Origin of the sequence: Streptomyces sp. NPDC001903 (assembly GCF_042891345.1) — a bacterium.
Taxonomy (GTDB): Bacteria; Actinomycetota; Actinomycetes; order Streptomycetales; family Streptomycetaceae; genus Streptomyces.
In genome coordinates this window covers 1-115,343 of sequence record NZ_JBIASZ010000018.1, presented here as the reverse complement: position 1 = coordinate 115,343, position 115,343 = coordinate 1, and the positions used below count along the sequence as shown (strand labels likewise).

The following is a 115,343-nucleotide window of genomic DNA, read 5'->3' as shown; positions in this document are numbered from 1 at the left end:
CATCTACTTCCAGGGATGCCAGTCGGATGACGACCGCTACGGCTACAACTACGCGTCACTGACCCTGTGGAAGGACATCTCCAGCGCCCCGGACCGCAACAAGGGCACTCGGAACAACTACTGCGGGTGGGTTGACTACGGCGATCCGGACGACGCGGGCAACTACTACTTCGCGCTGACGGACGTCGGCAACGGCGACTACATAAACATCGGATACGTCAAGGTCGCCTGGTAGTCGCAGGCCAGTTCAAGGGTCGGATCTCCGGCCCGCGAGGGCGCCGCCCGGCAGGGGCGATGCCGGAAAGACGAAAGAGGGATCAAGTGAAGATCGGTTTGAAATCGTGGGCCGGAGCCATGGCCGGTGCCGCGCTGCTGGGTGCGGTGTCGGTGATTCCGGCGCACGCCGGCGTGACGGCGGAGGGTCAGTTCGAATCGTCCATCAACTCGTGGCGGGCGGGTAACGAGTCGCGCCGCTGGTGGGACAACAACGACACCTGGGACTACACGGGTATCTACTTCTCGGGCTGCTACGCGGACGGCGGCGGCGGGTACAACTACGCCGGGCTGCGGCTGTGGAAGGACATCGCCTCCGCTCCGGATCGCTCCAAGGGGACTCGGACGAACTACTGCGGATGGGTGGACTACGGCGACCCGGACGACGCGGGCAACTACTACTTCGCGCTGACGGACGTGTCCCACGGCACGTTCATCTCCGTCGACTACGTGAAGGTCGCCTGGTAGTACGGTTGTTGAACACGTAGTACGAGGGTCCCGGTGGAATCAGCACCGGGACCCTCTCCCGTCCACTGTCCCACAACCAAAGCCATCCCACTGGCGGTGGGATGGCGGATTGTGCGTTCCTCCATGCCTCTGATTTTTGATCATATTTCATTTCGGTACGGCCGGAATGCGCCCGTCTTCAATGATTTCAGTCTCCGGATTGATGCGCGGGCAACGGTCCTCCTCGGCCCGAACGGAGCCGGCAAGTCCACACTGATGGCCATTGCCGCCTCCCACCTGGCCCCTTCGTCCGGATCAGTCAGCTTCAACGGAGGCGCTGCGAAAGGCCGCCATCGGGCCGTCTACCGGGAACGCGTGGCATGGATACCCCAGCAGATCACCCCCATACCCGGCTTGACCGTACGCGAGCAGGTCGCCTACGCGGGATGGCTCAAGGGCATGCCGAAAGACTCTGCATGGAAAGCGTCCGAGGACGCGCTGCGCCGCGTCGACCTCACCCGCCTCGCGCAGCGCAAAAGCCACCAGGTGTCCGGCGGGCAGCTCCGCCGCATGGGCATCGCGGGGGCACTGACCCACCGCAGTGAGCTGATCTTGATGGACGAGCCGACCGCCGGCCTCGACCCCACACAACGCCTGGTCTTCCGCGAGCTCGTTGACGAGCTCGCCGGCAGCGTCCAGGTGATCGTCTCCACGCACCAGACCGAAGACCTCGCCGACCTGTATACGCATGTGGCCGTCCTCGCCCAAGGCAAGATCTGCTTCCAGGGAAGCCCCGCCGAGTTCCATGCCCTGGCACCGTCCGCCCCACGCGGACGTGAACAGGCCGAAGCCGCCTACGTGATGCTCGTCGGACGGGAGATCTGACCGATGCGCGTCGTCACCCTCCTACGGTCCTCCTCCGCCGGGCTCATGCTCGTCTTCCTCGCCGGCTACGTCCTGCTGCTCCTGTCGGATCCGATCACCATGGGCACCGTTCACGGATACGGACCGTCCGTCCTCGGCAATGCCTCCTACACGATCCCCTTCGCCGCGGCCGCGTGCGCGGCGAGCGGAGCGTGGGAAGGCGCACGTCTGCGCCGGGGCAATGTCTTCGGACAGACTCCCTCCCGCAGCCGCCTCGCCATCGCGCTGCCGCTGCTGGCTCCGGTGTGGGCGATGGGCGTTGCCGGGATGCTTGTCGCGGTCGGTGTTGCGGTCTCCGCAGCGGGAACCCTTCCGTCATTCTCCCACCTGGGCATGTTCGTGGTGTACGCACTGCTGATGGCGGCCGCGACACTGGCCGGATACCTCTTGGGCGGCCTTCTTCCGCAGCTTGCGGCCGCACCGTTGGCCATGGTCGCCGGGTTCTGCCTGACCGCGTTCCCCGGGTCCTGGGACACACCGTGGCCCCGCCACCTGGTCGCCGGCGCCTACGACAGCTGCTGCTCGGTCGGATCGGTCATCGACCCGGTGGCCGTGTGGGCGCCGCTCCTGTTCACCGGCGGGATCAGCACCGCATGCCTCCTCGCGATTGCGCAGGTCCGCCGTTGGAAGCCGCTTGCCGCCTTCGTCGCCGCGTCCGTGGTCTCGGTGTTCCTGGTCGTGGACATGGACTATGACCCGGTAACCGACCGGAACCCCGATGCGCTGGTCTGCGACACCGCTGGTGTCCCGGAAGTATGCCTGTGGCCCGAGACACCGGGACGCACCCGGATCGTGTCGACGACCCGCACTTACGGTGGCCGCCTGAAAGGTGCCGGGCTTCCCGTACCCCCTTCTCTCACCCAAAACCGCAACCTCAAGCCCGGGCAAGCCGGGTTCGGAGGCAAAGGCCAGGTTCGAGAACAGGACATCGCCACCAACCTCACCAACACGCTCCTGCCACCCATCCCCGAATGCGCCCGCACCAGCCACAAGTACCCGGCGTTCCCCGCCCGGGGGCCGCTCACCGCATGGCTGACCGCCGTCGCCACCCAAGAGCCACCGGCACCGGTGCAGGGCCGCGTCTCCCCGGACGACGCGAAGCTCGCCCAGAAGGTCCTCACACTGCCCTCCGACCGTCAGCACGCCTGGTACGAGACGAACCGGACGGCGCTCACCGGCTGCGACCAGAAGCCGACCCTGAACCCTGAAGGAGCGGGCCGGTGAACTGGTGGGCCGCATCCCGCAACGTCCCCGCCCTCGCCACCGTCACCGCTGTGACGGCCGGCGCCGGCCTGGCATTCGGACAGAGCCGCATTCCCGTACCCGCGATGGTCGGCGGGGCCGGACACTTCCTTCTCGCCGCACTGATCACCGTCGTCCCCGCCGTGACATGGCTGGCCTTCACCGGCCGCGCCCGAGATGCCACGGAAGACGTCGCCGTACGTGCCGTCCACCGCTTCGACGCCTCCCTCGCCGTCGCCTGTGCAATCGTCGCCCTGAGCATGGCCGTGCTCGGGCACCTCGCGGGCGCCGCTCCCGTGGCCCTGGCCATCGGCCGGAATACCGCCTTCTACCTCGGCCTGGCGCTCCTGCTCAACCCCCTCACCGGCGCCCGGATCGCGGCCCCGGTCCTCACCGCCGTACCCTTGGTCCTCGCCGTCGGAGGATGGAAGAACGGCGGCCGCGGAGCGCAGCCGTGGGCTGTCGTCCTGCACCCCTCGACCAGCATGCCCGCCCTTTTGGCGGGCATGGCGGTGCTTGTTGCCGGGGCGGCGTTCAGCAGCCTCAAGCCTCCGCGCGGCGTCCTCTGAAGAGGCCGGCCCACCGACCACACAGCACACGACGAGACGGGCCGCCCCACTCAACCTGGGGCGGCCCGTCCGCACTCTACGGACTTCCCGGACGGTTGGCGACGGGACATCAGACCTCACCGAAGCGATCGAAGGTCCCACCACGCGGACGTCGGCCTCGAGCCCCTGCGACCAGTCTTGATCACAGCGGCTCTTGACCGCAGCGGCGAGAACCCGGAACGGCTCCACGGCACCAAGGCGACTTGGCGCTCCATACCGTCCTTCTGTCCAGCCGACGCCGTGTCTGTCAACTCGCCTCCCACAGGATCAACGATCAGAGGCTCACGGTTCGACCCGCGCAGCCGTGTCTGGCACGAACCGACTCAACCGATACGTGCCCTGCTCCAGTGGACGTCGACTCAGCGTGTCGATCCGGATGAGCGATTCGTCGATTCGCGCCTCTCGAAGACGGCGCAAGTGCGCGCAACTCTGCCTGGAATCTTGTTCCAAAGACCACTCCCACCGTCCCACGTCCGACGCAGTGCGAGCACCCAACCGCTGGCTCACGGCCTTTTGTCACCGCTTCCTCTTGCCTTGTCCTGGCACCAGCCCAGAGTCGCCGGCCGACGTCAACACGGCAAGAGCATCGTGCCGAGCACCAGGTCCATGACAGTGATCATTTGTCAGACGCAGCCCAACTCCGGCTGCCTTCCAACGCTTCGATCGACTCTGAAACGAGGGCGTGCACGCGGCGTTGAACGACCGCTTCATCCAAGGAGGTGAAAGAGGTGTACGGCAGCAAGCGGCGCAGCCGCTTGGCGGTGTCTCGGACGACGTCCCGCCGGGGCACGGCGGCCCCGTACAGGCGTGGTGTGGTCAGCTCGCGGGCCAAGGCGCGGGCCAGCGGGGGTGTTCCGCCAATGGCACGCCGTTCGAAGATTTGATTGAGGTCGGATTCGGTGAGGTCGTCGAGCAAACCATAGTCCGTGGAACCCTCCCGGGTGACGGCGAGGACGTGGGCTTGCCACCACAGGCGGGCGAGGGTGTGGCGAACCAGACCGGCTCCGATCCAGCGCTTGGGAGCGCGAGTGCCGAACCGCCAGGCCACGACATCGGGGACGAGGCAGGTGGCGAAGTGGGTCCACATGTCGGGCTGGCCTGCCTCGGCAGGGGTGATGTCCATCGTGGCGTGCAGGATCTTGGCAGCCGCACGGTCAAAGAGGATCTTGTTGCGGTCATCGGGTGCTTGGGGATAGCCGGCACCTTGTGCGCAGGCGCGCAGATCCTGAGCGAGACTTTCCAGGTGGGCGACGTCGGCGGGATGGCCGCCGGTGGTGCCGTAGAAAGCGACGGGTGACACACCGGCCCGCTTTTCCAGGTCCTCCACGGACAATGCGTCGTACTCCGTCAAAAGCGCGGCGGCCTCGGCGGGGGTGATGCGGGGGTACAGCAGAGTCATGGCTTTTCCCGTCGGGTGCGTCGCAGCGCGCCTTGAAGGGCGGTGGCGAAGACGGAGGCGTCGGCGTCCCGGCGCGCCGCGACGGTCTCCAGGGACTCGCCTTCGAAAAGGTTGGAGACCAGAATGATCAGGCTTTCGGCCAGGCTTCCGGGCTCTTCGGCGGCGTCGAGCAGCGCGTCACGCCAGGCGGGACGCAGGCATGCCTCCACCAGTTGGCGGGCGACGTCGTCGTACATTGCCTCGATGAGGCGCCGTTGCAGGGGCGTGGGCGCTGCTGCACGGGTGGCTGCGGTGACCAGTTCGGTGTCGGACCGGTTCAGGTACAACCGCACGCCGCCTGCGACCGGTACGGCCGGATCGTCCGGGATGTCGATCGCCCATCGGGCGTCCTCGTCGAATCCGCGCAGACTGAAGTCGATCACTGAGGTCGGGAAGCGTGACGCGACGCCCTCCAGGTGAACCTCGGCCGTGTCCTCCCAGAGGATTTCGCCGGCATGACGGGGACTGAAAGGTCTCGCCCGGTCGAAGTCGGGAGCGTCCTCGGCGAGCACCAGCCGGGTTTTGAGGACGAGCGTCCCCCCGAGGTCGGCACCGGCCAGCCTGGCTTTGACGGTCAATTCGGTCGGCTCGACCACGATGTGGCGGAATGCGGATCCCGCGAGATGGGCAGCCGAGGAATGCCAGTCGACGACCACCAGAAGCACAGTGCCGGCGGGCAGTCGGCAAGCGGCCAGAACCTCGTGATAATTGACGGCCACTCGACGATGCAACGCGAGGTCGGCTTGCGGGTCCCAGTCCGGCAGCAGCTCCGGCAACTCTCTGATGCCCCCGGCGTCCTCGAGTTCCCAAAGGCTGGTCACCACCGCCTCGGCAGGCGGCCGGACGAAGGGCATGACATCGCGGGCCATCAGGGCGCCTCCCCCTGCATGTACTGCGCGCTGATGCGAACCCGGGTGGCTGCTCCATCGACGGGGCGTACCACCACCCGCCAGTCGCGGGGATCCTCGGCCTTGAGCGTGAGATCGGCGCCGGGTCGTATTTCGGCTGCGTCGAGGGTTTCGAAGCGCACCACGTGCGGGCTGGCCGCGCCGGCAGGCGGGTCCGTCTCGGCACCGTTGTCCAACGCCACGGACGAGGTCGCGGTGACAAGGATCGGGCGAGAGTTGCCTACCACGGTGATCTCGGTGACGACGAAGAACTCCTGGTCGATCTCGATGAGCCGGGGCGCGGTGGAGGTTCGCACCAGTGTGTCCGCGCCTCGACCGGTTGGCCGGCTGCCCGCTCTGGGCGGCCGTTGTCCGGCGCCGGATCCCGTGCCGGTGGGCATCAGGGAGGCGAAGTGGTTGGACAAAGCGCCCAGAGGAGGTTGGGTGCCGGCGGCCGCGGCCCGCTCGGGTTCGGCCGAGACGTACGTTTGCATACGGTTGTCGATTGTGCGCAGCGCCGAGCGGACCAGTTTCCTGGCGTTCGCGTCCTCCATGTTCTTGGGTACCCAGGCGTCGTGCGTAGGAGGTTCCGCGGCGGCGAATGCATCGTCCACGCCGACGTGGGTGCGAAAGACCGCGCCGTAGGACACGTCGGGCTCGGGTAGCTGTGGTCCGGGCCGGTACTGCACCACCAGGCCGGCCTGCCGCATGAGGGCGCAGTGGTGCATCGGTCCGTCGGTGGGGCCTGCGATGTCCGTCCAGTGCGGACGCACCGGAGTCATGAAGGCCTCGACGGCGAAGCGGCCGAGGTCGACGGAAGGTGTTCTGCTGCGCACGGGCGAGCCATCGCTGAGCGCGCTGCGGTAGGCGCGGACGAACGGCTGCAGCCTGGCCACTCGATCGGCTTCGGGCAGAGCAAGTTCCCGGCCGTCGATGCTGATCCGACAACGCATGCGGGTGGAGCCATGCGGAGTGTCGATCATGATGGGCCACAGTTCCCAGAGCATGGCGGAGCCTATGAACCAGGCAGCCTCTTGCATCGTGCGGGGCTGTTCAAGCCCGTCCGCCGTCGAGGTCGTGACGGAGCCCAGTCGGGCGCCCACGATCACGATGTCGGTGCCCAACTCGTTGGCAGCGCGCGCCGGCATGCCCAGGGCCTCGGCGACGGCGTCGGCCTCCTCGTCCAGCAGGGGGTCGGGGATGCCGTCGGATGCAATGGCGCCCCACCAGTGGCGTCCGGTGTAGCGCCGCTCCTGGTGGTCGAAGCTGTCTCCCAGGGCGACGGCGATCAGACGGGTCTGGACGCGGTCCTGCCACCGGCATCGGGTACGCACCAAGACGGTACCGGCCGTGCTGGTGGTGAACAGCACACCCTTGCCGAACCCGTAGGTGCCCCCGCTGTGTTCACGGTGGCTGGTGCGACCGATGTCACGGACCAGACCGACGAAGTCCGCGCTGCCGTGGTGGACCCGATCGCCGCGGAGGGGGCCGCCCAGGCCGCCCGTACCGCGGTCGCTGATGGTCAGCAGCACCGTGTCGGGATCCTCCAACACGGTGGCCAGAGGCAACGCCGTGCCGTCGCCGAACGCCGGCAGAAGGAGGTCCTTCCATGGCTGCAGACCGAACGGGCCCGGTTTGGCCAGCGCGATGCCGAAGCCGACCTCATCGGTGTTCAGTCGAGCGTCCCAGGTGTTCTGTGCAGCTTCCCGCACCAATACCTGTAGCGGATCCAGGTCAGGTCGACCCAGCTGCTTGCGGATGCCCTCACCGCTCGAGGCGCCTTCCGGCGCGGACGGCTGTGCCCACCACATTGCATCACTCACGTGGCCGACCGTCCTTGCAGCTGCGCCACGATCTCCTCATGTCCGAGGGCGTCGGGCAATCGGTCGGCCACATCGAGGCTGTAGCGCACGGCCTCGATACCGGCCGGCAACGTGCCGCGCAGACTGGCGTGTGTCAGGGCGGGGAAGCCGGCGTCGACCGGGAGGCCAAGCAGCTGCGGACGTCGATAGCGCACGCCCGCATACAACTCCGCGTCCGCCTCGCTGTATCCGGTCTTGGCCAACTGCTCGATCACACCGCGCGAGTCCTCGGCGGCGTTCACCACCCGCTCCGCGAGCTCCGGCAGGGACGTGCCTGAAGCGTCCTCGACCAACCGGACCAGAATCAGCGTCAGGTGCCCACCGAGCGGGGGCGCCAGCTGGTCCAGGCCGTGAATCTCAACCGTGGACCCGTTCCGGCCCAAGGCCTTGACCTCCCAGCTTCCACCAGGAAGACGGAAGTCGTGCGGCTTGCGGTCCGGTCCGGTCCAGGTGTGCACGGGCCGCAGAAACGCGTCCCCACGCAGCAGATGCTCCAGCACGGTCAGCTCTCCGAAGAGACCCCTTTGCTCCGTGGCCGTCAGCCGTCCACCGCGGCCTGCGAACATCTCACGCCACGCCTCCAGGACCCGTCGACAGGTCTCCGAAGGATCCGCGCCGTCCGCGGCCAAACGCACCAGGATCTCACTGACCACGTCGTCGAACAGATCACCCAGGTCGGTGCGATGACACACCAGATCCGCATAGTGCTGTATTCGGCCGTCAACGACGACGACTTCCTTCTTGAGGCGCACGTGCGCCGACCGCAAATCCTCGCGGACGTCCTCCTTGCGAACGGGCAGCAGCAGATGACGATCCCCACGCGCATCCAGGCCCACCTGCACCGCGCCCGCCTTCACCACGAGCCCGATCGGCGCCATGATCAGGGGGGCGCCGGCCGTCCGCTGCGCCGCCAGAATCGACCACGTCACCCGCAGCTCACGCCGCCAGTCCATGTCGGCGGTGCTCATGCCTCGTCCGCCTCGTCACTGAGGGCGCTGGCCACATCGTCGTACTCCGCGGGGTCGATCGCCTGGTGATCGATACCCACCTGCACGTATCGGTTGGCCACCTTGTCCTTGGAGTTGCCGGGAAAGACGAAGGCGGCACCGATGACGTGTTCGACCGCCTCCAGCGGAAGACGCGTGTCCTGGTTGGCGTCGTCCGGAGGCGAGTCCTTGGCGATCGGGTAGAGCAGCAGCAGCCCCTGGTCCTGGAAGTCGGGGTGGTCATTACGCAATGCCACCAGGCCCTCCTCTGACTTACGACGTGCCTCGGCCGCAGGCACGTCCATGTCGACCACGCGGTGCTCCTTGGTCATCAGCGTCTTGATGTCCGCCTTCTCCCCACCGCCGTCCTTCAGCTTGGATCGGTTGATCGTGCCGACCCGTACCTGCTCGGCGAACTCCACCACGTGCCGGGAATCCGCTGCGGGACCGCCCATCACTGCGACGGTCCAGTTCAGCAGGCTCTGTGGCGACTGCCGATTCTCCTTCTCGATGTACGCGCGGATCAACCTGGGCTCCAGATCAGGCGAGTCCTCGTGTACCCGGTACTTGGCGACGAAGCCCAGGACATGCCGCACGTCCACATCGCGCAGAAGCACCTCGCCGGTGCCTCGATCATGCAGACTCGCACCGTCGCGCAGGGCGTCACCGATCAGCGTGCGGGCCGCTTCCAGATTGTCGGCCAGCCACTGTCGGTCGTTTTCACGGAAGTAGCGCGTCTGCACGCGTCGGCCGCCGTAGGAGGTGTACGCCGTCCTGGCTCGTCCCATCTTCGCCGTCACGTTGAGCACCGGGTGCGTACGAATACGCACCCCCACCTCACTGGGCGGGATGTTCTCCTCCTCGTAGCGCCTCATGTCGAGCCGGATCTCGTGCTCGACCGTCGCCAGATGCCTGAAGTACTCCTTGAGCTGCTTCGTCATCCAGATACGAGGCAGGTCCTCATAACCCGGCCGGAACCCGAACCAGCGGCCCATCTGCAGCAGAGTGTCGTAGGTCTTGGCCGATCGCACGAAGAAGCTGACCACCAACCCCTCGAGCGTCAGTCCTCTCGACAGAGTGTTGCCGCCTACGGCGATGGCCACCACCCTGTCCTTGGAGTAGTCCAACCGGTCCCGGCTGCGATGGTTGTCGAGCACCACCTTCGTCTGTGCCACGACCTCCGCAAGGTGCTCAAGCAGGTCATCGAAGGGAATGAAGCGGTTGCCGAACTGCGCGGCGGGGACCTTGACGCTCTCTTCCTCCCACTGACGACGCAACTGCGCCAGCACCTCTTCATCACTCGCTTCCAGAGCGTCGACCATGTTTCGCCGCATCGCCAACAGCGGCGCCCGATATGCCTCGTGCACGACGGTCTGCATGCTGGGGTGCACGAGCATCGTCGAGTGCTCCTGGTCGCCGCGGCACCGACGTGCCGCGGTCGCCATCCAGAAGTACCGGACCGCCTCGGTCAGCTCCTTCGTCAGAGTCGGTGCAAAGTCCGGTGTGTCGACCCTGCGGTGGGGGCGCAGCAGGTTGACCGTCTTGTTGGGGACGATCCGCACCATGTCGTAACCGTCGAGGTCACTGCCCGTGGCCTCTCCCTCCACCGCCTCCCGCCCAAAGATCTTTTCAGCCCCGAAGTAACCCTCCGGCTGGGGCAGACTCAGGATGAACGTCTCCGGATACAGATCCTCGGCCGACGGGTCGATCAGCACATTGGCGAAGGGCGTGGCCGTGTAGCCCAGGTACGTGCGCTTGTCGAACAGATTGATCAACTGACGTATCTGCGGGTTGATGGTGGCCGTGTCCACGCTCGCCTGGTCGGCCTCATCATCGATGATGAGAACCGGCAGATCGGCGAAACCGCCGGCCTGGCCCGCAGGCCTCAACCAATTGATCAGCCGCTCCAACCGCAGATGGTTCTTCTTCACCACGCACAAGGTCACCCCCGTGCCGCTCTGGTGCAGGTACGCGGCCGCCTTGGTGTTCTGCTCCTCGAAATCGGAGTCCACCGACGTCAGCGTGAACCATCCATCGTCCTTGCGCGCCAGCAACTGCTCGGCCAAGCGCTCCTGGGTCTGGCGGCGTAGACCATTGTGGATGCCGGACAGAACGATGATCAGCCGGTACCCGACGTCGGCGGCCTTGGCGATCACAGCCGTGTAGTTCGTCGTCTTGCCGGACTGCACGTACCCGACGACCAAACCCTTCGTCAGGAACGTCGCCCGAGACGGGTCATTGGTAAAGGCGATGACCTTCGACGAAGCCTCGTTCAGCACCTTCAGGCGATCCTTGGGCCAACGCTCCTGCTGCTCCAGGAACTCCGCATACGGCACCCAGTAGGGGTCGTCGGACAGAGGACCCGGATACCACGGCTTCATCCCCGGCGCGGCAAGAATCTTCGGCGGGTAGCCGACCCTGACGGACTCGGCACGCTTCTGGTACTCCCGGACATAATTGTCGATTTCGTCCTGATCGAAACGCTTCCGGAACTTGAGGACCGTTTGTTCCAGCCCGCTGCGCTGCGCCTGAGCTGCAAAGACGTCGAAGAAGTCATCCACACGGCCGACTGTAGAGCACCCCACTGACACTCACATGCCCCTTGCAACACCACATGATCCCGCCGCCCTGGCAACAGGCACGCCCCTCGGAAATCATGGATCGAGGACTCCAAGGAGGGCTCGACAGAGAGCAAGCTGCGTGATGGGCAGATCTAACGAGTGCGGCGCCGACGAGCAGAACAGTGGCAGAGCGGTCCTGCTGCCCAGCCCTCCGACCAGGCCGTCCACCGTCAGCACACGCCAAGCCAACAGCGCGTCAGAACGCCACGAGGAAGCCGGATCATCTCGGTGCCGGTCTCAATGCGTGTTGACGCACCCAGTACGTCACGGCCCGTCGGGCCACCCCTCCGCCCCGAGCGAGCCAAGGCGAAATGACGACACCACTTTCAGGCGTGACGAGGCACCCAGGGCCAAGCCAGACGAACGGTAGGGGTCCGGCAGCGTGCACGCTGTGTGCAGGGTTCATCCCCGCACGCGCGCGGAGCAGATCCTCGACAGCCTCGTCCGTGGCCGCCGCGAGAGCGTCGTTGGGCCACGGACCCACAGAGCTCGCCGGCCGCTCGAGTTCGGAGCTGCTCCGCGCAGTTCGGCGAGTCTTACACCTGCTCCTGCACCACCAGGGCGTCCTCGGCTCGGAGCGCAGCCGCTCCGGGCCCGACGAGGCAGACCTTCCCGTGGTGCATTTCGTCCAGCACCTGCCGGGCCTGCCCGTACCACTCGATCTCCGTCAGCTCCACGGTGTCATCCGACGGGAACGGCATCCGGTAGACCGTCCCGACGCTCGCCGGCCCGTGGAGGCTCCGGACCACGCACTCGGCCCGCGAGCCGTCCACGGTCTCGACCGAGATGACGAGGAGCCGGTGGCCATCAGCCGCCATGTTCATGAGCCCTTCGAACGAATTCCGATATCTGTTCCGGCGTCAGTTTAGGGACGTCGTATTCCAAGAGGGGGTCGATGTCCGACTGCCCGACCCGACCGGGGACATGGATGCCCATGTCTCCCAAGATGTCACGGGCAACAGCGGAGGGGATCTGCGCCGTCGCGCGAGCCGTGAGTTCCGCAGGACTCAGGCCCACGGGCACTTCCGCCTCCCGCCTGATATAGCCGTGGAAGGTCTCCACCCCGTCGAGTGAGCTGCGCGGGATGACTTGGACGACCGCGTCTCCGAACTCCTGCGCACGGGTGGCGAACACCGTCGCCACACCGGGATCGGTGGAGGTCGGGGTGATGGTCAGGTCTTGGACGCCCGGGCTTCCCTCAAAGCCGTGCGTGGTACCCCGGAACAGGTGCTCGTCCTCAGGGCAGGGTGTCAGCCCCAGCGGATCGGCCCATGTGTGCGGGTTGTATACGTAGGCCACGGGGTTGGCTGCCGGCGCCAGGCCCAGGGGATCGGGTGAGAGATACCGGGCAGTCTCCGGGTCGTATGTCCGGAAGACATTGTGGTGAAGGCCGGATTCAGGGTCGAAGTACTGGCCGGGGAAACGAAGCGGGGTGTATGCCGTCGCGTCCCGGTTCCATGTGGTCTTGCCCCATACCGTGGCCTGGGTACGCCAGGCCGTCTCACCGGCTTCGTCGATCAGTTCGATCGGCGTGCCCACCAGGTCCGTCACGATCGAGAAGAACCGGCTGTCGATCTCGGACTGTGAGGAGTCGGAGTGGATGCGTTCCGTCTGGGTCAGAGGATGTGCGCCCTCATGGGTCCAGGTCAACGTCACCGGGTGCGGCAGGTCCGACGAGACCGTGGTCTGTTCACACAGCACGGGGCCGTCCCAGACGAAGAAGGTCTCCTCCACCACTTCCCCAGATGCGGCGAGGCGTTGCTTGGAGGCGCGTCGGCCCAGCGGGTCGTAGCGGTAGCGCCAGGTCGTGCCGTCCGGCGTGATCAGTGAGGTCAGCCGGTCCTCGGCGTCCCACGTGTACCGCCACGTGTCGGGCTTGCACGACAGACGGGACTTCTGGCGGAGGGTGACCCGGCCCGCCTCGTCGTACTCATAGCGGACCGATCCGGCACGCCGGATCCGCGTACCTTCGTACTCCCGCTCCCCCTGGGCCTGGCCTCCGGGGTGGGAGAGCGGCCATGAGGCCGAGGTCTGATTGCCGACTTCGTCGTAGGCGTACCGCTCGGACCAGCCGTCGGCGTCCACCGATGTGACCCGAGATGCCGCGTCGAGGGTGATGGTGCGGGTTCCGGTCAGGCTGTCGTCGATCCCGATGAGAGCGCCGTCCCCACGGTATGAGTATCCGCGGCGCCGCAGGGTCCGACCGTCGTGGCCGATCACCTGCTGACCGGTGAGACGGCCGCCTTCATCGAACGTACGGGAGAGGTCCGCACCACCGCCCAGAGAACGCGACACGATGCGGCCGACGGCGTCCCGTCGGAAGGCCACCGTTCGCCCCGCGGTCGTAAGGGCGGTCCTGCGGCCGGCCGCATCATGCGTCCACTCGACCCGCTCGCCCGTGGGGGTGCTCCGCCCGGTACGGCGACCCAACTGGTCATAGGTGAAGGTCAGCGTGCGCCCGTCGACCGTCTCCGAGCACAGCCGTCCGGTACGGTCCCTCAGCCGGGTGACCTCTGAGTCCGGACCGGTGATCCGGACCGGCTTGCCCGACACGTCGTACTCGTAGGTCGTCACGGCGCCGGCGGCATCCTTGCGAACGACCCGGCCCAGCTCGTTGTACGCATAGACGATCCGCTCGCCCGTGGCCGTCGTACGGGTCGTGAGACGGCCCGCCGCGTCATACGCGTAGCCGGTGGTCCGCGCGTCGAAGTCCGTCTCGCTTATCACGCGCCCGGCCTGGTCGTACGTGTACGACCAGGTCAGACCCTGCGGATTGGTCACCCCGGTGAGGCGCAGTTCGGCATCGTGGACGAAGGTGTAGCGCGCCCCGTCCGGGCCGGTGCGGGCGGTGAGCAGGTCGAAGTCGCCGTATTCGGATTCGGTGGTGCCGCCGGCCGCATCGGTGAACCGGACGCAGTTGCCCTCGCCGTCGTACGTCCAGATCTCCGAGCCGCCGGCCGGGGTCGTGCGGCGCAGCAGCCGGCCCTCCACGCTCCACTCCATGTGCACGGTGTGGCCGAGGGGATCCGTCACCGCACTTGGGCGGCCGAAGGCGTCGTACTCATAGCGGGTGACGTTGCCCAGCGGGTCGACGGACTCGACGAGAAGTCCCGCGGCATTGCAACGGACCGCCGTCGTGCTCCCCTGCGCGTCGGTCACCGCTGAGAGGTGGCCACGCGCGTCGTAGGCGAAGCGGGAGATCCCTCCCGATGCGCCGGTGACCGAGGTGCGATTTCCCCGCTCGTCGAAACTCTGCCTGACCACGCTGCCGTCTGCATTGACGATCCGCACCGGCCGACCGAGCTCGTTGTACTGGGCCGTCGACTCACGGCCGTCCGGACCCACCACTGACGTGACCCGGCCCGCCTCGTCGTACGCGAGGGTGGTCCGGTGACCCATCGGGTCGGTACGCGACAGCAAGCGGTTGAAACGGTCCCGTTCCGTGCGGATCACCGCACCGGTGGCGTCGGTTTCGGCGATGACCTGCGCCCGCTCGTTCGATTCGTACCTGCGCAGGTGACCCAGTGCGTTCACCGCGCGCGTGACACCCGGCTCATACGTGTAGCGCATGCCGAGATGGCCGTTGGTGCCGGACTGTTCGATGCAGCGGTCGTGCTCGTCGTAGGTGTAGTCGAAGCGGCGGCCGTTGGTGTCGGTCCAGGAGGTGATGCGGCCGTGATCGTCGTAGGCGAAACGCAGCGGCTTCGCAGAGGAGTTGACCACCTCGCCGAGGTGGCCGCTCTCATAGCCGTAGTCGAGGACCTTGGTGCCGTCCGCCAGGGAGAGCGAGGTGATCCGGCCCTGGTCAGTGGTGACACGCACCTGGTATCCGCCGCTGTGGCCGACCGCCGCCGGCATGCCCTCGGTGTCGTACTCGTAGATGATCCAGGCACCGTTACGGTCGTCAAGCTGTGCCAGCGCGCCCTCTTCCGTGTAGCGCCACACCCGGCCCGTCTCAGGATCGGTGACCGTGAACTCGCCCTCAGGCGTGCGGGCCAGTGGCCAGCGACGCCCGTGGCTGGGCAGCACGGGAAGGCCCGGTGCCGGGTGCGGGTACTGGAGCAGGCTGCCGTCCTCGCCTATGCGGACGACACCTTCGGCATCGATCTCCAGCCTCTGGTCGAAGGTGCTGGCCCACGAAGGACCGAACCAGCGGCCGGACCGGTATGAGGACTCGAAGGTCCGGGTGAGGACCAAGGGGAGCGAACCGGGCAACAGAAGGTCTGTCTGCGGAAGGACCATGCGGCCGGTTGCCACGTCGACCGGGTCGTCGATGCACACCTTGTCGCCCGGGGCACGCGCCGGGGCCTCGGGGCCCTCCCGTTCCAGGCCCCGCCGGGCCGGCCCCTTCAGGTCGTCCAGGTGCGAGGCGGCCGAGCCGACCTTCTTCAGGGAGCCGAGCCCCTTGGAGCCGATCAACTCCGGGATCAGCTTGCCGACGCCCTCGGAGGGATCCTTCATGAACTCGTCGAGCATCTGCTTGCCCGCGCCCCACGGGTCGTTGGCCATGGTGACCAGGCCCGCGGCCGTCGAGTTCAGGTGACTCATGTACTCGGCCGGGTGAGTGATGTTGTAGGGGTCCATCGGGTTGAGCGCGCGGGCGAAGTTGAGCGTGCCGGCCGTGCCCTTGAGGACACCGCCGACGAGGTGGGTCGAGGCGAGGTCGAGGTAGTCCAGGCCGTCGCCGAGCTGCTCCGCGTACGAGGGCTTCTTCGGGGCCTTTTCGCGGGCCGTGCGGACCGCCGTACGGGTCGTCTCGGCGACCTCGTTGCGCTGTTTGCGGGCGCTGTCGAGCTTGTCCTGGGCAGCGGTGGCGAGCGCCTCACCAGGGTCGACGAAGTCTTTGGCGTCGACGGGCCTGGGCGGCAGGGGGTCCTTCTTGGCCTCCACCGCCTCCTTGTAGGCGGTGACCTTCTTGTTGTGGGCGCTGCGGGCGTCGGTGGAGACCTTCTGGGCGTGTTCGTAGTCCGCCAGGGCCTCCTTGGCCTGGCCCTGCGCCCATTCGACGGTCTCGGCGAAGCGGCCCATCGCGTCGGCTGCCTTGCCGAAGGCCGCGGCCGCCTCGAACCAGCGGGGCGGTTCCTTGGCCACCGCCTTCTGGAAGGCTTCTGCGGCCTTGCCCTTGAGGCCGTCGGGCTCCCCGATGCCCTTGAGGCCGTTGCCCACCTGCTCGAAGGAGGCCTTGAAGTCGTTCAGGTGCGAGACCTGGGCGCGGATCTTGGAGACGCTGCCGTAGACGAGCTTGTTCGGGTCGTCGGTCTGGCCGAGTTCGAGTTCGGCGACGTCGGCGCCGAGCACGTTGGCGGCCGAGCGGCTCTTGTCGCGGATCCACTCGCCCGCGTCGTCGAGCCCGACCTCCTCGGCCAGGTCGGCCGTCTTGTCGCCGGCCCACTCGATGGCGTCGCCGACCTTCTCGACCGCGTGCTCGGCCTTGTCCTCGATCGAGTCGGGTATGAAGTCCCGCCAGCCCATCAGTTACCGCCCCCGTTGCCCTTCGTCTGCTCCAGCAGGTCCTTCAACGACCCGATCTTCCCCGTGGAGGTCACCGTGTCCTTGGTGTCCGACCAGGTCTTCTTGATGTCCTCGGCGCTCTTGTCGAAGGACTCCTGGCTGTAGTCCGGCTTGTAGACGTCCGCCCGGAACAGGTCCCCCCAGCCCTTCTGCTCGATCTCGTCCTCGGTGGCGTGCGGGTTGCCGTAGCCGGCGTTCACGACGACCTTGAAGGCACCCTGCATGTACTGGTCCTCCTCCCACACCGTGCCCGCGGCGATGCCGAGGTTCCCGGCGAGGGTGGAGGCGTCCTGGATCAGCGAGCGCACGCCCCACTCCCAGCGCTCGCAGAAGTCCTCGAAGTCGGTGGCCAGGCCGGCGTGCCCGGCCTCCATCCCCGTCATCGACAGGTCACTGAACCCCTCGCCCTGCGAGGCGCCCGCCGCGTCGGAGGACTCGCGCAGCTCGGATATGGCCGCGCGCAGACCGTCCCGGATGTTCTTGACGGCCGCCGGAGAGACCTCGAGGTCCCCGTCGCCCGCCATCAGGCCGCGTCCCCGTGATCGACGTCCACCGCGTACGCGTCGGGCACGATCCCCGCGACCGGCGGGAAGAACATCGAACCATTCTCATCTGCCACGTTCACGGCCACCCCCGCCGGACCATCGACCATCGGAACCACCGCATCCACGAGACGGGCGCCCAGGATCGCCAGGTACTCCCACTCCTGGTCGCCGGCGCCGCGCGCCTGTACGAACCGGGCCAATGCCTCTTCGTCCGTGAAGGCGTAGAACCAGCGGATCCCGCCCTGAACGGCGGACATCAGACCACCGCCGGGGCCGTCCGCGAGCGGGGCGAGCAGAACGGCCCGGCGGAACTCCCCCACCAGCCGCGCCGGATCACCCTGCCCATCCCGAACGGCCGCAATCTCCCCCGTCAACTCCATGTTCCTCTTCCCCTAAGCAACGGTCAGCGCCCCAAGGCAACCGTACCTTGACCGCTTGCTCCGCTTTCCGGCGCATATCCGCTACCCGCACAGGCAGCCGGATCCCGACAACGGCTGTCGGAGTTGCGCCCGAGTGGATACGGGCAAGGGTCGGTGAGATCGGACGAGTGCCCCCGGAGCCGACGCCCTGGTTACCGTTGCCGGGTAAACGGATCGAATGCATCGGCCGGCGTGCTGGCGCGCCCCGATGCTCTGCTGCCTCTCCTGGGCAGCAGCCATGAGGGGGCCGTTGCCTTCCTTGCCGAAGTCGCGGACCTCGACGCGACGGACCCGGCGGACCACAGGCTGGCGCGACGCCAGGCCGATACCCTGACCGCTGCCAGCAGGATCGTCACCAGCGCAAACGGCTACTCGGTGAGGTGCCCACGCCGATGCTCGGGCAACAGCGTCAAGTCCACCGGGGACTTCACCGCACCATCCGCACACAGCACCGCGTCCACCAGCGCGAACAGCTCGTCGCGCCGGGCGGTCAGACACCCGCTTCGGGCTCTGGCTCGGCCCTTAGGTACCGGCCCCAGATCTGGGCCTTGCGATAGGGACCGGCCCCGTCGCAGTCGTACTGCGGCGCGTCAAAGCTCACCCAGTACACCAGCTCGCCACTGAGCGACCGGGCATGTTCATTGGGTTCGGGTGCACCCATGGCATCGATCGTTCCGGCAAACTCGACCCGCCAAGGACCGTCCCATTCCCGGTCGCGAACGACCGTGACCCGGCTGCCCGGTGCGAGCGCACCCGTCGGCCGTGCATGGCTCAAGGGACGACCGAGGATGTGCTCCATCGCTTGGCGGTCGTCCACGTCCGGAGGAACAGGGCCGGAACTGTCTGTCATGCCGCCCACCCTGCCCGCACCACTTCAGGAGCGCCAGAAGATAAAGAACAAGTTCAGCGCGTGTCCGCAAAGTCCCGCCGGCCCCGCGGGCGCACGGCGCTACTTCGCGGACACCCCCTAGGAGAGGGGGGTCCGGCGCCGGGGCGGAGGTACAGCCCGCAAGAGCTCCCACAGGGGGCGCGAGCCGGCGGCCCACTCGGCGAGCACCCCGCGGTCTACGAGGTGCAGGTGCTGGGACTCGGCGAAGTCCACGGCGTTGCTCGTGATGCGGCCGTTGGTGAGCATCACCAGGACGTCGCCGTTGTGGACCTGGCGGCCGGTGCCGTTGAGGACGTGGAGATCAGGGGTACCGACCGGCCTCCCGGACCAGCCGGCCTTGCGGTGCTTGCACTGGATCACCCAGCGCCGCCCGTACGGATCGGTGGCCTTCACATCCGCGCCGTTGTCACCGCGGCCACCGACCCGCTGTGCGTCGGCGCACCCGTCCCGGTGCATGAGGTCGCGCACCGCGAACTCGAACTGCGTGTGGTGCAGACGGTCCAGCTGCTCCACCGCGTAGCGCAGGCCCTGTGCGCGAACCTGCTCCCATCGCGCTGCTTCCCCGCGCCGCCACATCCAGACCCCGCACGTCCCGGCCGCCGCCAGGACGGCGAGGACCACGACCCACGGGTGGTCCGCCAGCCACCTCAGCGCGGCGGCCGCCAGGCTGAGAAAGACCGCGGCCGCGAAAGCAGCCAGGAGCACCTGCTCCATGTGCTGGTTCTTGCGCCGACGGGGCCGCCGAGCAGCGCGCCGGACCGGACGACGACGCGCACTCATCGGCCACTCCGCACAGGCGAGGAGTCCACCGTGTTCCGCCGAAGGGGTGCGCGAAGGAGGTTCGCCAAGGTCACTGGCCCGCCTGGGAGATACCGCTGACGAGCTGACCGAGGAAGCCTGCCATGCCCTGGCCGACGTCGGTGGGGGCAAGCATGATGCCCAGCGCCAGGACGATGACCACGGTCATCTTCTCGTCGAACCGGCTCCGGGCCTCGGTACGGCGGCGCAGCCGCAGCACAACGATGACCACTAGAAGTACCGCCACGTTGATCGTCAGCAAGCGCCCAGCCCCCCGCCAGAACCGGGGCAGCGGACGACAACCCCGGCTTCTTGTGTAGCGCGAGGTCAGCGGCGAAGTGACCAGAATGCCGGGGATTGGCGGCAATGCAACGCGCTGGCCGAATTCAGCGGGCGCTGCCCGCTGATCTTGTGGCCTTGAAACCCGTATGCGGTGTACGCCTGCGGCTTATGGTCGTGGCCATGGAGCCAACTTCACCGAGCCTGATACCTACCTGTCTCCACAGGCCAGGGCAGCAGGCACTCCTGTTCCTCCTGGGGTGCGCGTTTGCGCTGTTGGCCGGTGGGATGCTGACCAGCGGGTCGGTCGCCGGAGACCCCTTCGGCATAGTGCTCTACGTCGTCATGGGCGCAGGCAGTCTCTGGATTGTGTTTCGCAGCTGGGTCATGGGAGTGGAGATCAACTCCACGGGCCTGACCGAACGTGGCCTGGGACGATCGAAGGCCGTTCCGTGGTGCGCGATCGACACGGTCATCACCGGTGCCGGTCCCGGCATGGCCCCGTCGCAGGCTCCCGGCTTGGTCCTCAAGAACGGTAAGCAGGTAGGACTCGGCGCCCTCGCCTCGTTCTCCAGCCGTATCGTCGACCGCGACTTCGCCCTGATCAAGTCCCTACACGCCACTCACGTCACCGACTGCCCCAAGTGCGCGTGAGTACTCCGGCAGGGTCGCCGGCACCTCGTCGCTGTCACGTGTGAGCACGGAGGCTGCCCGGCCGCAGCTGCACTGTGTTCGGCAACCAGCCCTGAGCCGGTACGGGTCGGAAGCCGGTCTGCTGTGATTGTCCAGGAACCATCGTCCGGGGAGAGGCTCATGACCGGGCGCCAGGGGTCGACCGGAGAGATCCGGGTCGAGGAGGACGAGGTGCTCGAAGCCGAGCTCGTCGACGACGCCCTGCTGCCCGACACCGTCACGCCCGCAGCAGCGCCTCGCCCCCTGCTCGACCGGCACACCATCCTCCACGCAGCCAGCGCAGGAACTTCGCCGAATGGTGCGAGGCCATGGGCCGGGTGGCGCGGCCCTGCATGACGGCGACGTACGTGGAGTGGGTCGCCGGCCTGATCGCCCGCGAGATGGCTCCGAACACGATCCGGACGTACATGTCGGGCGTCCATATATGGATGCCGGAGGACCAGCGGCCGGGGACGACCGAGGCGCGCGGAATGCCGGCCGAGTACCGCAAGGAATGGGGCAAGCGGAACCGTCTCCGCAAGGCCCCGGCCATCACCGAGCCGATGCTGCGCGCCATGGTCGACACCTGCGACCTGCGCACATCGGCCCGGCAGCGGGACCGGTGAGCGCCGCTGGTGGGCCGCGGCGCCCTCAACCGCCGTATCGAGCTGGCCGACCTGGACATCGACGACGTCGAGGGCGAGGACACCGGGGTCAACCTCTGGATCGCCTATTCGAAGACCGACCAAGAGGGAAAGGGAGAAAGCACGTTCATCCCGGCCGACCTGGCCGACTCTCCCCTCTACGACCCGATGTCGGCCGTACGGGACTGGCTGAGCTGCCTCCACGGGATGGGCATCCACGAAGGCCCGCTTATGCGCGCCCTCACCTCAAAGGCCGCCTCCAGAACCGGACGGCCACGACTACCCGCGGCAAATACGTCACGGGCGATGCCCTCAAGGACTGGATCCGCCACCGCGCACACCTGGCCCGGCTGCCCGGCTGGCACCTGATCACCTCGCACGGCCTGCACCGAGGCGGCGCCCAGGAAATCGCGGACGCCGGCGGCGACCCCACCCACCAGGGCCGCTGGAAGCCCGACTCGGCGACGGTAAAACGCGAATACCTGGACCGCCCCCAGTCCCGCTCCCAAAACCCCTGGCACCAGGTCCAGGCCGCCCGCCGCAGCGCCCGGAAAAGGACACCATGAGCGTCGCAGGAATTGGGTCCTTGGGTCCCTCTTGATCAAGTTGTCGATCCGGACCTGGCTGATGATCCCGCCGCTTCCCTGACTACACCGTCTACGCCCACGTCAGACTTCGGCTCCAGCGGGACGCCAGCGATCTCCTCGGTCGCACTCTCCACAACCCCCCAAGGCCGCCACCGGTTCGGACGCCAGCGCTGGCCCACCGCCTGGTGCAACTGCCGTCCACTGAAATGACCGTCAACCACCGCCGTCAAACACCCCACCGGACAGATCCGGTGGGGCTCCCCTGGGGCACTATGAGAATGCGACAGTGGACAATGCTGCACTCCATGCAGAGCGGAAATCCAGAGCGCCCTTAACTTAGCCTGCCCGCCCGCCCGCCATATGGGGCCGCCTTCGGGGGAGATGTTGACTCCGAATCATCCGATTACTTTAAGCGGGTGCGGGTGGAGGGAGAGCCGAAAGCGGCGTCCAGCTCACTTGCGATCCTCCACGTATGCCTCAAGAAATCCCCTCTCGCCCATCTCAACAAGACCCGCAAGGCGTTCTGCGGCACCGACAGTCGACTTACCGTGCCGCCGCAAAGCGATCATCCTCGCACTGCAGATTCCTAGGGACCTCATCGCTGCAATGTAATTTAAATATTCCTCGACAGGCCAACACGTGGATCGACACCTGTCACCCTGATGCGCATTATGACACCTTCCCCAACCCACCGCCGAGAATGATCAACGCGACTTCGAGAGCATCCGAGCAGGATGTGAAGTCGACATCTGTCCGATTTCTATCCACCTGGTCGATTACACTTGAGTCGCCCCCCGTTAGGCGCCGCACGACCTTGAGTGGCGGCATCATACTGGGTATGCCCCTTGATGATATAGATACCCATCCGCATTCAAGTCGCAATTGTGAACCAGGACCGGTGCGGCGCCCGCCAGTACATAGTCCGTGTCCGCGCTGAGGCACTGTCATCTGCGTTTTCGCAGCTCAGCAGAGAATACCGAACCTGCCGTTCCATTCCACTAGAGACCGGACGGAGTTCCGACACCTCGCAAGCGATGGGCCTGCAGCCCATAGAATGAGCTGCAGGCCCATCGTCAATCTACCTCGAAACCCGAAGGCTCGCCCTGACCGGGCCGATTCGAGATGGAATCCGCCAAAAGATTTTCAATTTCCACCTCGTGGCTCACATTCCAGTACTTAACGTGGCGCCACCGCTCATGGTCGTAATCGTCATGCCACTGCCATGGAGAAACAAGCGCCCAGAGCGCGTTCCATGACAAGGTGATCTGCAGGCGCAGCTGTAGCCGTTCAACTTCAGAAAGCGACTCCGAGTCGAGAAATGACAACGAATGCTGAAGCGTCCCAACGAGTTGCAATAGCGCAACTCTCACTCCGCGCACAACATGCCTTTCAACACTTCCCCGATGCGCGCGGAAAAGCGAATCCGTTCGTGCGACGAGGAACGATTGGACACCTTCGACGTCCGCAATGGCGACACCCTCTCCGTAGCGAAGTGGCTTTCTATTCGACAGGGACACGGTCGGCACCTCCTTTCTCGACCTCTAGACGAAAGGACGAGTCACCTCTCCCAGATCGGCGCATCGAACTCGAAGTCCACGTCCCCCCATTCATCTTTCTTCCAAACCCTAGTCACATACTTCCAAGGAATTCCACCGTCGAATGCCATCTCGGCCTCATGGGGAGTCGGGTTCAACGGGCCAAGTTCCTTCTTTACGTCAATCCCGCCTGGAGCACCCCTAATCTCATAAACATAGCCGTCACGACCACCGAACAGGTCTCGGGCTATATCCCGACTCGTAGATGTCCCGACATACCGACTGTGGTTTCGCTGTGCGGACACATAGTCAAGGAGAGAGGTCTGGCTGTGCGGCGCCTGGGGCATAAATCCTCCAGCAGCTTCGATTACCTCCGGTCCTCGCGAGTCACCTCGGTAGACAGTGTCGCAGTTATGCACGAGGACCGGGGTGGCGCCTGCGAGCACATAGTACGTGTGGAAGTCGTTGACGGTGAGGTTGTGCGTCGTGACTGCGTAGGGGTAGTTGCGCTTGGACTGGACCGTGAGCGTGGTGCCGTCGGGGCGGCGGAGTTGGTCGCCCGGGGTGAATTCGCCCGCGTCGACCCACTGGTGGCGGGTCTCGTTCCAATGCGGGTGGTGGAAGGTGGAGGTGAGCTGGACCGGCGGGGCGCGGGGGTTGGACTCGTCGGTGAGGGTGAGGTCGGTGAAGTCCTTGTCGTCCGGGGTGGTGATGGTGGCCGTCACCAGCTGGGGACGGGTCTCACCGGTCTGCGGGTCGGTGGCGAGGACGGTGTCGCCGACGCGGACGTCCTGGATCCCCTTGGTCGTACCGTCGGCCATCTGAACGCGGGTGCCGGTAGGAAAGCTGTTCGTCTTGCAGGAGCCACCACCCGACTCCGAGCCGCCGCTGCTGTGGGATTCGCTCGAGCCGGCGCTGGACTCGGCGTCGGAGGATTCTCTGCCGGCCTTGCTCTCCGTGCCCGCGCTGTCGGTGGCTGTCTCCTTGCCGGCCTTCTCTGATGCCGAGTCGGCGGCCTTCGCTTCGGCCTCGCGCGCTTCCTTGGCAGCCTTCTTGGACTTGGTCACCGCCTCGGCCGCGCGGGCTGCTCCGCGTTCCGCTTCGTGGATCGCGTCGTAGGACTTGTTGATCTCCTTGTAGACCTTGAAGGCCTTGATGCCGATCTTGACGGCCTTGAAGAGCTTGCCCCAGGGGACGAAGTTGAGGGCCGTGTTGATGCAGGCCATCGCGTCGCCCTTGGTGAAGCAGTCCCGGGCGTCGTTGTAGCCGATCAGGTCGCCGACCAGGTCGACGACTTCGCTGATGAGCTTGTCGCGCTTGCGCTTGGCGTCGTGGACCTTGTTGTTGGCGTCGTTGAGCGTCTTTTCGCCGTCATCGTCCGAAGGGGGAGGGGTCGGCTTGGGGCTGGTGCCGTCCCGCCTCTCGGAGTGACCGGTGCCGTCGTCGATGTAGAGGCCGCTCGGGTCGGACGCGTTGATCGGACTGTTGTTGGAGTACGCGTACGCGTTCCACTGCTGCGGGTCGGCGGCGTCGATGATCGGGTCCGGGCTGAGGAAGCGGCCCGTCGTGGGGTCGTATTCACGGGCGCCGAGGAGGGTGAAGCCGGTCGACTTCTCCTTGGTGCCGCCTACGAAGCCCTTGTCGCCTGCCCAGGCGCCCGGGGCCGGCTGGGCACCGCGGTCGTTGCCGAACGGGTCCGAGGCGCGGCGGACCTGGGCCAGGTCCGTGGCGTTGAACTGGACGCCGCCCGTGCCGTGGTGGTCCGAGCTCTGGTAGGTGAGGGCGGACGTGCCGCCGGTGGTGGTGCGGGTGATGGACAGGCCGCCGGGTGCCGTGTAGGTGCGGACGTTGGCGACCTTGCCGGTGGCGGTGTCCAGGGTGATCTGGTCGGTGCCGAGGTTGAGCGTGGTGCTGCCCGGGTCGCGGCGGATGAGCTGGTTGCCGCCCGTGTCGTACAGGTAGCTGGTGCCGGCGCTCTCACTGGTACCGGTGATTTTGTCGAGCTTGCCCTGGTCGTTCCAGGTCAGCTTCTTGGTACCGGGCGTGCTGGTGATCGAGGCGGTGTTGCCGCCCGCGTCGTACGTGTACGAGGTGACCTTCGTGCCGGACGGGCCGGTCTCCGTGGAGGCCATCAGCGCGTGCGGGCCGCCCGTGCCGCCGCCGGTCTTCGGGTCGGTGGAGGGGGTGTTCTGGCGGCCGCCGAAGGTCTGGGTGACCGTGGTGTCCTTGGCGGCGTTGCCGGTGAGGTCCTTCCTGACCAGCTTCGTGCGGTTGCCGAGGAGGTCGTACTCGTACTGCTGCCAGTACGGTGCCGGGCCGCCCACACTGGGCTTGCCGGCGCCGTCGACGGCCGGGCCGTTGGTGTTGGTGCAGCCTCCGAGGCCCGGGACGCTGGGCTGGGCGGCCGTCGTCTGGGTGCCGGTGTCGCTCCAGGCCTGGGTCAGGCGGCCCAGATAGTCGTGCGTGAAGCACTGCAGGTCGCGTTGCGCGCCATCCTGCGTGTTGCCGATCGAGGTCAGCTGCCCGATCTCGTTGTAGGTGTAGTCGACGACGTCGACGCTGGCCCTCTCCGCGGTCTGCTTGTCAAGGGTCGAACGAACCTGCCGTCCGGTCGCGGTGTCGTATCCGATCGTGGAGACGATCTGCCTGCCGGACTTGCCGACCGTGCTGCGGATCATGCGGCCGTGGGGGTCACGCCGCAGGTCCGCGACGTACGGGGATCGGGTTGTGCCGATGGTGCCGTCGAAGGCCGTGAGGTTGCCCACGGTATCCGTCGAGAACGTCATCGTCTCGACGCCCAGACCCGCCTGCGGAACACCCGGAAGCTCGGCACTCTTCAACTGGCCGTACTGGTCGTAGGTGTTCTTGGACTCGTAGGTACCCGCGAGACCCTTCTCGACCGCCGGGACGGTGGTCTTCGTGCCGAGCGGGCGGTAGCCGCCGTCGTATCCGGTGACTTCCGAGACATAGGCGCTACCGCCTGCTCCGCCGACGTAGCGGGTGCTCGTGGCGGGCTTGCCCAGCGCCTTGGTGTCGTAGGTGAAGGCACCGACCTGTTTGGCCGGGTCGACGGCCTTGCCCTCGTAGGTCGCGATGGAGCGGCCGAGGAGGTCGGTGACGGTGGTGGCGCTCTTGTTCCTGCTGTCGGTGACGGTGGTGAGGTTCTTGTCGTCGTCGTAGACGGTGGTGCTGGTCCCGGCGTCCGGGTCGGTGGTCTTCACCGTTCGGCCGAGCAGGTCGTAGGCGAAGGTCCACTCGTTGCCTGCAGGGTCCTTGCGCCGGAGCTCTTTGCCCTGTGCGTTGGTCTCGTACGTCGTCTCGTCGTACGGGCCGGTGGGTGTGTTGCTCTTGTACTGGCGCAGCAGGGAGGTGGTGCCGTTAACGATGGTCGCCGTGGCGAAGCCGCCGTTCGGCGGGATGGAGCGGGTCTCGTCGGCGCCGGGGTATTCGGTCTTCGAGCGCCACTGCTCGACACCGTACGACTGGAAGACAGCGGCTGTGGTCCTGCCCAGGCCGTCGAAGACGGAGACAGTCTGCGCCGGGAGCTTGCTGTCGGGGTTGACACCGCCGTTGGGCAGGAACAACGTGCCTGAGGGGGCGGCCTCATTGTTGTAGTAGGCAGCGCTGGTCTTCACCTGCCAACCGTGTGAGTCGAACAGCGCGTCGGTGACGAGCCGCCCGGCCGCGACGGACCCCGGGGTGGCCTGTGTCTGCCGGACGCGGCCGAGTCCGTCGTAGACCGTATAGCTGGACGTGTACGAGTTGTCGTTCATGAGCGCCTGGCTCAGGACGGTGGACGGCGCGTTGGTGCCGTTCATCGTGTACGAGAGCTTGCGTACGGGCAGGGCGTTGTTCGCACGTTCCTGACCGGGCTGCCAGATGGCGGTGACTCGGCCGAAGGCGTCGTACTCGCGTTCGGCGACGTGCTTGTTCTCGTCCGTGGTCTTCAGCGGCAGCGAGCGGCCGGTGTCGAGGGTGGTGACCGTCTTCCAGCCGAGCGGGTTGGTGTGGGTGACCTCGGTCGGTACGGAGCCGGTGGCCGGCTTGTACTCCGTGGTGGTCACCGCGCCGTCGGGGTGGGCGGCGTCCTTGCGGGTCTTGTTGGTGTTGCTCGTGACGCGCCCGTAGGCGTCGTACGTCGCGGTGGTGTTGAGGCGGTACACCGGCTTGTCCGCGGCGTCGTACTTCTCCAGGACCGAGGTGCCGGTCTGGTCCCCCGTGGCGCCGGCCTGTCCGGTGGGCAGGCCGTCGAAGGCGGTGAGGGTGTCGCCGACCGTGTTCGCGGCCGTCGGGGGCTGCCCGCAGGCGCCCGAGAGGACCAGGGTGCGGGAGGCCAGCTGGGTGAGGGCGCCGCCGGGGCCGGTGGCGTAGTCGAACGTGGTGCACAGGCGCTGGTCGGGGCGGGCCCGGTCGCTCTTGTCGTCGACCTTGGTCGGGCGGGACAGGAGGGTGTCGTCGTACTCCGAGGTGCGCTCGCTGACGCGCCAGGTTCCGTCCGCCAGCTTGGCGCGGCTGGTGATCTGCGCCGTGTTCTGGGCGCGGGCGGTGACGGCGGGCAGGTCGCCGGACTGGGCGCGGGTCGCGGTGACCTTCTTGCCGAGCCAGGGGGTGGTGACCTCGTCGGCCACGACGGTTCCGCCGTCGCCGTCCCGGTCGTAGGTCTGCGTCTGGCGGACCCGGCCGGAGAGTACGTCCTCGTCCTTGATGGTTCCGCCCTGTGCGTCGCCGATGGTGACGCTGCGCTTGGTGCCGTTGGCGAGGACGTCGCCGTCCATGCCGCGCAGGTACGTGGCCACGCTCTTGGTGCGCGGGGCCTCGGCCGCGTTGCCGTTGCCGGTGCGGGTGGTGACCGTGGCGAAGCCGCGGAACTGGTCCCACGTACGGGTCTTGGGGTCGGCGAACTCCGAGTCGTTGCGGTGCCAGGCGATGCCGCCGCCGTACTCGTAGTCGGTCACGGTGGTGACCTGGCCGGCAACCATGTCCTGCTGGGTGACGGACTGGACGACGATCTTGTTGAACCAGTCGTTGACCGGGTCCTCGAAGGACTGCTTGGGCAGGTACCACTTGACCGGCATGCAGGCCATCGTGTTGCCGTCCTCGGAGGACGGCATGGTGCCCTTGACTCGGGAGCACTCCGGGGCCTTGTAGACGACGTTGATCAGGCCACCGGTCTCGGTGGTGATCTTCTGGATGCGGGGGCGGTAGTAGCGGGGCGCCGAGGCGTCCGTACCGTCCGGGCGTCGTACGACGCCGTCGACGCGGTTGGGGATCTGCAGCGGCTCGAAGGAGACCGCGGGCAGTTCCTTCTCGGGCTGGCCGTTGGACGCCTTGCGCACGATCGAGTCGAGCCAGAGCGTCGGGGAGGTGCCGTCTCCCGGGTCCTGGAAGGACTGGTTGAGGACGTAGGAGTCGACGCGGCGGTAGTCCGTGCCGGCCAGCACCTCGGTGTCGATCTGCTTGACCCGCTTGGTGGAGAAGTAGGTGGGCGACAGGTTCAGGCACTGGCCGGTGGCCGCGCACTCCTGGTCCACGGGGGTGTCGGGCCAGGACTTCGCGTTGGCCTTGGTTCGCTGCGCCGGATCACAGGTGACGGCACCGCCGGGGAAGCAGCGCTCGGCGCCGCGCAGCCACACCTGGGCTGCGGGCTTGGCCGCGCCCTTCGCGGCGATCTGCTCGGGCAGGCGCTGGCCGTAGCCGATCCAGGTCGGGTAGCTGGCGCGCTGGTACTTGGTGGAGGTGCCGGTGCCGTTGTTCTGGCCGCCGCCGCGCCCGTAGTGGTTGTCCTCCTGCTCGTAGCGGTAGGAGACCAGGTTCTGGTGCGGGTCCACGACGTAGTCGAGGTTCCACTGCCAGCCCAGCTGCTGCCACGTGCCGTTGGCGGGGGTCTCGGCCCCGAGGCACTTGTCTTGGCCGCTGTTGAAGTAGACGGGGACCGTGGAGACGGACTTGGCCTCGGGGTCGGTGCCGTCACCGCCGGGCAGGCGGTTGGAGCCGAAGTAGTACTGGGTGCCGTCGGTCGTGGTGACCTTGAAGCCCTCGCCCTTCCAGGCGGAGTTCCGCTGGCCGGTCAGGCGCTCGATCTTGGTGCCGTCGTCGCCCTGGAGGCGGTAGACGCAGCTGGTGTCGTCACGGACGATCTGGCCGGCATGGCCCGCCAGGTTCAGGGACAGGATGTCGCCGGCCCAGCACTCGTCGCCCGAGTCCTTGATGCCCGCGTCCTTGCAGCCCTTGTACGAGCGCGAGATCGAGCCCGGGCTCCACTCCCAGCCCTCGCCGAACAGGCCTGCCTGGGCGTTGGTGGACGCGGTGCGGCCGTCGACGGAGGAGGAGTCGTAGCCGAGCGAGATGCCCGGGCCGGCGCCGGCGATGCCGTTGGGCACCTCGACGGTGTAGCCGTAGGTGAAGTTGGCGGCGTTCGCCCCGGCCTGCCAGGAGGCCGAGGGCAGCAGCGGGGTGGCGCTGTAGTCGCCGCCGGCGCCGTTGGGGCCCGCCTCCATCGCGATCGCCACGTCCTGCGCGGTGAGCATCTGCGGGGCTTGCGGGGCTGCCGGCTTGGCGGCCGAGCCGGGCTGCGTCTTCAGTGCGGGGGTGGGGGCCGCGGGGCTCTTGGGCGCGTCGACCTCCGCGACCAGGCGCCCAGAGGCATCCCGGTGCGAGGCCAGGGGCGTACGGGTCGTGCAGCCGGGGGCGCCGGGGGTGGTCAGGGCGCACGTGGGCAGCTGCACCAGTCGGGCGCGGTCGGCCCAGTTGGCTCCGGCGGCCTTGGCCCATGCGGAGACGTCGAGGCCGACTTCCACCTTGCCCGAGGGGCTCGCCCCTGAGGCCCCGCTGAGGGCGACGAGCGCGCCGTTGACTCCGGCGGCACGGGCCTTGGCCGCGTCCTTCACCTCGACGCGCAGTGCGCTGTCGTGGCTGGAATCGGTGCCCGGACCCCCGACGGCGAGAGTTGATAAATTTGCCGACCGATTCACGCCATTCACAGGCGCAATCCAGACAGGGAGTTTACCGGCCTGAACGGCTCCGGGTGCGGTGGCGCCGCGAGCCGTTTCCTTGGGGCCTAAGCCGACACTCGCCGAGCCAGATGGAATCTTGGCGTTCGAATCCGTGGTCCATTTCCGGCCAGCCGGCGCCTGTTTGGCCGGAGCCTTCGCATTCGCCCCCTTGACGGGTTTGACATCCGGCAGCGGCGTATGGGGTGGGACCCACACCTTTGGCGGCTTGTCCGCAGCCTCAACGGCAGGAAGGCCCAGGCCGGAGAAGAGAACTGAGAGCGCGGCGACGACCGCGACACGCGACCGTCTGGTGCGCGAGCGCACGACGGAGCCACTTCCATGAGACAACCGAATCCCCCCACAGGAAACAGAAAGCACGAACTCCGGACCGGCAGGGTCCAGAACAAGCGCACCTTACGAAGAGTGCGTTCGATTTTTCAGCGGAGTCTCACATTCCCCACCCGTGACTCTTGTCACTCACGGCACACCTCGGGCGTTCACCACCCAAACCGGGCACCCGAAGGTCGAAAACCCGTTGACAGAATTGCAGAAGTGAAGTCATGGTGCCGCTGACTTCTGTCCATCTCACAGCTCAGGGGGGCCATCGCGTGAGATCTTCATTTCCAGCATTGCGGAAACCAAGGCCGGGGGGCCACGGTCGGCTGGCTTGGCGCGTCTCGATGCTGCCCATCGCAGGAGCGGCCGTACTCTCGCTCGGAGCCGGCCTGATCGCGGCTCCGCCCGCCGCAGCCGCCAACACCGACCGCGGCCACGGGCCAGGGCAGAACGCCTGGCCCGCTCCTACGCCCAAACCGGCGCCGAGCGCCCAGGAATCGGCCATCACCAAGGCACTCGCCGAGGCCAAGAGCAGCGGCAAGCGGGTGGCCATCGCCGACCTGACCACCGCGGGCTCGCAGACCTTCGCCAATCCGGGCGGCACGCTGACCACGGACACCGCCGCCGTACCGGAGCGCCTCAAGGGCGCGGACGGGCAGTGGCGCCCGCTCGACGCCACGCTCCATGCCGCCGCCGACGGCGCGATCGTACCGGCCGCCGTCTCCTCGAAGCTCAGCTTCTCCGGCGGCGGCACCGGGCCCATGGTCTCCATGGCCACGACCGATGGCCGGAAACTGGCCTTCAAGGCGCCGTTCCCGCTGCCCAAGCCCGCGCTCACCGGGGACAGCGCCCTCTACCGCAACGTCCTTCCGGACGTGGACCTGCGCCTGAGCGCCGACCGGCAGGGCGGCTGGAGCCAAGTCCTGATCGTGCGCACCGCGCAGGCCGCGGCAAACCCCGCGGTCAGGAAGCTGCGGCTGGACATCGAGACCGACGGACTGACCGTTGCCGGCGACGCCGCCGGCAACCTCGACATCAAGGACGCCGGCGGCCGGACCCGCTTCACCAGCCCGACCTCCTTCATGTGGGACTCGGCCGCCGCATCCGCTCCCGCGGGCGCCGAGCAGCAGGGCAAGTCGGCCAAGGCCGCCGCCCCGCAGTCCGCCCCGTCCCCGAATGATCCACCCGCGGCCTCCACCACCTCCACCGCGGACGGCCCGGGCACGGGCGCCGCCGTGAAGCCCGTCAAGACGACGGCCGACGCGAAGGGGATCGAGCTCGTCCCCGATGCCGAACTGCTGGGCAAGGGCACCGGCCCCTGGTACATCGACCCGGGCATCAACCCGGTCCTCGACAACACCAACCAGGCCTGGGCCCAGGTCCAGGAGGCATACCCGGACACCAACGAGTTCAACGGCACCGAGTACGGCCAGGACAAGCCGGCCACCGGCTACTGCGGCTACAACATCGGCAACCCGCCCTGCACCGGAATCGGCCGCACCCGCACCTACTTCCAGATCGGCGTGGACTCCCGGCTCTACAACGCCGAGATCCTCAACGCGACGTTCTCCGCGACCGTGATCTCCTCGTCCAGCCCCAGCACACCCACCCCGATGGGCCTGTACTCCACCAACGCCATCGGCAACCCGACCAGCTGGAACCGGCAGCCGTGCGGCACCGGCTCCACCATGCAGGGCTGCAGCCAGGTCGGGCACACCAGCATGTCGGGCACCGGCCAGATCGACTTCACCGTCACGGACCTGGTGAAGAACGCCGCCCGTTACCAGTGGCCCACCATCACCCTCGGCCTCGCCCCCGACGACGAGTACAACAAGTACTACCGGCAGCGGTACGAGAACACCCCGCACATCGTCGTGGAGTACGACATCACACCGACCGTCTGGTGGCCGCGTACGCGCCCCACGCCCGGATTCGCGAGCTCGGCCTCGTACGCCGACTGCCGCACGCCAGGCACGGCGAACCCGTGGGACAACCCGGGCTGGGTCGGGGCCAACAGCAACGTCACCCTCACCACCTCCACGTACTCCGCCACCAAGCGACAGCTCCAGACGACCTTCCAGTACTGGGACGACGACGCGGCCGGGAAGACCGACTCCGCCCAGACCGGCTGGAACGGCGACTACGGGGACGCGACGGTCGACATCGGCCCCCTGACCGACGGACACCAATACGGCTGGGCGGCGCGCACCACGGACGGCACGTTGACGAGCGCGGCCACCGAGTGGTGCTTCCTGCGCGTCGACCGCACGCCGCCCACCGCAGCGGTCAGCTCCACGGACTTCCCCGCCTCCGGCACCATCGGTGCCCACCCCAAGCAGACCGGCGACGAAGGCACCTTCACCCTGACCGGCACCGACCCGGCACCGGCAGCCGGCGGCCGCTCCTCGGGCCTGGCCTGCGCACGCTGGACGACCGACCCCGTCAAGGCCGCTGCCACCAACTGGAAGTGCACCGACACCGAGACCGGCATCGTCAAGCTCACCGGCGGCACTGCCAACGTCAAGGTCACCCCGCAGCGATGGGGTACGAACCACCTCTACCTGCAGACCCAGGACAACGCGGGCAACCTCTCTCAACCCGTCGCGTACGGCTTCTACGCACCGGCCAACCCGACCAGCCCGGCTCCGATCTTCGGCGACCTCACCGGTGACCGGCGGGCGGACATCCTCCTGCCCGACAGTGCCGGGGCCCTGCGCGTGATCGGCGCCGGAGCCGACCCAGCCGCAGCGCCCAACGCCGGGCCCCAGCTTGCCCGCGGGTGGAGCACCTGGAACGGCATCCAGACGACCCACCGCGGCACCCTCGGAGACAAGAACGTCGACGACCTCTTCGCTCACCAGCCAGGCCATCCCCAGCTGTACATCTACCTCAATGATTCGGCCGGCAGTCTCGACGGCACCGCACCGGTCGCCCTGACCAAACCCACCAGCTGTGTCACGCCCGCCGGGACTGCGATCGACTGCGCCGCCCATGAATACAGCGCCGACTGGTCCAAGACGACCCAGATCGCAGCCTTCGGCTCGCCGGCCGGTGACACCGCCGAGGACGGTGCGCTGGAACGCACTTCCCTTCTTTTCGTCGACAGCGGGCGGCTCTGGCTGGCCCTGGCAGGACCCGTAAACGGCCTCGGTACCGGCGCCATCCTGCTCTCGGCCAACGACACCCGGTGGGACGGCTACGACCTGATCACCCCCGGTCGCGCGCAGGGAACCGACTTCCCCACCCTGTGGGCCCGTTCCAAGACCGACGGCACGCTGCACGCCTTCTCCGTCAAGGGCACCGCGCAGGCGCCCGACCTCACCGGCTTCACCGACCCGGCCGTCGGCCTGATCTCCGGCAAGGTTGAACCGAAGACCTACCCCCGTGTCGGCTCCGACGGTGACCTGAACGGGGACGGCATCCCCGACCTGTGGGCCGTCGACACCAACCAGCAGCTCGTCGCCTTCAACGGCGCCGGCACCATGACCGGGGGCACGGGCGCCTCCTATCCGATGGCCAATGGAGTCGGCACAGCTGCCGTGGCACTGGGCAACCTCAACATCCCCACGGGCCAGTGGCCGCTGACCGAGCCATCCCAGCCGACCGGCACCACCACCCCCGATACCGTCGGCAAGAACGACGCCACGACGGTCGGCATCACCTACGTCTCCGACACGATCGGCGGACACGCCACCACGTACGCGAGGTTCGCCGGCTCGGAATCGCCGTCGACCATCACCGCCGCCCGACCGGCAGTGGACACCAGGAAGAGCTTCACCATCAGCACGTGGGCCAAGGCGGGCGCACAGGGGAAGGTCGTCGCCAGCCAGGACGGCAATCGGACCAGCTCCTTCATCCTGTACGCCGACTCCTCGAACTGGCGCTTCGCCCTGGCCAATGCCGACACCGACGGATGGCCTTTCGACTACACCAACATCGCCAATGACGCGGCCCGGTTCATTCCCTCCACGTGGACCCGTCTGACGGCCGTCTACAACGCGGACACCGGCCTCATGAGCCTCTACGTCAACGGCGTGCTCGCCGGCACCGGAACACACCGGGCGTCTACGAGCCCTGCCCCCAGCGGACCCCTCGTCCTTGGCCGGTACAAGGCCAACGGAATTGTTCGGGACATGCTCGACGGCGCTATCAGCGACTTCGCCGTCCACCCCTATGCCGTCGCTCCCACCGCCCCCGGCGCCGCCGGCCCGATCGCGCTGTCCGCTTCGGCCACCAACTGCGTCGACAACGATTTCAACCGCCCCAACCCCGGCAACAGGATCCAGATCGCCGCCTGTAACGGCAGCGATGCACAGAAGTTCCAGATCCGGGGTGACGGAACCATCCGGACCAACGGCATGTGCCTCGGCGCGGTGAACGCGGGAACCGCGAACACGACCCTCATCGAACTCCAGGTCTGCGACAGCAGCGCCCCGAGCCAGCGGTTCCTGCCCCGGGCCGACAACAGCATCCACAACCCGGTCTCCGGCCGCTGCCTCGACCTCGGCAACCTCGACACCCGTCCCGGAACCCCGCTCTGGCTCTTCGACTGCAACAGCAGCCCCGCCCAGCGCTGGACCATCCCCACCCTCGGCACGGCCCCTCTCCCCGCCCCCGCCCCCTAGAAGGGACCACCGAAACCACACGCAGCGGCCGCCCTCCCGAAGTCGGGAGCGCGGCCGCTGCCGCCATTGCGTCGTGGAACGCCGGGTCCGCCCGTCAGATGGTCATCGCGTGCAGTTCGGCGAACTCGTCGGCGAGCAGAGCCATCATGACGACATCGTGGTGCCGACCGGAGAGGTACACGGGCGCACGCAGTCGGCCCTCCTCCACGAAAGCCGAGCCGAAGGTGGAGCGAGTGGTCAGTCGGCCGTGGGGCGCCAGCGGTGTGTCAGCCGTACCGCGCCGTAGGCGCCCCAGAGCCAGACGAGCAGCGCCATCGCGAGGGTGGTGGCGAGTACGAGGGCCAGGACCGGCCACGAGTGGGTGGCGCCGTCGGAGTAGGAGCCGGCCGTCATGGGTGTGGCCAGCCAGTAGTGCGTGGCCAGGCCGATCAGGGACGCGGCCGCGAGCGGGAGGAAGAGGGTGAAGAACGCGGTGCTGAGGTAGATGGTCCGGTTGCCGGAGAGCACGCTCAGCGCGGTGATCTGGCGGCTGAAGCGGACGAATTCGGCGAGGTTCGAGACCACGATGGAGACTGCGATCACGATGACGGCGAAGGCGCCGAACAGCAGCACCCACAGCCCCTGGCGGTCGTCCAGGTTCGCCGCGGTCAGCCAGGAGCCCGCGATCGTCTCGACCGGCACGCCCATGCCGAGGTGGCGGTTGGCGGCCTCCTTCACCGCGGGTACGGAGATCTGCTGCCCCGGCCGGCCCACGAGCACGATGACGGAACCCTTCGGGGTCTCGGTCTGCCGGGCGAAGAGGCCCTGGCCCGGCGTGTCCCAGCTGTAGAGCTCCTTGACCCGCACGTCCGCGTTCCGCGACTCGACCGGCGCGGGGTGGTCCGGAGTACACGGAAGGGCGAGCCGTTGCAGCGCTTCGCAGGGGCCGCCCAGTTCGGCGGTCCCCTTCGCGTGGTCGACGCTCAATCGCAAGGCCTGGACGCCTGGCGGCAGTTCCCCGAGGAATGCGGGTGGTACCGGCTTGTCGTCCCGTAGCTCCACCAGGACGGCACTGGTCCCCACGCGCTTGACCGTCTGCTGTGCCTGCACCGCCGGACCGGTGTTGCGGGTCACCCACAGCTGGGTCTGTCCGACGAGGACGAACGCGATCACGACACCTGCGGTGAGCCGAACCGTCGCGCCGGGCCAGGCCGCCGCCCAGCGTCCGGAGACGAGGGCGCCGGAGCGGCCCGTACGGCGGCCCAGGGCGGCCAGGCCGTGCCCGGCGGCCACCGCCGCGAGGCCGATCAGCGAGGGCAGGGTGAGGATCGTGCCGCCCACGCCGATGACGTAGATCAGCAGGCGCGTGGGTGGATTCGGAGCCAGTGCGGGCCCCTGCACGGCGATGAACACCATGAACGGGCAGAGGTAGGGCCACCACCGGGGCAGGCGGCTCCGCAGGAGGCGGGGGCGCACGCCCTCGCGGCGGTCCTGCGGGGGATGGGTGAGGACCACGCCCAGCAGGACGAGAGCGGCGGCGAGCAGAGGCGCGGCCATCACGGCCCATACCCACCGGCGTGCATCGGCCGCGGCGAGGGTGTAGCCCACCCAGGGCAGTCGGGTGTCGCCGGAGAGGATCCACAGGCCCGCCGCCACACCCGCGACGGCGCCGATCGCCACCGGGATCGCTGCCTCGCCCGTGTTGACGAGCGCCCGGGCTCGCCGGCCGCCGCCGAGGGCGCCGAGGAGGGCCGTGCGCTGGTCGCGGGCGTCCGATCCGGCCCGCGCGGCGGACACGGACAGCGCCGCCGCCGGAATCGCGCCCATGAAGACGGCTATGCCGATCAGCAGGTAGAGGGGTTTGACGAACAGGCCCTCGCCGATGCCGGAGGGAGAGGGCGCACCGAAGCCGGTGACGGGCCACATCCTGGCGGTGTCGTCGAGGGCCGCGGGCGGGCGGACGTACGCGAACCGCTCCCCCGGGCTGGCCAGCCCTTGTTCCCCGATCGTGCCGGCCAGGGCGCCGTAGCGGGTGGTGATGCCCTCGTCCCGCCCCGCGGCGAGCAGCGCCGGCGAGAGGACCGCCTGGCCCGGCCGTGGCCACGCCGACACCCCGGGTGGCAGCGGCGCGTCGTCGCGCAGGGGCAGCAGGTACACGACCTGGAACTGCAGGTTGTCGACCACGTCGAACGTGGGCCGGTACAGCAGCGACGCGTCCGACGTGCCCGCCCCGGCCGAGGCGTGGAGCGGTGACCGGGCGGCGTCGCGCAGGTCGCGTCCCTCGTACGCGGCGAAGATCAGGGTGAGCGCCGAGATCACCAGCCCTACGGCCAGGGTGGCGCAGGCGAGCGCGACGAACCGGGCTCGCCCGGCCGATGCCTCGCGGCCCGCGGCAGCCCCGACCCGGAGCAACTGCCACCACAGGGGTGCGCGGCGCCCGTTCATCGCGCGGGATGCGCGGGTCGTCCGACTCATGAGGTGCTCCGCGGCCCGGCGGGCGTCCGCAGCTGGCCTTCGACGAGATGCAGTACGCGATCGGCCCGGGCCGCCACCTGCTCGTCGTGGGTGACGACCAGCAGGCCGCACTCCCACCGGCTCGGCACCTGGAACAGCATGTCGGCGACACTGTTGCGGTTCGCGTCGTCCAGGGCCCCCGTCGGCTCGTCCGCGAGCAGCAGCGCCGGCTTGTTGATCAGCGCGCGGGCCACCGCGGTGCGCTGACGCTCACCGCCCGACAGGGTTCCGGTCGAGCGCTCCGCTCCGGGCACGCCCAGTTCGGCCAGCAGCTTCTCCGCGTCGCCGTAGGCGTCATTGCGCGAGGCGCCGGCGAGGAGGCCCGCCAGTGCCACGTTCTCCACCGGCGTGAGTTCCGGCAGCAGCTCGCCGAACTGGAACACCACCCCCGTGTGGGCGCCGCGGTGGCGCGCCAGCTCGCGCCGCCGCATCGGCATGATGTCGGTGCCCGCCACCCTCACCAGCCCCTGTGGCCTCACCAGGCCGAGGGCACATGAGATCAGCGTGCTCTTCCCGCTGCCGCTGGGGCCCATCACGGCGACGGACTCCCCCACCGGCAGCCGGAGATCGAGGCCCTCGAACAGCGTGCGACCGCCGATGGCGTACGTCAGCGACCCCAACTCCAGCGCCGCGGACCCTCGCGCCGACTGCGACCCGGCGTGCTTTCCCATGTTTCCCTACTCACTGAAAGGGCCGTGGGGTTACCGGGACCGGCAACCCCACTCGACGTCCGTGCCGTGATCAGCCGATGCGGTCGATGTCACACCGGTCCGGCTCCCACGACAGGGAAATGCACCCCGCCAGGTACCAGACGGCGGAGCCCGCACCGCTGGTCGCGGTCGTACCCAGGCCGCTCTTGTTGTGGAGCGTGTACCGCCCGGACTCGGCCTGACGTCCGTACTGGACATAAACCGAGTGACCGTCCTGCTTCGTGTCGGTCACGGCGGCACGAGTGTTCGTTCCGTACGAGTAGGCGTGAACCGCGTCGTCCTTGTACGAGTGGATGTCGATCGCCATCGCGGGCGAACTTCCGAGAATTGCCGCCACACCGAGCAGAACAGCGCTCCTCGCTGCCGTCTTCCTGTACCTCACACGCTCCCCCTATGCAGTGAAGTGGATCCGATCCCGTGTGATCCGATATACGGATTCACTCGCGCTTGGAGTCGCAGCTGTCGGGCCAGCCGTCGATGGACACGCACGCCTGGATGACGTAGATCGCGCCGGCGGAGGCACTCGTGATGGTCGTGCCGTTCCCGCTCTTGTTCCACAGCGTGTACAGCTCGGTGCTGGTCTCGCGCTTGTAATTCACATAGACCGGATGGCCGTCCTGCTTGGTGTCACTCACCGCGACACGGGTGTTCGTCCCGTACGAGTAGGCGTGAACCGCGCCGTCCTTGTAGGAGTTGATGTCGTACGCCATCGCCGGCGAACTGCCCAGCAGGGCCACTGCACCCAGTGCTATTGCGGCTGCTCTTTTGATCTGCATACCCACCCCTCGTCGCAGACAGTTATCCCCACCCCTGAGAATGGGGAGCCCGAGGGACGCTACATCTCTGATCGACCAGAGGACGACTCCTATTCGGCACCCGGACGACGAACAGACAAACGCAAGCCTCGGCCCATATGGGGCTACCTGCCGATTGACGGTATTGCGCCAAATCTGGTGAGAGTCGGCTCAGGTGGCTCGAATTGCCCCGGAGCACGGGCCTCCGGCGCGTGGGGTCGGCGCCGGAGGGACTGTGCCGGTCAGACGGCCGGGGCGAAGCCCGTCACCGTGGGGTGCGGGCCGGTCGTGCCCGTGCCCGGGAGGACGGTGAAGGTGCCGGGGGCGTCGGCGGACCACAGGTCGGGCAGGCCGTCACCGGTGAGGTCGCCGTCCGAGCCGATCCGCGGGTGCGCGGCTGCGGAGATGGTGGTCAGGACGGGTCCCGCCGCCGGGTCGGCGAAGGCGGAGAAGTCGGGTGCGTCGGCGGTGCCGGTGACGGAGAAGGCGCGGATCGCGCCGTCCGCCGTGGAGCGGGCCCACAGGGTCGGGAACGCGGTGCCCTGCGCGGGGCCGGGGGTGATCAGCTCGTACCCGGCCCACCTGTCGTCGTTGGGCGAGAGGAGGGTGGACTCCCAGGCCAGTTGGTTGCCGTCACGTTGAGTGAGCCACAGGCGGCCGTTCTCGACGGACAGCAGAGAGCTGTCCGGCAGGATTCCGTCGACCGCCGTGTCGCCCCGGGTCGAGCCGTACGCCGCGATCTGCGTGACCTGGGACCAGTCGGAGCGGAAGCCGTGCTGCGCACAGTCGAGGGCCTCACCTGCTGTGTTCCGGCAGGTGTCGGGCTTGCTGAGGCCTATCGGGCCCTGCTCGGTGAATCGGCCGGCTCCGTCGTTGCGGAACAGGTCGAGTCCGCGGCCGCCCGGGGCGTGCGCCAGGAGGTCGTCGACCTGGCTGTAGCTGAAGGTCCCGCGGTGGGTGTACTGGATCCCCGCCCAGCTGCGGCTGCCATCGGGGGCGGCGAAGCGGCGCGCGCTGGGGGTTACCCGAGGATCGGAGCCGGGCTTGCGCAGGTTGCCGTCGGCGTCCGGGACCAGGACGTCGGGCTTGCCGTCGGCGTCGATGTCGCCGAAGGAGGCCGGGGCGGTGGCCGGTTGGGCGTAGTAGTACAGGGGGGCCGACTGGGAGACGTTCCCGGCGTTGTCCATCGTCTCGAGGTAGACGGCCTGGCTGCCCCAGGTCGGCGGCTTGAGCCTGATGTCGAGCGTGCCGTCGGTGAGGCGGACGACGTGGGCGTCGGTCGCCTGGTCCGAGCAGCGCCAGCCGACGCTCGGGGTCGGGCTCGTACGCCAGCGGGCGCAGGCGATGCCCGAGCCGGTGTCGGCATCGGAACCGTGCAGGGTGAAGACGGCTTCCTCGCCGACCCTCTTGGGCGTCGCGTCCGTCGTCACCTCCGCTGTCGGCGGGGTGTGGTCCACGCGGAAGTAGCACCAGGCCGTGTAGGGGCCGGTCAGCTTTCCGTCCGCGGTACGGGCGCGCCAGGCGTACTGGCCGCCGTCCTTCAGGCGGTCGCGCGGGATGTCCGCGCGGGCTTCGCCGGGCGGCGCCCACGAGGTGGGGTAGTCGGTGCGCGGGCCGCCGTACGCGGTGTCCCAGAGCTGGAACGTCGTGTTCAGCTGGGTGGCCGTCGAGGACGCGGTGGTGACCCGGGCGGTAACGTCCGAGAGGCCGACCCAGCCGGCGCCTGTCCCGGCGTACGGGTCGGTCGCGCAGTCGGAGTAGCGGTCCTCGCCGGCGAAGCCGGGCGTCGGGCTGGTGCGGGGCGCGGTGGTACGGGGCGCTGCCGGATCCGTGTCGGCCGCGGAGGCCGGGGCCGCGGCGAGCGGCAGGCCGAGCGCCACGGCCAGCGCCGCCGTCAGGAGTAAGCGGGCACGTTGCATGTGGTGAGTCCCCCCTGGGAAGGTGATCGGCGATCAGCTGTGATCAGCCGTGAGCAGTCGTGATCACCAGCAGGACTACCAGATGCAACGGACATCGGAACCGCGTTCGACATTCCGCGTGCCGGGCCGCTGCTCCCCCGCCCTGCCTCCCTCAAGCCGGCTGCGGTTCAGGAACCGCCGGTGGCGCGGAGCGAGCCGGTGCTCGGGCCGCTGCTGTCGGCCAGGAAGCAGGTGACTTCGCGGTCGCCGAAGGTCCAGGAGCTGAGCTGGGGGTAGTAGTAATACACGTCCACCTTCTCCGAGGGCTTGGCGTCCTTGCCCACGTAGTCGGCCAGCTTCGTGCCGCCGCACTTCTCCTCGGCGATCGCGACGACCTTGTCCGTGCCCGGGTACGCCCCGTCCTCCAGGTTGAAGACGGCGTACGCCTCCCCCTTGTGGGGCTGGTCGCAGGGGACGATGCGCACCGAGCGGCGGGCCTGGCCGCCGTCCTTGTCCTGGACGCCCGCCAGGTCGTCGTCCATGTTGAAGCAGTCGCCCGTGCGGATGTCGTTCACCTGGCTGGAGCCGGAGCCGGTGACCTGACCAGTGGTGTCGCGCTTCGGCTCCGAGCCGCCGTCCAGCGTTCCGGTGAACCCGAGGACCACGAAGACCGCGTAGAACGCGATCGTCGCGCCGTGGATGGCGATGGCCGCGATGGCCAGGCCCTTGCCCTTCTCACCCTGTTTGCGGATCTGGGACAGGGCGACGATCCCGAGGATCAGGGGGACCAGCGGAATCGCGCAGACGAGCGACATGATGAACGCGACGATGGCCAGCACGTTCGTCTTCTGCGAAGCCCCCGGCGGCGGGTACCAGCCCTGCGGAACGCCGTACTGCCCCGGCTGTCCGTACGGTCCGGGCTGCGGGTACGGCCCAGGGGACGACTGCGGGTGCGGTGGTGGTATCGACATGCGGGGTGGAGCTCCTTGATCAGGGGGTGAAACGCAACCGGCGTTCAGGGATGCCGGATGGCCTTGTCCGGGTCGCCACCGAAGCATGTGGATCCGGGCCGAAAACGGACGAAAGATGTTTGTGTGGGCGGGCTTTGGCTCCGGTGATCGTCTCCGACCCTCGTATCCGTCATGTACACCGCAACCTGCGGAGATTACCAGCGCGGCACCCGCCGTACCTCCGTCGCGGTCGGCATTCCGGCCGCCGGTACGGCGTGGAGGTCCGGGTGGAGGGTGCGGTACACGGTCTCGTTCGGGAGCCGGTACTCCCAGGCCAGTTCTCGCGTGGCCACGCCCGTGATCGGGTGGTCCCGGTAGTAACGGACCCAGTCCGCCCACCGCCAGGTCCGCGTCCCCGTCCCCGTCCCCGTCCCCGTCCCCGTCCCACCGGCCAGTGCTTCCAGCCGCTCCCGCTCCTCCGCCAGGGTCTTGCCGACGTTCTGCGCGTAGCGCCGGACCAAGGTCACGCTGTCGGCCCGCATCGGCGTGTTGTACCCGGCCGGGGAGCGGAACGGGGCCGTCGTACGGGTGACCTGGTCGCCTTCGGCCCAGTCGACGGTGACCTGCCCGGTGTCGTGCAGGGTGACGACCGCGTCGACCGAGGCGTTCCACCACAGCACGCCCTTCCCGAACCAGCCGACCGTCAGAGTCCCGTCGCGCTCAAGCCCGTGCCGTGGCACGGTGCGCTCGGCGAGCTCGTGCGCAGGGACTCCGAGCCGCATGGCGGCCTTCTTCACGGACTTCGCCAGGACCCTCTGCGGGTGCAGGGCGCGGGCGACGTCGTAGTGCAGGGCCCACAGTTCCTCCATCGCCTCCGCACCGGGCAGGTCGCCGAGCGCGGCGAAGGCGGCGCCCGCGATGTCGTGGTCCACCCGGTGGTAGGTGTCCATGGCCTGGGCGTTCTTACGGCCGACCGTGGCGAGGTCGGCGCTCAGCCCCTCGGTGTCCCGACGGAGCCAGCCCGCGGCGAGGAGGAAGCCGATCGCGAGACGGCGCGCCGGGGAGGCCGGCCTGATCATTCCGAGTTCGCGGATCACGTGCTCGGGGTCGTCCATGTCGTGGAACGACCCGCCCCGGGCCAACTCCCGCACCGCGTAGCGGACCAGCTCGTCGGCGCCGTCCGCCTTCAGCAGCGCTTTCGCCCGGCGCTTCCAGGCGGCGTCGACCTTGTACCGCCAGTTCCAGAACCCGTCGGACGTCCCCAGGTGCACGAGCAGCTCACCCAACTCGGGCGACAGGCCGGTGAACCGCTCGCGCGTACGGGTGCTCCAGCTGTTGCCGGGATCGAACAGGTCCGCCACAAGATCATTCATGCCGTGATCCTGCCAAACCGCACTGACATCAACCGGCGGGGAACGGCTCGGCCGTTCCGCGGCCGGTTAGTCTCGGGGCATGCGGATCGCCGTTTCCTCGGACATGGACGAACCCGTGGCGCGCGCACTCCTGGGGCAGCTGCGCGACCGCGGACACGACGTGGTGACGTACGGGGCGCTGCGCCCGGGCGACGATCCGCAGTGGGCAGCCTGCTCGGAGGCGGCGGCCCGCGAGGTGGCCGCCGGGAACGCCGACCAGGCCGTCGTGTGCTGCTGGACCGGTACGGGCGCCTCGATCGCCGCGAACAAGGTGCCCGGCGTACGCGCGGCCCTGTGCGCGGATGCCTACACGGCGGACGGTGCGCGCCGCTGGAACGACGCCAACGTGCTCGCGCTCAGCCTGCGTCTGACTTCGGAACCGCTGCTCAAGGAGATCCTCGACGCCTGGTTCGCCGCCGAGGCGAGCGTGGACGCCGAGGACCGGGAGAACGTGGCGCACGTCGAACGGCTCGACCACACGAGAACCACTCCCTGAAGGGAGGCAGGGACATCGGCGGGGGGGGTCGTGAACACCGTCCGTCAGACCCTCCCCCTGGCTCCGTGCTCGGGAACCTGCCCGCCTGCACGGCGTGCCGACGTGGCGCCGGCGCCGCCCCAACCACAAAGGCATCCAGCAGGTGCGTCGCTGCCCAACTCGTCATCGCACGACGGGCCCGTTCCCCGCTCTCCAGTCATCAATGCGCTTACGGATGCTCGACACCATGGGCAGATTGTCCACCTCGTCCAAAGCGAACCACGCTACTTCGAAGGACTCGTCCGAGGTCCGGAGCGTGCCACCGGTGGGCCGGCCCAGGAGACAGATGGAGAACTCCTGACGTACCTCCCCATCGTCGTAGGCGAACACATGCCCTGGGTTGGTGTACGTCCCGACGATGCCCGTGATCTCGACGGTCACCCCGGTCTCCTCGAACGTCTCCCTGACTGCGCACTCTCCGATGGACTCTCCTAGATCCATCTTCCCGCCGGGCAAAGCCCACATTCCGTTGTCGGTGCGCCGCTGCAACAGCACACGACCACTCTCATCCACGATGACGGCCGAAGCAGCAGGTACCAAGCTGTGCGCCTCGGGAGCGTTGGGATCATCTTCAAAGTCACGCCTGGCCATCAGCTTTTCCAACTCGGCAAGGGTCACGAACGGTTCGCCGTGCCGCCTCCTGGTTGTCGGTACCGGAGTGGGGCCGGGTTTTGTCCGCGGGAAAAATCCGGGCCTCGGCGGTGCGCGTCGTGGCAGCATGCGCCGCATGACGATCATCAGAAAGGTCCGTGCCACGTAGGCGGCCGGGGCGTCTCCGGGGCGCCTGCGCGTGGCAGTACCCGAGCAGGGGCGGGAGGCCGGGCATCGACGGGCTCTCCGGGCGCGCGGTGGCGGAGATCGCCCGCCTCGAACACACCCGGAACCACCTCGAGCCGGGAGACGTCATCCTGGCCCTGGACCGGTGGAAACAGTACGTGCGCGGCCCCAGGCGCCGGATGTGGGACGACTGCGAGTGGGGCGACGTGCACTGGTACTGCTGCGGCAACCCGCTGGAAGGCCGGGCGCTCCTCGACCGCGTGCTGCCGGCCATGACGCCGCGGAGCGCCCGCGAACTCCGGGCGGTCCTCGCGAGGCACGACGCGCTCTGGATCACCCCGTACGCCGGTCTCGCCGATCGGGGCTGAAGGCTCCCTTACGAGCAGTCGAAGCGGTCTGCGTACGGGCGGCCGGGGCACGTGCGGCATTCGAAGAGGTAGACCCCGCCCAGGTCGCCCAGTCTCAGGTCGGCGCCTTCGTAGTCGACATCCCGGTCCTCGACGGGGGTCCAGGTCAGCCGGGACACGGAGTCCGCCTCGGTGCTCTCCACCGTCAGCAGGTGGTCCATCGGCTTGCCGCAGCCGGAGCAGTGCGGCCAGTCCGGGTCCTGGCACCAGCCCGGGTACCCGCCCAGCTTGGTCCCGGGAGCGGTGGACAAGTGGTACTGGTAGTCCCAGCCGGTCTCCGCCTCCACCTGTTCGAAACGCTGCTCCAACTCGTCCCAGAGGCCGTACTGCAGGTCCCAGCTCGGGTACTCCGTGACCAGCTCCGGATGGACGACGCACGGCCTCGGGACCCGTCCGGACCCGACCGGGACGGGTGCCGGCGGCGCCTCGCGGACGTTCCCGACCGCCTTGGCGTTCCGCCAGTGCACTGCTGGGACGACCCATCGGTCCTCGTGATCCCGCGGGCACCAGAGCACCTGGAACAGGTCGCATCCGGGTGGGAACGGTACGAGTCCGAGGGCATCCGCGGCGTGGATCTGGACGACCGGCACCATCGGCGACGCGCGGTGCTCGGGACAGACCGGCCAGGGCTCCTCGGCGGGCCACGACAGCGGGCCGCCCACCGAACTCTCCCGCCGCGTCGGACTCCCGGCACGCGGGTGCAGACGTACGGTCCGCCTCCGAAGCGGGGCCACTTCGGGGAAGTACCGCTCGACGTCCAGGGGCGACGGGGGTGTATGGCGGGTCACCGGCAGCAGCCTACGGATGTGGTCACGGCGGGTGGGTGTTCGCGACGGGCGTGACGTTTGAGCCGAACGGTGAAGGCCGCCTCGTGCGCCGCTGCGGGGGCAAGGGTCACGGCATCGGTTCGTCGATGTGTGGAGGTACCCGTGGGCCTGGACATGAGTCGTGTGATGCGCTCTTCGCCGTACTGGCCGGTGATCCGTCACACGACACTGCGGCGGATCCTGCCGGGGTTCGCCGTCTCCTCGCTGGGTGACGGCATGGCCGTGGTGGCGGTGGGCTGGCTCGCGATCGAGCTGGCACCGGCCGCGGACCGCGGCGTCTGGGTGGCTCTGGCGGCGGCCGCCTACACCCTGCCCGGGGCGGTGGGCGCTCTGCTGCTCGGCCGCTTGCTCCGCCGCCGCGGGCCCGCCCGACTGGCCGGCTGGGACGCGGCGTTGCGGGCCGGCGCGCTGGGCGCCATCCCCGTACTGCACGCCTTCGGCGCGCTCGGCATCCAGGGGTACGTCGCGCTGCTGGCCGTCTCCTCCGTGCTGCATTCCTGGGGGCAGGCGGGCGTCTACACGCTGATCGCGCGGTTGCTGCCGGAGCGCGACCACCTGGCGGGCAACGCCGTGCTGTCGGGGGTGGGCTCGCTCGCCACGGTGGCGGGGCCGCCGCTGGCGACGCTGCTGATCGGGTTCGGAGGTCCGGCGGCGGTACTGGCCGTGGACGCGACGACGTTCCTCGTCCTGGCGGTCACCTTCCTGGTCGCGGTGGACCGGGACGCGGTCCCGGAGCCCGAGGGGGATTCGGCCTCGCGGGCGACCGGGTTCGCGGTGATCCGGCGCATTCCGGCGCTGTCGGGGCTCCTCGCGCTGAGCTTCGTCTTCTTCTTCCTCTTCGGCCCCGTGTACGTGGCGCTGCCGCTGCACGTATCGGACGACCTGGGCGCCTCCGCCAGTGTGCTGGCGGCGTACTACTCGGCGTTCGGCATCGGCGCGGTGCCGGGTTCGGTGCTCACCGGGTTTCTCGGCCGGTGGCGGTCGTGGCCCACGACGGTCGGCATCGTCATCGGCTTCGGTGCGCTGATGCTCCCCTTGGGCCTGGGTGCCCCGACGGCCGTGTCGCTCGTCTGCTTCGGGGCGGCCGGGCTGCTGTGGCCGCCGTACTCGTCGCTGTCGACCGCCCTCTTCCAACGCTCGGCGCCCAGCGCGCTGCTGCCCGAGGTCCTCGCGGCGAGTTCTGCCGTCCGGGTGCTGTCGGTACCGCTGGGCACCGCACTGGGAGGACCGCTGGTGGCCGGCCTCGGCGCGGCCGGGGCGCTGCGCCTGTCCGGTGCGGGCATCGCGCTGGTGGGCCTGGCCGCCGCCGCAGCGCCGGCCTTGCGGGCCGCGCGGACGCGCCGCGAACCGGCGTGTCCGTCGCGATCGGACCGGGAGTCTTGAGTCCCTTCAGCCCCTGCCCCTCCGGCGGGCAGGGAGGCGCGTGCCCCAGCCTGGCCGGTCGTGGCCGAAAGGGCTCGAAAGTCGCGTCTTCGCTGTTCGGCGGGGTGCTCGACGCGTTCGCAGATCGGTTAATGTACGTTTATCAGTTCGACCGTCGCAGTCGCCATCTCAGCATCCGCAATCCTTCCGTGCAGGGTCCCCGGCTCGCGATACGGAATAGTGGTGGTGTCGTGGAAGAGCTCTATTTCACTCTCCTCGGTGATGTTCGGATCGAGCGAAATGGCATTCCCGCCGGTGGCAATTCACCTCAGCAGCAAGCCCTGTTGTGTGCGCTGCTCCTGCGTTCGGGACGCGGGGCCGGGGCACACGAGCTGATCGAGGCCATCTGGGGGGAAGAGGCCCCCGACTCCGCTCTGGCCAATCTCCGCACGTACGCCTGGCGACTGCGCCAGACCCTCGAAGTGGACCGTTCCACTCCGCGGATCCTGGTCTCGATGCGGGACGGCTACCGTCTGGACGCCGCACCGGGTCAGGTGGACGTGCACGTCGCGGAGGAGCTCGTCGTCCGGGCTTCGGAGGCACGCTCCGAGGGCAGGCACGAGGACTGCCGCCTCCTGCTGGCCGAGGCGGGCGGTCTGTGGCGGGGGCAGCCGCTCGCCGGGGTTCCCGGGCCGTTCGCCGCACAGCAGCGCGACCGCCTGTCCGAACTGCGGCTGGCGCTGTCGGAGGAGCGCTTCGAGTGCGACCTGAAGTGCGGGGAGGACACCAAGCTCATACCGGACCTGCGCATCTTCACCCGCGAGCACCCGCTGCGTGAGCGACCGTACGGTTTCCTGATGCAGGCCCTGTACCGCGCGGGGCGGCAGGCCGACGCGCTGGACGTCTTCGGCAGGGCCCGGCAGGTGCTCGCCGAGGAGCTCGGTGTGGACCCCGGCCCGGAGCTGCAGGCCATGCAGCGGCTGATCCTCGCCGGTGACCCCGACGGGGCGTTGCGCGCGCCCGGCTCCTCCGCTCCCGCCGTCGCGATCCCGGGTGCGGACACCGCGGCGGCGGTACGGGATGCTCCCAAGTGGCTGCCCTCGGACACGGCCGACTTCACCGGCCGCAGCGACGAACTGGGGCGGATGTGCGCGGCGCTGTCGGAGCCCGACCGGGACACGCCGCCCGTGGTGTGCGTCACGGGGATGGGCGGGGTGGGCAAGACGGCCCTCGCCCTGCGGGCCGCGCACCGGACCAAGGACCTCTATCCGGACGGGCAGCTCCATGCCGACCTGCGCGGCAGCGAACGGGAACCCGCTGATTCCGGAGCGGTTCTCGGCACGCTGCTCACCGCCCTCGGCGTGCCCACCGAGATGCTGCCCGTGGACACCGACGGCCGGGCGGGGCTGTTCCGCACCGTGCTCGACGGGCGCAGGGTGTTGATCTTCCTGGACGACGCGCGTGATCACGACCAGCTGCGGCCGCTGCTCCCGGGCTCCGCCGAATGCGCCGTGGTGGTCACCTCCCGCTCTCAGCCCGCAGGGCTGCCCACCACGTTGCGCATCGCCCTCGACACCCTTGACGACGTCGAGGCGGGGGCGCTGCTGTGCCAGATCGTCGGGCCCGAGCGGGTGACGGCCGAGCCCGCCGCGGCCTCCGATCTGGTGGTCGCCTGCGGCCACCTGCCCCTGGCCCTGAGGATCGCAGCGTCGAGGCTCGCCGCCAGACCTTCGTGGAAGGTGGCCACGATGGCAGGGCGGCTGGCCGACGAGCACCGGCGCATCGGTGAACTGCGGTCCGGCAGCCTGGCCGTGGCGGCGGCGTTCTCGCTCAGTCATCAGCAGCTGTCACCGGCTGAGGAGCGGGCCTTCCGCGTGCTGGCTCCGCTGGCCCGGCACGGAATCGGCCTGGACGCGGCCGCCGCCGCTCTGGACCTGGACCGGTGGGAGGCGGAGGACACGCTGGAGTCGTTGGTCGACGCCGCCCTGCTGGAATGCCCGTCGCCGGGCCGGTACCAGTACCACGCCCTGGTGCGGTCCTTCGCGCTGGACCTGCCGGGGGCGGAGCTGGTGCCCCCGGCCCTGGCGGACCTGCTCGACCACTACCTGTCCTGCGGCCGAGCGGCGTTCGCGTTGATGGTTCCGGGAGACTCCGCCGATTGCATCCTGCAACCGGCCACGGTGCCCGCACCCGGTTTCGCCGGCCTCGGCGCCGCACGTCAGTGGGTCGCGGCCGAGGCCGAGGGGATCGCCCACGCGGTGCGTCTGGCGGTCGGCGGGGAGAGCGCGGACGAGGGGCTGCTGTCGACGGCCATCGACCTCCTGGTCTCCATCAGTCCGTTCGGCAAGGACATCCCGTACGGAGTGCTCGCGGCGGCTGCCCGTGAGGTGGCGGAGGCCGGGGAGCGGTGCGGGAACGACCGCACCGCGGGCCGCGCCCACTTCGTCCAGGGCAATGCCGCGCTTCAGGACATCCGGCTGGCCGACGCCGCCCGTCATACGGTCGCCGCGGCGGCCGCCTCACAGCGGGCCGGGGACCGGGTGATCCTGTTCCAGACGCTCAACGACAGTGGGCTGACTGCCCAGTTCCAGCACCGGTACCAGGACGCGGTCGCCTGTTACGACCAGGCCCTCGCCCTGGCCCGCGAACTGGGGCAGGCGTCGGGCGAGGTCACCATCGTGCTCAACGGCGCCCTGGCCCGGATCCATGACGGACGCGCCGTCGAGGCTCTGGAGGAGTGCGACTGGGCACTGGCGAAGCTGGCGGACGTGGACGATCCGGCCAGCACCGCCTACGCGCTGTCGCTGCGCGGGCTGGCCCTGCACCGGATCGGCCGGGCCGGGCCGGCGCTCGACAGCCTCCACGCGTGCCTGGAGGTGTGCGCAGCGGTGCGGATGCCCCGGCAGGAGGCGAAGGCGAGGGTCCGGATGGCCGATGTGCTGCGCTCCTCGGGCCGCCCCGAGGAGTCCTTGGAGCAGATCGAACGTGCTCTGGCGTTGTGCGCGGAGCCGGCCGGCAATCGTGACCGCGGTCTGGCGCTGATGACGATGGCCGAGGTGCTCGCCGACCTGGGCGACACGGCGCAGGCCCGTGTCCGTGCCGAGGAGGCCCGCACGGTGTTCGAGCAGCTGGGGCTTCCGGACGCCGCGACGGCCGGGGCCCTCGCGGCCGGTCTCCGTGGGCGGGACCGGGCCGCGGGCGCCTGAGCCGAACGCCCGGTCACTCCTTGCTGTTCCACTCCAGCGGGTCCTCGGTCTTGTCCCCGGCCAGCTCCAGCGGGAACTCGGTCCCCTCGCCCGCGACCGCGCCGTCGGCCACGACGTGGCGGCCGGACGTGTCCTGGGCGGGGCCGGTCGGCAGCGCGGCGCCGCCGAGGACCAGTGCCGCCGCGACGGCCGAGAGGGCCAGGGCGATCGCGGTGCGCGGGGTGGTGGTGCGGGTACGACGGTTCATGAGGGTTCCCCCGAGTGTTCTTGCCGGCGCCCAGTTGGTCTGCGGGTCACCTGGCGGCCCGCTCTGTGCGTGGATGCAGCATCCTGCACCAGGATCTACATCCGATATACAGCGCCCGGCCGGCCCGCCGCGGGCCGGCCGGGCGTCAGCGCAGCTCGGCGAGGGCGACGATCTGGGCCGGTGACGCCGTGGCCAGGTACTGGTTGGCCAGCTCGGGTCGACCGGTCACCTCCCGGCCGAACCAGACCGGCGGGCGGAAGGCCTCTGCCGCGGTGAGGTCTTCGAACTCCACCTCCACCACCCGCAGGCCGTAGTGGCGGCCCGAATATATGTCGAGGACCGCGGCGGCGCCGGGGACCGTGACCGTGTGGCGCACCTTGGTCAGCCGGGCCGCGGCAGTGGCGGGCCACATCTCGTCGAACTGCTCCGGGGTCAGTTCGATCTCCCACTCCTTTCGCACCAGCCCGGATCCGCTCTTGGCCGTCAGCGTGTTCCGGGGCCCTTCTCTGCGCAGCCGGGCCTCGCGATGGTCGGCGCCGACCGCCAGGTACCCCTGCATGATCGGGGTGCCGGGGGGCACGTACAGCGGGGCGTCCGGGCAGATCAGGAATTTGCGTTCGATCTCTTGGGTCACGGGGTTTCCTCCTTCTGTCGATGGGGTGCGTCGCCGCCGCGAAGGGGTGCGGTGCCGGCGGGACGGCTTGGACGGGGGCGGGGCCGCGGGCGGCGCAGCACTCGCATCCGCCAGCGGGCCAGCAGCACGGCCACGAGCAGCCAGCCGATTCCCACGGCCGCCTCCAGCGATGCCTGAACCGCCCAGGGGCGGTGGTCGACCAGGGCCCGCACCGCGCGCAGTCCGTGGCTCACCGGCAGGGCATCCGCGACCGGCACGAGCCAGGGCAGGCCCGCACCGCGTGGCGCCAGCACCCCGGTGAGCGCCAGGACCAGGTACGCCGCCAGGTTGCCGAACAGCACATCGGCGCGGCGGCCGACGGCCAGGACCGCGACGGCCAGCCCGAACCCGGAGGAGCTCAGGGCCATCAGCAGGTAGAGCGGTGCGGCAGGTACGAGTGCGGCACTGGTCGCGCCGAGGCCGAGCAGCGGGCCGTCCACGGCCAGCACCGCCGCGCCGGCCACGATCGCGGCGAGCGGATGGGGCAGGGCCCGGCAGAGGTGGACGAGGACCGGCGGCAGTACACCGGTCTGGATCCGGTACTGGGTGCCGGACCATTCGTCGTCCATCGGCACGTCACACAGTCCTACGACCACCAGGCTGCTGACGGCGAACGCGGCCGCGCCGGTGAGTGCGTCGGCGGCGGCTCCGACGCCGCCCGCCGTCCGGCCGAGCATGATCAGGAATGCCGCCTGCAGCAGGATCCTCGGCAGGTCGGTGACCAGCTGGACGCGTACGGGGTTCGCCGAGGTGTAGAGCAGTCCGCCGGTGCGGACCGTGACCAGACAGCGGCGCAGCAGATCATTCACGGTCCACCGTCCCGTCCGCCCGGGCCCGTTCGACGACCCGACTGAACAGCAGGTGACCGGCCAGTTGGTACACGACGGTCAACAGCACCAGCGGGACCAGCGTCCACGGCTGCGGATCGCCGCCGCCCGCGGCGGCGGCCAGAAAACGGTTGGCCCAGTAGAGGCTGATGCCGCGGGAGAACCAGGGCAGGGGATCCGGCAGCATGTCCACCGGGATGAGCAGACCGCCGGCGATCATCACGGGGTAGGTGAGTGCGGCCGTGACGTGCACCGCGTGCCGGGTCAGTACGAATACGCTGGCCAGCACGTAGCCCATTGCCATGCCGGAGACCGCCACCAGGGCGGAGCCGAGGAGCAGTGCGGGCACGGCACGGGCCGGGACGGAGATGCCGTCGGCCAGGGCCAGGCCGGTGCCGGTGGTGAGCAGTCCGGCGAGGATGAGCTGGGTGCTGCCCAGGCATTTGCCGAGGACGACCAGGCGCGGATCCGTGGTACTGGTGAGAGTGCGGGCGAGGGTTCCCTCGGCCATCTCCCGTCGGAGGGTTCCGCCGCCGGTCCACAGGGTGGCACCCCAAAGGGAAGTGAGCAGGGTCGCGACCAGAAGGGCGGCGCGGTCCCCGGATGTGGCGGGATGGCGGGCGGCGACCAGGGCGTAGAACACGGCGGGCTGGGCCATCGAGGTCAGCAGGGTGACCGGGTTGCCCGCCACCGCCAGGACCTGGGCGCGGGCCGCGGTGGCCAGGACGCGCAGCGGTCGCACGGAGGGCGGCGCGGTCATCGTGGGCCTCGTGCGGTGTGGTGGTGGAGGTAGGCGTCCTCCAGCCTGGCGGGTTGGACGTCCATGCCGGTGAGGGTGGTGTCGGCGAGGGCCTGGCCCAGAGTGCCGAGGAGACGGGGCGACCAGCGGGCCAGCCGCAGTTCCAGGCGCCAGGCGTCCGGCCGGTCGGCCGGCCGGTGCAGGACGGACGGGCTGACGGTGTCCAGGGCGTCCAGGGTCTGCGTCGCAGGCGCGGGTCCGGTGCCGTGGACGACGACGGTGGCGACGTATCCGAGCAGTGCGGCGAACGCGGCGACGGACATGTCGCGGGTGATCCGCCCCCGCTCCAGCAGCACGACCCGGTCCGCCAGTTCCTCGATGTCCAGGAGGTGGTGGCTCGTGAGCAGTACCGTGACTCCGTCGGCGCGCAGGGCGCCGACGGCGCTGCGCAGCCGGGCGGCTTCGAGGGGGTCGAGCCCGACGGTGGGCTCGTCCAGCAGCAGGACCTGCGGACGGGAGATCATCCCGATGGCGATGTGCAGCCGTTGGCGCATGCCCTTGGAGTAGGCGGAGACCTTGCGATCGGCCGCTTCGGCCAGTCCCACCTCGGCGAGCGCCGGTTCCAGGCGCGCGGTCAGCTGCCGGTGCGGGAGACCGTCCAGCATGCCGAAGAAGCGCAGGTTCTCGCGACCCGACAGGCGCGTGTAGAGCCCCCGGTCGCCGCCGAAGACGACGGACTGTACGGCCCGGACGGCCGTCGGGTCCCGTACCACGTCGGCGCCCATGACGCGGGCGGTGCCGGTGCTCGGCAGCAGCAGGGTGGCGAGGATCTTGGTCAGGGTGGTCTTGCCCGCGCCGTTCTCGCCCAGGAGTCCGACGACTTCACCCCGCGCGACGGTGAGGGAGACGTCTTCCAGGGCCGTGTGCCGGCGCCCCGCTTCGGCGTAGATCCGGCCCACGCCGTGCAGTTCGATCGCGGGGTGTTCGCGCCGGCTTCCTGCGGCGGTCACCGGAAGAAGCGTCCGTCGGTGGCGAAGCGGCTGACGTACGCCTCGTAGTACTCGGTGCGCAGGTCTTCGCTGCCACCCGCGAGGTAGGTCAGGTACAACGAACGGCGTGCCCGGTCGGAGGTGTTGCGGCCGCTGCGGTGCGGGGTGAGTCCGGAGAAGACGATGACGTCGCCGGGGAGTGTCGGCGGTGCGTACTCACGGGCCGGGTCCAGCCAGGCGGCCTCTTCCTCCGCGGTCCAGTTGCGCAGCTCGCCGGGCGGGGTGAGCAGGGTGCGGTGGTAGCCGGAGAAGAAGCTGAGGAGGCCGTTGTCCCGGTCGGCCGCGTCGATCTGGACCGAGACGGACGCGGAGTGGCCTTCCGGGAAGTAGGCGGCGTCCTGATGCGCGGTGTAGCCCTTGGTCCCGGGCATCTTGAAGATCAGCTTGTCCTTGAACAGCGCGGCCCGGCGGCCCTCGAACAGCTCGGTGAGCAGGTCCAGGATCCGCTTGTCGCGGGCGACGCCGTCGATCAGCGGGGAGATGTCGCACACGGGGTCCATGCGTTCGGGCGCGTCGCCGGACTGCTTCCGGAAGGGAGTGCGGACATTGTCGGGATGGACGTGAGGTCCGCCGTGCAGCCGGTCGGACTCGGCACGCAGCCGCGGCGCCAGGTCGGCGTCGAGGAGGTTGCGCAGGTGGACGAAGCCGTGCCGCTCGTAGTGGTCCTTGGCCAGGTGGAGCTCGGTGGCGGCGTCCAGCGGGCGCGGGCCGTCGGGGGCGACGGGGTGGTGCGGGGCCATGGCGGGGTGATCCTTTCGAAGAGGTGGGTGAACGCGGGGCGCGCGGGGGGCCGTGGCTCCCGGCAGGGCGAGCCGCCAGCGCCTGGGCCAGTCATGGGTACCGGCCTCCAGCCGGGCCCCGTGCGACGCGGGGTCCGGAGCGCCGGCAGGCAGGAGCGCGACCGCCGTGCCGGGCAGGAAGTGTTCGACGGTCCAGGTGAGGTGGCTGCGCATGCCGAACCGGGCGTGGCCGGTGTCCTCGGCGCACAGCAGCCCGGCGGGCGCGGGGTGGTGGCCCCGGACGAATCCGGCCAGGAGGGCGAAGGCGTCCGCGCGGGCGGCGTCCAGATGGGGCAGGACGACGATGTGGTGGGCGAGCCCGTCACCGGCTTCCGCGAGCTTCCGCAGTCCCGTGACCCGGTCGTGGGCGCGCAGGTCCAGTACGGGACCGTCCGACTGCGCGCGGCGGGGAGCCGCCGGGGCCGGCAGGAGGCGGCGCTGCAGGAAGGTGACGAGCCCGGTCCGGGAGATGACGAACTCCAGGTCCGTGACACCCGCTTGGGGGTCGAGGCGCAGCCGCCCCGCCGCCGCCAGCAGGCGGTCGGCTTCCTCGGGCCGCAGGAACGGTGTGCGGCGCAGCTCCGCCCGGCTGGTGGCGTAGTGGGAGGGCCGTGTTCCGGCCGCCTCGGCCACTTCCACCGCGAAGCGCTCACCCTGGCTGTACACGGTTCCCTTGGCCACGATTCCGGGCATGCGCGGCGTGACGATCAGGCCCGCGTCGCGCCATCCCCGGTCTGCCAGCCCGCCGGTGCGGCACAGGGTGGTGTACGCCTTGTACAGGCCCGAGACGAGGCCCTCCACCTGAGCGGTCCACGTGGACCAGTCCCGCACCAGGATGCTGGAGTCCGCCCCGGGCAGGACCGGCCGGGCCGCGGGCCAGCGCTGTGACAGGCGCAGTGCGGTGTCGTGTCCGGCGAGCTTGTCGAAGCCGGGCAGTGCGGCGAGCAGTTCGGCGTAGCGCCGGCCGCTTCCGGCGCTGCCGGGCGTCTCGTCCAGCGCCGGTACCTCGGCATGGGTCCACCGGCGCGGCCCCGGCGCGGCCGCGGCCAGCAGCAGCTCGGCCGCCACCAGGCGGAACGGCACCACGTGGGTCTCGTTGTCCTCGCCGGCGTCCCGGTGCAGTTCCACCAGGTCCGCCGCCTTGCCGCCGAACAGCCCGGTGAGGGTTTCCCTGTCGCCGAGCCCGGCTGCTTCCGCCGCGGGAATGAGTTCCGGTCGCATGGGCCGGTCCCGTCCTTCCGTTGCCTGTTGGTCTCGAAAGGGATCAGGAGGCCGCCACGGCGTACTCGGCGGCAGCCGTGTGGCCGGGAGCCTTCTTCTCGTAGGCGTTGATGAACAGGTCTCCGTAGCGCACCGGGGCGTGCACCAGCAGCGGTCCGGGGGTGGCGGCGCTCGCGGTGAGTGCCGCGAGCAGGGCGTCGAAGCTCTCGGCCCGCACGGCTGGGACCCCGTTGGCCTCGGCGAGGCGGACGAAGTCCACCGGGTTGCTCACGGTGAGGTCGGCCCGTCGGCTGACGTCCTTGCCGAGTGCCTGGTAGCGCTGGATGAGTCCGTTCCCCGTACTGTCCGCGACGATCACCACGAGCTTGAGGCCGAGGCGCGCGGCCGTCTCCAGGTCGCCGCTGTTGGAGTGGAACCCGCCGTCTCCGGCGAGCACCACCACCGGCGTCGAGGGGTCGGCCAGGGCCGCGCCCATGCCGAGGGGAAGGCCGATGCCGAAGCCGGACAGGCCGGGTGACGTGATGTAGTCGCCCGCCGCTCCCGGAGTGAAGTGGACTCCGCTCAGGTGGCGGTTCATCCCGATGTCCGCGGCGAGCCGGAACCGGCCGAACGCCTTGGACAGGGCGCTGAGGATCTCCGGACCGCGCAGCGGCCCACTGCCGTCCTCGGGCACCAGACTTCCGCCGGGCACCGGCATGTGGGGGACGGGTCGCCGGTGGTCGCCCAGCTCTTCGGCCAGCCGGTCGAGGAACAGGGAGGGGGCGCCGACCAGAGAGGATTCCGCCCCGAACGCGCTGTCGTCCTGCTCCCACTCGGACAGGGCCAGCACTCGCTTCGCGCCACCGCGGCCGCGCCAGGTGTTGGGGTAGTGCTCCATCGAGTCGTAGCCGGCCAGGAGGATCAGGTCGGTGTCGGCGAACATCGCGTCGAGGTACTTCATCTCGAACAGCACGTCCGCGTAGGAACTGATGACACCGCCGTACAGTTCCGAGTCGACGGGGACGACTCCGTGCGCGGTGTACGTGGCGGCGACGGGGATGTCGAACTTCCGGGCGAAGGCGGCCAGCTGCGGTGCGAGGCCGGACTTGACCACGCCGTCACCGGCGACGATCAGCGGGGTCCGGGCCGAGCGCAGGGCGTCCGCCCAGTGGCTCACCTCCGCGGCGCCCCAGGTGGGGGCGGGCGGCTCCGCGGCGGCAAGGGCGGTCAGGGCCGCCGTCGCCTCGCTTTCGAGCACGTCGATGGGCAGGCTGACGAACGCCGGGCCCGGACGGCCGGTGCGGGTCGCGGCGATCGCCTCGGCGAGGACCCGGGGAACGTCCGCCGGATCGTGCACCTCCGCCGCGTACTTGGTGATCGGCCGCATGAGGGCCACGTTGTCCAGGCACTGGTGCGCCTCGTTGTGCCGGATGGCTCCGGTCTCGATCTGGGCACCCAGGATCAGTACCGGGTTGCGGTCGAGCATGGCGGTGGCGACGCCCGACATGATGTGGGTGACGCCGGGGCCGAGGGTCACCCAGCACGCCTGGGCTTCGCCGGTGGCTCGGGAGGCGCCGATCGCCATGCCTGCCGCGGTGTACTCGTGGCGGGTGAGGACGAAGGGCAGGCCGGCGGGGTCGGCGCACTCGACGGAAGCGTCCTCGTCGAGCAGGAAGTCGATGGCGCTGGCCTCGCGGCCGGGCACGCCGAACACGCGGGCGAAGCCGGAGTCTCGCAGGATTTCCGCTATCTGGTGGGACACGCGCATGGGATGTAGTCCTCCTCGGACGGGGACGGGCCGGAAAAGGGGGTTCGGGCCCGGGACGATCGGGGTCGGGGCGGATCGGGGTCGGGCTGTGATCGGGGTCGGGGTGTGATCGGGCGAAGGGTGATCAGGTCCGGGGCTGATCGGGAAGGTGGCCGAGCTCGCTCTGCTTGGACGCCACGTACGCACGCACGCGCGGGGTCATCGGGTAGTCCAGCGCGACCACCTCGCGCACCTCGTACCCGGCGCGGGCCAGCGCGGCCAGCTTGCGCGGGTTGCGGGTCATCACCCGTACGGAGCGGTGCACGCCGAGCACGTCGAGCAGGGCCAGCGGGGCCTCGTACTCCCGTACGTCCGCGGCCAGCCCGAGGGAGGCGTACGCACCGGCGGTGGTCAGGTTCTGCCGGTCCATCACCGCCATGCCGCGGATCTTCGCCTCCAGGCCCTGGCCCCGGCCCTCCTGGTACTGGTAGACGATCACGCCCCGTCCCTCGCGGGCGATCAGCTCCATCGAGCTGCGCAGCTGGTCGGCGCAGTCGCAGTCCATCGAGGAGAAGGTCTCGCTGAACAGACAGGCGGAGTGGATCCGCACCAGGGGGCCCGGCTGGTCCAGAGGTCCGCGGTGCAGGGCCACGCACGTCCGGTCGGACAGGCCGGGCTCCCCCGGTGGCACCGAGACGGTGAAACCGCCGAACGGGGTCTGCAGCTCGGTGCTGACCGGGGTGTGCAGCTGAAGCAGCTCACTGGTCACGACGTGCGTTCCTTTCGCAGGAAGGACTCCAGCCCGCGGAGTCCGGTGGTCAGTTCGCCCTCGTCGATGGCGTGGGTGATACGGAAGTGCAGGGAGGCGGCCGGCAGCCCGAAACCCGATCCCGGGCACAGGGCGACCGCCTGGTCGCGCAGCAGCGCTTCCTGCAGGGCGAGGTCGGTGGCGAAGCCGGGGGCGCGCAGCCTGACCGTGGTGTTGTAGTTGCAGTCCGCGGGAACCTGCTCGACCAGGTCCGCATTGCGGGTGCAGAACTCGGCGACCTGGGCCGCCCGCTCGTCCAGCCAGCTCCGGTTGCGCCCCCACGCCTCGGCCTCGTCGCACCCGGGGTCCGGGCAGGACCCGCCCCTGTCGTGCAGCGCCTCGTGCCGTACCAGGTGCGACCACAGGGTGTTTCCGGCCAGCGGCGGGTTGCCCATGTCGTCGCCCAGAGTCCGCACCAGGCCGTGGAGCTTGGTGCCCATGACACGGGCCGAGGCGAGGACGTAGCCCAGGCGGTACTCCGCCATGAGGTACCGCTTGGAGGCCGTGACGATCCGGATGACGTGGTCGGCGCCCAGCGCGGGCGGGTTGCGGTGGAAGCGTCCTTCACGGGGGAAGACGTCTCCGGATTCGTCGACCACGACCGGCACCCCGTGCCGGCCGGCGAGGGCCACCACCTCCGTCAGCCAATCGTCCCCGTAGTACTGGAAGAACGGGTTGGAGGGGTTGACCAGGAACAGCGCCCGGGTCTCCCCGGTCAGCGCGGCCTCGATCCGTGCCGGGTCGGGTACGTAGCCGTCCTCGGGGCCGCCGATGACCGAACGCAGCTCACCGCGTTGCAGCAGCCGGCCCAGCATCCGGTAGAAGGTCGGTGCTATCGCCAGTACGTGGCCCGGTCCGGTGGTCTCGAAGATGTGCTCCACCACCCGGTTCACCGCGTAGGTGGCACCCGCGCAGACCGCGATGTTCTCCGGCCGGTAGCCGAAGCCGGTGCGCAGGTTCTCCAGTTCCAGCAGGTCGCCGCGGAGTTCTGCGGACCCCTGCTCCCAGCCGTATCCGGGCCGCGGGACGGCCCGGCCGTCCCGGAACGGGGCGAGGGTGGCGAGCGCCGCGTGCGGCAGGTCCAGCGCGCGAGCGGTGGGGTACCCCACGGAGAGGCCGGCCACGCTCTGCTCGGCCTTGGTCCCGTACGTGGAATCGAGGTAGGAGCGGAACGCTCCGTACGCGGCGGTGCCGAGGGTGTCGGTGCCGCCCAGGGTCACGGTGGTGCTCATGATGCTCCATAAGTCGCTGCCGGGAACCGCAGCACGGTCCGTTCGACGTCCGCGCGGCAGTCGCCGCCGTCCAGTGCGGTGCGTATCAGTCGGGCAAGGTCTTCCATGGCGTCCTCGCGCATGCCGCGCAGGGTGACTTCCTGCACGCCGAGGCGCAGGAAGCGGTGGTCTCCGAGAGCGCCGCTCACACTGGTGGTGATGCCGTTGGCCAGGCAGCGGTGCAACGCGAGGGCGCGGTCGTCCTCGATGCGGCAGTGCACCTGGTGCGTGCGCGAGAACCGGCCCTCCGCGGTGGTGCGCACGGTCAGTCCCCGGGCGGTCAGGGCACGGCCGAGTGCGTCGGCGTTGGCGACGGTACGGTGCGCGTAATCGGCCCCGTATTCCTCGAACTCCACCAGCGCGATGGCGAGAGCCAGTGTCGACGCGGTGTGTACGGACGACACCAGGGCGCCCTCGATCAGGTCCATGACGGCACCGAACCGTCGGCCGTCGCGTACCGCGACGATCCCCTTCTGCGGCCCCGGGAACGTCTTGTGGGTGCTGCCGCACAGGATGTCGGCGCCCTCGTCCAGGGGGTTGGGGCAGGCTCCCCCGAGGACGAGACCGAGCAGGTGGCTGGCGTCCACGACCATCGTGACGTGCGGCGCGAGCGCGGCCCGCAGCGCCCGTACCGGAACCGGTTCCACCAGCACCGAGGTGTCCAGGTACAGCGCCGTGACCCCCTCCTCCGCGGCGGCCCGGGCGGTCGCCGCCACGTCGAACGTTCCGGCGGCCCGGTCGTAGCGGGTGAACGCGTGGCGGCGTCCGGCACTGGCCAGGATCGGCGCCGTCGAGTGATGGCCGCCCTGATCGGAGGGGACGGTCATCACGGTGTCTCCGGGCCGGGTGGCGGCGAGCACCACGCTGGTCATGGCGTGCACGCCGGACAGGCAGTCCAGGGTGACCCGGTCCGCGCCCAGCATCCGGCGCAGCGCGTCGCGTCCGGCCTTCACGGGGCCGCTCACTTCGGGCATCCCGGCGAAGGCGGCATTGCGCCCGAAGACGCAGACCTCTCGTTCGACGTCCATCAGGTACCGCTGGCCCAGGGGGGTGGCGAGGACTCGCGCGGTACGTGCGGTCAGGCCGTTCTCATTGGCGTTGAGGGGCAGCCGCAGCCGATCGGCCGCGGCCGCGGCGTGCACGCTCCGTTCGAGCGAGGCGGCGCCGGGACGGAGGGCCGGGCCCGGAGGGCCGGACAGGACTGCGGCGCGGGCGCCGTTCGGCTCAGGCAGCAACGAAGTCCCCTTCCCCGTTCAGCCACCGGCTCCGGCCGGCGCCCCGGATCAGGGAGTCGGCCGCGAGGTTGGAGACCACCGCGTGGCTCGCCGCCACCAGCGACGCCCAGCCGCGGTGGTCGGCTCCGCAGGAATGGAGCGCGGTGGCCCACAGTTCCCAGTCGAAGCCGTGCTCCCGCCAGTGCTCCGTGGCGTCATCGGGAGTGCGGACCATCGCGTCCAGCAGGTCTCCCAGCCGCCGCGCCGCGGGGTGGCCGTGCTCCGACGCCTGGCGGCGCAGGGTGCGCAGGGCGGCCGACAGCTCGGGCAGCGGCCCCCGGGGCAGGGGCGGCACGGGACGCACGGTCCGCGGACGGCCGTCCGCGCGCCGGGCCTCGTCGGCTTCGCGGACAGCCTGCCAGGTCGCGGCCTGGTCGGTACGGGACAGGACGATGGGCAGTTCGCGCAGTACGTCGGCGGGTTCGTCGGCGGCGTGCACGAGGGTGAGCACGCGGTTGGGCGCGCCCAGCCGGGTGCGCAGGTCTTCCGGACGGCGCGCCTCGGGCAGGGCGGAGCCCTTGGTCCGGGCGAGCAGCGAGCTGGCGGGGGTTGCCAGCGGTCCGGCGGCGAAGCACACGAGCAGCAGCCCGTCACCGGCGTCCAGCACCTCGCGCGTCACCGCGAGTCGGTCGGCGGTGGCCGCGTTCCACTGGTAACGCCACAGTTCGCGAGCACGGTTGGCCCCGTAGCGCACGGGGTGCGCGGCGATCACGTCGAGCCCGTGGCCGGTGAGGTGGGCGAGTGTGCCGTCGAGGGCACCGTGCGCGATGCCGTCGGGCCGCAGGGTGAGCAGCGCGGTCCGCTGGAGTGCCGTTGCCCACCGGTCGCCGAGAGCCCTGCGGGCGGTCGCCCAACCGTCGCGGAAGGCGAGGTCGTCGATGTAGTAGTGGATCTTCTCCGGCACGGTGGTCAGCTGCGGCCAGTCGCGGGCGCGGGGTGTCGTACCGGGTGCCGGCACGGTGGTCGGCACGGATGTGTGCGGGGGCATGCGCGTTCCCTCCTCCTCTTCGGTGCTGGGGCGCCGTGCGCGGGCTTCCCGCCGGGACCGGCACGGGGCCGGTCCCGGCGGGGATGCGTCCCTCGGACGCGCGGTGGGTCAGGGACCTCAGGTGACGCGGTGGGCCGCGTACGACTTGTCGACGACGATCTCAAGCTGGTTCTTCACGGTCGGACACCTCCTCTCCGATGACTCGGGACGCGTGGTGCGTGATGCGCGGTGGGTCAGGGACCTCAGGTGACGCGGTGGGCCGCGTACGACTTGTCGACGACGATCTCGAGCTGGTTCTTCACGATCGGACACCCCCTTCCTTGTCCTCGATCCGGATCGGTCCGCCGTCCGGCACGGCGGCACCGCTCTCGACGAGCCGCGTCACCGCGGCGTCGAGAAGCTCTCGGGGAACGTCCTCGGGGAACGTGTCCCGTGCTGCGGTGAGCAGCTCTTCTCGGGGGCGCCCGTCCAGGGCCGCCCACACGCGCACCATGGCCTCCGTCACGCGGTAGCCGATGTCCGGCCCGGACATCCCCCACGCGTCGGAGAAGCGGACGGGGGTCACCCACGGGCTGCGCACCGGACCGCCCTCGGCACGGCGGTCGGCGAAACGGGGAACCCGATCGAGCGGGGCGTCCCAGCCGCCGAGGAGGGCGTGGGCCACGAGGTGCGACACCAGCAGGAGTCGGCGCACCACGATCCGGCGGGCGCTCTGCACGCATCCCAGGTCGGCGGGTTGGCGCAGCGCCTCCCACACGTCGGTCAGTACCTCGCGCAGCGCCGCGGAGCGGGCAGCGCGCCGCAGGTGGAACTTGCGGCCCAGGTACACGTCGCCCACGCCGCTCAGGACGCACTCCAGGGAGAGCTCCACCGCGATCAGCGAGGTCTGCAGAGCGGTGAGCGTGTCGCCCACCTGCAGGGCCCCCAGCGCGTCCTCGGCGTAGCTGTTGAGCTGGTAGGCGCTGCGGTTCATGAGCACCCGCCGGATCGTCAGCCGGGCCTGCGCGGCCTCCGGGACCCCGCTGCCGTTGTCGACCAGTACGGTGCCGATCGCGAACCGCACGGCGCGCTGGAGCTCCACGTCGCTCAGGCCCGTCTGCCACCGGTCGGTGGCGGTGTCGGTGTAGTCGCGGCAGATCCGCACGATGCGGTCGAGCTCCGCGTGCGACACCGGCGTGAGCTGTACGACGAACCCCTGGCGTTCGTACGACACTTCGGGGCGCGGGGCGTCGTCGGTCGTCGCCACGTAGAGGTCGATGTCCGACAGGCCGTGCCCCAGGCCCGCTGCCAGCGATCCGCTGACGAAGGCGAGCCGTACGTTGTCCCGGCCCACCGCTTCGTCCAGCACGGCCCGCGCCGCGGCCAGGTGGGCTTCGCCGAGGTGGACGTCCGGTACCGCCCGGACCCCGCTCGCGGGGGGTGTCTCCGCGCTCGTCGCGTCCCGCTCCACCGTCTGCATCTCGCGTCCCTTCCCCGTCCGTTTCCGCCCCGTCCGTGTGCGACCGGGGCATGACCTGAACGTTAGGAAGGGGCGATCCACACCCCCTACTCATCCGATACACGAGGGCATGTATCGCCTGCGGGGGCCACCCCACGGCTCTTCCGGCCCGGACTCCGGGACCGGCCCGCGACGGGGTGAGGGAAGGCGGGGTGCCGGGAGCGGTTCGGTAACGGGCGGGCAGGCGACGCGCGGCGCCGGGCAGACTCGCCGGACCACACGGCACCCTCACTCCCGGCGAGGACCACCATGACGTTCACAGAAGAAGACCTGGTCTGGGCAGCGGCCCGCATGCTCGCCTGGTTGTTCGGCGCACTCGTGCTCTGCGGAATCGCCATCGTCGTCACGGTGGCCATCACGGTCACCGTCAAGGCGCACAGGAAATCGCCTCGCCGTCCGCCGGGCCCGGGCCCAAGGAGCGTTGGAGAGTGCGAGCGCACTGGCCGTCGGTTTCGGAGGCTTTGATTGCGGGGACGGTTTCATCGCATTTGCCGCGATCACCCCCTAGGCGGTGGCCGTGCTGTGTGTCTCCTTGTCGGAGTGGCGGTGCTCGGCGGGGCGGTGGCGTTGCGCCCAGCGGACGACGAAGGGGGCGGCCAGGCCGGTGAGGGCGAACAGGGCTCCCATGACGTACCAGCCGGGGCGGCCCCAGGTGATGCACAGGAAGATGATCAGGGCCGGGCCGACGGCCTCGGCCAGGCCGGCTCCGAGTCCGAATACGCCGAGGTACTGGCCGGTGGCCCGCTCGGGCGCGAGCGCGAAGGAGACCTCGAACCCGGCTGCCGCGTGCCAGAGTTCACCGATCGTGTGCACGGCGACCCCGGTCAGCAGGAGGGTCGCCGCGGCCCAGCCGGGGATGTCCTGGGTCAGCGAGATCAGTACGCAGGCCAGGAGGAAGGCGAAGCCGGAACGGCGGTAGGCGAGGGCGCCGGCCGCGGGCGTGTCGATACTTCGGCTCGCCCTCATCTGACAGGTGACCACGACGACGGTGTTCAGCAGCATCGTGCCCGAGATCAGCCAGTGGGGGGCCTCGGTGGCCGCGATGAGCCAGAGGGGGACGGCGACGGTCAGCACCTTGAACTGGATGGCCATGACGCCGTCCAGGGCGGTGAGCGCGAGGTACGGCCGGTCCCGCAGGGCGATCCATCGCGGGCCGCCCGCGGCCGGCTCGGGCGCGACCGGCCGCAGGCGGAGCACGATCAGGGCGGAGGCCGCGAAGGCGAGCGCGTTGCCGACGACCATGAGCTGGTAGGCGCTGTGCGTGCCGACCTGTACGACCCACCCCGCCAGCACGGCGCCGATCGAGATGCCGATGTTGGTCACCGCGCGCAGGTAGGCGCGGAACTCCTGCGGCCGGTCCCCTCCGTGGTGGCGGATGATGGGGCTGCGTGCCGCCAGGCCCGCTCCCTTCGCCCCGGTGGCCGCGCACACCGCGATGACGAACGGCCAGAAGCTGTCGGCCAGCAGGAACCCGGCCGTTGCCAGGGCCTGGACGACGAGGGTGCCGGCGTAGACCCCGCGTGCCCCGCGCCGGTCCGCCAAGTGGCCGACCGCGATCCCCACCGCGAGCGAGAGCACGCCGGCGATCCCCAGCCCGAGACCCACTTGGGGCGCCGGCAGGTGGACGGCCTGGGTGAAGTAGAGGACTCCCGCGGTCAGGTAGAGACCACTGCCGACGGTGTAGACGAAGTTCGAGGCGGCGATGGTGCGCTGCGGTCCGGCTTCCGGCAGCAGGTGGGGCATGGCGTGCTCCGCATCCTGGGGAGGAGATCAGGGTATGGCTTATTGCAAGTCGTTCGCAATAAGCGGGAGTCGGTGGTTGCCGCCGCCGACCGGGGACTCTTCGCCCGTCCGTCGGATCGCGGCACGGAAGTCCGCGGTCGGTGGAGTCCGGCCAGTTGCAACCAGGCGTCGACCTGTTCGGGCGCCTGGGGGTCTCAGGTGGTTCGGGCAGCGCGGATCTGCACGTCCAACGCGTCGGCCGTGCGCTTGCGTGACCTCCGGCAAAGACGCCTCCCGGTCCGGCACCTTGCGCACCGTGGACAGGTCGACCCCCAGTTCACGCAGTGTGCGGGCCAAGTCGAGGCGGGCGAGCGTGTGGGGACTGCGGGGGCTCGACGCCTGATGGCGACGTGCGTCGGCCCGCGCGCCTGCGGACCCGGCTGACGGCCGAGGTCGGGCTGCTGCGATGCTCTGCGGAGATGCGGGGCCGCCGCCCTTCCCCCTCTCGCAGCGCGAAACGACTGGAGCATCGTGTACCTGCCAGCCCGGACCGGCCGGTCGACCGCCTTGCTCCTGTCGGCCTCACTCGTCACCGCGCTCGCCGGCGGCCTGGCCGGCTGCTCCCTGATCAACCCGTACGCCTCCTGCGAAGGGTCGCAGCCGCGGCTCAAGGAGATGGCTGCCCTGCCGATCCTCGACGCGAAGCCGCCCCAGGCCACTCCCCCGGCGGGCCACCCGCAGGTGGAGACCGCATGCGACGACGACAGCAGCGGCGACGCCTGGCTCTCGGCCGCACGGCTGTACTCGGCCTCGGAATCGAAGACCGAGATCCTCGGCTACTACACCAAGGTGGCAAGGGCCGATGGCTGGAAGCTCGAGGAGCACGCCTCGCCGCTGCACGTTCCGGCGGAGGTCGAAGGCCTCTGCTTCAGCAAAGGCGGCGACGGCAGCGCGATGACACTGACGGTGACTTTCCCGAGCGGGGAAAAGTACCTCCCCGTGCCCGACTTCGGGGCCGGAACCGGAGTCGAGGTACTGGTCGGAGCAGAGATCGACGGCTCGTCCATACCCTGCTGGGACTAAGAGGCGCCCGACGGTTCGTTCGGCGTCGTCCCGTGTCGGACGGCCCGTGGTCAGGCCGTGTCGCCCAGGTACCTCGTCTGCCACGTACCGGCAGCGACCCGGGCAACGACGTCGGTGAGCCGGTCGCGCAGGTACAGGGGGATCATGCGCAGCCCTCCGACCTTGCCTAGCGGCACCCACTCGACCCGCGTGTGGGTCGGATCCGGGATGCTGCCGCCCAGCTTGGGCGGCTCCGAGACGACCTCGCACCAGAACAGCGCATCGATCCGGTGGTTACGGTCGTACGCGATCGGGCCGTCGTCGTGATGGACGGGGATGTGTTCGCGCAGGAACAGCAACTGCCCTGCTCGCACGGTCACGCCGGTCTCCTCCCACACTTCCCGCTCGACGGTGCGGTGCAGGGGCTCGCCCGGATTCTGCCCGCCGCCGGGCGGCAGCCAGGTGTCCGGCTGGGGCCAGCTCCCGTTGATGAGCAGAACGTGGCCGTCACGGACCACCAGGCCGGTCGCGGCGGTGCGGATGCGGCTCATGCAGACGACCCCTCTTTCAGGCAAGCGGCTCGGCCGAACGGAGCTGTGCAACAAGCACGGTAGAGGAGACGGCGGGGCGGCCGGGCTTGTGTGTGGTGCTGCGGCTGTTCGTGTGGTGTGACGTGGTGCGGGTTTTGGGGTGCGGGTCGTCAGATGCCGTTGCCGGTGTGGGTCCTGTCGGCCGACACGGGTGTGCGCTTCGTGGTCGTCGGTTTCGGAACCTTTGATCTCTGGGGTGTTGTGGCAGCATTTGCCCTCTTAAGTTCCTTGCGCCATCGCGGCGCCTGACGCGGCAGTCGAGGAAGAGCATGGGCTGGAGAGGTACATGTCGGACGGTCACGTCGGCGGCTCTGGCCGGGGCGGTCGCCCTCGTCCTGGCGGCTGCGCCCCAGGCCGGCGCCGGGCCCCGGAGCGGGGCCGCGCCGTCGTTCGGGACCGTGGCCGCCCGGCCGGACGCCTCCTCCCCCACTCCGCTTCCGCCGCGCCTGCCCCGCGACTTCCGCGGCAAGGGCAAGTGGATCGTCCGGGACCTGGGCATCACCGTGCCCTTCACCTGGGAGGGGCGCGACGGTGAGAGCCGGATGGTCGCCGGCGGCCCGCAGTACCCGATCTGGTTCACCAACCTGATCTACCACGACACCCTCTACACCCTGACCTACAAATGGCCCGGTCTGGACGAGCATGCGTGCTCACGCATCCCCGGCTTCAGCCTGGAGGATCTCAACGAGGGGTTGGAGGGCGCCCGGTTCGTGGGGCGCGAGACCTTGCGGCGCACGCCGGAGCGGCGCGTGAACCATTGGAGGGTGGGCGTGGTCTTCCCGGAGCTGCCTCCCGGGAACCACCCGCGCCTGCCGCTCGCCCTGGGCGACATCTACGTCGACGAGGCCGACCGGGGCACCTTCTGGCAGGTGCTGCAGTTCGGCGTGCAGAACCTCTACGATCCCGCGCTGGACGAGTGGCTGGTCATGGACACCTTCGAGCACCGGCCCGGGACCGTGACGCTGCCCCGGGAGTGCGAGCCGCCCCGGCGCTGACAGCCCCTGCGGTGCGGGCGCTCGGGTTTCAGGCGGTCGTGGCGAGGGTGGTGTCGAGCCAGTCGTAGATGCGGGCGAGGGCCAGGCGCATGGCGCCGGGGTGGCAGTGGGCGCCGGCGCCCTCCGCGGCGGTGAACGGCATCAGCGTCTTGGGGCAGGTCAGGCGCTCGTAGAGCTGCTCGGGCTGGCCCTTGAAGAACTCGTCCTCCTCGGCGTCGCACACGAGGGTGGGGCACTGGATCCGCTCGGCGATGCCGCCGGCGAGGGTGTAGTCGAGGTAGGAGGCGCTGAAGGCGCGGGGGGTCTCGACGCCCATCACGTACATGCCGTGGTTGATCGCCCAGCGTGCGGTGGCGTCCTGGGCCGTGATCTGTTCGAAGCGCGCGTCGAGTTCGGGGGCCGAGTCCGCGCGCAGGAGCCGTTCGGCCTCGGCCCGGTCGCCGGGGATGTTGCGGACGGATATCCGGCCCAGGTCGTAGACGCCGTCGACGGCGATCAGGGCGGCGAGGCGGTGCTCGAAGGCCGCGGCCCGGGGGGCCAGTACGCCGCCCATGCTGCTGCCGAGGAGTGCGATGCGGCGGTTGTCGACCTCGGGGAGCGTTTCGGCGAAGTCGACGACCGGGGGTGATGACGTTCTCCCAGTCCGGGCGGAAGACCAGGCCCTGGTGGTGGCGGGGGCCGGGCTGGCCCGGGCCGTCGAAGGTCAGGACGGTGTACCCGCGCTCCACGGCGGCCAGCGCGCCGCTGAAGTGGAGTTCCTCGGCGGTGCCGTCGAATCCGCTGTGCATGATCAGGGTCGGTCGGGGGGTGCCGGTGTCGTCGGCCCGGTAGAGGTAGCCGGGGAGGGTGGTGTCCTCGTAGGGGATGCGGACCGGTTCGATGCGCGGGGTGGTGTGGAGCGCGCCCGCGGCCCGGAAGCAGGCGACGCTGCGGTCGTAGGCGTGGTCGTGGCGGGGGTCGCACGGGTGGCCGTGCTGGAAGAACTCCGCCGAGCGGTAGTAGTTGGAGGCGCGCAGGAATCCGTCCCGGGCGCTGACGGTGTGGCCCGCGTCCAGGGCCTTCCGGGCTTCGGCGGCCACCCGGTCGGCGGTCGCCATCCACTCCTCGTGCCAGCTGTCGTAGTCGCCCTCCTCGATGCGCTCGGCGGTGGAGACGACCTCGCCGAAGTCGGCGCCGCCGTAGGCGATGTGGCTCATCGAGCGCAGGGTCTCGTACCAGAACTGGGGGTTCCCGGGGAACATCAGCGGCTGCATCACACTCTCCTTAAGCACAGATCTGTGCGTATGGCAGGACTGTAGAGGCTCCGGGTCCCATTAAGCAAATAGTTGTGCTTACGATGTGGGGGTGACTCCGAAAGAACCGGCCCCGCGCCAACGCAAGAGCCCCGAGCAGGTCCGCTCGGCGGTCCACCAGGCCGTCATCGACCTGCTGTCCGACCCCGAGGGTGCGGACCTGACCATCCCCGCGGTCGCGCAGCGTGCGGGGGTGAACCACACCAGCGTCTACCGGCGCTGGGGCAGCCGGGAGGCGCTCCTGGCCGACGTGGTCGTCACCCGCCTCGAACGGGACTGGCCGCTGGCCGACACCGGAACCCTGCGCGGCGATCTGACGGCGTGGGCCGAAGCCGGCGTCGCGAGCATCCGCACCGCCGAAGGGCGGCTGCTGATCCGGGCCGTCGCCCTGTCCATGCCGGGCAGCGCCACGGCTCAGGGGGAGCGCGCGCAGCAGTTCCAGCGCCGCCTCGGCGCCATCGAGCGCATCCGCGACCGCGCCGTCGCGCGCGGCGAGGTCCCCCCGCCGCTCGACCACATCCTCGACCAGCTCGTCGCGCCGCTCTATCTGCGGGCGATCTTCGGCATCGATCCGCCGGCCTCCGGGTACCCGGATCTCCTCGTGGAACGCCTCCTCGGCGGTACGGCCGCCTTCCAGCCGCCCCGAGAGCCCGAAAAAACCGGACGGCGGTGAAAAAAGCCGGACGGCGATGTCGAGAACCCGTGGCCGGCTCCGTCCCCGGGGTGAAGGCGACCACAATGGGCCGCACCGGCACCGAGGAGAAACACCATGGCCAAGTACCTGCTGCTCAAGCACTACCGCGGCGCCCCGGCTCCGGTCAACGACGTGCCCATGGACCGGTGGACCCCCCAGGAGATCTCGGCGCACGTGCAGTACATGCACGACTTCGCGGCCCGGCTCGAGGGGACCGGCGAGTTCGTCGACGGTCAGGCGCTCTCCCCCGAGGGGACGTTCGTCCGGTACGACGGAGAGGGGCGCCCGCCGGTCACCGACGGGCCGTTCGCCGAGACCAAGGACCTCATCGCCGGCTGGATGGTGATCGACGTCGACAGCTACGAGCGCGCCGTCGAGCTGGCCGGGGAGCTGTCGGCCGCTCCCGGGGCGGGCGGGAAGCCGATCCACGAGTGGCTCGAGCTGCGTCCGTTCCTGGCTGCGCCGCCCACCATCACGGAGTGACGTCCCCGATGGACGAGGCCCTGCTCCGGAGTCTCACACCGGGCGTCCTCGCGATCCTCGTCCGCCGCGGAGCCGACTTCGCGGCGGCCGAGGACGCCGTACAGGACGCCCTGGTCGAGGCGTTGCGCACATGGCCGGCCGACCCTCCGCGGGACGCGAAGGGCTGGCTGGTCACCGTGGCCTGGCGCCGGTTCCTCGACGCCACGCGGGCGGACGCCGCACGCCGCAGACGGGAGGACCGCGTCGAGGAGGAGCCGGCGGCCGGGCCCTCGCCCTCGGTGGACGACACCCTCCGGCTCTACTTCCTGTGCGCCCACCCCTCGCTGACGCCCTCGTCGGCGGTCGCGCTCACGCTGCGCGCCGTCGGCGGCCTCACCACCCGCCAGATCGCCCGGGCCTACCTGGTGCCCGAGGCGACCATGGCGCAGCGCATCAGCCGGGCCAAGCGCACCGTCTCCGGCGTACGGTTCGACCGGCCCGGGGACGTCGCCACGGTGCTGCGCGTCCTCTACCTGGTCTTCAACGAGGGCTACTCCGGCGACGTGGACCTCGCCGCCGAGGCGATCCGGCTGACCCGGCAGCTCGCCGACGCGGTCGACCACCCCGAAGTGGCGGGGCTGCTCGCCCTCATGCTGCTCCATCACGCCCGCCGCGCCACCCGGACCGCCGCCGACGGCAGCCTCGTACCGCTCGCCGAGCAGGACCGCAGTCGGTGGGACACCGCGCTGATCGCCGAGGGCGTACGGATCCTGCAGGCGGCGCTCGCCCGCGACCGGCTGGGCGAGTTCCAGGCCCAGGCGGCCATCGCGGCCCTGCACGCGGACGCGCCCACCGCCGGGGAGACCGACTGGGTGCAGATCCTGGAGTGGTACGACGAACTCGCGCGCCTGACCGACAGTCCGGTCGTACGCCTCAACCGCGCGGTCGCCGTCGGCGAGGCGGACGGACCGCGCGCGGGCCTGGCGGCGCTCGCGGCGCTGGACGACTCGCTGCCCCGCCACGCCGCGGTGGCCGCGTACCTCCACGAGCGGGACGGGGACCTGACGACGGCGGCGCTGCTGTACGCCGAGGCGGCCCGCAAGGCGCCCAACCTCGCCGAACGCGACCACCTGACGCGCCAGGCCGCCCGGCTCAACGCACTTCGGCGCTCGTGACGGGGTGACCGGGGCTCCTGCGCGTGGTGTTCGTGCGTGGTGTTCGTGCGTGGCCGTGTGCGTGGCGCTCAGAGTCCGGCGAGGAAGGAGCGGACCGCGGCGTGGACGCCTTCGGGGTCGCGCAGTTGGAGGAAGTGGTCCGCGTCCAGGGCCGTGTGCGTGGTGCGGTGGCGGCGGGCGGTCATGTCGGCGGCGTGGTCGGCGCCGAGGACCTGGCTGGAGGTGCCGCGCAGGAGGAGGGCGGGGCAGTCGGTGGCGAGCCACTGCTCCCAGTGGTCGCCGTGGACGGCGTTCTCGGAGGTGACGGTGTCCTGCGGGTGGAAGGGGAGCCGCCAGCCCCCCTCCGGGAGGGGGCGCAGGGCGCCGCCGAGCATCGGGGCCATCGGGCCGAGGGCGGCGAGGAGGTCCTCGCGGGTGGCGGCCGTGTAGGGGAAGGAGAGGACGAAGGAGAGCGGGCTCGCGGGCGTGGGGGCGATGGCGGCGGCCGTGTCGAGATTGACCAGGGCCTCCACGCGGTGGGGCAGTTCGGCCGCCAGGTGGAAGGCGTTGAACGCGCCGAGCGAGTGGCCGAGGACGGCGAACCGGTCGAGGCCGAGGTGGTCGACGAGGGCGCGCAGGTCGGCCACGTAGCCGGCCCGGGTGTAGTCGGTGGCGCGGTCGGAGTCCCCGTGGCCGCGCTGGTCGGGAGCGATGACCCGCCACTCGGGACCGAGGACGCCCGCCAGGGCGGTGAAGGAAGCGCCCTCGGAGAGGTGGCCGTGAAGGGCCAGCAGCGGGCGGCCGTCGCCGCCGAAGTCCAGGTAGGAGAGGGCGCGGCCGTCGATGTCGAGGACGGAGCGGACGGGCCGGGCGGTCTCGGTCGCTGTCGTGGTGGCGCTCATGGCGGACTCCTCGCGGCGTGGCGGGACGGGTGGGAACGGGTGGGGCGGGAAGCGGTGGTCGGCCGCTCTCCACGCCAGAACCATACATACGTATAAGACGAATGTTCAATACAGTTGTATGGATCCTCGGAGACTTTCGGCTCGCGCGTCGGGCGTTCCCAGCGACGAAAGTTGACCGCGCGGTCATCCTTCGTGCGGACGAGGACCGCCGCCCCGATTCCTTAGCCTGGTCCGCATGACCAGTGACGCGGGGGACCGCACCGACGGACGCCCATGGCGACGGGGTGCGTTGGGTGTCGTGGCGGGAGTGCTCGCCGCGGCAGGCGTGTGCGCGATCTTTTGGGGGCTGGGCCTGAACCTGGGGGTCGGCGCGGCCTGGCTGTCCGGGAAGGCCGCGGTGAAGGCGGGGTTCTTCGTCGGCGCCGGCGGCCTCGCCGCCGTGACCGTGTGGTGGCAGGGGCGCCGCGCATCACGGGCGACGCCGCCCGAGGAGACGGGCTAGGGGGTCCGCAGGCGCTCTACTGCCGGCGGGCCAGCACGTGGGCGTCGAGGAAGCCCCGTTCGGAGGCCGGGTCGTGGAGCAGCCGGGCGAAGGGGTCGAACCCCGCCCCGGCCATGAGGTCGGCGAACCCGTCCGCCGGCCAGCTGTAGGCGGGCGTCACCTTGTGGTCGAAACGGACCGGCTCCGGACCGCCGGTCGCGAAGAAGGAGACCAGGAGCAGGCCTCCCGGCGCCAGGACGCGCGCCTGTTCGGCGAGGAGCGCGGGCAGTTCCCCGGGCGGGGTGTGGATCGTCGAGTAGTGGGCCAGAACGCCGCCGAGCGCGCGGTCCCCGACCGGCAGGGCCTCCATCCGGGCCTCGTCGAACCGCAGTGCCGGATGGGCCCGCCGGGCGTGGTCGACCATGGCCGGGGAGATGTCGAAGCCGCGGGCGTCCAGCTCCAGTTCGTGCAGCATCGCCGTCAGATGCCCGGGCCCGCACCCGACGTCGGCTGCCCGCGGGTTGCCCGTCGCGCGCACCAGTTCGGCGAAGGTGGCGATCATGGCCCGCGTGAACGGCCGCGTCTCCAGCCGGTCGGCGAACAGCGACGCGTAGAGCTCGACGACCTCGTCGTAGGCCGCCCTGGTCTCTTCCTGGTGTTCCGCCACGGAGGTGAAGTTAACACCCGCGCGGCCGCCGCGGACGAGGGCCGCCGCAAGCCCGGCCGATCCGCCTCGCCGGGCGTGCGCTCGCCGATGCCGAAATCCACCCCGGCGGAGTCCATGGAAGTCCTTCGGGACATGGAGAAGTACCATTTCGGACGGTGGGGCGGGCCGGGCTTCCACGGGCCGAAATGGTGGACCGAGGGCCGGGCCCTTTGAGAACAGACGTGCATGGTGGGCAGGAGCCCCGGGCGGGTGGATTGATGAAGGAAGACCCGTCGGCGATTCATGTCGCCCCGTGGATGCACGTGACTCCGCGGGGCGGTGGAGTGCCTCTGGATGAGCTCCTGCCCGCCACCGGTGGCGTTTACGTGGCACGGTTCAACGGCCAGGACATGCCGGACGAGATGGCGGTGTTCCAACACTTCGCCGAAGCCCTGAAGTTCCCCGAGTACTTCGGATGGAACTGGAACGCCTTCCACGATTGCGTGCGCGACCTTGAATGGCTTTCGGCGGACCACCACGTCCTGATCATCGATTCCGCCGAGAGCGTCCTCTCCGAGGACGATGACGCCCGCAAGGAATTCTTCGGTTCTCTGTGGCGTGCGGGCCGGCGGTGGTCCTACGTCAAGCGCCCTGAAGGTGTGACGCTCACGAAACTGACCGTCGTCTGGTCATGCGACCAGGAATCCGTGTCCGACCTCGTGAAACAGCTCGAGGAATTCCAAGACGCATAGACCGGACGATGGTGGCGATCCTCGACGGGGCAACCATTGCTCTGTCCGTTTTGTCGACTCCTCGCTTTGCTGCCACGCAGTTTGCTGAGGTGCTCCCCCCGTCGCCTCCCACCCCGGCCTGCCCCAGGGTGAGAGGTGTTCCGGGTGGGTCCGACGGCCCGCCCGCGGACCCCGTCGACGAAGAGGAGCCAGCCATGCCGGACACCCTGAAGGCCGCCGACCGCGCGCCCGCCCTGACCCCCCGCGAGCGCCAGGTGCTGGCCCTGCTCGCGGGCGGTGAGACGTACTACGGCATCGGCCGGAAGCTGGGCATCAGCCCGCACACCGTCGACACGCACCTGCGCCGGCTGCGCGACAAGACCGGCACGGTCAACCGCACCCAGCTCGTGGTCCTCGCCCTCCAGTGCGGCTACGTCTCCTGAGCCCCACCAGACCCTCAACTCTGCCCCGCTCGCCTGCATTTGCGGCGATCTGAGCACCCTTCACTTTGCGGTCACGCATGTTGGTGAAGGGCTCGCTCCCGTACGTACGCCACCGGGCTGGGCCAGTGTTGTCCACGCACCGCGCCCGCACCACACACCGCACGGGGCCCGCTCAGCGGGCGGGCCCCGCCATGTCCCTGGGGAAACCATGCCGAAGCGCCTCGCCCTGCTCCTCACCGCCGTCGCCACCACCGCCGTGCTGGCCTTCCCGCCCGCTTCCCCGGCGTACGCCGACGGCATCGACTGCGGGGGCATCGAGCTCCTGTCGACCGGCACGTCCCCCACCGATACGGACCTCCAGCTCGGCGGCCAAGACCGGATGGAGCCGTGCGACACCTCCTGGGGCGGCTGATCCCCGCTGCGGAGAACGGACCGGCACCAGATCGGTGAGCACGTACCGCCCCCGGGGCGTCAGCTCCACCGACCAGGACCAGCGGGCCGGGATGTACAGCACCTCCCCCGAGCGCAACCGGCACCGGAAGCCGTCCGCGCCCCCGCCGCCGCCCCGGTCACGGGACAGGCGCCACGTCCCCGCCCCCTCGACCTGATGGACCACCCGGTGCGCGGCGGGATCCGCCGTCCCGCCGCTCCGGGCCGCCAGGTCGACACCCGGGCCGAGTTCGACGGCCAGGGCGTCGAGCACCCGCGACCACTCCGGGGCGCCCAGGGGCGGATGCTCGCACTCCGGCCACAGCACACCCGGCGCCCGGTCCAGATGGACCGACAGGAACAGCGCCAGCTCCCTGAGATGGACCGCGCTCTCCGCCGCCGCCCAAGGCGCCATGGTCCCGCTCCTCGTTCGAAACGCCGCCCGTCAGACGTCCTGCCCGGGCCGTACGACCAGCATCGGGCACCCGGCGTCCCCCGGCCAGCCGCGGAAGTACGCTCCCGGGAACACGCGACGCGACGGCCCGGCGGGCGGCCGGACGGCGGTCCTCAGCCCGCGTCCGCTCCGGACGGCGGCTGCTCCTCAGGGGGCGGGCCCGCCGCCAGCAGCCCCTGAGCTGCCGCGTGGGCGCCCGCCTGGAAGCGACTGGCGGCGCCCAGCTCCTCCATGATGTCGGCGATGTGACGGCGTGCCGTACGCAGCGACATGCCGAGCCTCCGGGCGATGGCCTCGTCCTTGAGCCCGGCCGCGAGCAGCCGGACGATCGTCTCGTGGATCTCCCGGGACACCTCTTCGAGCCCCTGGTCGGCGGCGTCGGCGAAGGGTGTGGCCCGGTCCCAGGTCTGCTCGAAGACCTCGCAGAGGTAGGCGACCGTGGACGGCTCCCGTATGACGACGGCGCCCCAGCTGTCGTCCTTGACCGGGATGAAGGCCACCTCGCGGTCGAAGACGATGAGCCGGCCGAACAGCTCGTGCGCGGTGCGGTACTGGCCGCCCAGCGCCGACGCGGCGGCCACGTACGCCTGGCTGGGCCCGTTGAAGCGGGCCGTGTGGTGGTAGAGCGTGCGCAGCCGGATCCCGCGCTCCAGCATCGCCCGGTCCCGCACCAGCGCCTCCTGCATCGCCTCCGGGACCCGCGCGCCGCCCCCGGGCTGGCTGGTCAGGACCTCCCGGCTGCAGCGGTCCGAGGCCTGGTTGAGGGTGTTGCGCACGTCCTGGACGTTCTCCAGGAGCTCCAGCCCCTCGCCGCACGCGCGCCGCCGGTGGTAGCGGGCGACGAACGGGCCGAGGTCCTCGCGCATCCCGGCGAGCCCGGCCTGCTGTTCCCGTATCCGCGCCTCGACGGGAGCGGCGAGCTGCGCCAGCGCCGTCTCCGGCGCCACCGCGAACACCCCCTGCGACCCGCCGGGGCCGGTCTGCCCGTGCAGCAGCCGGGCCGACCGCAACCGCTGCAGGCTCGCTCCGGCCTCCCCGGCGGTGATGCCGACCCCCGCGGCGATGGCCTGCGCGTCGCCCGACCGCTGCTCCAGTACCCAGCCGTACACGGCCAGGTCGGTCTCCCCCAGCCCCCGAGCCGCGTCGAACGGTCCCGATTCCCCGTGCACTGCCACCCCTCGCCCCTTCGCCGCCGGCCCGACAGGTGGTGCCGGCCCCGGCGCATCGGATGCCCGGGCCAAGGATAGGCGGAAGAGATCACCGGAGGGCAGGCGGAAAGCCCCCGGGCACAGGGCATCGGGGGCTGTCCGCGTCCGTCCACGGCGTACGGGGCACGGGGGATGGGGAGATGGGGGAAGGGGGATGGGCGATGGGAGATGGGGGGACGGGGGACGTTCACGCACCGCGCATGGCGGCGCGGGCGAGAGCGACCAGCGTCCCGGGGGTCAGGGCGTCCACCGCGCGGCGCTGGTGCTCGATCAGGGTCGCGGCGGCCTCGGTCAGCTCCCGGTCGTCCAGCGGCCGCCCCGGGATGCGCGCGCCGTCGGCGAGGACCGCCTGCAGCAGGGCGTACAGGTTGGCGGTGCCCGCCTCGCGCACGGTCAGCGACAGGTGCGCGGACGGCGCGTCCCCCACGGCATCGGCGCGGTGCGCGAACCCCCGCGGTACGTACAGCACCTCGCCCGGGCGCAGCACGGTCTCCAGGAGCACCTCACCCGGGTCGCCGTCCTCGCGGGCCGGCTCCCAGTTGCCGTCGCGCGGGCCCGCGTGGACGTGCCAGCGCTTCTCGCCGCTGATCTGGATCGCGAGGACGTCGGCGTCGTCGCGGTGCAGGGGGCGGCCCTGGGTCCCGGCCGGGGTGCGGAAGAAGAACGCCTCCACCTGGCGGCCGAGTTGTTCGCCCAGCCCCGCGGTCAGGGCCCGCACGCCCTGGTGCCACTGGTCGACGTAGCGCAGGAGCACGGTGGCCCGCTCCTCCTCGACCAGGCGCCGTACGAGGTCCCCGTCCGCGTAGTCCTCCACGAGCTCCCCGAGCACCACCCGGGGGGTGCAGAAGCGCTCGACGGGTACGTGGCTGTCCGCGTGGACCAGCCCGATGTAGGGGACCTTGAGGAGACCCGCATCCAGCAGGGCGTCCAGCTCTGCGACGGCGATCACGTCGACCGGGGGGCTTTCGGGGCGCAGCACGGCGGGTGCGCGGCGCCAGTGCGCGGCGAAGAACTCCTGCTCGTCGCCCACGCATCGGGTCAGCCAGTCCATCGTGGTCTCACTCTCACTCTCGCTCAGGCCGTGGGGCGGCTGCTGTAGGCGTGCAGGCGGGCGCTGTGCACGAGGGACGGGGCGTCGGCGGCGTCGAGGCGGTCGCGTACGTGGGCCAGCAGGGCGGCGGCCGTCGCCGTCAGGTCCTCGTCGCCGAGGGGGCGGGCGGGCAGGGCGAGGCCCTCGGCGAGGAAGGAGCGCAGCTCGGCCCGCAGGTGGTCGGCGCCGGCCTCGCGCAGCACGATCGTCAGGTGCAGCGAGGGTCCGTCCGCCGTGGCCTGGGCGGTGTGGGCGTACCCGTTGGGCACGTACAGCACCTCGCCGGGCCGTACCACGGTGTCCAGCAGCACCGGGCCCGGGTCGTCCTCCCGCACGGGCTGCCAGTGGCCGTCCGCCGGTCCCCCGTAGACCTTCCAGTGCTTGGAGCCGCTCAGCTGGAGCACCAGGATGTCGCCGTCGTCGCGGTGGACCGCGCCGAAGCGTCCGGGCTGCGAATAGAAGAGGAAGGCCTCGACGAGCCGGTCGAGCTCCCGCGCCAGTCCCGCGGTGAGCTCCCGCACCGGCGGATACCAGTGGTTGACGTAGCGCAGCTGCAAGGTGGCCTGTTCGTCGCGGATCAGGGCGCGCACGCGCTCGGCGTCGAGCCACCCCTCCAGGTGGCGGCCGGCCACCACCCGGGGTGGGCACCAGGCCGCCTCGGGGACCGCGCCGGCCATGGTGAACAGTCCGGCGTACGGCACCCTCAGGGTGCCCGAGTCCAGCAGCGCGTCCAGATCCGCGAGCCCGAGCACCTCGGTCGGCGGATCGGCCGGCCGCAGCAGGGCGGGCCCTCGGCGCCACTGCGTACGCAGGAAGCGGTCCGCGTCGGTCACACAGCGTTCGAGCCAGTCCACGGCTCACTCTCCTTGCTCTGGCCCGGCTGCGGGGCCCGCCGCCCATGTGGTGGGCGGGCCCCGGCAGCAGACGGTCGGTCGGCGGGATCGGACGCGGGATCAGATGACGTCGGGGTAGCACTCCGCGCATCCGGCCACGACGGCGCTGCCGGTGGGCGCGGCCTCGGCGGCGAAGGCGCTCGGCGCGAAGAGCGCCCCGCCGACGACCGCGGCCGCCGCCACGCCCAGCGCGGCCTTGCGGGAGAGGTTCAGAGCGGTCTTGGCGGGGGCGTCGGTGTTCTGCGAGAAGTCCATGTCGTCTCCTGTGAGTTCGTGTCCCGGGGCGTTTCCCCTTGACTGATCTCAATCCTGTCCGGCCCGTCCCCTCACCGACAGTGACGCCTTCCCGCTCCCGCGGCCCCGTGTCCCGCACCCCCGTGTCCCGCGTCCCCGTGACCCCGGGCCCGCCTTCGCCGCCCGGTGCGCCGCACGAAACCATCCCCGATCAGGACATCTCGACGGGAGGGGAATCGAACAGCCGACGGCCGGGACGAGGGCCGGCGCCTTCCGGCGCCCCGGGCCAACTTCCGCCCGTCGGACACCCGTTCCAGGACGTCCGGCCGTACGGGCCGCGGTCCGGCGGAACGAGGAGCGCCGTTGTCGAATGTCTTGAAATGGACGCTATGACCGATCAGCGCTTGAGGGGTGCTTATCTCACTCATATGGTCATTTCCGACTGCAGCCGGTGAACAGCCCCAGCAAAGGACGCAGATGGAAGACAGGCGAACGGCAGGATCGACCCTGGGAATCGCGGGTTTCAACGCGGTTCTCACCATCGCGGCGACCGTGGCGACATGGGACAACGGCCCAAGCCCCTGGGCCGCCGCGGCCGCGGGCTCCGTACTCGTCTTCGTCGTCCTGCTGCGGAAACGCTGAGCTTCCCACCGGTGCGAGCGGTCGCACTCATCCCTGTTCCCGAAGGAAACGCTCCCTTGAAGCTCTCTTACCGCATGGCCACCGCCGCACTGGCCGGCCTGGCCCTCGTCGGCACGACGGCGGCGCAAAGCCACGCGTCCGCCCCGTCCGCCCCGCCCGCCTTCACTTCGGCGGCCGCCGCCTCTGCCGGGGTCTCTCCCGAGACTGCGGCACTGGTCAAGAACATCCAGACGCTCCAGACCCGGTCCACCGTCGTCGAAGGAGACCGGGCCCGGGCATGGGTGGCCAGGGTCGGCACCGATGTGGACGCCGAGAAGATAGGCACACATCTGACGGCCGACTCGTCGCTGGTGATGCAGGGCGCCACCGTCTACGCGTTCAAGAACGGCAACACCCAGGTCTCCGTCCCCATCGGCGGTCAGGTCCTCGGCGCCAGCCTGAACGCGGTGTACGACGCCTCCGGCAAGCTCGTCGAGACGCTGGAGATGCAGCTCACCCACGACGACACGACCGGCCGCGCCCGGGTGTGGCGCAACGGCGCGCTGACGGCCGACAAGACCATCAAGGCCGCGGACCTGCCCGAGGACCTGGGCGTCAGGCAGCCGCAGCTCTCGACCTTCGGCTTCAGCTGGAGCAAGCTGAACAACTGCCTGGCCGGCGCGGGCGTCTCGTCGTGGACCCTCGCGCTCATCGGCACCGCCTGCGCCGCCGCCTGCGTGGGCACCGCCGGCGCCGCCTGCGTACCCTGCATCACCGCGGCCGGAGGCCTCGGCGCGGGGACCGTGTGGTTCTGCATCGGCAAGGCCACCACCTGACGGGCCCGCCCCGTAAACAGGACCTGCGGCCGTTCGCCCTCAATCGCAGTGAGGGCGAACGGCCGCGGGCCGTGGCACCAGGTTAACCACCCCGGTGGAGCCGGGTGGCCTGCGGTGGGGCACCGGCCGGGTAAACCGGGTGAAGCAAGGAGTGGCCTGCGAATATCCTGGCTCGTCCCCTACCGGCCACTGGAGGTCCCCCCGCATGAGCAGCGCCACGCCGTCCTTTCCCGAGCGGATCGAGCTGAAGGGGGAGGGCCTGGTCCTGCGCCACTGGGCGGAGACGGACCTGGCCGCGATGCCCGAGCTGTTCGACCACCCCGACATCGCGTACTGGACGCCGATCGTCTCCCCCTTCGACGACGAGGCGGCCCGCACCCGCCTCGAGCGGGCCCGGCGGATGTGCGCGGAGGGTACGGCCCTGCTGCTCGCCATCACCGTCGACGGCGGCGCCGCGCTCGGCGAGGTCATGCTCAAGCGCGCCCCCGAGGGCACGGAGCTCGGCTACGCGGTCGGCCCGGCGCACCGGGGCCAGGGCCTGGCCGCACGCGCGGTGCGGGTGATGGCCTCGTACGCCTTCGAGGAGCTGGGCGTGGACCAGGTGATCCTGGAGCTGGAGGCGGAGAACGCCTCCAGCGTCGGCGTCGCCACCCGTGCCGGATTCCGGCTCCTCGACGTGCCGCTGATCACGGGCGAGGAGAAGGGCCGGCCCTACGTGCTCCAGACCTGGGGCCTCGAACGCCCCTAGGGGCGTTCGAAGGCCTGGAGCACGCCGCCGAGCGAGAAGCAGAGCGCGCCGGTCAGCGTCCCCCAGTTGGCGATGCCGGTGTTGACCAGGCTGCCGGTGGCGGGCCGGGTGAACGCGGCCAGCGCCGAGACCATGAAGAGCACCGACCCGAACTGGTTCACGGCGACGACCCACCAGCCGAGGCTGCGGGAGCGCAGGCAGGGCCGGGACCGGTGGCAGATCTCGGCGAACGCGAGGTGCCCCGAAACGAGGAACAGGACGCATCCGATCACGTCGGGAGTCCAGATCAGCCGGTTGACCTGCTGGACGGTGAGCCCCTGCAGGAAGGAGTCCAGCAGGTTGACGGCGAACACGAGCGTCCCGACGAACAGGACGAACGTGCTCAGCCAGTCCAGGCGCATCGGCTCGTACCCCCACCACCGCCAGGCGGCCGTGACCAGCGGGCCGCCTCCTTCGGTGTGGCGAGGTGCGTTCAGGACCTGCAGGAGCGAGGTGTAGCCGCCGATGTTGAAGAAGAGGCCCCCGGCGAAGTAGACCGAGGCGCTCTCGACCGCGGCGCCCGAGCCGAACTGGGCGATGGCGGCGCCGAGGGCGAAGAGCGCTCCGCCGATGACGAAGGCGCCCGAGGCGACGGCGTTGAGCCTTCGCAGGCGGCCGAGGGCCTCGGCGTCGGCCGCCGGGGCCGTGGTGGCCTCGTCCCCGGGGCCGCGGACCGACAGCGCCCCGCGCCTGCGCGCCGGCCGCGACTCCCATACCACCGTGGCCCCTTCGGGCCGCTGCCAGGTGAGCCGGGTGGTGAACGGTCCTGCGCCTTCGGCGTGCTGCTCGGGCTGTCCCACGGCCCGAGCGTAGTCCCGCGTACGGTGGCCGACCGGCAGTGAAACGTACCCTTCGCACCGTTCACACCGCTCCCACCCTTCCTCCCGCGGCTGCCGGCCGGGGTGCGATCAAGGCGGAACGGCGGTGCCATGGAACTGTCCCCGCGGGCCGCCCTGCGGTCCGCGGCTTCCCCGGAGAGTGGCGGTGATCCCCGTGAGGACCGTACGCCGGGCGGCGGCCGCCGCCCTGTGCGCGCTCTGCGTCGCGTTCGCCCTCGCCACCCCGCCGGCGGCGGCCGCCCCCGTCCCGGCCGAGCCGTGCACGCCCGGTTGGGTGTGCGGCTGGACCGGTCCCGATTACACGGGCGTGGCGAGCTTCGTCTCGCAGGACATGCCGCGCTACCCGGAGACGACCGCGTACGTCGGGTTCAACGGCGGTGCATCCGTGTGGAACAGCGCCGGTACCTGGCGCCGGGACGGCCGGCTGTGGGGCCGGTGCGTCACCGTGTACAGCGCCGCCGAGTACCGGGGACCGAGCCGGACCGTCCGCCCCGACCAGGGAATCGCCCGGCTCCCCGCCTCGTTCGGGAACATCCGCTCCAACCGGTTCCACGCGTGCCGGCTGACCTGACCCCGCGCCTCCCCCGCCCCCCGTCAGCGGGTGCGCAGGCCGACGGTGTACACGTCCGTACGGTTTCGGGGTGCGCCGGAGTTGGTCTCGGTCAGCACCGCCCGCACGCCCTTGCCGTCCGCCACCAGGCCCTGGTAGTCGCCGAGGAAGTAGCCCCCGGCGAACGGCGCCTGCAGCCAGTCGAAGATCCGCGAGATGCGCCGCTCGGTCCGGCGCTCCGGGTCCCCGTGCGGCAGGGTGGCCAGCTGGTAGGCGGTGGGCAGGGTGGTGGTGTCGCCCGGCTTGAGGAAGCGCAGGTCGTAGTAGGTGAGGGCGACCGTGCCCCGTTCGTCGACCGCGATCGACGGGGAGAAGGCCGGCACGCCCTTCGGGCTGATCAGCTCCGGGGCTCCCCAGGTCCGTCCGCGGTCGGTGGAGCGCACCAGCTGGACGGAGTCGAACGCGCCGCCGGAGAAGTCCGAGCCCTCGTACGCCATGTAGAGCGTGCCCGTCTTCGGATCGACGGCCGGGCTGGGCAGGGTGGACGCGGCGCGCAGCGGTTTGGCGGGGTCGTTCGGGTCGACCTCCGGTACGGAGGTGTCCTTGGCCACGGTGACCGGGGCGCTCCAGGTCCGACCGGCGTCGGTCGAGGTGACCATCGCGTAGTGGGCCTCGACGACGGTGCTGAGGTCCTTGGAGTAGGTGATCCGGTCGAAGAAGTCGTACAGGGTGCCGGTGTGCCGGTCGACGACGATCAGATGGCCGATGGTCTGGGTGTTGGGGACGGCGCTGGTGTCGACGAAGCGCCGGGCCTGGCTCCACGTGCGGCCGCCGTCGCGGGTGACGGAGATGTAGCCGGGACCGTCGAGGGAGCTGGGGCCGAGCGGGTCGTTGTCGAGGCGGTTCCAGACCTGGTAGGCGGTGCCCTTGCGGATCGGGTCGGCGGTGAGCGAGGGCTTGTCGTTGAAGAACGGCTGCTCGTCGACGTGCGTGGTGGTGAGGTTCCGCCAGGTGCGGCCGCCGTCGCGGGACGTGGCGGCCAGGAGGCCGGTGCGCGTGCTCTTGGTGAAGTCGACGCCCTCGCCGCTCGCGTAGACGGTGCCGTCCGGTCCGGTGCTCACCCAGGGGTCGGTGGCCCGTTCGAAGTCCGCGCCGCCCGGGGCGCAGAGGCTGAACGGCAGCGTGCTGCGGTGGTAGGTGCGGCCGTCCGTGGTCCAGGCGGCCGCCAGGCCGCGGGCGCCGCCGTCGCTCCAGCGGTCCTGCTGGAACACGGTGACCACGCGCTCGGAGTCGCGCGGATCGACGGACAGGTACGGCTCGACCTCGGTGCCGGGATAGACGACGCTGTCGGCGGAGATCGCGCCGATGGTGCAGTCCGCGTACGGATCGCCGTGCGACACCTTGGTCAGCGGTGGGCCGTCGGGGCTCCGGTCCGCCGCGGCGGGGGTCGCGCCGGCGACCGCGGCGAGCAGGACCGCGGCGGTGGCGACAGCGGTCGAGGGCAGGCAGACGCGCATGCGGGATCTCCTCCGGGCCTCGGCGGCCGGGCTGCGGGGCCGCCGTCGTCAAGGCGGCATGGGGCGCGGAGGCGTACCGGTACACGGGGTGGGACGGCTCCGCCTGATCCTTTTCGGCGTCGCGGCGGGTGCCCTTGATGGGCCGGACGGCGGAGTACTCCCCTGCCGCCGTCCGGCTCAGTGGTTCAGCCGCTGGTCACGACGGGTGGCGGACCGTCCTTTCGGGACGGGTTCGAGCAGTCGAAGAGCACCTGCCCGCTCCGCTTGTCGTAGTAGAAGGACCCGAAGTAGAGGTCCTCGGTGATGTCCTTGTTGATCCGGTCGCTCATCATCCACTCGGCCCCCTCCGGCAGGAGCTTCGTGATCTCCGGAGGCACGTTCTTTGGCACGACGGGCTTGAACTCCAGAGCGGGGTTCTCCAGGTCCTTCAGCACGGCCTGGTCGTCGACCGCGTTGAGCACGCCCACGAGGCGGATGTCGTTCTGCGAGGGCAGCGACCGGGACGGCTTGTCCGGGTCGATCCCGCACCACGACGTGGACTCGAGCTGCTTGAACGACGGGAACCGCGAGGTGATCTGGTCGAGCTCGTGCCGTACTTTGCACGTGCCGGCCTCGTCACTGCCGCCCGTCGCACAGGACGACACCGTGACCGCGGTCAGCAGCGCCGCCGCGGCGGCGCCCCGGAACGACAGCCGTGCCGTCATCGCCCGCCCCCTCCCCCACCGGATACGTTCGCGCCGAGGATGTTACCCCTGGTCCAGGAGACGTCCCTGGTGGCGGTCCCGGAGGTCAGGAAGGGCTTGGCCCACCCCAGTTCGGCGAAGCGTCCGTTCTCGCTGTCCAGCGCACCGCTGCCGATGTCCTGCATGTCCTGGTTGAAGTCCCAGCGGTCCACCGCGTGGATGACGATGCGCATGGTGAACTGGTCGCCCTTCGCCGTCACCGATGCGCTTCCCCAGATCCGGTGCTCCCCGATGGCCTTCTGCCAGTTCTCCGTCTGCGGGTAGTTCGGGGTGCCGTTCTTGGCGATGCCGACGGCGTTTCCGGTCATGTCGAACGAGGACTCACCCGTGTCGCCCTGGATGGCCTCGGCCCACTTCTGCGCCCGGGCGATCTCCGTCGCGACGTCCTCGGCCACGCCCGGCTCCTCGCGGAGGGCCTTCTCGTAGTCGAACTCCATCGGGTTGCCCTTGTTCAGGCGGTAGTTCTTGTACATCGGCATGGCATCGGTCAGGTCGCGGAACCCGAACCAGCTGCCGAGATTGCCGCCCACGCCCATCATGTCCCACTTGGCCCAGGAGACGTGGTCCTGGAACGTGGGCTTGAGCTTGGGGTTGTAGGGGAAGTCGTCCTTGTACCAGACCGCCGGCGGCCGGGGCTTGCTGATGTAGTAGGAGTCGCCGACGCTCCGGGTGACCGGGTTGTAGCCGACGGACTGCTGGACCTCCGCCGAGCAGTTCGCCAGGTCGTACTCGCAGGAGTTCGGACGCGAGCCGAGCTCCGTGCCCGCCGGGTCGGTGAAGGCCAGCGGGTTGCCGTTGCCGTAGGTGTACGGGTTCAGCTGGCGCGGGTCGTCCATCACCAGCAGCGGGTCCACGCTGATGAAGCGGCCGGTGACGGGGTCGTACTCGCGCGCACCGAGGTGCGTGAGACCGGTCGCCCCGTCGCGCGTACCGCCGACGAAGCCCTTGTCACCGGTCCAGCCGGCGGCCGGGGTACCGCGGTCGGCGCCGAAGATCGTCGTCTTGCGGCGCGTGACCGTCATGACGGCGTCCGCCGTGACCTGGACGGTGCCGGTGCCGTGGTGGTCGCTGACGAGGAAGGTCAGCTTCCCGCCCGTGCGTACGGCGATCGCCTTGTCGACGGCCACGTAGTAGCGCGTACCGGTCACCGTGCCGGTCTTGCCCAGGTGCAGCTCGTTGCCTCCGGGGAGGTAGAGGGTGGTGCCGTTCGCGTCCTTGCGGACGAGCCGCGCACCGTCGCTGTCGTAGACGTAGCCGCTGACCTCGGTGCCGCCCTCGGTCACGGACTTGAGGTGCCCCTCGTCGTCCCAGTCCAGGGTCTGCGCGGGTGCCGCCCCCATCTTGCGGGTCCGGGTGTTGCCGGCCGCGTCGTAGGCGAAGGTTTCGTCGTGCGGGCTCGTGCCCGTCTGGGTGACCTTGGGCAGGTCGTGCTTGCCCGCGGTCGGTGCCGTGTACGTACGGGTGGTGTCGGCGGCCGGTCCCGAGGCGGTCTTGTGCTGCGTCTCGGTCTTGCGGTTGCCCACCGCGTCGTACGTGTACGAGGTCCAGTACGCGTCCGGACCGCCGACGACCGGAGCCGAGGGCGCCGCGGCACACTGCTCGCCGGTGTTCGTCCACGCCTCACGGATGCGCCGCAGCGCGTCCACGCCGAAGCACTGGGTGTCGGTGGTGCGGCCCGCGTCCTGGCCGTACGCCGTGGCCAGCGAGGTCACGTTGCCGGACAGGTCGTAGGTGTACTTGGTGTCCTCGATCCGCTGCGGCGCGACCTCGCGGTCGGTGTAGCTGCGGCCGAGCTCACCGGTGTGCTCGTCGAACTCGCTGGTCACCCACAGGTGCTGGCCGAAGTCCCCGTACTCCTGACGGATGTTGCGGCCGTAGTGGTCGTAGGTGTTCGCCGACATCAGCGGGTCCGTGCCGGCCCCGATGGTGTTCAGCAGCCCGGTGACCGGGGTGTAGGTGTTGGCGACCTTCTCCGACGGCAGCCCGCCGATCGCGGGGTGCTGGGACCACATCACCTGGCCGGTGTTGGGGTTGTACGAGGTGGTCCACTTGTACGTGCCGGCCAGCGCGCCCTGGCTGTCCGGAACGGTGACCTGCTGGACGACCGGCTGGTAGAGGCTGTTGTACGTGGTGATCGAGGCCTCGTACCCCTTGCCGTCCACGAACCGGGTCGACTTGGAGAGCTTGCCCTTGGCCACGGTGTCGTACTGCCAGGTCGACAGGACCGTCGAGCCCTTCTTGATCGCGGTCTTGCGGCCGAGCTCGTCGTAGTCGGTGTGCAGCGTGATCTGGCGGGCGTCGGTGGCGTCGGTGACCCGGTCGCCCGCGTCGTACACCGACTTCGACGTCCCCTTGTCGGGGTCGTCGATCTGGACCTGGCGGCCGCGCACGTCGAAGGTGTACGTCCACTTCGCGCCCGAGGCGTCGGTGAACTGGTCCATCAGCCCGCGCTTGTCGAACCGGTACAGGGTCGACTGGGAGCCCGTGCGGTCCGCGGTCGTGTACTCGGTCCGGGCCGTGGTGCGGCCCAGCGCGTCGACCACGGTGGTCGTCACCGTCCCGCCCTGCGGCGGGACCACCGTCGTGGTGTCACCCGTGTACGTGGTGGTGACCCGCTTGGTCTCGTCGCCGAACTTCTTGGAGACGACCGCGGTGGGGCGGCCGGCACCGTCGAACTCGGTGTCGGTGGAGGCCGGGTAGTTCAGCTGCTGACCGGTGACGAGCACCGGCTCGGCCGCGCCGTTGGCGTAGTAGGTGCCCGAGCTGCGCCATGCCTGGCCGCGGGTGTCGTAGAAGGTCTCGCTGACCACCCGCCCTGCGAGATCGGGAGAGGTCTCCTGGGTCTGCCGGGAGCGCAGCAGGCCGTCCTGGAAGGCGTAGCCGGTCTTGTACTGGGAATCGTGGGTGAGCGTCTTCGTGGTCACGACGACCGGGCCGTCGTTGCGGACCAGGTAGTCGTAGACGAAGTTCGGCGAATCCGGGTAGGTGACGGCGGAGCGGGTCGGGATCCAGACCTTGGCGAGCCGGCCCAGGGCGTCGTACACCGTGGTGGTGATCTTGCCGTTGGCGTCGGTCACCTTCGTCGCCTGCCCGCGCAGCGGGTCCGTGACCGTGGTGGCCGCGTGGCCCAGCGGATTGGTCACGACGATCTGCGTGGGCGCCTCGCCGGTGAGCGGCGTGTAGGCGGTGGCGGTCACCTTCCCGTACGCGTCGGCCGATGCCAGGGGGCGGCCGTACTGGTCGTAGCAGAAGGCGTTCTGCGCGGCGCCGCACGTCTTGGGCGTGGAGCCCACCACGTCGTAGCCGCTGCCCGCGCCGTTGATCCGGTCGGTCTTGGTGACCAGGCCCAGGGAGGGAGCGCCGCCGAGGTCGCCGCCGTCGTAGTAGGTGCGGACGTCGTCGATGATGTCGCCCGGGCGGGAGACGGCGGAGCCGCAGGCGACCGCGACGGTCTCGACGCGGCTGACCTTGTCGAGGATCGCGCTGCCGGCGCCGCGCGCGTAGCTCGTGGTCGTGCACTTCTCGTCGCCGGTCTTGGCCGTGTCGCCGGACGCGGACTCGGTGGCGATCATGCCGTACTCGTCGAACGTACGGCTCACCTCGGTGGTGCGGGTGCCTCCGGTGACCGTGGTGCGGGTCGACTCCTTCTCCGTGCCGGTCCGGTACGAGACCAGGTCCGGCAGGCCGGAGCGGGTGCGGGTGGCCACCGCGGCCGAGCGCACGGGAGTGTTCGAGGTCGCGGTGACGAGCTTGGCCGTGTCGTCGCCGTTGTAGGTGGCGGACTCGCGGACCATTCCCGCGAACTGCTCGCGGTCGGTCACCCCGACGCCCGCGGAGTCCAGGACCTGCTTGCCGTCGATCCCCCGGAAGAACCGGGACTCCGCGAGCGTCCGCGGATCGCTGCCGGCCCCGGTGCGGACCTGGATCCGCTCGTAGCCGCGGGCGACCGAGTACGTGCGGTCGTCGGACTTGGTGAACTCGTCCGTGCTCTTGGCCCAGGCGGCGCCGCCGAGATAGGCGTACGAGGTCACCTTGTCCGGGGACTCGGCCAGGTTGTCGCCCTCGACGACCTGGGTGACGACGTACTGGTTGAACCAGTCCTGCTTGGCCGTGGTGCCCTCGTACGCCCACTTCACCGGATAGCAGCGGGTGGTGTTGGTGCCGTCCGCGGGCGGGAGCGTGCTGCTCGTGCACTCGGGCTGGGAGTAGGTGACCCCGATGGTGCCGCCGGTCTCCGTGGTGACCTGGTAGAGCCGCAGGCGGATGAAGGGCGCGAGGCCGTCGCCGGTCTTGTCGACGCGGTTGGCCTTCTGCTCACCCGCGAAGGTCACCGGGGGCAGGGCGACCGGGGTGCCGGTCTTGCCGGTGCGCTGGAGGGACTTCAGCCACATGGGCGTGGAGATGCCGTCGCCCGAGGCGGGGAAGTCCTGGGCCAGGGCCCAGCTGTCGACGTCCTTGTAGGCGCCGCCGGTCAGCACCTTCGTGGTGATCGAGGTCAGTCGCTTGCGCGACCAGAAGGTCGGCGAGACCTGGTCCTTGCACTCGGTGGCGCCGTCCTTGCAGTACTGGTCGAACGGGACGTCCGGCCAGTTCTTGGCGTTGGTGTCGTCGAAGGTGCCGCAGCCCGTCAGGCAGCGCTCGGAGACGTCGAACTTCACCTGGCCCGCGGCCTTGCCGGTGTAGACGGCGTCGGCGCGCAGGCCGTAGTCGATGTGGTCCAGCCAGCCGCCCCGGACGTAGGACGTGACGGTGCCCTTGCCGGTGGTCTCGGAGACATTGCGGGTGTAGTTGTTCGACTCGGTGTTCCAGTAGTACGCCATGGCGTTGCCGCGCGGGTCGACGACGTAGTCGAGCTGCCAGCGCCAGGCCTGCTGGCACCAGGCGGAGGCGAACGAGGCGTTGTAGCAGGGCTCGCCCGACTGGTTGCCGAAGACCGGAGCCGTCCAGGCGGAGTTGGTCGTCGGGTCGTCGGCGGCGCTCCCGTTGTCCTTCCAGCCGGGAAGGCGGTTCAGGCCGAAGAAGTACTGGGTGCCGTCGGCCGTGGTGACCTTCCAGTGCTCACCGTCGTTGTCGCCGTTGGTCGCGCCGGTGAGCTTCTCGACCTTCTCGCCCGAGTCGGAGGCCGGGTGCCAGCCCTTGCCCGCCTCGTAGACGAGCTCGGTCGACTTGCCGCCCAGGGAGAGCGTGGCGTTGTCGTTGAACCAGCACCGGTCGCCGACCTTGGTCTTGTTGGTGCCGCCGGTCTTGTCGTCCTCGCAGGACTTGTACCGGCGCTCGATGAAGCCGGGCTCGTAGCTCCAGCCGTCGCCGATCCAGCTCGGCTGGTTGTTGGACGCGGCCGTACGGCCGTCGACCGACTGCGAGCTGTAGTCCAGCGAGACCGCCGGCTGCAGGCCGCCGGGGACGGCCGGGATCCCGATCGGGTAGGCCCAGTTGAATCCGCCCGTCGAGCCGCCCGCGCTCCACGAGCCGGAGGCCTCCAGCGAGGTCGCCTTGAAGTCGCCCGTCGGCCCGGCCGCCGCGGCGTCCGCCGCCAGCACGGTGGCTCCGCCGACGCCCACGGGGGCGGACAGCTTCCCCGTGCGTACGTCGTTCTTCGTCTCCAGCGGCTTGCGCACGCGGCACGCGGCGTCGTCCGGAGTGGTCAGCGCGCACGCCGGCATCTCCACCAGCCGCAGCCGTGCGGCCCAGTCACCGCCGTAGGCGCCGCGGAAGGCCGTGTAGTCGACCTCCACCGTGACCGGGCCGGGCCCGGTCACCCCGTCCGTTCGTCCCACCTGCAGGATCAGGCCGTCGACGCCTGCCTTGCGTGCGGCGTCGCGCCCCGCGACGGAGACCTTCACCTTCGCCGGGGCGGCCTGCGCGCCGGCGGCGGGGGCGATCGCGACGGGCAGTTTGCCCGCACGGCGCAGAGCCGGGGCCGATGCCTTGGCGTCGTTCGCCGCGCCCAGGTCCACCTGTGCGGAACCCGCCGCGGGCCAGGTGACCTTCGGCGCGCCCTTCCACGCGTTCCGGGCGGCGGCGTCCGGCTTTTTGACTCCGCCCGCGGCGACCTTTGCGACCGGAACGGCCTTCGGTTGTTTCAGGCCAAAAAGCGGAACTCGTCCATCCAAATCCACCGTCGCAGCCGCACTCGGCAGCAACCCCAATATGACGGCGGCGGCCAGAAAGGCCGCCGACCCCCTTGCTCGGAACTTCACACTCACCCATTCCATGAGGACGGTCAAAACAACGCCGCAGGCTAACAGTTGAGCGGCACCCCCCTCGGGGACATTCACGGCCCGCCGCCTTGTACACAACACCCGAAATCGAATGGAACGGACATCGCAAAACCGCGCGCCCAGACCCTCCCGGGAAAGCGCGCAAGGGTGGCACCGTTCGCGATCATGAAGGAACGAATGAGGCTGGTGACAGGGGGTCCGGCGCGCGACGGAGAGCGGCGAAAGATTCACCGTAGAGCTCTGACCTCAGGAAATCAGCAGGATTAATGAACGGAAAGGGAGAAGGCCGCAATACCCCGGAAGGCCTCGAAGTCACTTCCGCACAGCATCGCTCCACCTGGCGCACGCCCCCGTGGAGGACGTGCGCCAGGTATAGTCACACCGCTCATTAGGGAGGGGAAATAAAGTGCAGAACATATGGCACAGACGGGCAATACCCGTCATCCTGACAATCGGAATGACGGCCTCCGCGATAGTCGCCCTGCCGTCGTCCGCCGCCGTTGCGGCATCGGCGGATCCGGTCGCGGACGGTTCATTGAGCGAAGAGGACTTCGCTCTGCAGAAGGCGAAGGAGACCGGGCAGCCGTACGAGCTGGTTTCGGCCAGGACGGAGTCCTCGGACACCTGGGCGACGCCGGCCGGCAAGTGGTCGGTCAAGCGCTACGGGACCCCCGTGCGGGTGCTGCGCGGCGGGGCGTGGGTGGCGACGGATCCCACGCTGGTGTTCGGGAGCGACGGGATGGTCGTCTCGAAGGCGGCCACCGTGTCGGTGTCCTTCTCGGGCGGCGGCAGCGGTCCGCTGCTGACGGGCGTGAAGGACGGCCGGACGCTGTCCCTGTCCTGGCCGAAGGCGCTGCCGAAGCCGACGCTGGCGGCGAACGTGGCGACGTACGCCAACGTGCTTCCCGATGTGGACCTCCAGGTGAAGGCCGAGATCGAGGGCTTCTCCCAGCTGCTGGTCGTCAAGACCGCCGCCGCGGCGAAGAATCCCGAGCTCGCCGCCCTGAAGTTCAAGGTCGACACGGTGGGGCTGAACGTGAGCACCCACGCGGCCACCGGCTCCCTCACGGCGGTGGACCCGGCCGGGCAGACCGTGTTCACGAGCCCGTCCCCGCTGATGTGGGACTCGACCACGACGGCGGCGCCCGCGGGCGCGCAGAGCGCCGCGGCGTCGAAGTTCGCGAGCGCGAGTACGGGTGCGGGTGCGAGCGCGGCGGAGACGCCCGCGCCCTCCGACCCGTTCACCCCGCCCGCAGGGGCGAAGGACGCCCAGATGCCGACGACGGTGGCCAACGGCACCCTGGAGATCAAGCCGGACCAGGCGCTGCTCACCGGGGAGCAGACCAAGTACCCCGTCTTCATCGACCCCTCGTGGGCGTGGGGTGAGCGGCAGAACTGGACCCGCGTCTACAAGAAGTACCCGAACACCTCGTACTGGAACACCAAGGACGACGTCCGCGTCGGCTACGAGGCCCAGACCAACGGACTCTCCCGCTCCTTCTTCCAGTTCGACACGTCCAACATCAAGGGCGCGCAGGTCAACAAGTCGACCCTGCGCGTGCGCAACACCTGGTCCTGGTCCTGCCAGGCGCGCCCGGTCGAGCTGTGGACCCTCAACGGGGGCATCTCCTCCGGGACCACCTGGAACAACCAGCCCGGCAAGGGCACCAAGCTGGCGACCGTCAACGAGTCCAAGGGCTGGAGCAGTGACTGCGCCGCCGGGAACCTGGAGTTCGACACGACGGGTCTGGCCAGGCAGGCCGCGGCCGGCAACTGGTCCAGCGTCACCGTCGGCCTCTACGCCGGCAACGAGTCGGACACCTTCGGCTGGAAGCGCTTCGACCCGAAGACGCTGACGGTCGAGACCGAGTTCAACAACCCGCCCGGCACGCCGACCGGTCTGGGTACCAACCCGTCGACCGCGTGCACCGAGGGCGGCACGATCGGCAACACGCGGGTCAGCCTCTACGGCCGGGTCGACGACCCGGACGGCGGCAACCTCGCCGCCGAGTTCCAGCTCTTCAAGGCCGGCCAGAGCACCCCGACCGCGACCCAGTCGATCCCGGCCAACAGGGGCCAGGTCGCGACCTGGGCCGTCCCCGACGCGAGCCTGCCGTCCGGCGACTACACGTGGAAGGTCCGCGCCAAGGACCAGGACAACGCGTACTCCGGCTGGTCGGCCACCTGCAAGTTCTCCGTCGATCGCGACCGCCCCGGCAAGCCGCCGGTGATCAGCTCCGTGCAGTTCCCGGACGGCAAGGCCGGCTGGCCGGCCACCACCGGCAAGGCCCGCACCCCGGGCAGCTTCACCTTCGGCGCCAACGGGGTGGCCGACGCCAAGGAGATCCTCTACTACACGGACTCCGAGCCGGGCCCGCGCTCCGTCGCCCCCGGTGGGACCGTGAGCCTCACGCCGCCCGGCTCCGGCCCCCGCTTCGTCTACGCGTACACCGTGGACAAGGCGGGCAACCGCTCCGACACCGCCACCTACCTCTACTACGCGAACCGTTCCACGCAGCGGGACGGGTCCGGCGACCTGAACGGTGACGGCAACCCGGACATCTGGACCGTCGACAGCCAGGGCTCGCTCCTCACGTACGCGGGCCAGGGCAACGGCAAGTTCTCCGCCGCCACCAACGGCGGGCGCACCTTCCAGGGCGCCCAGATCCAGCCGAGCGGCGACTGGGGCACCGACGGGTACAACGACCTGATCGCCCTCCAGTACAACGAGGCGGACAAGAAGAACAAGCTGCTGGTCTACCCGAACAGCGGACGGGGCGTCATCGACAACAGCCCCATCGCCCTGTCGGTCTCCTGCCCCGTCAAGGACCCCGACGCGGGCTGCGACTACGGCGACGACTGGAACGGCGACGACCACTGGTACAACGCCGAACAGATCACCGCCGGCGGTGACATCGACGGTGACGGTGTGCCCGACCTGCTGGTCAAGCAGGGCAAGCAGCTGTGGGCGTACTACGGCAACCGCGCCGGTCACACCCTCGACAGCATCGAGAAGCCCCCGGTGCTGGTGGGCAACGGCGACTGGGACAAGTTCACCGTCGTGGCCCCCGGCGACCTCAACGGTGACGGCCTCGCCGACCTGTGGATGCGCGACAACGCCGGCGGTGATCTGTTCCGCGCGTACGGAAGCAAGGGCGCCAACGGCAGGCTCGACCCCGCCACCTGGGGCAACGCGGCCGGCCGGGTGAAGATCGCCTCCGGCCTCGGCCAGGCCGTCTACCCGTCCATCGGCTCCGTCGGCGACGTCACCGGCGACAAGCTGCCCGACCTGTGGGTCTCCAACACCAACCGCCAGCTGGCGATCCTCGCCGGCACCGGCACCGCGAGCCCGCTCGACGTCACCGGCATCAGCCAGACCCCCGCCTTCTTCGGCAACCTCAACTCGCCGACGGCCCAGTGGAAGCTGACCGGCCAGAGCGGCAACACCACCCCGAGCGCCGTCGGCAACCACCCGGCGACCGTGTCGGGCATCACCTGGCCGTCGGCCACCATCGGCGGACGCAGCACCCCGTACGCGGCGTTCAACGGCACCCAGTCGTCGTTGGCCACGAGCGGCCCGGTGATCGACACCCGCAAGAGCTTCACCATCAGCACCTGGGCCAAGGTCGGCCCCAAGGGAGGGATGGTCGCCACTCAGGACAACACGCGCAGCAGCGCCTTCATGCTCTACGCGGACGCCTACTACAACCACTGGTCCTTCGGCATGTCCCGGGGCGACACGGACGGCTACGCGTACGACTACGCCGACTGGGCCGCTGACGTGCCGTTCGTCCCCGACGTGTGGACCAACCTGACCGCCGTCTACAACGCCGACACCGGGCTGATGAGCCTGTACGTGAACGGGGCGCTCGCGCGGTCCGGAATCCACAGTGCGGCCACCAGCCCGGCCCCCAGCGGCGGGCTCGTCTCCGGCAGGTTCAAGGCCAACGGGCAGCCCGACTACTTCGGCGGCTTCATCGGCGGCGTCAGCAACCTCGCCGTCTACCCGTACGCCGCGGACCTCACCGTCCCCGGCGCGTCCGGCCCCATCTCGCTGACCTCCTCACCGGCGAACTGCGTCGACAACGACTTCGGCCGCACCATCGACGGTGGCAAGATCCAGATCTGGGGCTGCCACGGTGGCGAGAACCAGAAGTACGAGATCAGGGCCGACGGAAGCGTCCGAGTCCAGGGCAAGTGCCTCGACGCCACCCAGGCCGCCACGGCGGCGGGCACCCGGATCCAGCTGTGGCCTTGCCTCGGCCAGGGGAACCAGCAGTTCCTCCCCCTCGCCGACGGACGGATGTTCAACCCCTACTCGGGCCGGTGCCTCGACCTGGATCACGCGAACACCACGCCCGGTGTCCAGCTCCAGCTCTGGGACTGCAACACCTCCGACGCGCAGCGCTGGACCGTACCCGCCCTGACCACCGCCCCGCTGCCGGTTCCCCTCTGGTAGCCGGCACGACCGACTGAACCCCCGACGCCCGGCCAGGGAACTCCTTCCCCGGCCGGGCGTCTGCTGTTCGGGAGGTCGGGGCGGCGGCTCAGGCGGCGCGGCTCTGGCGGCGTTGCGCGGTGAGGGCCAGGAGGGGGATCGGCACGATCAGGCAGAGCAGGACGACGTGGCCCGGCAGGGATCCCACGAGGTCGTCCGGCCGGCTGACGATCGTCGCGCCGCGGACGATCGTGTACGCGACGACCGGGACGAGCCACCGGTGGTCGCCGGTGGCCGCCGTCACCACCCACGCGGCGGCCAGCGCGGCGACCTCGACGGCGAACTGGACCCGCTGGAAGTTCGGATCACCCGAGGTGACGTGCAGGGCGCCGGCCACGAACAGGGCGGCCGCCACCGGGACGAGCCAGCCGTACGAGCGGCGCCGCAGCGTGCCCGGGCGGTAGGCCGCCAGTACCGCGCAGGTGAGGAACAGGGTCCCCGAGAGCACCAGGTCGTGGGCGCGCAGCGGGGCGCCCAGCCCGTAGTAGCCGACGCCCACCACGCCTTCGTCACCGAAGAAGGTCGTGCCGGCGATCCCGGAGCCGACCACGGGCATCGCCGCCGAGGCCGGCAGGGCGATCCACCGCTTGCCGCGCACCAGGGCGACCAGGCAGATCAGCGGGAGCAGGCCGTAGGGCAGGAACCGCGTCCGGGTTCCGGGACCCCGGGTCCAGGGGAACCAGCCCGGGTCCTCGAAGCCGACGGTGTGGCCGCCGGGCTCGAAGTTCAGGGCCCAGTGCCACACGTCCTGCAGGTACGGCACCAGCGCCAGGGCGGCGAGGACGAGGGCGGTGAGGTGGAAGCCGTCCAGCCACCACGGCCGGGACGTGTCCTCGCAGGCGGCGCGGGCACGGGCCTGGACTCCTGCGCTCAGCAGTGCGGCGATTTCCCGCGGCGGCGGCCAGGAGCGGCCCGGGTAGGCCTCGGCCAGGCAGCCCAGCACCTCCTGCCCCTGCCGGGTCCGGTACTCCTTGGGGTAGGCGGCGAGCAGGATGCGGTTCATGCCTGCACCGCCCTGAAGGTGGGACGGCCGATGACGACGGCCGCCGCCCGCTGCATGCGCAGGGCTTCCTGCCGCAGGACGCCGTCGCCGTCCTCGGTGAGCCGGTAGTAGCGCCGTGCCCGGCCGTCGACGATCTCCTCGTGATCGGCCGCGACCCACCCGGACCGTTCCATCCGGTCCAGTGCGCCGTAGAGGGTGCCGACGGCGAGCTTGACCCGTCCCTCCGTGGTCTGACCGGCGGCCTTGATGATGCCGTAGCCGTGCAGGGGGCCGTCCTGGAGGGCCGCCAAAATGAAGTACTGCGACTCCGTCAGAGACGGTGATCGTTTCGTCATGCCCGCGAGGATATATCGGCCATCGATATATGCGGACGGCGGGGTCCTCGCACGCGGCGCCCGACACCTCAGGGCGTCTGCGGGGCTGTCGCCGCGGCCAGTTCGGGGGCGTGCGCGGCGAAGGGGCCGAGGTCCGTGGCGCGGGCGTAGGCCGGGTGGTCGCGGAGGGCCGCCAGGCGGGCCAGGGTGCGGGTGCCGTGGTACGCCGACGGGCCCGCGGGGGCGGGCGGTGGCGGGAGGGGGGCGCCCGCGGCGACCGCCGGCAGGGTTTCCTCGAACAGGGCCTGGCAGGCGCGGACGCCGTGGAGCATCACCTGGAAGTGGCGGGCGTCGGGGGCGATCGGGAACCGGCGTACGGCCAGGACTCGGCCGGTGTCGATGCCCGCGTCGACCTCGTGCAGGGTGGCGCCGTACTCGTGCTCCGCGTTCAGCAGGGCGAAGAGGACGGCCACGGAGGGCAGTCCGCGGTGGCGGGGCAGCAGGCCGTTGTGGACGTTGAGGATGCGCAGGCCCCGGGAGAGGAGCGGCGTGCGGAAGATGCGGCGGTTGTTGAGGGACCAGACGATGCCGTCGGTGCAGGTGCGCGCCAGGGCGTCGGCATGGGCGTTGATGTCGGCGGGGGCGGGGAGGCGCAGGTGCGGGGCGGCGCCCGTCGCGTCCTGCGGGTCCGCGGAGCAGACGAGGTCCACGGGGTGGCCCTGCGCCGCGGCGTGCGCGACGGCCCGGCGCAGGAGTGCGCCGTCTCCGACGAAGATCATGCGGGGAGTTCCTCTCGGGCGGCGGCCAGGTGGGCGCAGACCTGCGCGAGCGTCAGGTTCCCCACCAGGCGGTCGAGGCCGGCCATGAAGCGGCGGCCCTGGGCGGGTTCCAGGAGGTCTTCGGAGACGGCGGTGAGCATCTCCACCAGGGCGAGGGAGTCCCCGCCCAGGGCCTGGAAGTCGGACTCCGCGGTCAGCCGGCCGGGCTCGACGGCGAGGATGGCGGACCAGTGGGCGGCCACCCGCGCCAACAGGGTGGTGGCGGCGGCCGGTTCCGCCGCGTCGCGGGTGGCGCCGAAGGGGTCGGGCAGGGCGTCCGGGTCGGCCTTGCCGGCGACCGTGCTGGGGATGGCGTCCACCGCGATGACGTGGGCCGGGACCATGGCGGCGGGCAGCAGCGCGGTGAGCGCGGAGCGGAGGGCGGCGGGGAGTTCCGGGTCGCCGCCGGGGCCGCCCGGGCGGGGGACGACGTACGCGCACAGGACCGGCGCGCCGGTGTGCGGGCGGCGGCGGACGGCGACGACGGCGCGGCTCACCTCGGGCCGGGACTCGAGCGCGGCGACGATCTCCGCGGGCTCGATGCGGTGCCCGGCGATCTTGAGCCGGCCGTCGATGCGCCCGGCGAACTCGACGGCCCCGCCGGGCAGTCGCCGGCCGAGGTCGCCCGTGCGGTAGCTGCGGGTGCCGTCCGGGTGCTCGGTGAACGGGGAGGGGCGGCCGTCCGGCGGGCCGAGGTAGCCGCGGGCCACCTGGGGGCCGCTGACGACGATCTCCCCCGTACGGCCGCTGTCCTCGGCCCCGGTGCCGATGCGCTCGCCGTCCTCGGCGACGAGGTCGACGCGGGCGTGGGGGCCGGGGGTGCCGATGGGGAGGGTGGCGCCGGCGGTGGGCCGCGCGTCGTCCACGACGTGGGCGAGGCAGGCGACGGTCGCCTCGGTGGGGCCGTAGCCGTTGATGATGCGGCAGTCGCGGCCGAAGGCGGTACGGGCGGTGCGGACGGCGGCCGGGGTCAGCGGTTCGCCGCCGAGCAGCAGGGTGCGCACGTCGCCCTGGTCGGGCAGGAGGGGCAGGTGGGAGGGGGTGAGGGCGAGGGTGTCGGCGCGGTGGTCGGTGACGAGCCGGCGCAGGCCGGCGCGCGAGGGGGCGTCGGGCGCGAGGACGACCGTGCCGCCGGCCGGGAGGGCGAGGAAGAGGGGGAAGCAGGAGATGTCGAAGCCGTAGGAGGAGGCGAAGCCGAAGCGGGTCCGGGCGTCCACGCGGCAGACCTCCGTCATCCAGTGGACGAAGCCCGCGAGGGCTCGGTGTTCGATCTGCACGCCCTTGGGACGGCCGGTGGAGCCGGAGGTGTGGATGACGTACGCGAGGTCCTCGGGCGCGGGCGCCGGGGGTACGGGCAGGGGCGCCGCGGCGGTGACGAGGTCCTCGGCGAGCAGGAGCGGGCAGGGAGCGAGCGCGGCGAGGGGCCCGGCGAGGTGGCGCTGGGTCAGGCAGAGCCGGACGGCGCAGGAGCGGAGGATCTCCGCGGTCCGCGCGGCGGGGTGGGCGGGGTCCAGCGGCACGTAGGCGGCACCCGCCTTGAGGATCCCCCACAGGGCGCAGATCCCGGCCGGGGTGCGGTCGACGACCAGGGCGACGAGGTCCTCGCGTCCGATGCCGCGGCCCAGCAGCGCGGCGGCCACGGCGTCGGAGCGGCGGTCCAGTTCGGCGTACGTGACCACCCCGGCGGGCCCGTCGAGCGCGGGCGCCCCGGGCGTACGGGCGGCCTGCGCGCGCAGCAGTTCCACGACGGTGGCGGAGGGCTCCGGCCGGGACCGCGGCACGGGCGCGGGCACCGGCACCGGCGCGGGCATTGGCGCGGGCGCGGGCATTGGCGCGGGCATTGGCGCGGGCATTGGCGCGGGCGCGGGCGGTGGGGCCGGGGCGGCCGGGGCCCGATCGGGGGCCGGGAGGCGGGTCAGGACCTCGTCCAGGAGGCGGGCGGCGCGTTCGGCCAGGCCGGGGCCCCCGCGGACGCCCAGCGTGAGCTCCGTGGCGGTGTCCGTCTCGGTGGCGACCATCGAGACGGGGACCAGCGGGGCGTGGACCGGCAGCGCGTACAGGGTCCTCGCGGTGAAGCCCCCGCCGGAGAACTCGGCCGGATCCAGGCGCCCCAGGTGGGAGATGACAGCCGACGCGAGGTGGCGGTCGGCCCGTACGGTGGCGGCCTGGGCCGCCCGCAGGAGCAGCCGGCCCGCCGCCGGCGGCAGCGGGAGGAGCGCCGATTCGAAGCCCTCGGCGAGCTCCCGGTTCTCGGCGAGGGACCGGAGCAGGGTGCCGTGTGCCGCCGTCCACTCCTGTCCGGGGCTCAGGTCCAGGAAGAGCGGCAGGGTGAGGTTGCCGGTCGAGGCGATGCCGGGACGGTGGCGCCGCAGGTCGACCGGGATCATGACCCGGGTGCCGCCGCGGCCCGTCGCGGCGCCGGCCGGCGCCGCGCTGTCCGCCAGGGCCTGGGCCAGGCGCGCCGTGAGGGCCGGGTGGCGGGTGGGGAGGGTTCGGCGGAGCCAGAGGGTCCGTTCGGGGCCCGGGGCCGGGGGGCCCAGCGGGGACGGGCGGTCGGGGGTGAGGGACGGGCGCCGGGCGGTGGCGCCCAGGCGGCGCAGCAGGCCGCGATCGGTGTCCGGGGCGAGGGCGGGGCGGCCGGGCTCCCCGCGCAGGGCCCGGAAGACCTCCCGTACCCAGGTCAGGGCGCCGTGACCGTCCATCAGGGCGTGCGGGGCGCTGAACACCAGCGTCGCGGTGTCCGCGGGGGCGCCGGGGATGACCAGGACCTCGCAGCCGGGCGGGTCGTTGCGGTGCGAGCCGCCGGTGAGGAGCGCCGCCGTGGCCGGGTCCGACACGTCGATGCCGCCGGCGGCGGGAGCCGCGTACCGGATCTCGGGCAGCGGGCCGGCGGCCGTCCAGACGGGCCCGCGCCGTACCAGGCGGGAGCCCGGGCAGGTCTCGGCGGCCCGGGCGACCGCGGCCCGCAGGGCGGCCGGTCCGGGAGCGGTGCGCCCTTCGACGACGATGCGCAGGGCCATCGCGCCGCGTGCGTGCCCGGCGGCCAGGTAGAGGTGTTCCGTGGGTGATACCGGGCGCCGGTAGGCGGCCGGCCGAGGGGGTGTCATCGGCGCGTGCTTCCTTGGTCGGGGCGGGTGCGGCCCGGCTGCGTCCAGGCCTCGACGCCGCCGTTGGCGTGGATCCAGCGGAGCAGCCCGCTCACGCCGTCCTCCCGGGTGCGCGGCGGGTCGTAGCCGAGGTCGCGGCGGGCGGCGCCCGTGTCGTAGGTGGTGGAGCGGGTGAGGAGGGCCGTCGTGTAGCGGCTCAGCGGCGGGCCCGTGGCGGCCGAGGGGCGCAGGAGCCATGCCGTCTCCACGGCCCTGGACAGGGCCCGGGTGGCCGTGATCGGGATGCGGGGGTGCGGCGGGGGGCAGCCGAGGAGGGCGCCCACGCCGGCGAGGAAGGCCCAGAGGTCCGTTTCCTCGCGGTCGGCGATGAAGTACGCCTTGCCGCCGATGCGTTCGGCGGGGACCGCGGCCGCGCGCAGGCAGGCGTCGACGGCGTTGTCGACGTGGCACAGCGAGACCCGTACCCGTTTGCCGCCGGACAGGTCCGGCAGCCGGCCCGCCCGCATCGAGGCGATCATGCGGGGCAGGAAGCCGGCGTGGTCGCGCGGGCCCCAGATGCCGCGCGGGCGCAGTGCGCAGGTGGTGAAGTCCGGTGCGTTCGCGGCCAGTACGTACTGCTCGGCGGCGGCCTTCGTCGCGCAGTAGTGGTTGAAGAACCGGGCGGGGTAGGGGGTGCTCTCGTCGATCCCGAGCCGGTCGCCCTCGCGCAGGTGCATCAGCGCGCTCGGGCTGCCGACGAAGACGAAGCGGGTGGCGCCGGCCGCGCGGGCCGCCGCCAGCAGCCGCTGCGTGCCGGTGACGTTGGCCTCCTCGAACTGGGCGCGGCTGCCGTGGTCGACGACGCGGGCGGCGCTGTGCAGCACGGTGTCGCAGCCGATGGCCGCGCGGGCCAGCGAGGCGGTGTCGGCGAGGTCGCCGGGGACGAGGTCGATGCCCGGTCCCAGGGCGCTCAGGCGGGCGGTGTCGCTGCCCGGCCGCACCAGGGCGCGGACCCGGTGGCCGTCGCGCAGGCAGGCCTCGGCGAGGTGGCCGCCGAGGAAGCCGGTGGCCCCGGTGATCAGGATGTTCACAGGGCCCGCCACCAGGTCGCGCCGTAGAGCATGGTCCGTGCGGCGGTGGCCGCGGCGCCGTGGCCCGCGGCCCTGCCCCGGGGCAGGGCGAGGGGGATCTGCGCCGCGTGCACCGGGAGGCTCAGGAAGGCGTCGGCCCACCAGAGCCAGCGCAGCACGGGCAGGTCGGGGACCTCCGCGACGGCCGCCCACAGGGCGCCGCCGAGGAGGTACGCCCAGCCGGCGAGCGGTACGAGGCGGGCCGCGCGGGCCCGGGAGAAGGAGGGCGGGGGCGGGGCGAGGCGGCGTTCGGCCCAGCGGGCCAGCTGCTCGCGGCCGATCTTGGCGTTGTGGCGGATGTCGACGGGGAAGGCGGGGTGGTGCAGGAACTCCTCCAGCCCCCGGGTGGGTGCGTGTTCGGCGGCGAGGGCGCGCAGTTCGGCGACCAGCTCCCGCCAGGCGGGGCTGCCGGCCGGGACGGCGGTCTCCACGCAGACGACGGGGCGCTGGGCGCCGGCCGCGCCTATGCCGACGAGGGCGGTGCGGCGCACCAGCGGATGGGCGTTGAAGACGCCCTCGCAGCGCACCGTGTGCAGGTCCCGGCCGGCGGCGCGCACCCGTTGGGAGGTGCGGCCGCAGAACCAGAGCCGGCCGCGGTCGTCGAGGTATCCGAGGTCGCCGGTGCGGTGCCAGGTGAGCGCGGTGCCGTCGGGCCGGGTCTCGTACACCTTGTGCAGGGCGTCGGTGCGGGGCGCGTCGTGGTAGCGGGGGCTGACGGACTCGCCCTCGACGAGTATCTCGCCGACGCCGCCGGCGGGCAGGGCGGTGTCGGCGTACAGGCGGGCGCGCGGGCCGTCGGTGACGGGGACGATGCGGACGCGGGTGCCGGGGACGGGGCGGCCGATGCAGGTGCCGGCTCCGCGGGCGCTGCCCGCGGAGGTCTCGCCGAGGACCTCCGCGGATTCGATCGAGGTGATCGGCAGGACCTCGGTGGCCCCGTAGGTGACGTGGACGGAGGCCTTCTCGTCGAGGACGGTGCGCAGGGCGGATACGACGGAGTCGGGGACGGGCGCGCCGCCGGAGACGACGCAGCGCAGGTCGGGCAGGGTGCGGCCCAGCGTGGTGAGGTGGTCGGCGAGGTTCCGCAGGAGGGCGGGCGAGGCGAACATGGTGGTCGCGCCGAATCGTTCCAGCGCGTCCACGAGCAGGGCCGGGTCGGCCTGGGCCACCTTGGCCGGGGCGAGCGGGGCCAGGACGGTGGTGGAGCCGTAGACGAGGTCGAGGATGCCGTAGAAGGGCAGGGTCACCAGTGACGTGTCGTCGCGGGTGCGGCCGTGGGCGGCCTCGATCTGGCGGGCGATGGAGAGCGCCATGCGGTGGGTGTACTCGACTCCCTTGGCGGGTCCGGTGCTTCCGGTGGTGAACCCGATCATCAGGAGGTCGTCGCCGCCCACGTCGGCGGCCGGTGTCCTCGGTCCGCCGGCGGTGCGCAGGGCGGCGAGGGTGTGGCCGCCCCGGAGCCGGCGGCGGCCCAGGGTGACGGGGATGCGTACGCGGCCGAAGGTGCGCCGGCCGAGGACCCGTACGAGGTGGGCGAGGGGCGGTCCGATGAACGCCTCGGCGCCGACGGCGCGGTAGCAGTGGAGCATCCGGCGCACGCCCATGCCCGGGTCGACGACGACGGGGACGGCGCCGAGCCGGAAGAGCGCGAAGGCGAGGGCGAAGAGTTCCGGGCCGGGCGGTGCCACCAGTACGGTCTTGGTCCCGCGGGTGATCCCGGCGCGGGCGAGTCCGTGGGCGATCTCCTCGACCGTGTCCTGCAACTCCCCGTAGGTGACCTCGTGGTAGCGCGGGCGGCCGCCGGGCCCCCGGCCACCGGGGTGGATGACGGCCGGCTTGTGCGGGAAGGCGGCGGCGTTGCGCGCCAGGCGGTCGGCCAGGCCGGCGGCGGTCGCGGAAGGGGGAACGGTGCTCGTGGTCATGGCGCCGCGTCACCAGCCTTCGGGCCGGTAGGCGGCGCAGGCGGCGCTGGGGCCGGCGCCGGCGGTGACGAGGAGGAGCCGGTCGCGGTCCTTGGGGCGCGGGGCGGCGAGGGCCCGGAGGTAGCCGAGGATCGGCGCCGCGGTGTGCGGCTCGCCCGCGACGACGTTGTCGTGCGCGGCGCGCGGGCCGACCACGAGGGTGCGGTCCGCGTCGAGGCCGTGCTCGCGGACGTACGCGGCGGTGCAGGCGGCGGCGTGTGCGCTGCGCCGCGCGCCGTGTCCCTCCGTACGGCGGACAGTGATCCGGGAGCGGCCGTCGCTGCCCATGGCCGCGGTGTCGAGGTAGCCCTCGGTGTCGGTGGGCCCGTCGCCCGCGTACACGGACACCGGGCCGAACCCGGCGCCGGGGTCGGCGCTGCGCTGCAGGAGGAGGGCGCCGGCCAGGTCCGCGTACGGGTAGTGGGGGTCGCGGCGGGCGTCGCCGCCGGGGTGCACGTCGGCGGCGGTGATCAGGACGCGATCGGCGCTGCCGGTGTCGAGGAGGCTCTGGGCGACCTGTACGGCGTTGAGGACGCCGCAGGCCCCGTTCATGAGGTCGAAGGAGAAGCCGGCGGCGGGGGCCGGGTCGGCGATGTAGTCCAGGTTGATGCCGACCTCCTTCTGGACCAGGGCCGCGAGGGCCGGTTCGAAGGTGTTGGCCTCCCGGTAGACGCCGACGTTGATGAGGACGCCGACGGATGACGGGGAGACCTGCGCCCCCGACAGGCAGGCGCGGGCGGCGCGGGCGGCGAGTTCGACGGCGCGGGCGGGTCCGGTGCCCTGGTGCGTGGCGGTGCGGGCCGCGGCGATGACCATTCCCATGGTTCAGACCCCCATGTTCGTGATCGTGGCCGACAGGGCGCCGGTCACCACGCCGGAGGCGGCGGGGACCATGAGGAACCGGGATCCGGGGCGGGCGGTGCCGGCCCGCAGGTGCTCACGCAGGGTCAGGAAGTGCGCGGTGGTGGCGGTGTTGCCGTACTTCTCGACGACCGCGAGGGAGGTGGGCATGGGGGCCTCGAACTCGGCTTCGGCGGTCTGGTTCACGTAGTCGATGAACCGGGTGCCGACCTGGTGCTGGATGACGTAGTCGAACGCCTCGTCGGTGAACTCCCGGCCCTGCTTGGCCAGGAGGTCCCGGTGGAACCGGGGCCAGAGTTTGAGCCGGTCGCGGTTGTGCATCTTCTTGTTGTCCGTGTAGAGGGCGATCCCCCGGCTGCGGTCGCTCGGCATTCCCATGCACAGGTGCGCGTACTCGGAGCAGGTCATCAGTTCCACGTAGTGGATCCGGTCGGCCTCGTCGGTGGAGGCGTCCAGGACGACGGCGGCCGCCGAGTCGCCGACGGAGAGCGAGGCGAACTGCGGGTCGTAGGAGTCGGTGACCTCGCGGGCCGCCGTCTCGGCGACCGCGGTGGCCTGCTCGCCGCTGACGACCAGGCCGTTGCGCACCGCTCCGGAGCGGATCATGCGGTCGAGCAGGTGGACGCCGGTCATCATGCCGGCGCAGGCGTTGGACACGTCGAAGTGGATGGCCCGTGGCGCGCCGAGCTCGCGGGCGAGCAGCGCGGCGAAGGACGGTTCGAAGGTGAAGCGGCCGCCGTCCGTGAAGCGGGTGATCGAGGCCGATATGACGACGTCGAGGTCGGCGGCTTCGTAGCGGGAGGCGGCGAGGCAGTCCCGGGCGGCGGACAGGGCCATCGCGTAGGAGTTCTCGGCGGCGGCCGGATCCGGGTCGTACACCCGGCGCTCGGCGACTCCGGTGATCCGCTGGAGGTCCGCGTCACGGACGGCGGGTATCCCCTCGGTGAGCTCCCGGGTGGTCATCACGGTCTGGGGGACGTGGGCCCCCAGGGCCTCTAAGCGGCTGTGGCGATTCGGTGTGCTGGTGTTCATGCTTCGCGTTCTCCATGGGACATCCCCGTTACAGACAGCGAAGTTACCGTAGCGTAGGGATCGGCCCACCCGTCCCGCAAAGGGAGTCGAAGGGGGCAGATGGGGCGATTACCAGCCAGGCATCACATGGGCCGCATTTCGCCAACACCCGGCACTGCCACCCCCCGCCCCCGCGATCGTCGGCCGGAACATGACGCAGGGTGCGCGAAAGCTGTCCGGAACCGCTCGGTCCGGTCCGCCTCGCCGGCAGGGGGCGCGGACGGGTCAGGAGCCCCCGGCCGCCCGGTCGGACGCGCTGCGCAGGACGCAGAACTCGTTGCCTTCGGGGTCGGCGAGGACCGCCCAGCCGGAGCCGTCGGGATTGCGGTGGTCGGCGACGAAGGCGGCGCCGAGGCCCAGCAGCCGGTCGACCTCCTGATCGCGCGAGGTCTCGGGGCGCAGGCACAGGTGGATCCGGTTCTTGACCACCTTGGCCTCGGACACCTGGTTGAAGTACAGCACCGGGCCCTCCGCCAGCGGCACCTGGGTCTCCCGGTCGCCCGGGCGGGCGCCGGGATCCAGCGGACGGCCCGTCACGCCGGCCCAGAACCGGGCCAGCTCATAGGCATCCGCACAGTCGACCGCCACGTTCTGCACCACTGAGACCATGCCCGCGAGCCTCCCCGATCTCCGCGCCGAGCGCCACTCGCCTCATTTGAAACATAAACGACATTTTTTGCATGTTTTTGCAACCCCAGGGTCGAAAAACGCATCCAGGAAGAGGAAGGCCCACCCGCTCTGCCCTTCCGAGGGCAGCCGCAATTGTTCGGAGCGACGTTCGTGCACGAGTACCCGCAGCCGCAGCCGCAGCCGCGACAGCACCGGCAATCCCGTAGGAAGGCGTGGATCGGCTCCGCGGTGGCGGTGGCCCTGCTCGCCGGCGCCGGCGCCGGGTTGATCTACTGGAAGACGGACTGGTTCGACGGGAACGGGGAGTCCGTCAGCTACGCGAAGCCCTCCGCCGGAGCGGACGACGGCAAGGGCGCGGGGGCCGGCGGCGGGAAGCAGGCCTCCGCGCCGAGCGCCGACCCGGACGTGTCCCTCCCCGCCGGCCCGTTCACCGAGTTCAAGCAGACGGTCAAGCTGGACGACGGCACCCGCATATCCAAGGCCAAGGTGAAGGGCGCCAAGTCCGGTTTCGAGGGCAGCGTCTGGGTGTGGACGCCCAAGGAGTACGACCGCCCGGAGTACGCGAAGAGCGCGTTCCCGGTCATGATCGCGCTGCCCGGGGGCAACGGGAACGCCGACAACTACTGGGCGACCATGCCGAAGCTGGGCCTCCAGGCGGCCATCTCCGAGGGCGCCGCGGCCGGCAAGAGCCTCCCGTTCATCCTGGTCATGCCGATCCTCAACCCGGACGCCAAGTACTACTACGACGGCTCCGACATCCCCGGCCAGGCCAAGATGGGCACCTGGATCGGCGAGGACGTGCCCGACCTCGCCCAGGCCAACTTCCGTACCTACAAGTCCCGCGACGGCTGGGCCTTCATGGGCAACTCCTCCGGCGCCTTCGTCGGCCTCAAGCAGCTCCTGCAGAAGCCGGACCGCTTCCGGGCCGTCATCGCCAACGGCGGCGAGATCGTCCCGGACTCCCCGCTCTGGAAGGGCCACCAGGCGGAGATGGACGCGAACAACCCCGAGAAGATCGCCCCGAAGCTGATCGCCAACAAGGGCCCCGAGGTGGACGTCCTCTTCCAGTACGGCACCAAGGAGGGCGGCCGCGACCGGATGGAGAAGTTCCAGCAGCAGTTCGGCAAGGGCCCCATCAAGGTCTCGATCCACGAGATCCAGGGCGGCGACCACAACGGCTGGGACTACGTCCGGGGCATGAAGGAAGGCCAGCTGGAACAGCTCAGCAAGCTGATGAAGGGCCCGAAGCCCCAGTAGGGCGGGCGCGGAAGGCCTCGGGCCGGCCGGATCGGCGGGCCGGGGGGTGGGGGGAGGCGGAAGCCGACCTGAGGTCGCGTACGGCCCGGTCGCCGTCGCAGGCGGACCGCCGGGAGCTTCGGGACGCCGAGCCCGGCCCGTACGGCGTCGATGCCGCCGAAGCCACCGCGGGCACCACGTTGCGGGGTGTCCTGCACGGATACGGAAGAGCGGCGGCAAAACCGTGTAAGAAGGGCGAAGGGGGACTCGGCTCCACCGGAAGGGCATGCGTGACGCGGCGGCAGCGATTCGTGGGCGAGCGTCACCGTTGGTGGGTGCTGGGTGTGATGACCTGCGCCTCGTCGATGATCGCCATCGACGCGCTGGTGGTCCTGATCGCCCTTCCCACCATCCAGCGGAGTCTGGGCGCCTCGACCACCGGACTGCAGTGGATCATCAACGCGTACCTGCTCAGTTTCGCCTGCATGAGCCCGATCGGCGGGCGCATCGGCGACGTCTTCGGGTACGAGCGCGCCTTCCGCTTCGGCACCCTCCTGTTCGTCGTGGCCTCGACCGCGGCGGGTCTGGCCCAGTCCGAGACCTGGCTGATCGCCGCGCGCGCGGCGCAGGGAGCCGGTGCGGCGGTCCTGCGGCCCGCCTCCCAGGTGCTCATCATCAAGGAATTCGGACGCCGGGAGCGCGGTCAGGCGATGGGCATCTCCTCCAGCGTCTCCACCCTGCTGTACGGCACGGCCCCGCTGATCGGCGGCGTGTTGACGACCGTGTTCTCCTGGCGCGCGATCTTCTTCGTCAACCCGCCGCTGGGCATCGGCGCACTGGTCCTCGCGCACCTTCTGCTCACGGGCAAGCCGCCACCGCGGGAGCGGGTCGACTGGTCGAGCGCACCCCTGCTGATCGGCGGACTGGTGTGCCTGGTCCTCCCCCTCATGCAGGCGCGCTCCTGGGGATGGTCCTCGCCCGCCGTCGTCTCCCTGCTCGCCACCGGAGCCGTGCTGATGACGCTCCTGGTGGTGCGCGAACGGCGGCAGCCGGATCCGCTCATGCACTTCGAGCTGTTCGCGAAGAGGGAGTTCGCGGTGGGGGCGGCGGTCATCTCGACGGTGCGCTTCGCGTTCGTGGGATTCGCGGTGTTCGGTGTCATCTGGCTCCAGGACGTCGTGGGCATGTCCCCCTTCGTGGCCGGTCTCGCCGTCCTGCCGCTCACCCTGCCCACCGTCGTGTGCGCGCCGCTGGGCGGAAGGCTCTACGACCGCCTGGGACCGCGCGTTCCCCTGGCGGCCGGCACGGCCCTGTGCGTGGCGGCCCTGCTCTGTGCGGCGGTGGAGCTGCACCGGGGGTCCTACGGCTGGCTGGTCCCCTTCTACTGCCTGATGGGCATCGGCATGGGGCTCTGCGTCAGCCCGGCGTGGGTCACCGCGCTCAACGTGACCTCGAAGGGGATGCGCGGCAACGCGGCGGGGGTGTTGCAGACCGGCCGGGAGATCAGCGCGGCGCTGGGTCTGGCGGTGATGGGCGCGATCGTGTCGCATCTCCAGGGCGCACACCTGGGCCGGATCCTCGGGCGGGACGGCCGTGTCCCGTCCGAGGACTTCGACCGGGTCGAGCGGTCCATCGGGAAAGCGGTGGCGGCGACGCAGCAGGGGGCCCGCCTGCCGGCGGGGATCCCCGCCGACCTGGTCCCGGCGCTCAAGGCCTCGGTCAGCACCGCCGTCTCGGCCGCGTTCTTCGTGGGCGCCGCCGTGATGTTCACGGCGGCCGTGGCGGCCGCCTTCCTCCCCGGCAGGCCCGAGGTCCCGGATCCGGGCCCCGGCCGGGACGGTTCCGCGTGAGCACCGGGGACGGTTCCGCGTGAGCGGCCGAGACGGTTCCCTGACGGCGTTCCCCACGTCCGCCTCCCGGCCGGGACCCGGGCTCAGCCGCGCGCGGTCGCGGGGTCCGGGACGGCGGCCCGGCGGGCGTGCAGTACGTGCGCGTCCAGGGGGAGGGGGGTGTGGCCGACGAGCTGGAGGCCGGCGTCGGCGAGCAGGCGCGCGTAGTGCTCGGCGCGGCGTTCGCGGCCGCCGACGTTGCACAGCATGTGCAGGTCCCAGGCGGTGGCCAGCGAGGGGGAGCCGTCGGCCGGCAGGAGCCGCTCCACGATGAGCAGGTCCGCGTGGGCGGGCATGGCCCGGGCGCAGTGGCGCAGGATCTCGCGGCAGCGGGCGTCGTCCCAGTCGTGCAGGACCCGGGAGAGGACGTACACGTCGCCGCCGGGCGGCACGTCGGCGAAGTCGCCGGCCCGGTAGTCGCAGCGCGCGCCGCAGCCCGCGGCGTCGAGCAGGCGGCGGGCGGCCTCGACGGCGTGCGGGCGTTCGAGGAGGACGCCGCGCAGGCGGGGGTGGGCGGTGAGGATGCGGCCGAGGAGCTCCCCGTTCCCGCCGGCCACGTCGACGACGGTCGCGGGGGCGGGTGCCTGGGCCGCGGCGGTGACCACCGGGTGGTCGGGGAGCGGCTCGAACATGCGGGAGCTCGCGGCCATGGACCGGTCGAAGAGGGCGGCGAGTTCGGGGTCGCGGGCGAAGTGGTCGAAGTGGTTCTCGCCGAAGAGGCGGTCGAAGGCCGGCTGTCCGGTCCGTACGGCGTGGTCGAGGTCGCCGAAGGAGCGGTAGAACGGGCCGCCGTACATCAGGGCCAGCGGCCGCATCGACCCGGGCGCGTCCGAGCGCAGCAGGGCGCCGAGTTCGGTCAGGCGGAATCCTTCCTCCTCGTGGTCCCGGGTGACGGCTCCGAGCATGGCCAGGTAGCGCAGGAGCGTGGCGAGGCCCCGGGGGTGGGTGCCGGTCAGCCGGGCGAGGTCCTCGGTGCGGTGCGCGGTGCGGGTGTCCATCGCGTCGGGCAGGCACAGCCGGGCGAAGGCGGCCAGTGCCTGTGTGGTCCAGGCACCGGTGAACAGGTGCAGGAGCGATTCGGCGGGCTGCCGTGCGCCGCGGCGGTGGTCTTCGGCGGAGTCGTCCAGGTGCGCGGCGAGGGCGGCGCGGTGGTCGCCGCGTACGTAGAGTTCCAGCCTCCGGTAGCCGCAGGCCGGATCGGCGGGGGTGGTGAAGTACAGGACGGTGCCGTCCTCGTGCGGGTTGTATCCGCCGCCGTCGGGGCGTGCGCCGTGGCGGACGAGGATCGCGCACAGGCCGCGCAGCGCCAGCGGGTCCGAGTCGTCGATCTCGAAGGCGAGGTGGGCCTCGTGGCGGCGGGTGCGTTCGTACGCGGCGATCCGCTCCAGGCCGGAGTGCGGGGGCACGGTCAGGGCGAAGACCTCGACCGCGCGGCGGTCCCCGGCGCGGCCGGGCACCTGCGGGCGCAGGATGCGGACGTCGAGCTCGGCCGGATCACGCCGGTGGCGCCTGGCGAGACGTTCCCGCACCACCACGCTGGGGTGGGAGGGGGTGTCCGCGGCCAGCCCGCAGTCGGTGAACTGGGCCCGCAGGCTGTCCGCGTCCGGCGGGAAGAGCAGCAGCCCCGCGTGGGCGAACCGGCAGTGTCCGGCCAGCGCCCGCAGGTCCGGTCCGCCGAGGCCGGGCAGGAGGAGGGGCAGCAGGGCGGCGCTGTCGTGCTCGCGGACGAACTCGGCCGCCGCGCGCAGGCAGGCCGTGTCGTCCAGGAGCATCGTTTCGTCGGGGAGCGTCGTCGTCATCGTGGGGGTGTCCTCGGGCCGGTACGGGGCTGGGCAGGGCAGGGCGAAGCGGGGTGGCGGGAGTGGAGAGGAGCGCAGACGCGGGGAGGTGCGCGGAGACGGTGGGGAGGGGTGCGGATGGGCGGGGACGGGTGCAGCGGCGGTCACACGCCGACGTAGTTCTCGGCGAACCAGTCCTGGTGGGTGCGCGAGGTGCGCAGCGAGGCGAGCCGGGAGCGGCGCAGACCGGCGTGGAAGAACGATCCGGCACCCGGGCGGTCCGGGTCGGTATCCGCGTGCAGCAGCCGGGTCATCCACCCGGTGAACTCCTGCGCCCGCCAGATGTGCGCCAGGCACTGCTCCGAGTACCCGTCGAGTCCCGCGGTGTCGCCGCGGGCGAGGGCGTCGGTCAGGGCCGCGGCCAGGAGCTCGGCCTCCAGGACCGCGAGGTTGGCGCCCTTCGCGGCGGCCGGGGCGAGCAGGCTCGCCGCGTCGCCCGCCAGGAGGAGCGAGCCGTGGCGCAGCGGTTCGATCACGTCGCAGGTGAGGTCGAAGATCCCGCGCTCCAGGAACCTGCCCCGGTGGAGCGGGCCGTGGTCCGCGGCGCGCATCCGGAGGTCCAGCTCGTCCCAGATCCGCTGCTCGTTCCAGGCGTCGGCGGGGGCGCCGCGCTGCCACTGGAGGTAGTAGCGGGTGACGTCCGGGGTGCGGGCCATGTGTCCGGCGAAGCCGCGGTCGTGGAGGGCGTAGCCGACGGCGTCGAGGCTCGGCGGGGCCTCGGCGAGCAGGCCGAGCCAGGTCACGCCGTGGTCGTGGTGGTGGCGGACGGCGGAGGCCGGCAGGGAGCGGCGGGCCGCCCCGTGCCGCCCGTCGCAGCCGGCGACGTAGCGGGCGGTCCACCGTGCGGGCCGGCCGTCGGGCCCGCGCGTCGAGACGTACGGCCGGGTGCCGTCGGCCTCGTGCACGGCGAGCGCCTCGGTGTGGAAGCGGATGCGTCCGCCGAGGCCGAGGTAGTGCGTCAGGAGGTCGGTGACCAGGTTCTGCTGCGGGTACACGTGGTGCCCGCCGCCCTGGCCGAGGGCTCCGTAGTCGAGCCGGAACCGGCCGTCCTGCGTGCGGAACTCGCACGTGCCGTGGCGGTGGCCGTCGCGGTGCAGTCCGTCGGAGAGGCCGTGGCGGTCCAGGATCCGTACGGTGTTCGGGGCGAGGAACCCGGCGCGGGCCCGGGTCTGGACGTGGGTGCGGGAGGCGCGTTCGAGGAGGACGCAGTCGATCCCGGCTGCGTGCAGCAGGATCGCGAGCACGAGCCCGGCCGGACCGGCACCGAGGACGACCACGTCTGCTGATTCCCGTAAGGCGCGGGAGTTCTGACTTTGCGTCATAGCGCGTGAAGCATAAGCACGCGAAGATCGCTGAACCTACGCAAGCCATCCATAGGCAGGAATAGAGTGACAATCACCCTTGACGCCGGCGGCCTGCGGCGGCGGGGCCGCGAGCGGCGTCCGCGGCCGGCCGGTGGTGTGCGCCGGGCGTGCGCGTACGAACACACGCCCGGCGCACACCCCCTTCGTGGGGTGGGCCGTACGGGCTACGAGGCGGCCAGGGCTTCCAGGGCGGGGACGGTTTCGGCGGGAGACGGCAGGGCGGCGTTCTCCGCCTGCAGACGGACGGCCGCCTCGCGCAGGGCCGGGTCGGTGACCAGGCGGGTCAGGAGCGCGGCGTCCACGTCGTCGGAGGCGGAGCGCAGGGCCGCGCCGGTCGCGGTGAGGGCGTCGGCGTTGGTGAAGTGGTCCGCCCCCTGGGGCAGCAGGAGCTGGGGCAGCCCCGCCTGCAGGGCGGTGAGCAGGGTGCCGGAGCCGCCGTGGTGGATCAGCGCGTCGGAGGTGGTCAGCAGCTCGGCGAGCGGGACCCAGGGCAGCGGGCGGACGTTGTCCGGGAGGGTGCCGAGCGCGGTGAGGTCCGCGTCGCCGACGGCGAGCAGGAACTCGGCGTCCACCGAGGCGGCGGCCTCGATCAGGCGGACGATGGCACGGACCCCGTCCAGCTCGGTGAGCACGGTGCCCAAGGTGATGGTGACGCGGGGGCGGGTGCCGCGGCCGAGCAGGGCGGCGGGGATCGTACCGCCGCCGTTGTACGGGAGGTAGCGCATCCGCAGGCCGCCCGGGTCGCCGCCGAGCGAGGCGGGGACGATGTTCAGCGCGGTGGGCTCGGCGGGGCCGGAAACCCCGTGGGTCTCGTACGCCTCGGTGAAGTTCGCGGCGAGCCGGCCGACCATGTCCAGGCCGGGGGTGGGGCCGAAGTTCTGGATCACCGACGGAATCTTCAGCTTCGCCGCGACCAGCGGGGCGGAGGCCTGGAAGGAGTCGTAGACCAGCAGGTCCGCGCCCCAGTTGCCGGCGACCTCCAACAGGCCGTCCACCGTGGGCCGCGAAATGAGCGCGAAGCCGCGGGCGGCCCGGTCCAGGATCTGCTCCTGGGTCATGTCGGGGGCGACGTAGCGCATCTCCTCGTCGGAGGACTCCTCCATCGCCTCCCGGATCGTGCGGCCGTCGCCGATCTCGACGATCGCGAATCCCGCCTCCCGAAGCCGGTCCAACGGCTGCGAACCGGCGAACAACACCTCATGACCAGCAGCACGCAAAGCCTGCGCAGTCGGAATCATCGGAAAGAGATGACCGGCTGCAGCCGGACCGGTGAAAAGTACACGCACAGCTGTTCTCCTCGCCTATGACCTGACACGCGGAGGCGCACCGCATGAGCCCGCCCCCGTTCCCATCAGTGAACTGGGGCCGGGGGACGCCGTGTTCCCCGAATCAGGGGCGAAAATCAGACAATCCGCCACTCGCCGGGACCGGTCGGCGACACCCGGCGGCCGGTGCGGTGGCGTCGGTGGCGTGTCGGGGGGTGTCGGTGCGGTGTCGGCCGGGGGTGGCAGGTTTCCAGGGCCGGCCGGGTGCCCGCCCGGCCGGGTCCGGGATTCTGGGAGCGCACATGACGATCACTGTCCGGCCGGGAAGCACCGTGATGTTCACCGGCGATTCGATCACCGACTGCCGACGGCTGGAGAGCGAGGACGGCCTCGGGTTCGGCTATCCGCTGCGCATCGCGGGCGAGTGGGGACTGCGGCACCCCGACCGGCCCGTGACCTGGCTGAACACCGGGATCGGCGGCAACAAGGTGAGGGACCTCGAAGCGCGCTGGCGCACGGACGTGCTCGACGCGCGTCCGGATGTGGTGTCGATCCTCGTCGGGGTCAACGACATGGGCTGGCACACGATCGACCCGGAGGGGCACGTGATCCCCGCGGCCGAGTTCGAGGCGGGCTACGACCGCCTGCTCGCGCCCCTCGCCGAGGCGGGCACGAAGCTGATCCTCATCGAGCCGTTCCTGCTGCCGATCCACGGCGTCGTCGAAGCCGGCGGCGGCGGTGTGCTCATCGGGGAGAAGGAGCGCGAGGAGTGGCGTGCCGACCTGGACCCGAAGATCCGGGCCGTCCGCAGGCTCGCCCGCACGTACGGGGCGCAGCTGCTCGATGCCGACGCCATGTTCGCCGGGCTCGCCGAGAGGACCGGGCCGGAACACTGGGCCGCCGACGGTGTCCACCCGACCCCGGCCGGTCACGCCGCACTCGCGGCGGCCTGGCTGCGGCTGGTCGCCTGACCGGGAGGCCGGTCGGGCCCGGGCGGGAAACGCGAAACGCCCGGTCCGGGAGGTCCCGGGCGGGCGTTTTCGCGTGTCTGCCGTCCGCCGTCAAGCGGTCAGGCAGTCAGGCAGTCAGGCCGTCAGGCCGTCAGGCGGTCACTGGTGGCTTAGTACCAGTGGTGGGTCTGCCAGAAGTTCCAGGCGCCGACGGGGCTGCCGTAGCGGGAGTTCATGTAGTC

The 115,343-nt window shown here is 70.8% G+C and carries 91 protein-coding genes and 2 pseudogenes (1 of these 93 running past the window's edge); 32 read left to right on the top strand and 61 right to left on the bottom strand.

Annotation, left to right across the window (positions count from 1 at the left end):
* From ACFYZS_RS31940 to ACFYZS_RS31920, 5 genes are all read left to right on the top strand, one after another.
* A protein-coding gene (locus tag ACFYZS_RS31940) for a hypothetical protein (protein WP_389020200.1) crosses the window boundary here: on the top strand, positions 1 to 235 show its 3' portion. The gene continues 155 nt to the left of window position 1, outside the view; the window shows 235 of its 390 coding nt (coding positions 156-390); its start codon lies off the left edge, out of view; its stop codon occupies positions 233 to 235.
* A gap of 86 nt (positions 236 to 321) precedes the next feature.
* Positions 322 to 741 carry a hypothetical protein gene (locus ACFYZS_RS31935; protein WP_389020197.1) on the top strand — a complete coding sequence of 140 codons (420 nt, stop codon included), beginning with the start codon at positions 322 to 324 and terminating at the stop codon, positions 739 to 741.
* 111 nt (positions 742 to 852) lie between these two features.
* On the top strand, positions 853 to 1,605 hold the full coding sequence (locus ACFYZS_RS31930; protein ID WP_389020194.1) for an ATP-binding cassette domain-containing protein: 753 nt from the start codon (positions 853 to 855) through the stop codon (positions 1,603 to 1,605).
* 3 nt (positions 1,606 to 1,608) lie between these two features.
* Positions 1,609 to 2,868 (top strand): hypothetical protein, encoded by a 1,260-nt coding sequence (locus ACFYZS_RS31925; RefSeq protein ID WP_389020191.1) that lies wholly within the window; start codon positions 1,609 to 1,611, stop codon positions 2,866 to 2,868.
* Positions 2,865 to 3,455: a hypothetical protein gene (locus ACFYZS_RS31920; RefSeq protein WP_389020188.1), complete on the top strand. Its 591-nt coding sequence runs from the start codon at positions 2,865 to 2,867 to the stop codon at positions 3,453 to 3,455. Before ACFYZS_RS31925 ends, ACFYZS_RS31920 begins: the two co-directional genes overlap by 4 nt.
* A 655-nt stretch (positions 3,456 to 4,110) precedes the next feature.
* Here ACFYZS_RS31920 and ACFYZS_RS31915 read toward each other — a convergent pair.
* From ACFYZS_RS31915 to ACFYZS_RS31860, 12 genes are all read right to left on the bottom strand, one after another.
* The gene (locus ACFYZS_RS31915; protein WP_389020185.1) at positions 4,111 to 4,893 is read right to left on the bottom strand and encodes a DUF6339 family protein; all 783 of its coding nucleotides are present in this window, start codon (positions 4,891 to 4,893) and stop codon (positions 4,111 to 4,113) included.
* Positions 4,890 to 5,801: a hypothetical protein gene (locus tag ACFYZS_RS31910; RefSeq protein ID WP_389020180.1), complete on the bottom strand. Its 912-nt coding sequence runs from the start codon at positions 5,799 to 5,801 to the stop codon at positions 4,890 to 4,892. The genes ACFYZS_RS31915 and ACFYZS_RS31910 overlap by 4 nt, the downstream gene beginning before the upstream one ends.
* The gene (locus ACFYZS_RS31905; protein WP_389020177.1) at positions 5,801 to 7,642 is read right to left on the bottom strand and encodes a hypothetical protein; all 1,842 of its coding nucleotides are present in this window, start codon (positions 7,640 to 7,642) and stop codon (positions 5,801 to 5,803) included. The genes ACFYZS_RS31910 and ACFYZS_RS31905 overlap by 1 nt, the downstream gene beginning before the upstream one ends.
* The gene (locus tag ACFYZS_RS31900; RefSeq protein ID WP_389020175.1) at positions 7,639 to 8,649 is read right to left on the bottom strand and encodes a PD-(D/E)XK motif protein; all 1,011 of its coding nucleotides are present in this window, start codon (positions 8,647 to 8,649) and stop codon (positions 7,639 to 7,641) included. Before ACFYZS_RS31900 ends, ACFYZS_RS31905 begins: the two co-directional genes overlap by 4 nt.
* Entirely contained in the window at positions 8,646 to 11,228 is a 2,583-nt protein-coding gene (locus ACFYZS_RS31895) for a Z1 domain-containing protein (RefSeq protein WP_389020172.1), read from the bottom strand. Before ACFYZS_RS31895 ends, ACFYZS_RS31900 begins: the two co-directional genes overlap by 4 nt.
* Before the next feature lie 596 nt (positions 11,229 to 11,824).
* Positions 11,825 to 12,106: a hypothetical protein gene (locus tag ACFYZS_RS31890; RefSeq protein WP_389020170.1), complete on the bottom strand. Its 282-nt coding sequence runs from the start codon at positions 12,104 to 12,106 to the stop codon at positions 11,825 to 11,827.
* Positions 12,096 to 16,760 (bottom strand): putative T7SS-secreted protein, encoded by a 4,665-nt coding sequence (locus tag ACFYZS_RS31885; protein ID WP_389020167.1) that lies wholly within the window; start codon positions 16,758 to 16,760, stop codon positions 12,096 to 12,098. The genes ACFYZS_RS31890 and ACFYZS_RS31885 overlap by 11 nt, the downstream gene beginning before the upstream one ends.
* Positions 16,760 to 17,323: a hypothetical protein gene (locus ACFYZS_RS31880; RefSeq protein ID WP_389020164.1), complete on the bottom strand. Its 564-nt coding sequence runs from the start codon at positions 17,321 to 17,323 to the stop codon at positions 16,760 to 16,762. The genes ACFYZS_RS31885 and ACFYZS_RS31880 overlap by 1 nt, the downstream gene beginning before the upstream one ends.
* On the bottom strand, positions 17,323 to 17,724 hold the full coding sequence (locus tag ACFYZS_RS31875; RefSeq protein WP_389020161.1) for an SseB family protein: 402 nt from the start codon (positions 17,722 to 17,724) through the stop codon (positions 17,323 to 17,325). Before ACFYZS_RS31875 ends, ACFYZS_RS31880 begins: the two co-directional genes overlap by 1 nt.
* Before the next feature lie 529 nt (positions 17,725 to 18,253).
* Complete coding sequence (locus ACFYZS_RS31870; protein ID WP_389020159.1) at positions 18,254 to 18,613, bottom strand: ferrous iron transport protein A; 360 nt, start codon at positions 18,611 to 18,613, stop codon at positions 18,254 to 18,256.
* 117 nt (positions 18,614 to 18,730) lie between these two features.
* Positions 18,731 to 19,366 carry a restriction endonuclease gene (locus ACFYZS_RS31865; RefSeq protein ID WP_389020156.1) on the bottom strand — a complete coding sequence of 212 codons (636 nt, stop codon included), beginning with the start codon at positions 19,364 to 19,366 and terminating at the stop codon, positions 18,731 to 18,733.
* A 136-nt stretch (positions 19,367 to 19,502) separates the two neighbouring features.
* Positions 19,503 to 19,712, bottom strand: a complete 210-nt coding sequence (locus ACFYZS_RS31860) for a hypothetical protein (RefSeq protein ID WP_389020154.1) — start codon at positions 19,710 to 19,712, stop codon at positions 19,503 to 19,505.
* Positions 19,713 to 20,017: 305 nt separating this feature from the next.
* Here ACFYZS_RS31860 and ACFYZS_RS31855 point away from each other — a divergent pair, with 305 nt between their 5' ends.
* The 4 genes from ACFYZS_RS31855 (at position 20,018) to ACFYZS_RS31840 (ending at position 21,414) form a co-directional block, all read left to right on the top strand.
* Complete coding sequence (locus ACFYZS_RS31855) at positions 20,018 to 20,383, top strand: hypothetical protein (protein WP_389020152.1); 366 nt, start codon at positions 20,018 to 20,020, stop codon at positions 20,381 to 20,383.
* 159 nt (positions 20,384 to 20,542) lie between these two features.
* Entirely contained in the window at positions 20,543 to 20,758 is a 216-nt protein-coding gene (locus ACFYZS_RS31850) for a hypothetical protein (protein ID WP_389020149.1), read from the top strand.
* A complete protein-coding gene (locus ACFYZS_RS31845; protein ID WP_389020146.1) occupies positions 20,755 to 21,027 on the top strand; it encodes a hypothetical protein in 273 nt (90 codons plus the stop codon). Before ACFYZS_RS31850 ends, ACFYZS_RS31845 begins: the two co-directional genes overlap by 4 nt.
* A 9-nt stretch (positions 21,028 to 21,036) precedes the next feature.
* Positions 21,037 to 21,414 (top strand): hypothetical protein, encoded by a 378-nt coding sequence (locus ACFYZS_RS31840; RefSeq protein ID WP_389020143.1) that lies wholly within the window; start codon positions 21,037 to 21,039, stop codon positions 21,412 to 21,414.
* Positions 21,415 to 22,705: 1,291 nt separating this feature from the next.
* On the opposite strand, the gene ACFYZS_RS31835 is transcribed toward ACFYZS_RS31840, so the two are convergent.
* A complete protein-coding gene (locus tag ACFYZS_RS31835; RefSeq protein WP_389020140.1) occupies positions 22,706 to 23,149 on the bottom strand; it encodes a hypothetical protein in 444 nt (147 codons plus the stop codon).
* Positions 23,150 to 23,190: 41 nt separating this feature from the next.
* Entirely contained in the window at positions 23,191 to 30,147 is a 6,957-nt protein-coding gene (locus ACFYZS_RS31830) for a polymorphic toxin-type HINT domain-containing protein (RefSeq protein WP_389020137.1), read from the bottom strand.
* A gap of 692 nt (positions 30,148 to 30,839) precedes the next feature.
* On the opposite strand from ACFYZS_RS31830, the gene ACFYZS_RS31825 reads away from it, so the two are divergent.
* Positions 30,840 to 35,120, top strand: a complete 4,281-nt coding sequence (locus tag ACFYZS_RS31825) for a ricin-type beta-trefoil lectin domain protein (protein ID WP_389020134.1) — start codon at positions 30,840 to 30,842, stop codon at positions 35,118 to 35,120.
* A 237-nt stretch (positions 35,121 to 35,357) separates the two neighbouring features.
* Here ACFYZS_RS31825 and ACFYZS_RS31820 read toward each other — a convergent pair whose 3' ends face one another.
* The 7 genes from ACFYZS_RS31820 to ACFYZS_RS31790 form a co-directional block, all read right to left on the bottom strand.
* On the bottom strand, positions 35,358 to 37,574 hold the full coding sequence (locus tag ACFYZS_RS31820; RefSeq protein ID WP_389020132.1) for a hypothetical protein: 2,217 nt from the start codon (positions 37,572 to 37,574) through the stop codon (positions 35,358 to 35,360).
* A complete protein-coding gene (locus ACFYZS_RS31815; protein WP_389020129.1) occupies positions 37,571 to 38,284 on the bottom strand; it encodes an ABC transporter ATP-binding protein in 714 nt (237 codons plus the stop codon). Before ACFYZS_RS31815 ends, ACFYZS_RS31820 begins: the two co-directional genes overlap by 4 nt.
* 70 nt (positions 38,285 to 38,354) lie before the next feature.
* Positions 38,355 to 38,630, bottom strand: coding sequence for a hypothetical protein (locus tag ACFYZS_RS31810; RefSeq protein WP_389020126.1), 276 nt, complete (start codon positions 38,628 to 38,630; stop codon positions 38,355 to 38,357).
* A gap of 130 nt (positions 38,631 to 38,760) precedes the next feature.
* The gene (locus ACFYZS_RS31805) at positions 38,761 to 39,099 is read right to left on the bottom strand and encodes a hypothetical protein (RefSeq protein WP_389020124.1); all 339 of its coding nucleotides are present in this window, start codon (positions 39,097 to 39,099) and stop codon (positions 38,761 to 38,763) included.
* A 260-nt stretch (positions 39,100 to 39,359) separates the two neighbouring features.
* Complete coding sequence (locus tag ACFYZS_RS31800; RefSeq protein WP_389020121.1) at positions 39,360 to 41,036, bottom strand: hypothetical protein; 1,677 nt, start codon at positions 41,034 to 41,036, stop codon at positions 39,360 to 39,362.
* A 167-nt stretch (positions 41,037 to 41,203) separates the two neighbouring features.
* On the bottom strand, positions 41,204 to 41,986 hold the full coding sequence (locus tag ACFYZS_RS31795; RefSeq protein WP_389020118.1) for a DUF4190 domain-containing protein: 783 nt from the start codon (positions 41,984 to 41,986) through the stop codon (positions 41,204 to 41,206).
* A 194-nt stretch (positions 41,987 to 42,180) separates the two neighbouring features.
* Entirely contained in the window at positions 42,181 to 43,338 is a 1,158-nt protein-coding gene (locus ACFYZS_RS31790; protein WP_389020114.1) for a hypothetical protein, read from the bottom strand.
* Positions 43,339 to 43,417: 79 nt separating this feature from the next.
* On the opposite strand from ACFYZS_RS31790, the gene ACFYZS_RS31785 reads away from it, so the two are divergent.
* Complete coding sequence (locus ACFYZS_RS31785; RefSeq protein ID WP_389020111.1) at positions 43,418 to 43,873, top strand: RpiB/LacA/LacB family sugar-phosphate isomerase; 456 nt, start codon at positions 43,418 to 43,420, stop codon at positions 43,871 to 43,873.
* Between the two features lie 162 nt (positions 43,874 to 44,035).
* Here the strand turns inward: ACFYZS_RS31785 and ACFYZS_RS31780 are convergent, their stop codons facing one another.
* Complete coding sequence (locus ACFYZS_RS31780) at positions 44,036 to 44,503, bottom strand: NUDIX hydrolase (protein ID WP_389020346.1); 468 nt, start codon at positions 44,501 to 44,503, stop codon at positions 44,036 to 44,038.
* A 158-nt stretch (positions 44,504 to 44,661) separates the two neighbouring features.
* Between ACFYZS_RS31780 and ACFYZS_RS31775 the strand changes: the two genes are divergently transcribed.
* Positions 44,662 to 45,057, top strand: a complete 396-nt coding sequence (locus ACFYZS_RS31775) for a hypothetical protein (protein WP_389020108.1) — start codon at positions 44,662 to 44,664, stop codon at positions 45,055 to 45,057.
* Positions 45,058 to 45,065: 8 nt separating this feature from the next.
* Here the strand turns inward: ACFYZS_RS31775 and ACFYZS_RS31770 are convergent, their stop codons facing one another.
* The gene (locus ACFYZS_RS31770; RefSeq protein ID WP_389020105.1) at positions 45,066 to 45,758 is read right to left on the bottom strand and encodes a DUF1963 domain-containing protein; all 693 of its coding nucleotides are present in this window, start codon (positions 45,756 to 45,758) and stop codon (positions 45,066 to 45,068) included.
* 291 nt (positions 45,759 to 46,049) lie between these two features.
* On the opposite strand from ACFYZS_RS31770, the gene ACFYZS_RS31765 reads away from it, so the two are divergent.
* Positions 46,050 to 47,306 (top strand): MFS transporter, encoded by a 1,257-nt coding sequence (locus tag ACFYZS_RS31765; protein ID WP_389020102.1) that lies wholly within the window; start codon positions 46,050 to 46,052, stop codon positions 47,304 to 47,306.
* A gap of 131 nt (positions 47,307 to 47,437) precedes the next feature.
* Positions 47,438 to 50,491 carry a BTAD domain-containing putative transcriptional regulator gene (locus ACFYZS_RS31760; RefSeq protein ID WP_389020343.1) on the top strand — a complete coding sequence of 1,018 codons (3,054 nt, stop codon included), beginning with the start codon at positions 47,438 to 47,440 and terminating at the stop codon, positions 50,489 to 50,491.
* A 13-nt stretch (positions 50,492 to 50,504) separates the two neighbouring features.
* Here the strand turns inward: ACFYZS_RS31760 and ACFYZS_RS31755 are convergent, their stop codons facing one another.
* From ACFYZS_RS31755 to ACFYZS_RS31690, 14 genes and pseudogenes are all read right to left on the bottom strand, one after another.
* A complete protein-coding gene (locus ACFYZS_RS31755; RefSeq protein ID WP_389020099.1) occupies positions 50,505 to 50,738 on the bottom strand; it encodes a hypothetical protein in 234 nt (77 codons plus the stop codon).
* 145 nt (positions 50,739 to 50,883) lie between these two features.
* A complete protein-coding gene (locus ACFYZS_RS31750; protein ID WP_389020096.1) occupies positions 50,884 to 51,372 on the bottom strand; it encodes an adenylate cyclase in 489 nt (162 codons plus the stop codon).
* Entirely contained in the window at positions 51,369 to 52,220 is an 852-nt protein-coding gene (locus ACFYZS_RS31745) for an ABC transporter permease (protein WP_389020093.1), read from the bottom strand. The genes ACFYZS_RS31750 and ACFYZS_RS31745 overlap by 4 nt, the downstream gene beginning before the upstream one ends.
* Positions 52,213 to 52,998, bottom strand: coding sequence for an ABC transporter permease (locus ACFYZS_RS31740; RefSeq protein WP_389020090.1), 786 nt, complete (start codon positions 52,996 to 52,998; stop codon positions 52,213 to 52,215). The genes ACFYZS_RS31745 and ACFYZS_RS31740 overlap by 8 nt, the downstream gene beginning before the upstream one ends.
* Positions 52,995 to 53,987 (bottom strand): ABC transporter ATP-binding protein, encoded by a 993-nt coding sequence (locus ACFYZS_RS31735; RefSeq protein ID WP_389020087.1) that lies wholly within the window; start codon positions 53,985 to 53,987, stop codon positions 52,995 to 52,997. Before ACFYZS_RS31735 ends, ACFYZS_RS31740 begins: the two co-directional genes overlap by 4 nt.
* Positions 53,984 to 56,026, bottom strand: a complete 2,043-nt coding sequence (locus ACFYZS_RS31730) for a phytanoyl-CoA dioxygenase family protein (RefSeq protein WP_389020084.1) — start codon at positions 56,024 to 56,026, stop codon at positions 53,984 to 53,986. The genes ACFYZS_RS31735 and ACFYZS_RS31730 overlap by 4 nt, the downstream gene beginning before the upstream one ends.
* Positions 56,027 to 56,069: 43 nt before the next feature.
* Positions 56,070 to 57,773 (bottom strand): thiamine pyrophosphate-binding protein, encoded by a 1,704-nt coding sequence (locus ACFYZS_RS31725; RefSeq protein WP_389020081.1) that lies wholly within the window; start codon positions 57,771 to 57,773, stop codon positions 56,070 to 56,072.
* 124 nt (positions 57,774 to 57,897) lie between these two features.
* The gene (locus tag ACFYZS_RS31720; RefSeq protein WP_389020078.1) at positions 57,898 to 58,521 is read right to left on the bottom strand and encodes a GTP cyclohydrolase II; all 624 of its coding nucleotides are present in this window, start codon (positions 58,519 to 58,521) and stop codon (positions 57,898 to 57,900) included.
* Entirely contained in the window at positions 58,518 to 59,792 is a 1,275-nt protein-coding gene (locus ACFYZS_RS31715; RefSeq protein ID WP_389020075.1) for an aminotransferase class I/II-fold pyridoxal phosphate-dependent enzyme, read from the bottom strand. The genes ACFYZS_RS31720 and ACFYZS_RS31715 overlap by 4 nt, the downstream gene beginning before the upstream one ends.
* The gene (locus ACFYZS_RS31710) at positions 59,789 to 61,066 is read right to left on the bottom strand and encodes a hypothetical protein (protein WP_389020072.1); all 1,278 of its coding nucleotides are present in this window, start codon (positions 61,064 to 61,066) and stop codon (positions 59,789 to 59,791) included. Before ACFYZS_RS31710 ends, ACFYZS_RS31715 begins: the two co-directional genes overlap by 4 nt.
* Complete coding sequence (locus tag ACFYZS_RS31705) at positions 61,056 to 62,093, bottom strand: hypothetical protein (RefSeq protein ID WP_389020069.1); 1,038 nt, start codon at positions 62,091 to 62,093, stop codon at positions 61,056 to 61,058. Before ACFYZS_RS31705 ends, ACFYZS_RS31710 begins: the two co-directional genes overlap by 11 nt.
* Positions 62,094 to 62,391: 298 nt before the next feature.
* On the bottom strand, positions 62,392 to 63,552 hold the full coding sequence (locus ACFYZS_RS31700) for a hypothetical protein (RefSeq protein ID WP_389020066.1): 1,161 nt from the start codon (positions 63,550 to 63,552) through the stop codon (positions 62,392 to 62,394).
* A gap of 543 nt (positions 63,553 to 64,095) precedes the next feature.
* Positions 64,096 to 65,334 carry an MFS transporter gene (locus ACFYZS_RS31695; RefSeq protein WP_389020064.1) on the bottom strand — a complete coding sequence of 413 codons (1,239 nt, stop codon included), beginning with the start codon at positions 65,332 to 65,334 and terminating at the stop codon, positions 64,096 to 64,098.
* Between the two features lie 203 nt (positions 65,335 to 65,537).
* Positions 65,538 to 65,685 (bottom strand): annotated as a pseudogene (locus tag ACFYZS_RS31690) (MerR family transcriptional regulator); the annotation flags it as partial.
* 159 nt (positions 65,686 to 65,844) lie between these two features.
* On the opposite strand from ACFYZS_RS31690, the gene ACFYZS_RS31685 reads away from it, so the two are divergent.
* Positions 65,845 to 66,396, top strand: coding sequence for a hypothetical protein (locus ACFYZS_RS31685; protein WP_389020061.1), 552 nt, complete (start codon positions 65,845 to 65,847; stop codon positions 66,394 to 66,396).
* 50 nt (positions 66,397 to 66,446) lie between these two features.
* Here ACFYZS_RS31685 and ACFYZS_RS31680 read toward each other — a convergent pair whose 3' ends face one another.
* Positions 66,447 to 66,926: an NUDIX domain-containing protein gene (locus ACFYZS_RS31680; protein WP_389020058.1), complete on the bottom strand. Its 480-nt coding sequence runs from the start codon at positions 66,924 to 66,926 to the stop codon at positions 66,447 to 66,449.
* Between the two features lie 308 nt (positions 66,927 to 67,234).
* Between ACFYZS_RS31680 and ACFYZS_RS31675 the strand changes: the two genes are divergently transcribed.
* Entirely contained in the window at positions 67,235 to 67,960 is a 726-nt protein-coding gene (locus tag ACFYZS_RS31675; RefSeq protein WP_389020055.1) for a hypothetical protein, read from the top strand.
* Positions 67,961 to 67,988: 28 nt separating this feature from the next.
* Here ACFYZS_RS31675 and ACFYZS_RS31670 read toward each other — a convergent pair.
* Positions 67,989 to 68,537 (bottom strand): annotated as a pseudogene (locus tag ACFYZS_RS31670) (alpha/beta hydrolase family protein); the annotation flags it as partial.
* Here ACFYZS_RS31670 and ACFYZS_RS31665 point away from each other — a divergent pair.
* The 4 genes from ACFYZS_RS31665 (at position 68,512) to ACFYZS_RS31650 (ending at position 71,583) form a co-directional block, all read left to right on the top strand.
* On the top strand, positions 68,512 to 69,258 hold the full coding sequence (locus ACFYZS_RS31665; protein ID WP_389020052.1) for a hypothetical protein: 747 nt from the start codon (positions 68,512 to 68,514) through the stop codon (positions 69,256 to 69,258). The pseudogene ACFYZS_RS31670 and the gene ACFYZS_RS31665 sit on opposite strands and share 26 nt — an antisense overlap.
* A gap of 46 nt (positions 69,259 to 69,304) precedes the next feature.
* Positions 69,305 to 69,925: a TetR/AcrR family transcriptional regulator gene (locus tag ACFYZS_RS31660; protein ID WP_389020049.1), complete on the top strand. Its 621-nt coding sequence runs from the start codon at positions 69,305 to 69,307 to the stop codon at positions 69,923 to 69,925.
* A gap of 96 nt (positions 69,926 to 70,021) precedes the next feature.
* The gene (locus ACFYZS_RS31655) at positions 70,022 to 70,429 is read left to right on the top strand and encodes a YciI family protein (RefSeq protein ID WP_389020046.1); all 408 of its coding nucleotides are present in this window, start codon (positions 70,022 to 70,024) and stop codon (positions 70,427 to 70,429) included.
* 8 nt (positions 70,430 to 70,437) lie between these two features.
* A complete protein-coding gene (locus ACFYZS_RS31650; RefSeq protein ID WP_389020340.1) occupies positions 70,438 to 71,583 on the top strand; it encodes an RNA polymerase sigma factor in 1,146 nt (381 codons plus the stop codon).
* 68 nt (positions 71,584 to 71,651) lie between these two features.
* Here the strand turns inward: ACFYZS_RS31650 and ACFYZS_RS31645 are convergent, their stop codons facing one another.
* On the bottom strand, positions 71,652 to 72,464 hold the full coding sequence (locus tag ACFYZS_RS31645; RefSeq protein ID WP_389020043.1) for an alpha/beta fold hydrolase: 813 nt from the start codon (positions 72,462 to 72,464) through the stop codon (positions 71,652 to 71,654).
* A 235-nt stretch (positions 72,465 to 72,699) separates the two neighbouring features.
* Here ACFYZS_RS31645 and ACFYZS_RS31640 point away from each other — a divergent pair, with 235 nt between their 5' ends.
* On the top strand, positions 72,700 to 72,966 hold the full coding sequence (locus tag ACFYZS_RS31640) for a hypothetical protein (protein ID WP_389020041.1): 267 nt from the start codon (positions 72,700 to 72,702) through the stop codon (positions 72,964 to 72,966).
* Positions 72,967 to 72,982: 16 nt separating this feature from the next.
* Here ACFYZS_RS31640 and ACFYZS_RS31635 read toward each other — a convergent pair whose 3' ends face one another.
* The gene (locus tag ACFYZS_RS31635) at positions 72,983 to 73,612 is read right to left on the bottom strand and encodes a class I SAM-dependent methyltransferase (RefSeq protein WP_389020038.1); all 630 of its coding nucleotides are present in this window, start codon (positions 73,610 to 73,612) and stop codon (positions 72,983 to 72,985) included.
* A gap of 257 nt (positions 73,613 to 73,869) precedes the next feature.
* Here ACFYZS_RS31635 and ACFYZS_RS31630 point away from each other — a divergent pair, with 257 nt between their 5' ends.
* The 3 genes from ACFYZS_RS31630 to ACFYZS_RS31620 all read left to right on the top strand — a co-directional run bounded on the left by ACFYZS_RS31630 (position 73,870) and on the right by ACFYZS_RS31620 (position 75,177).
* Positions 73,870 to 74,343, top strand: a complete 474-nt coding sequence (locus tag ACFYZS_RS31630; RefSeq protein ID WP_389020035.1) for a barstar family protein — start codon at positions 73,870 to 73,872, stop codon at positions 74,341 to 74,343.
* Between the two features lie 194 nt (positions 74,344 to 74,537).
* Positions 74,538 to 74,765, top strand: coding sequence for a response regulator transcription factor (locus ACFYZS_RS31625; RefSeq protein ID WP_389020032.1), 228 nt, complete (start codon positions 74,538 to 74,540; stop codon positions 74,763 to 74,765).
* A gap of 208 nt (positions 74,766 to 74,973) precedes the next feature.
* A complete protein-coding gene (locus tag ACFYZS_RS31620) occupies positions 74,974 to 75,177 on the top strand; it encodes a hypothetical protein (RefSeq protein ID WP_389020029.1) in 204 nt (67 codons plus the stop codon).
* Positions 75,178 to 75,761: 584 nt separating this feature from the next.
* On the opposite strand, the gene ACFYZS_RS31615 is transcribed toward ACFYZS_RS31620, so the two are convergent.
* The 4 genes from ACFYZS_RS31615 to ACFYZS_RS31600 form a co-directional block, all read right to left on the bottom strand.
* Positions 75,762 to 76,823, bottom strand: a complete 1,062-nt coding sequence (locus ACFYZS_RS31615) for a LuxR C-terminal-related transcriptional regulator (protein WP_389020027.1) — start codon at positions 76,821 to 76,823, stop codon at positions 75,762 to 75,764.
* A gap of 220 nt (positions 76,824 to 77,043) precedes the next feature.
* Complete coding sequence (locus ACFYZS_RS31610) at positions 77,044 to 77,907, bottom strand: JmjC domain-containing protein (protein WP_389020024.1); 864 nt, start codon at positions 77,905 to 77,907, stop codon at positions 77,044 to 77,046.
* A 23-nt stretch (positions 77,908 to 77,930) separates the two neighbouring features.
* Positions 77,931 to 78,800, bottom strand: a complete 870-nt coding sequence (locus ACFYZS_RS31605) for a JmjC domain-containing protein (protein WP_389020021.1) — start codon at positions 78,798 to 78,800, stop codon at positions 77,931 to 77,933.
* 99 nt (positions 78,801 to 78,899) lie between these two features.
* The gene (locus ACFYZS_RS31600) at positions 78,900 to 79,094 is read right to left on the bottom strand and encodes a hypothetical protein (RefSeq protein WP_389020018.1); all 195 of its coding nucleotides are present in this window, start codon (positions 79,092 to 79,094) and stop codon (positions 78,900 to 78,902) included.
* Between the two features lie 456 nt (positions 79,095 to 79,550).
* On the opposite strand from ACFYZS_RS31600, the gene ACFYZS_RS31595 reads away from it, so the two are divergent.
* From ACFYZS_RS31595 to ACFYZS_RS31585, 3 genes are all read left to right on the top strand, one after another.
* The gene (locus ACFYZS_RS31595; protein ID WP_359129506.1) at positions 79,551 to 79,715 is read left to right on the top strand and encodes a hypothetical protein; all 165 of its coding nucleotides are present in this window, start codon (positions 79,551 to 79,553) and stop codon (positions 79,713 to 79,715) included.
* Positions 79,716 to 79,771: 56 nt separating this feature from the next.
* Positions 79,772 to 80,530, top strand: a complete 759-nt coding sequence (locus ACFYZS_RS31590) for a hypothetical protein (protein WP_389020015.1) — start codon at positions 79,772 to 79,774, stop codon at positions 80,528 to 80,530.
* A 205-nt stretch (positions 80,531 to 80,735) separates the two neighbouring features.
* The gene (locus ACFYZS_RS31585) at positions 80,736 to 81,278 is read left to right on the top strand and encodes a GNAT family N-acetyltransferase (RefSeq protein WP_389020012.1); all 543 of its coding nucleotides are present in this window, start codon (positions 80,736 to 80,738) and stop codon (positions 81,276 to 81,278) included.
* On the opposite strand, the gene ACFYZS_RS31580 is transcribed toward ACFYZS_RS31585, so the two are convergent.
* Entirely contained in the window at positions 81,275 to 82,117 is an 843-nt protein-coding gene (locus ACFYZS_RS31580) for a hypothetical protein (RefSeq protein ID WP_389020009.1), read from the bottom strand. The genes ACFYZS_RS31585 and ACFYZS_RS31580 overlap by 4 nt on opposite strands.
* A 193-nt stretch (positions 82,118 to 82,310) precedes the next feature.
* Between ACFYZS_RS31580 and ACFYZS_RS31575 the strand changes: the two genes are divergently transcribed.
* Positions 82,311 to 82,727 carry a peptidase inhibitor family I36 protein gene (locus tag ACFYZS_RS31575; RefSeq protein ID WP_389020006.1) on the top strand — a complete coding sequence of 139 codons (417 nt, stop codon included), beginning with the start codon at positions 82,311 to 82,313 and terminating at the stop codon, positions 82,725 to 82,727.
* A 23-nt stretch (positions 82,728 to 82,750) separates the two neighbouring features.
* Here the strand turns inward: ACFYZS_RS31575 and ACFYZS_RS31570 are convergent, their stop codons facing one another.
* The 3 genes from ACFYZS_RS31570 to ACFYZS_RS31560 form a co-directional block, all read right to left on the bottom strand.
* Positions 82,751 to 84,223, bottom strand: coding sequence for a sialidase family protein (locus tag ACFYZS_RS31570; RefSeq protein ID WP_389020003.1), 1,473 nt, complete (start codon positions 84,221 to 84,223; stop codon positions 82,751 to 82,753).
* A gap of 185 nt (positions 84,224 to 84,408) precedes the next feature.
* Positions 84,409 to 84,927: a hypothetical protein gene (locus ACFYZS_RS31565; RefSeq protein ID WP_389020001.1), complete on the bottom strand. Its 519-nt coding sequence runs from the start codon at positions 84,925 to 84,927 to the stop codon at positions 84,409 to 84,411.
* Positions 84,924 to 90,923, bottom strand: coding sequence for an RHS repeat domain-containing protein (locus ACFYZS_RS31560; RefSeq protein WP_389019998.1), 6,000 nt, complete (start codon positions 90,921 to 90,923; stop codon positions 84,924 to 84,926). Before ACFYZS_RS31560 ends, ACFYZS_RS31565 begins: the two co-directional genes overlap by 4 nt.
* A gap of 799 nt (positions 90,924 to 91,722) precedes the next feature.
* On the opposite strand from ACFYZS_RS31560, the gene ACFYZS_RS31555 reads away from it, so the two are divergent.
* Positions 91,723 to 95,646: a ricin-type beta-trefoil lectin domain protein gene (locus ACFYZS_RS31555; RefSeq protein WP_389019995.1), complete on the top strand. Its 3,924-nt coding sequence runs from the start codon at positions 91,723 to 91,725 to the stop codon at positions 95,644 to 95,646.
* Between the two features lie 88 nt (positions 95,647 to 95,734).
* Here ACFYZS_RS31555 and ACFYZS_RS31550 read toward each other — a convergent pair whose 3' ends face one another.
* The 9 genes from ACFYZS_RS31550 to ACFYZS_RS31510 form a co-directional block, all read right to left on the bottom strand.
* Positions 95,735 to 96,688, bottom strand: a complete 954-nt coding sequence (locus tag ACFYZS_RS31550; protein WP_389019992.1) for a hypothetical protein — start codon at positions 96,686 to 96,688, stop codon at positions 95,735 to 95,737.
* Positions 96,685 to 97,023, bottom strand: coding sequence for a PadR family transcriptional regulator (locus ACFYZS_RS31545; RefSeq protein WP_389019989.1), 339 nt, complete (start codon positions 97,021 to 97,023; stop codon positions 96,685 to 96,687). The genes ACFYZS_RS31550 and ACFYZS_RS31545 overlap by 4 nt, the downstream gene beginning before the upstream one ends.
* A gap of 68 nt (positions 97,024 to 97,091) precedes the next feature.
* The gene (locus tag ACFYZS_RS31540) at positions 97,092 to 97,781 is read right to left on the bottom strand and encodes a formyltransferase family protein (RefSeq protein ID WP_389019986.1); all 690 of its coding nucleotides are present in this window, start codon (positions 97,779 to 97,781) and stop codon (positions 97,092 to 97,094) included.
* On the bottom strand, positions 97,778 to 100,927 hold the full coding sequence (locus ACFYZS_RS31535) for an amino acid adenylation domain-containing protein (protein WP_389019983.1): 3,150 nt from the start codon (positions 100,925 to 100,927) through the stop codon (positions 97,778 to 97,780). Before ACFYZS_RS31535 ends, ACFYZS_RS31540 begins: the two co-directional genes overlap by 4 nt.
* Positions 100,924 to 101,997, bottom strand: a complete 1,074-nt coding sequence (locus ACFYZS_RS31530) for an NAD-dependent epimerase/dehydratase family protein (RefSeq protein WP_389019980.1) — start codon at positions 101,995 to 101,997, stop codon at positions 100,924 to 100,926. The genes ACFYZS_RS31535 and ACFYZS_RS31530 overlap by 4 nt, the downstream gene beginning before the upstream one ends.
* Positions 101,994 to 103,958, bottom strand: a complete 1,965-nt coding sequence (locus ACFYZS_RS31525; protein WP_389019977.1) for a fatty acid CoA ligase family protein — start codon at positions 103,956 to 103,958, stop codon at positions 101,994 to 101,996. The genes ACFYZS_RS31530 and ACFYZS_RS31525 overlap by 4 nt, the downstream gene beginning before the upstream one ends.
* Positions 103,959 to 103,967: 9 nt before the next feature.
* The gene (locus ACFYZS_RS31520; RefSeq protein ID WP_389019969.1) at positions 103,968 to 104,819 is read right to left on the bottom strand and encodes a hypothetical protein; all 852 of its coding nucleotides are present in this window, start codon (positions 104,817 to 104,819) and stop codon (positions 103,968 to 103,970) included.
* 3 nt (positions 104,820 to 104,822) lie between these two features.
* On the bottom strand, positions 104,823 to 105,890 hold the full coding sequence (locus ACFYZS_RS31515) for a 3-oxoacyl-ACP synthase III family protein (RefSeq protein ID WP_389019966.1): 1,068 nt from the start codon (positions 105,888 to 105,890) through the stop codon (positions 104,823 to 104,825).
* A 264-nt stretch (positions 105,891 to 106,154) separates the two neighbouring features.
* Positions 106,155 to 106,538, bottom strand: coding sequence for a VOC family protein (locus ACFYZS_RS31510; protein WP_389019963.1), 384 nt, complete (start codon positions 106,536 to 106,538; stop codon positions 106,155 to 106,157).
* Positions 106,539 to 106,709: 171 nt separating this feature from the next.
* Here ACFYZS_RS31510 and ACFYZS_RS31505 point away from each other — a divergent pair, with 171 nt between their 5' ends.
* Entirely contained in the window at positions 106,710 to 107,816 is a 1,107-nt protein-coding gene (locus ACFYZS_RS31505) for an alpha/beta hydrolase (RefSeq protein WP_389019961.1), read from the top strand.
* A 314-nt stretch (positions 107,817 to 108,130) separates the two neighbouring features.
* Entirely contained in the window at positions 108,131 to 109,645 is a 1,515-nt protein-coding gene (locus ACFYZS_RS31500; RefSeq protein ID WP_389019958.1) for an MFS transporter, read from the top strand.
* Positions 109,646 to 109,728: 83 nt separating this feature from the next.
* Here ACFYZS_RS31500 and ACFYZS_RS31495 read toward each other — a convergent pair whose 3' ends face one another.
* The 3 genes from ACFYZS_RS31495 to ACFYZS_RS31485 all read right to left on the bottom strand — a co-directional run bounded on the left by ACFYZS_RS31495 (position 109,729) and on the right by ACFYZS_RS31485 (position 114,124).
* Positions 109,729 to 111,483 (bottom strand): methyltransferase, encoded by a 1,755-nt coding sequence (locus ACFYZS_RS31495; protein WP_389019955.1) that lies wholly within the window; start codon positions 111,481 to 111,483, stop codon positions 109,729 to 109,731.
* A gap of 143 nt (positions 111,484 to 111,626) precedes the next feature.
* Positions 111,627 to 112,844 (bottom strand): 4-hydroxybenzoate 3-monooxygenase, encoded by a 1,218-nt coding sequence (locus tag ACFYZS_RS31490; RefSeq protein WP_389019952.1) that lies wholly within the window; start codon positions 112,842 to 112,844, stop codon positions 111,627 to 111,629.
* Between the two features lie 206 nt (positions 112,845 to 113,050).
* A complete protein-coding gene (locus ACFYZS_RS31485; RefSeq protein WP_389019950.1) occupies positions 113,051 to 114,124 on the bottom strand; it encodes a nucleotide disphospho-sugar-binding domain-containing protein in 1,074 nt (357 codons plus the stop codon).
* Positions 114,125 to 114,453: 329 nt separating this feature from the next.
* Here ACFYZS_RS31485 and ACFYZS_RS31480 point away from each other — a divergent pair, with 329 nt between their 5' ends.
* The gene (locus tag ACFYZS_RS31480; protein WP_389019947.1) at positions 114,454 to 115,122 is read left to right on the top strand and encodes an SGNH/GDSL hydrolase family protein; all 669 of its coding nucleotides are present in this window, start codon (positions 114,454 to 114,456) and stop codon (positions 115,120 to 115,122) included.
* The last annotated feature ends 221 nt before the right edge of the window (positions 115,123 to 115,343 follow it).

What these genes read in the sequence shown, in the direction of transcription:
- ACFYZS_RS31925 (WP_389020191.1), top strand. Translation starts at nt 1,609, where the DNA reads ATGCGCGTCGTCACCCTCCTACGGTCCTCCTCCGCCGGGCTCATGCTC.
- ACFYZS_RS31915 (WP_389020185.1), bottom strand. Translation starts at nt 4,893, where the DNA reads ATGACTCTGCTGTACCCCCGCATCACCCCCGCCGAGGCCGCCGCGCTT.
- ACFYZS_RS31910 (WP_389020180.1), bottom strand. Translation starts at nt 5,801, where the DNA reads ATGGCCCGCGATGTCATGCCCTTCGTCCGGCCGCCTGCCGAGGCGGTG.
- ACFYZS_RS31900 (WP_389020175.1), bottom strand. Translation starts at nt 8,649, where the DNA reads ATGAGCACCGCCGACATGGACTGGCGGCGTGAGCTGCGGGTGACGTGG.
- ACFYZS_RS31890 (WP_389020170.1), bottom strand. Translation starts at nt 12,106, where the DNA reads ATGGCGGCTGATGGCCACCGGCTCCTCGTCATCTCGGTCGAGACCGTG.
- ACFYZS_RS31885 (WP_389020167.1), bottom strand. Translation starts at nt 16,760, where the DNA reads ATGGGCTGGCGGGACTTCATACCCGACTCGATCGAGGACAAGGCCGAG.
- ACFYZS_RS31880 (WP_389020164.1), bottom strand. Translation starts at nt 17,323, where the DNA reads ATGGCGGGCGACGGGGACCTCGAGGTCTCTCCGGCGGCCGTCAAGAAC.
- ACFYZS_RS31875 (WP_389020161.1), bottom strand. Translation starts at nt 17,724, where the DNA reads ATGGAGTTGACGGGGGAGATTGCGGCCGTTCGGGATGGGCAGGGTGAT.
- ACFYZS_RS31870 (WP_389020159.1), bottom strand. Translation starts at nt 18,613, where the DNA reads ATGACAGACAGTTCCGGCCCTGTTCCTCCGGACGTGGACGACCGCCAA.
- ACFYZS_RS31865 (WP_389020156.1), bottom strand. Translation starts at nt 19,366, where the DNA reads ATGGAGCAGGTGCTCCTGGCTGCTTTCGCGGCCGCGGTCTTTCTCAGC.
- ACFYZS_RS31855 (WP_389020152.1), top strand. Translation starts at nt 20,018, where the DNA reads ATGCTGACCAGCGGGTCGGTCGCCGGAGACCCCTTCGGCATAGTGCTC.
- ACFYZS_RS31850 (WP_389020149.1), top strand. Translation starts at nt 20,543, where the DNA reads ATGACCGGGCGCCAGGGGTCGACCGGAGAGATCCGGGTCGAGGAGGAC.
- ACFYZS_RS31845 (WP_389020146.1), top strand. Translation starts at nt 20,755, where the DNA reads ATGACGGCGACGTACGTGGAGTGGGTCGCCGGCCTGATCGCCCGCGAG.
- ACFYZS_RS31825 (WP_389020134.1), top strand. Translation starts at nt 30,840, where the DNA reads ATGCTGCCCATCGCAGGAGCGGCCGTACTCTCGCTCGGAGCCGGCCTG.
- ACFYZS_RS31820 (WP_389020132.1), bottom strand. Translation starts at nt 37,574, where the DNA reads ATGAGTCGGACGACCCGCGCATCCCGCGCGATGAACGGGCGCCGCGCA.
- ACFYZS_RS31815 (WP_389020129.1), bottom strand. Translation starts at nt 38,284, where the DNA reads ATGGGAAAGCACGCCGGGTCGCAGTCGGCGCGAGGGTCCGCGGCGCTG.
- ACFYZS_RS31810 (WP_389020126.1), bottom strand. Translation starts at nt 38,630, where the DNA reads ATGGCGATCGACATCCACTCGTACAAGGACGACGCGGTTCACGCCTAC.
- ACFYZS_RS31805 (WP_389020124.1), bottom strand. Translation starts at nt 39,099, where the DNA reads ATGCAGATCAAAAGAGCAGCCGCAATAGCACTGGGTGCAGTGGCCCTG.
- ACFYZS_RS31800 (WP_389020121.1), bottom strand. Translation starts at nt 41,036, where the DNA reads ATGCAACGTGCCCGCTTACTCCTGACGGCGGCGCTGGCCGTGGCGCTC.
- ACFYZS_RS31795 (WP_389020118.1), bottom strand. Translation starts at nt 41,986, where the DNA reads ATGTCGATACCACCACCGCACCCGCAGTCGTCCCCTGGGCCGTACCCG.
- ACFYZS_RS31790 (WP_389020114.1), bottom strand. Translation starts at nt 43,338, where the DNA reads ATGAATGATCTTGTGGCGGACCTGTTCGATCCCGGCAACAGCTGGAGC.
- ACFYZS_RS31785 (WP_389020111.1), top strand. Translation starts at nt 43,418, where the DNA reads ATGCGGATCGCCGTTTCCTCGGACATGGACGAACCCGTGGCGCGCGCA.
- ACFYZS_RS31780 (WP_389020346.1), bottom strand. Translation starts at nt 44,503, where the DNA reads ATGGCCAGGCGTGACTTTGAAGATGATCCCAACGCTCCCGAGGCGCAC.
- ACFYZS_RS31765 (WP_389020102.1), top strand. Translation starts at nt 46,050, where the DNA reads ATGCGCTCTTCGCCGTACTGGCCGGTGATCCGTCACACGACACTGCGG.
- ACFYZS_RS31760 (WP_389020343.1), top strand. Translation starts at nt 47,438, where the DNA reads ATGTACGTTTATCAGTTCGACCGTCGCAGTCGCCATCTCAGCATCCGC.
- ACFYZS_RS31755 (WP_389020099.1), bottom strand. Translation starts at nt 50,738, where the DNA reads ATGAACCGTCGTACCCGCACCACCACCCCGCGCACCGCGATCGCCCTG.
- ACFYZS_RS31740 (WP_389020090.1), bottom strand. Translation starts at nt 52,998, where the DNA reads ATGACCGCGCCGCCCTCCGTGCGACCGCTGCGCGTCCTGGCCACCGCG.
- ACFYZS_RS31730 (WP_389020084.1), bottom strand. Translation starts at nt 56,026, where the DNA reads ATGCGACCGGAACTCATTCCCGCGGCGGAAGCAGCCGGGCTCGGCGAC.
- ACFYZS_RS31725 (WP_389020081.1), bottom strand. Translation starts at nt 57,773, where the DNA reads ATGCGCGTGTCCCACCAGATAGCGGAAATCCTGCGAGACTCCGGCTTC.
- ACFYZS_RS31715 (WP_389020075.1), bottom strand. Translation starts at nt 59,792, where the DNA reads ATGAGCACCACCGTGACCCTGGGCGGCACCGACACCCTCGGCACCGCC.
- ACFYZS_RS31705 (WP_389020069.1), bottom strand. Translation starts at nt 62,093, where the DNA reads ATGCCCCCGCACACATCCGTGCCGACCACCGTGCCGGCACCCGGTACG.
- ACFYZS_RS31700 (WP_389020066.1), bottom strand. Translation starts at nt 63,552, where the DNA reads ATGCAGACGGTGGAGCGGGACGCGACGAGCGCGGAGACACCCCCCGCG.
- ACFYZS_RS31695 (WP_389020064.1), bottom strand. Translation starts at nt 65,334, where the DNA reads ATGCCCCACCTGCTGCCGGAAGCCGGACCGCAGCGCACCATCGCCGCC.
- ACFYZS_RS31680 (WP_389020058.1), bottom strand. Translation starts at nt 66,926, where the DNA reads ATGAGCCGCATCCGCACCGCCGCGACCGGCCTGGTGGTCCGTGACGGC.
- ACFYZS_RS31675 (WP_389020055.1), top strand. Translation starts at nt 67,235, where the DNA reads ATGGGCTGGAGAGGTACATGTCGGACGGTCACGTCGGCGGCTCTGGCC.
- ACFYZS_RS31665 (WP_389020052.1), top strand. Translation starts at nt 68,512, where the DNA reads ATGCTGCTGCCGAGGAGTGCGATGCGGCGGTTGTCGACCTCGGGGAGC.
- ACFYZS_RS31655 (WP_389020046.1), top strand. Translation starts at nt 70,022, where the DNA reads ATGGCCAAGTACCTGCTGCTCAAGCACTACCGCGGCGCCCCGGCTCCG.
- ACFYZS_RS31650 (WP_389020340.1), top strand. Translation starts at nt 70,438, where the DNA reads ATGGACGAGGCCCTGCTCCGGAGTCTCACACCGGGCGTCCTCGCGATC.
- ACFYZS_RS31645 (WP_389020043.1), bottom strand. Translation starts at nt 72,464, where the DNA reads ATGAGCGCCACCACGACAGCGACCGAGACCGCCCGGCCCGTCCGCTCC.
- ACFYZS_RS31640 (WP_389020041.1), top strand. Translation starts at nt 72,700, where the DNA reads ATGACCAGTGACGCGGGGGACCGCACCGACGGACGCCCATGGCGACGG.
- ACFYZS_RS31630 (WP_389020035.1), top strand. Translation starts at nt 73,870, where the DNA reads ATGAAGGAAGACCCGTCGGCGATTCATGTCGCCCCGTGGATGCACGTG.
- ACFYZS_RS31625 (WP_389020032.1), top strand. Translation starts at nt 74,538, where the DNA reads ATGCCGGACACCCTGAAGGCCGCCGACCGCGCGCCCGCCCTGACCCCC.
- ACFYZS_RS31620 (WP_389020029.1), top strand. Translation starts at nt 74,974, where the DNA reads ATGCCGAAGCGCCTCGCCCTGCTCCTCACCGCCGTCGCCACCACCGCC.
- ACFYZS_RS31610 (WP_389020024.1), bottom strand. Translation starts at nt 77,907, where the DNA reads ATGGACTGGCTGACCCGATGCGTGGGCGACGAGCAGGAGTTCTTCGCC.
- ACFYZS_RS31600 (WP_389020018.1), bottom strand. Translation starts at nt 79,094, where the DNA reads ATGGACTTCTCGCAGAACACCGACGCCCCCGCCAAGACCGCTCTGAAC.
- ACFYZS_RS31595 (WP_359129506.1), top strand. Translation starts at nt 79,551, where the DNA reads ATGGAAGACAGGCGAACGGCAGGATCGACCCTGGGAATCGCGGGTTTC.
- ACFYZS_RS31585 (WP_389020012.1), top strand. Translation starts at nt 80,736, where the DNA reads ATGAGCAGCGCCACGCCGTCCTTTCCCGAGCGGATCGAGCTGAAGGGG.
- ACFYZS_RS31570 (WP_389020003.1), bottom strand. Translation starts at nt 84,223, where the DNA reads ATGCGCGTCTGCCTGCCCTCGACCGCTGTCGCCACCGCCGCGGTCCTG.
- ACFYZS_RS31565 (WP_389020001.1), bottom strand. Translation starts at nt 84,927, where the DNA reads ATGACGGCACGGCTGTCGTTCCGGGGCGCCGCCGCGGCGGCGCTGCTG.
- ACFYZS_RS31550 (WP_389019992.1), bottom strand. Translation starts at nt 96,688, where the DNA reads ATGAACCGCATCCTGCTCGCCGCCTACCCCAAGGAGTACCGGACCCGG.
- ACFYZS_RS31545 (WP_389019989.1), bottom strand. Translation starts at nt 97,023, where the DNA reads ATGACGAAACGATCACCGTCTCTGACGGAGTCGCAGTACTTCATTTTG.
- ACFYZS_RS31540 (WP_389019986.1), bottom strand. Translation starts at nt 97,781, where the DNA reads ATGATCTTCGTCGGAGACGGCGCACTCCTGCGCCGGGCCGTCGCGCAC.
- ACFYZS_RS31535 (WP_389019983.1), bottom strand. Translation starts at nt 100,927, where the DNA reads ATGACACCCCCTCGGCCGGCCGCCTACCGGCGCCCGGTATCACCCACG.
- ACFYZS_RS31525 (WP_389019977.1), bottom strand. Translation starts at nt 103,958, where the DNA reads ATGACCACGAGCACCGTTCCCCCTTCCGCGACCGCCGCCGGCCTGGCC.
- ACFYZS_RS31520 (WP_389019969.1), bottom strand. Translation starts at nt 104,819, where the DNA reads ATGGGAATGGTCATCGCCGCGGCCCGCACCGCCACGCACCAGGGCACC.
- ACFYZS_RS31515 (WP_389019966.1), bottom strand. Translation starts at nt 105,890, where the DNA reads ATGAACACCAGCACACCGAATCGCCACAGCCGCTTAGAGGCCCTGGGG.
- ACFYZS_RS31510 (WP_389019963.1), bottom strand. Translation starts at nt 106,538, where the DNA reads ATGGTCTCAGTGGTGCAGAACGTGGCGGTCGACTGTGCGGATGCCTAT.
- ACFYZS_RS31495 (WP_389019955.1), bottom strand. Translation starts at nt 111,483, where the DNA reads ATGACGACGACGCTCCCCGACGAAACGATGCTCCTGGACGACACGGCC.
- ACFYZS_RS31490 (WP_389019952.1), bottom strand. Translation starts at nt 112,844, where the DNA reads ATGACGCAAAGTCAGAACTCCCGCGCCTTACGGGAATCAGCAGACGTG.
- ACFYZS_RS31485 (WP_389019950.1), bottom strand. Translation starts at nt 114,124, where the DNA reads ATGATTCCGACTGCGCAGGCTTTGCGTGCTGCTGGTCATGAGGTGTTG.
- ACFYZS_RS31480 (WP_389019947.1), top strand. Translation starts at nt 114,454, where the DNA reads ATGACGATCACTGTCCGGCCGGGAAGCACCGTGATGTTCACCGGCGAT.